Origin of the sequence: Phaeodactylibacter xiamenensis, assembly GCF_965229835.1 — a bacterium.
Classification (GTDB): Bacteria; Bacteroidota; Bacteroidia; order Chitinophagales; family Saprospiraceae; genus Phaeodactylibacter; species Phaeodactylibacter xiamenensis.
In genome coordinates this window covers 6367672-6483014 of record NZ_OZ245931.1, presented here as the reverse complement: position 1 = coordinate 6483014, position 115343 = coordinate 6367672, and the positions used below count along the sequence as shown (strand labels likewise).

Sequence of the window (115343 nt, the reverse complement as noted above, 5' to 3'; positions counted from 1 at the left end):
ATCATCCTGATTATTAAACCCAATTATTATTATTAGCTCATTACCATCTATTAATGCATTGTAATACATTTGGCTAAAAATGGTAGTTCTCTCTTTGTTTTTCACATCTATTTGGAAAACACTAAATCCAATATCATCTATAATCTCCTCACTCCATATTGAATTGGACTTACCCCAATTGTCTAGACAGCTTTAGCTGTATTTATGATTTACAAATTAAACAAAAAACACATTCATAATCATCATAATATTTTCTTTTTTTGCTTCTTTTTTTCTTTTGATTTCCACAGCAAAAATGTGGATAAGTTCATTGACATAAGGCTGGCCTAGATTGCAGGTACAACTGGCTCGGGTACTTGTCCCCAATCTTGGAATGCCGCCTGTGGAAATTCCAATTATAGAAGTACTGGGCCAAGCCGTTATGCAGCTCTATGCCGTCCTCGTAAGCTTTAAGGTAGATGTCTTCGTACTTGGCCATCTTCCACAAGTTTTCGATGAACGCATTGTCCGTTGCCCGCCCCTTGCCGTCCATGCTTAGCCTCACTTCTTTGCCCAGCACAGCGCTGGTGAACGCATCGCTGGTGTATTGGCTGCCCTGGTCTGTATTGATGATTTGAGGGGCGCCCCATTCAGCTACAGCCTCCTCAAAGCAGCCTGCACACCATTCAGCGTCCATTGTATTGGACAAAGACCAGTTGACCACAAATCGGCTGTACAGGTCTATGATGGCTGTAAGGTACAAAAAGCCTCTTGGCATCGGGATGTAAGTGATATCGGTAGCCCAGACTTGATTAGGCTGCTCAATTGCTAAGCCCCTCAATAAGTAAGGATAAACTTTATGGTCTTTGCCCCGCTTCGAGGTGTGAGGGCCCGGGAAAACAGCCCTGAGCCCCATCACATCGTAGTACAGCCGATAGACCCGGTTGCGGCTGACTTTGTAGCCTTTATCCTGGGTCAGGTAAACGTACATCCTTGGGCCGCCTTTGTAGGGGTGGTCGATGTAATGCTTGTCCATCAGGCGCATCAGCTCCAGGTTCAGCTCCGACGCTGCCCTCGGTTTATAATATAGCGAGGACCGGTTAATACTCAACAGCCTGCACTGCCTGCTCAAGCTCAACTTGGGGTGGCTGCTGTCCAGAAGCAGCCGTTTTTCTGCTAGTGGCATCAGGGCAGCCTTTTTTTTAGAAAATCGATTTCAATGGCCTGTTCCCCGATTTTGCGCATCAGCCGGTCTTTTTCAAGTTCGGCCTCCGATTTGCCGGAAAGTGCCTTGCCTTTGCGGAAAACCGAAGAGGCGCCTGACAAAAACTCCTTTTTCCAATTGGTAATCTGCTGTGGGTAGATCTTATACTTATTGGCAATCTCAGCCAAAGTATTCACCTCCTTGAGGGCTTCCAGGACTACTTTTGTCTTGAAATCAGCGTTGAAATTTCTTCTGCTCATGATAGCTAATTTAAGGGTTTTTATAAATCAAGCTACCTGTCTAGTTTTTTGGGGGAACTCCAAATCTACTAATATTCCTTGTTCACTTAGTTGGTTGAATAGCACTTCTTTTTTGAGTCGATTATATTCTTTGAACTTTGTCTCTTCGTATTCAAATAATTCCATGAAAGCAGTAAAACTATTTTGCTTATTTCTTGCAAAGCTTACTAGATTTTGTATTGTAATATCTTCTTCTACATTGTATTTTCTTCGGTCAATATCTAGCATTTCACGACCTCTTTCTACTTGTCTTGTAATAGTATCCAATGACGTGATTATCCACCCTTCGGGAATCTTTAAACTCCAATTTATCTCTTCACTATAAAAGATTCTTGTTTTGAAATCAAACGAACCTGTCTGGTTTACATCAATCTTTGGAGAACAAGAAATATTTAAGCCAAAAAACACAAGGGTTATTAACAGTTTTATAATCCCTTTACTTATACCATTTTTTTCCATAGTGATATTGCTTTTCGTATTGTATTCTTTGTCATGCTTAAATTGCCACCAACGGCCCGGCTACGTGCCGTGCCGGATTCTAAATTTACCATTTTCGTCTCAATTCACAAATGCTAGCGCAGGCAGCAAAAGACGAAACTGGCGCAGCCTGGCTTTTGCTGCCTGCGCGGGTTTTCCATCTCAATTTTCTTCTCGAAGATTTTTACCGGCATGGCATGTAGCCATTGTTGGGCGCTTCCATTTTATTCATTGTAAACCTGAAAAAGCGACCGTTTTACCGGTTCTGGATACTTTAAAAGGGCCTTTTCTACTGATTTTTCAATCTCATTGAATCGATTCCCTAATTCTGATGATCTCAAATTGATCTTGAAAACTGATCTCAATTTACCGGTTTCAAATTCTTGATCTTGAAAGTCAATCTCCCAAATTGATCAAAATTTCTAATCTCCAGTCTTCAATTTGATTCGGCTAAATTCCAGTTTTTCAAGTCGATCTCAATTCAAGTTGACCAATTCAATCTACTGATTTTCAATCTCTAAAATTTCAACTTGATTCTCGACAACCCGATTCAATTTGATCAGATTCTTATTCGGTGAAAGGTTCAAAATTCTTGATCTCCTACCCTACTCAATTCAACGGTTTACCCAAATTCTTGATTTTCCGTATTGAGGCCCTAAACGTAAACTCTCTCCCAAAAACTCAATTTCTTCTTTCGATGACAGGGAGCGGTAATTGTTAAGGATCTCAATTATTCGGGACAACGGATTACCCGATAAAACAACTCTATTTTCCTTTTTTGCCTGCCTAATTGGGCTATACATTCAATTGACCGTAACAAACAAAACTCGGGTTCCAAAAACCAATTATTCCCGATTTTCAAAGGCAGGCTTAATCTCTAATCGTTTGTTTATCAGTTTTTTATTCCCAGAATGGAGTGCGCCCAACGGCCCGGGCTACACGCAGGCCGGGATTCCTGAAAATAATCTTTTCATCCCATTTCACCAAAATAGCTGCGGTGGGCAAAGGCGAAATTGGCGTAGCTTGGCTTTGCCCGCCGCAGCGGACTCTTTTTTCTAATTTTTCAATGGAGGATTTTACCCGGCTTGTGTGTAGCCAATGTTCACAGCATTCGCGTTTTATTCGATTTTAACATAACAAGCGGCCATCTTTCTATTTTCGGAGACGAGATAAGGGGGCTTTTTCCAAGTTTACCCAATTCTCCGATTTTGATAACCGATTTTCAGGCAAAACTGATACCCTCATTTGTTTTATCGCCCGTAAAAACCACCTTAACCCAATGAAAATCATCCATTTATTCTCCTGCTAAATCTATTCAATGCACCTGCGAACCCTCAAGATTCAATCTTACTCGGGCATGAAACAGTTATTTGCTCGTTGATTTTCATTTGCCGTTTTGTTTTTCATAAGCCCCCTGGACGTGTACTCTTTTCCTGATACCGTTTTCCTTTCCATCGGACGGGGCCGCGGTAACTCTTGATCTAATTTTTCAATTCGGGCTATCCCAATTCTCGTAAACCAACTAAAAAACTGTAGAACGTCTCATTTACCCCGCCTTAACAGACTTTTTCTCCAATGGATTAACCAGTTTATACCCAGTTTCTGAAAATTATTACTCGGGCATTTTCCATTTCCAGGCGGGGAGAATCCTTATTTCAAATTCTTACTGATACCTTTCATCAGTTGCGCGATTGTCTGTGAACGGCCCGGCTACGTGACGTGCCGGACTCTAAATTTACCATTTTCCTTTCATTTCTCAAATGCTAGCGCAGGCAGCAAAAGGCGATGATGGCGAAGCTTGGCTTTTGCTGCCTGCGCGGGTTTTTCAATCTCCATTTTCCTCTCGAAGATTTTTACCGGCATGGCATGTAGCCATTGTTGCAGGCAGGCATTTCTATAAATTATTCAATTCTTTTAAGAACGTATCTGCATCAATCACCTCTACTGGTGGAAAATCTATCCCTTTTAATATTTTGAAATGATTATCATTCGAAACTACATATTTTACTCTCGCCGATATTGCACAATCTATGAATTTATTATCGTCTGGATCTTTTTCTATTAAGTTCCACCGAAAATACACCTCTTTTTGCTCCACATTTTCTAATTTAATCATTAATTCAGCAAAATTCTGAGCTATATCTCCTGTGGTTTTCTCACCAATCACTTCGATGTATTCTTGTAGAATTTCATTACTTATTGCCAAGTCAAACTTTGATTCTAATAGCCCATCAAATATTGGTCGATACTTCGAGATTTTTGGTAAGGACATTAATATTACGTTCGTATCAATTACGACTTTCATTATCAGTTATATTTTGTCCTCATATGTTCTTTTGACCATTCTTCTATTTTCTCTTCGCCCCAATTATTTTGTTCAAAAAGCTTATCAATATCATTTGTCACCTTATCAGCAAAATAATTTACTAGAAGACTCCTTATTTCTTTTATTTGCTCTTCACTCAATTCGTATTTAAAAACTTCAAGAAGTTCTATTTGCAGATTTGTCAATCTTTTTGCGGCACCCATTGCTTTAGTTTTTTGTAAAAATACGTATAAACTCTCCTTTTGTCAACCCTGAACTCGGCAAGTCTTAAGAAACTGACTTACAATTGCTTACAACTTCAAGTCTTTTCAACTCCATAGCAATTGACAAATATCCACTATATCCAAACAACAATCTCTTCCATTTGATCTTGTCATTCGATTTTAAATTCTTTAATCGAGACCTGCTTACTCCTTATTTATCGGTTTTTATTTTGCTTGCCTGCAACGGCCCGGCTACGCGCAGGCTGGGATTCTAAATTTACTCTTTTCGTTTGATTTCACCAATACCAGCGCAGGCAGCAAAAGGCGAAACTGGCAAAGCCTGGCTTTTGCTGACTGCAGCGGGCTTCTCATTCTCTTTTTTCAATCGTAGATTTTTACCCAGCTTGAGTGTAGCCATTGTTATGGGTTGCCGCTTTATTCTTTTCACCGTTTCAAAAAAAGGGCCCATTTTAAATTCTGGATAAACCAAAAGGCGGCTGTTCAATTCTTTTCAACTGATTTTAACCTCTTGGTTTTCAGTTGATTCAATTTCAGGATTCTGATTCTTCAATTTGATCAGTTCTTATCTCATATCAACCAAAAATCTCACGACAATCAACCTAATTCAGGATTCAGGTCTCAATTTCCAGAAGATTCAACCTGATTTTTGATTCTTGATTTACTGGATTCAATCTCCCAAATTCATCAAAATCAGATTCAGATTTTCAAATCTTGAGTTCTTGATTTTGGTTGTCAAATTGATTCAATCAACGATTCCTTGTTCAAAATTTCCAGATTCCAGATTTACAAATTCTGTTTTTGGACGACACTCAAATTCCTGATTTCTATTTCAAAAGCCGCCTAAACCCAAACTTCTTCTGAAAAAACCAATCCCATTTTTCAAGATGGGCCAGGTTAATCTTAAGAATCCAAATTTTTCGTTTTCAGTTCGATTAACCGTAAAAGATACAATACTCGACAGGACCTTTACCCGCCTTTTCAAAATTTCAATTACCCAGTTGGGAACTCAAATTCTCGATTTCTGGACAATTCTCGATTCTGAGTTTTCATTTTCGAGGCGGGACAATTCATATTTTCAATTCAATAGAATGCCAATTCTGATGCGGTACCCCATAACGGCCCGGCTACGCGCAGGCTGGGATTCTAAATTTAATCTTTTCGTTTGATTTCACCAATACTAGCGCAGACAGCAAAAGGCGAAACTGGCGCAGCCTGGCTTTTGCTGACTGCAGCGAGCTTTTCTTTCTGATTTTTCAATCGTAGATTTTTACCCAGCTTGTGTGTAGCCATTGTTATGGGTTGCCGCTTTATTCTTTTCACCGTTTCAAAAAAAGGGCCCATTTCAAATTCTGGATAAACCAAAAGGCGGCTGTTCAATTCTTTTCAACTGATTTCAATTTGCTGATTTTCAGTTGATTCAATTCAGGGTTTTGATTCGTCAATTTGATCAGTTCTCATCTCTAATCAACCAAAAATCTCACGACAATTAACCTAATTCAGAGTTCTGATCTCAATTTCCAGAAAATTCAACCTGATTTTTGATCTCTTCAATTTACTAGATTCAATCTCCCAAATTCATCAAAATCAGTTTCAGGTTCTCCAAATCTTGAGTTTTTGATCTCTGATCTTAGATTGTCAAATTGATTCAGTCAACGTTCTCCGTTTCAAAATCTCCAGATTCCTGATTCCCAAATTCTGATTTTGGACGAGATTCAAATTCCTGATTTCTATTTCAAAAGCAGCCTAAACTCACACTCCCTCTGAAAAAACCAATCTCATCTTTCAAGATGGGCCCGGTTAATCTTAAGAATCCAAATTATTCGTTTTCTGTCCGATTCACCGTAAAAAATGCAATACTCGATAGGACCTTTACCCGCCTTTCAAAATTCCAATTACCCAATTTGGAACTCAAGTTCTCGATTTATGGACAATTCTCGATTCTGAGTTTTCATTTTTGAGGCGGGAGAATTCATATTTTCAATTCCATAGAATACCAATTCTGATGCGGTACCCCATAACGGCCCGGCTACGTGACGTGCCGGACTCTAAATTTACCATTTTCGTTTCATTTCACAAATGCTAGCGCAGGCAGCAAAAGGGGATGATGGCGAAGCCTGGCTTTTGCTGCCTGCGCGGGTTTTTCAATCTCCATTTTCCTCTCGAAGATTTTTACCGGCATGGCATGTAGCCTGTGTTATGCCCTAGTTACTATTTTTTCTCCTATCCTATCCATCTCAAAAACAAATCCTAGGATATCATCCGATTTTAGATCGTCTCTAAAATGTCCAATAGAATTTCTTATATTATTGATCTCAAGAATCTGAAAATAGTCATTTTGATCTAGAATTTCAGCTCTCAATAATGTCTTCACATCATCAAGAAAATTTCCTGCCCTTTTCCTTCTTTGGATAATTCGTTTTTTACCGCTTTCTGTGACTTTCGAATATGTCTTTTGCTCAGCTTCATATATTTTCTTAGAGGCGTCAATTACTATTTGATTTAAAACTCTAAAATGAGTAATAAACTTTGTGTAACTTTTATTAAACGATCCTGCAATATTATACTCAAGGTCGATCTTTGATTGATTAGACACATCAATTTCTCCTAAACTCTCTATAGCTTGACTCAATATTGGTTTGATTTCATTTGATATCTTAATCACTGAATCAAGGTCCCCTTTGTGAAAAGTTTTATTGTGAGCAATTTTACATCTAAGGTTGTATAGCTCAGTCCATAGTTTACTTAGCTTCTCTCTGCTTGTATTGACTTTTTCTTCAAAATATTTATCCCAATTGGACATTGGAATTAACTGTTTTATCTCTTCTAAATCGAGATCATTTATATTATCAGCCTGTTTCATTTTTCTTATAAGATTATCTTTATGTACAGTAAATTTTTCACTAAAAAGGAAATTTTGAAGCTGTGGTTCAGTCCCCTAAGAATCGGACAAAATTCTATTAGTGAATAATAATCATTCGTGATGGTATTATCTTTGCTCTGCGAGAACACCAACGGTGACGATTGTACCGAAGGTAGTAATGCGTAGGCCTACCATTACGTTTTTAATAATGAGGCCCCATCGAGGGAACCTCATTATTGCGAGGAACACCTGCTGGTTCTGATTACCCGAAGGAACAGTCATAGCGGTGTATCTCTTTCCAAGATAAAACATCCTGAAGACTTAGCCTCAATTTGAACCGAGCTTTCTTTTTATCGAAGGTTTCCATTTCGATTTGGTTATCCTCCCAGAGTGCCCAAAACATACTCGGACTGAGCATCGCTATAGAGCTATGCTGGCGGTGGTTATTGTAAGTCTGGTAGAACTTATTCAACCGGTTTTCCAAGTCTTTGAGCGTATGGAAACAGGCTCCTTTCAAAGAGCTGCCTAAGGTCTTGTGAAAGCTCTCTACGTGGCCATTTTCCTCGGGCGTGTAAGGATGCGTAAAAACCTGATTAAGGTGATTGTCCCGAAAGTATTGTTGGACCATTTTACTGCAAAATTGCTTGCCATTATCATTGCGTATTTCGACGCTGATTTGAGCTTTGAGCAAGTCCGCTGGCTGCAAGTATTTCACGATGACCTGATCCCAGGCATCCTTGATCTGTTCTTGCTTCATGACGTAGCCTACAGCCCAATGTAAGGCAAAGCGGGTAAAAGTATCCAATATCGTCAGGACGTAGGCGTAGCAGGACTTTCCAGCTACCCAGACGTACTTGATATCCATTTCAATGATCCTTAATGGGCCTTGCGGGCATACTCTGCGGTACTGGACAAAATTACGCCCTTTACGTTTTCTGGCCTTACACAAAAGGCCATTTTCCTGTTCCAGCCGGTACACTTTTTTATGGTTGATATACCAACCTCGGACTTGTAAAGTAGCACTCACCAAACGATACCAATTTGGCAAATCTTTATCAGCCAAAATAGAGATAATACCGGTGACTACTTCCTCGTTACTACGACGCGTTAAGAGTTGAGTTACTGGGTCTTTGAACAGTGTCCAATGGGTGGCTTGCTTGCCTACTTTTCGGCCCGTTGGCTGATAGTATAAATCATGGCGGGTAAGCCCCGTTATCGTTAACACTTCCTCCCGCATCAAACCCAGCGACATGTATTGTTTTGCTAACATTACTTTCTCAACTCTGGGTACTTTTTTTTCAATAGCTCATCCTTTAACCGGCTTCTCAGCTGCTCTTCTGCAAGCATGAGCTTGTAATGGACCAGTTCGTTTTCCAGCTCTCGTATCCGGCTCCGGTTGGCCTTAGCTACGCTATGGTCTAAGCCATCAGCACCATCAGCTTGATACTGCTTTTTCCAGTAATAGTACGTTGCAGGGTACACATCATACTTCGCCAAAGTTACTTTGACCCCATAAGCTTTAGCTTCATCCAGAATCTCCAGCTTCTCCTTTTTGCTGAATTTCCGGCCTCTGTTTTCTTGCTTTTCCATATCTAAATCTCTAAAAAAGTTTTTAGACTTTTGTCAGAGTATTTAGGGGGCTGTTACAAGCTGGATAAAATCTACGTTATGCAGGTAAGTAACTTCCTTGTTTGATGTATTTACAGATTTTTTCACGTCATCAGGAACTCTGTCTTTCATCCAGCCAACTCCTACATTTATCAGCATGAATTTTGTAATCAGTTTTCTCATTAAATTCTCTATCTCATAAATTACCGGATAAGCCTTTTGAGAATAATGCAGACTAATTCCATCAAATAAAATCTGAGGGTTTTGTGATAGTACATGTACCATACGTTTAAATTCCTTGAGGAAAAGTCCAAATTTCCCAATTCCGGATACTTTGTCAAGAGACAACTTCACATGAAAAAAAACTCTATCACTTTCAATGATCTCTCCTTTTTGAATATGGTATTTAAATGAAGAGCCTTCATAATTAATATTATCATCACTTATGACAATCTCTGGATTTGATTGCAAAAAATGATTAAATGAATCGATTGTAGAACAATTTATATTGGAATTATCTACGAACACTAAGTATTCAGCAACTATCATATTATAAATTCATTTTAATATAATTGGGCATAACGGCTCGCATAGCCGCCGTACGGAGCTTTGCGGAGTATGGACGGATATGCATTGTTCTCAGCAGTTGTCTACATTTTCAATTATTTCTTTATTATTTGTTGGTACTATTCCAAATCTTCTTTTGAGGGAATCCAGCATTAATTGTCCATATTTGATTTGTGTGCCTAAAATAGCCTCTCCCGCAAGAATAACTTTAAAATCGTGTTCATATGCGTCAATAGCTGTCTGTCCAACACAGTTATCCGTGGAATAGCCACAAATTACTACTTCATCGCAATTCATCTCTATCAACTTTTCTTCAAGATTCGTTCTTAAAAATGCACTTAACCTTGTTTTGGTGATTACTATTTCATTTTTGGCAATATATACGTTGGGTGAATATTCTGCTTCTTTTGTTCCTTCGATCAACCTGCCTATGTTATTTTCTAACGCCCATAAATTCCATGTACTCTTGTCTGCTTTATGTACCGTTTGAATTTTAATGATTGGAAGGCTGTGTTTCTCAAAATACCTAATCAACTCGTTTGTCTTTGCTACTAACCCAGATACAAGCTCCAGTTTTTCTTCACTTCCTACTTCTAAAAACCACCTTTGTAGGTCAACTATTAGTAAGGCTTTCATTTCAGATGGGTTACTTCTTTTTTAATGGAATAGTGAGAACACGGTTAAAATACATATTATTATCAGGTACAGCCAGCACAATCTCCTGGCACATGAATTTCCCTGATTCCACTTGATCCTTCAATTCATCATAAATCTGAGTTGTTTGTTGTTTTGTTATGAACTCGGCTATTGTCATATGTGGTACTATCGTAGACCTTTTTAGCTCAACCCCTGCAAACAACTTGTTGCTGTGGATAATTTTTCTAAGCAAAGAAAATTTATCTTCTGGTGTTATCGTAAAAGTTACTCCAGGGTATGGGGGATGAGTTCTTAATGGACCATAATTTATTTCAAATGACTCTACCGAACTCAATTCCTTGCTTAAAGATTCGATATCATCATCAGTAATAGCTTTAGTTAATGGTTCACTCAGACTAATATGGGCTCTACAAAAACTTGCTGACTTAGGATCATACTTTTTCCTTAGTTCATCAACAGTGGACATGATTTCTTCTGGCGGAAAGATATAGAACGCTCCATAATAATATCCATGCCACCAGTTTTCCCAATGGTCTGTTTTATCAGCATATTTGATTGCTTCCATTTTTTATTTAGCGTTTTTTTTTCTCTTGATTGCTGAGAACGGCCCGGCTACGCGCAGGCTGGGATTCTAAATTTACTCTTTTCGTCCGATTTCACCAATACTAGCGCAGGCAGCAAAAGGCGAAACTGGCAAAGCCTGGCTTTTGCTGACTGCAGCGGGCTTCTCATTCTGATTTTTCAATCGTAGATTTTTACCCAGCTTGTGTGTAGCCATTGTTGGGCGCTTCCATTTTATTCTTCGTAAACCTATGAAAGCGACCGTTTTACCGATTCTGGATACTTCAAAAGGGCCTTTTCTACTGATTTCTCAATCATTTTGAACCGATTCCCTAATTCTGATGATCTCAAATTGATCTTGAAAACTGATTCCAATTAACCGGTTTTGATTCCCGATCTCGAAGACTAATCTCCCAAATTGATCAAAATTTCTAATCTCCAGTCTTCGATTGATTCGGCTAAATTCCAGTTTTGCAAGATAATCCTGATTCAAGTTGACCAATTCAATCTGCTGATTTTCAATATCCAAAATTTCAACTTGATTCTCGACAACCCGATTCAATTTGATCAGACTCTTATCCGGTGAAAGGTTCAAATTTCTTGATCTTATCCCCTATTCAATCCGACGGTTTACCCAAATTCTTATTTCCCGTATTGAGGCCCTAAACGCAAACTCTCTCCAAAAAACTCGATTTCTTCTTTCGATGACAGGGAGCGGATATTGTTAAGGATCTCAATTATTTGGGACAACGGATTACCCGATAAAACAACTCTATTTTCCATTTTTTTGCCTGCCTAATTGGGCTATGCAATCAATTGACCGTAAACAACAAAACTCGGGTTCCAAAAACCAATTATTCCAGATTTTCAAAGGCAGGCTTTCTACCTAATCGTTTGTTTATCAGTTTTTTATTCCCAAAATGGAGTGCGCCCAACGGCCCGGCTACGCGCAGGCTGGGATTCTAAAATTACTCTTTTCGTTTGATTTCACCAATACTAGCGCAGGCAGTAAAAGGCGAAAATGGCGAAGCCTGGCTTTTGCTGGCTGCAGCGGGCTTCCCTTTCTGATTTTTCAATCGTAGATTTTTACCCAGCTTGTGTGTAGCCATTGTTATGGGTTGCCGCTTTATTCTTTTCACCGGTTCAAAAAAAGGGCCCATTTCAAATTCTGGACTATCCAAAAGGCGGCTATTCAATTTTTTCAACTGATTTTAATCTCTTGGTTTTCAGTTGATTCAATTTCAGGATTCTGATTCTTCAATTTGATCAGTTCTTATCTCATATCAACCAAAAATCTCACGACAATCAACCTAATTCAGGATTCAGGTCTCAATTTCCAGAAGATTCAACCTGATTTTTGATTCCTGATTTCACTTAATTCGATTTCCCAGATTCATCAAAATCAGTTTCAGGTTCTCCAAATCTTGAGTTTTTGATCTTGGTTGTCAAATTGATTCAATCAACGTTTACCTGTTCAAAATTTTCAGATTCCAGATTTCCAAATTCAGTTTTTGGACGAGGTTCAAATTCCTGATTTCTATTTCAAAAGCCGCCTAAACGTAAATCTCACCTGAAAAAACCAATCCCATTTTTCAAGATGGGCCCGGTTAATCTTAAGAATCCAAATTTTTCGTTTTCTGTCCGATTCACCGTAAAGAATACAATACTCGACAGGACCTTTACCCGCCTTTCAAAATTTCAGTTACACGATTTGGAACTCAAGTTCTTGACTTATGGACAATTCCCAATTCTAAGTTTTCATTTTTGAGGCGGGAGAATCCATATTTTCAATTCCATAGAATGCCAATTCTAATGCGGTACCCCATAACGGCCCGGCTACGTGACGTGCCGGACTTTAAATTTACCATTTTCGTTTCATTTCACAAATGCTAGCGCAGGCAGCAAAAGACGAAACTGGCGTAGCTTGGCTTTTGCTGCCTGCGCGAGTTTTTCAATCTCCATTTTCCTCTCGAAGATTTTTACCGGCATGGCATGTAGCCATTGTTGGCAGCAGCCTTCTCTTTTCTACTTGTTTTTTATCATACAAAGAAATGTTCAATCAATATTTCGTCTTCTTTTTTATATTCTTTCAAATCCACAAGAATTCTTTGTATCATTTTGTCCAATAATTTATAGTCTTCGCTACAATCCAAGATATAATCTTCAATTCCTTCATTTGAATTGTGTTTGAAATCTTTGAAGTATTCTCTTTTCTTAAATAGTTCTAATTCTTCCATTGCATCTTTATCCGTTGTGTCAAATGGTAAATGGATTGTAAATCCAAATTTTTCTGTGTCGTCTCTTTTTGGGATTTCTATCAAGCAAGGATGAATTACTTGCAAATCAATTACTGGATTTTTGTTTATGTTGATTACAAAAGGCTTATTTTCATTTCGATATTTTTCAGCGAATTTCTTAGGGTATTCAATTAAGGTATCTAATCTGAATTTAAATGCTCTTTTCTTTTGTTCTTCAAATTTTTTCAGAAAGTGATTTGCCACGATATTTTGTGCAAATTCCGAATTCCTGATTCTTCTCCCACCCGTTTCTCTATCTGCTACGGTAAAAAAGAATTGGATTAATTTATCCTTAATCGTCAATTTATTTTCAGTTTCTTCGCTGAGCATATTTTCTTTTTTTCTGGTTGCTGCCAACGGCCCGGCTACGTGACGTGCCGGACTCTAAATTTACTATTTTCGTCTCATTTCACAAATGCTAGCGCAGGCAGCAAAAGACGATAATGGCGCAGCTTGGTTTTTGCTGCCTGCGCGGGTTTTCCATCTCCATTTTCTTCTCGAAGACTTTTACCGGCATGGCATGTAGCCATTGTTCTGCTCAGTATCCTTAATTTTCATTTTTTCATTTGACCTCGTTTCCAATAATATACGTGTCAATCTCGATTCCCAAATTCAGCTTATTCAACCTGTTTATTGTCTCAATTTCAAATCCAATTCCTGCATTTCCACTTATGTATTGATGTCGGCAAACTGATATTATTGCTTCTGAATTTTTACTGAGCTTTTGAACCCCTTCAATGTCTTTTTCTAATTCATTGAGCAATAATTCTAATTTTTCGTCTAACCCATAGGCTTCATTTCTTATTGGCTCGAAGCTTATTCGGCTGAAATCATATCTTGACTTTCCATACTTTCTTAAATCTCCTTTAGACCAACCTATTAATGGTTCGAATTTCCTTATAAAACTTGAAAGTTCCTTAAAAGTCAACCTTTTCGATGTAGCTGTTAGATAAACTCGATTTCCTGATTCTGTCCAAACAAAGTCTACTGCTATTTCAGGCTCTTTCGTTAAATGAATTTCAATAAAATATCTTTCATTTTTGACCTCAACGTAAACAGCGACTTTATCTTCATAGTAATCTTCACTTACTCTAGCAATCTTTGGTAATCCATCTTCTATTTTTACTTCGCAGACTTCCAAATACTGTTTAGTAGTCTCAAATTTTGGATCGAGAATTTCTTCAATTGCTTTTTTGATATATTGATTTTCTTTTTTCATTTATTGAGCAGAACGGCCAGGCTAGCCGCAGCACGGAGCGCAGCGGAGTATTGTCGGCTAGCCATTGTTCTGCTCAGTTATTTTTTTTATTTACCAAACAGGTTTCTGAAAAACTTATTATCAGCAGGTTTCGAATTCAACCAATCTAATCTATAGTCCTCCATTTTATCATTGTATTCTTTAGTGTGGTGTTTGTATTTGGGTGGTAAGCGTCCGAGCAAAGGCGTCTTGACTGCCGGTTTTCATGAATCTACCTTTGGGCAAAACCTAAAGATATGAATCCAGTCAAACGCGTACAAAAGTGGCAGGCTCTGCTGGCCGAGCAGTCTGCTTCCGGGTTAAGCAAGAAGGCATTTTGTGAACGAGAAGGTATCAATGCAGCTACTTTTTATTATTGGCAGCGCCGTCTGTCGGAACACGTTCCAGATGAAGGGGCCGGCTTCTTGCGCATCCGTCCCCGGGCCGCACACGAACCCCGGGCGGCACATGAAGTAGTAGTGTGCCTGGCCGATCAAGAGCTGCGCCTGCGCAGCGGTTCGCCAGCGACCCTGGCGCAAATCATCCAACATCTATGCCATGCTTAGTTTTTCTTCTCGACAGCGGTATTTCCTCTACGGCGGGGCCACAGATATGCGCAAGGGCTTTTCGGGGCTGAGCGGCCTGGTGCGGGCGCATATGGACCAGGAATTAATGAGCGGTGATGTATTCATTTTCGTGAACCGCCGCCGCGACCGTATTAAGCTGCTGATGTGGGATATAACAGGCTTTGCCCTGTATTACAAACAGCTGGAGCGGGGGACTTTTGAGTTGCCCCTGGCGGCCCGTGAGGGGACGGCCGAGCTAAGCTGGCCGGAGCTGGTGCTAGTGCTGGAAGGCATCGAATTAAAGTCCATAAAAAGGCGCAAAAGATACCGCCACGGTGCCTGATTTTGCTACCTTTTTCGTATCTTTTCACCAATGAAAGCAACCGTTTCCATAGCAGAACACGAGGCCGTTTTGGCCGAAAATGCGCAACTCAAATTCCGTTTGGAGAAGTTGGAGCGTATGCTGTTTGGGCGTAAGAGCGAACGCTTTGTAGCGGATGCTCCACCGGCCGGACAGCTCAATATGTTCGCTGCCGGCCAAGAGGCCGAAGCGGAGGGGGCGGAGATGGCCCCCTTGCGGGAAAAGATCAGCTACGAGCGCAATAAGCCGGTGGCAAAAAAGAAGCATCCCGGGCGCACACCGCTGCCGGAGCATTTCCCGGTAGAAGAAAAGGCCCTGGAACCGGAAGAAGATACTACGGGCATGGTGCGTGTTGGCGAGCACATCACCGAGTATGTGGAATATACACCGGCGGAGCTGAAGGTCATCCGGTTGATCCGCCCCAAATACGCCAAGCCCAATACGCGGGTGGATGAAAACACCGAGTTTGTTTGTGCACCGCTGCCTAGCCGCCCCATTGAAAAGAGTATTGCCTCGGCTAGTCTGCTAGCTCACATTATTATCAATAAATATATTGATCATTTGCCTTTTTACCGGCAGATCCAGCGTTTTAAGCGCAATCATGACTGGGCGGTCCACAAATCAACCATCAATAGCTGGTTTGTAGCCGTTTGCACCCTACTCAAGCCGCTATACGAAGTCCATCGCCAGCAGATATTGGAACAGGCCTATCTGCAAGCCGACGAATCAAAAATAAAGGTCTTGACCAAAATCCTCAAAGACAAGAACGGTAATCGTATCAAAGTAGATACCCGTAAAAAGGGCAGCAAACAGATGCTGGGCTGGATGTGGGCAATACGTAGCCCACAGACCGGGCAGGTGCTGTTTGTCTATGAAGATAATCGTGGCCAGAAGGCCGCCAATACTGTATTGAGCGGCTTCCAGGGCGGCTTTTTACAGACCGACGGACTGGGCTCCTACAACCAGATCGCTGCACGTGCCGATGTAGAACGCCTGGGCTGCTGGGCACATGTGCGGCGTAAGTTCTTCGAAGCACAGGGCAATGATAAAAAACGAGCCCAGCATGCTCTGGGACTGATCCAGCAGATCTATGGCCACGAACGCAAAACCGCAGAATATACCCCCGAAAAACGTAAGGCCTATCGGGAAGAGCATCTACTGCCTTTGTTCCAGGAGTTTAAAGACTGGCTGGATGAGCAATGCGTCTATGTCACCCCCAAAAGTGCAATGGGGCAGGCCTTCACCTATGCCCAAAACCAATGGCCCACTTTAGTAACCCTATTCCAGGACGGCCGCCTACTCATCGATAATAACCATATCGAAAACAAAATCCGGCCTCTGGCCTTGGGCAGAAAGAACTATCTCTTTGCCGGGTCCCACGAAGCCGCTCAGCGGGCCGCCATGATCTACAGCTTCATGGCCAGCTGTAAGGAACATCAGATCAATCCTTACCAATGGCTTAAAGACACCCTCGATCGTATCCCTGATACCAAGCTCTCCGAACTCAACACCCTAATACCCAGCCCCCAGTGGAAACCGATGGAGCAAAACACGTAGTTGCTCGGACGCTTACTTTGGGTGGATCAACATCCATTATGCTATAAATCATTCCTCTTATTGAAAAGTTTTTATTTGCCCATTCCTCTTTAATCACTTCTTCAACACTATTCTCAGTAAGGCTTTTCTTTACTCGTCTTAGAGTATTTAAACTTTCGTCTAACCAATTTTCATATATGTCAATGAAGCTCTTATCCTCAATCTTTTCAAATCTTCCGTCGCAATCAAAAAACATCAAACCTCCTTCTTCTTCTCCATTTACAATTAGACAATATTCCATTCCACAGCCATAATCAAACAATTTTATATATCCAGATATCTCATCTAACTCTACCATATCGCAATCAATCTTTCTGGGATCATCACAGTTCCTCAATAGCTTTTGTGTTCCGATATATGGTGGATTTATGTTCTTTAGTTCTAACCTTTCTAATCCATATCCACAACCTGCCCCACCATTTCCTACGTATTTAAGAAACTCTTTGTAGTTATTTGAAATTGAGATTTGATAATCTTTTTCGATTTTATTTATTTCTTCATCACTCAGAGTTTTATTCAATTCATATTTATGTCTGCTTGATCCGAAAATTGAAAATCTTTTATCAAGATTCTTTAACTCTTCTAGCTTCTCTTTTATAGCTTCAATTCGATTCATATTTCTCTTTCCTAATTGAGCAGAACGGCCAGGCTACGTGACGTGCCGGACTCTAAATTCACCATTTTCGTCTCGTTTCACAAATGCTAGCGCAGCGGCTTTTCAATCTCCATTTTCCTCTCGAAGATTTTTACCGGCATGGCATGTAGCCATTGTTAGCGGTAGTTGCGCGCGCTTTTCATCTTCAGTTTAAATTACTTCTAATTCATGGTCTTCCAGCTCAATCTGAAGTTTGACATCTGTTTTTAATGCATCAAATACTCTCATCAATGTTCCTATCGATACATTTTTTGTGCTATTCTCCAGTTTTGATATTTGAGCCTTTTTTACTCCTATCATGTCTCCCAATTCTGATTGGGTCAAATCTCTTTCTTTTCTAATCTTTTTGATTGCTTCTCCTATCAGCTCTAATTTCAATTCAAGTTCGTATGTCTTTCTGGACAAACTCTCTGGTTTACCAATATATTTGTCTTTAATTTCTTCAAGGCTATATTTTTTCATCGCTCCTACTGTTTTTAATCGTCTGATGTTGAGTCAAAATAATCTTGCATCAATTTCTCAGCTTTTTCGATCTCTCCTTTAGGGACTTTACTTGTTTTCTTTATCATTCCATGAGTTGAGATCACAAGTGTATTCTTATTGTCTCTCTTGTCCCAAAAGGCAAATAACCTATATTGATTCTTCTGATATTTTGTCCGGAATTCCCAAATCTCTTTTGTAAGCTTCTTAAACAGTTTTGGGTCATTCACATATCTTGACTTATCGATATTGAAGATTATTTTCCTCCTTGATTTCTCGTCTAAACTTTCTAGGAATTCAACTGCATCCTCTAAAAAGTCGACTTCAAATTTTGGGTTCATTTCTTGTTACATTGAACTCCAAATTTACTTGAAAGTTTATTTAAAAGGAAACATTTTTTCAAGATTTAAATCAAAATCTCTCTATTCAACTGATATTCAAATTCTTATATTGAGCGCGCATTACCGCTAACGGCCAGGCTACACGCAGTGGGGGATTTTTCCATCAACCCTTTCTGTTCCTATTTCAAATATACAGCGCAGACAGCAAAAAGACGAAATTGGCGAAGCTTGGCTTTTTGATGGCTGTGCGGATTTCTTACCCACACTTTTCATTTCTAAGACTTTACCCCCATTGTGTGTAGCCCTGTGTTGGGTGCAGGGCGGGTTGGCTGTGAGCCCGAGCAATTGCCGCACATAAGAGCCCTAAGGCGAGGATGTGCGCAGTGCAGGGCGGGCGGGAGGGCTCCCCCCGGTAGGGCTTGCACCCAACGGCCTGTGCATGCGCCGTGCCGACCATCGGGAGGCATGGACGTATGCACTATGTTGCACGCATTCACAAATAAATCGTTCCCCCTTTTATTTGAGTTCCTAATTTGGGTGTGACGGATTTTTGATGTAATTATTAAGCTGCATACCGCATTCTCTTTTTCCAATATTGCTCGTATCTGCCCGCAGACAGCTTGAGCGCACGGACGATAAGCATATCATCGGCATGCACATTAAGCCACCTCATGCCACTACCTCCCAAACGGGCTTTGATCAGCGTCTTGCACCCTGCCTCTACGGTGCCGGAACCGATAGGCAGCCCTTTTTCCTGCATTTGAAAATAATTCATCCGGTGCTGCTGGTTTTCCAGGTATACAACTTGCTGGCGGGCGATTTCGCGCCGCTTCTGCGTCTTGACACCCGCAGCCGCCTGACGCGCGCGCTCCACAACGAGGGCTGCGCCGCCCGGCTCGTTCAGCAGCGTACTCTTTTGCTGGCTTACCCACTGCGCACGTTTTTTGGAGGGCAGGGGCATTACTGCAGCCAGTTTGTAAAGCCGTTCAGTGACGTGGTAGTAGTCCGTTACCTGGTAGTCGGTTAACCGCTCCAGCTGTGTCCAGTTGTCGGGCGCCCCATCTGCAACCCCCACGTAAACCGGCCGTAGCCCAGCCTCTTCGAACTGTGCCTTAAGCCGCTCAGCCTCTTCTTCCAACAGATGGGTGAAAGCCCCTTTTTTCTCTTGCGCGCCAACCCCCAAGTAAATAGAGTGCAGCAACTTGCCCTCATGCCCGTAAAGGCTGATTACGCCGCACATCGCTTCCCGGTAGCCCGGTTTGCGCTTAGGCTTGCCAGGCAGGCCGTCAAGAAGGTGCACCATCGCACCGTCCCGGCTTATGCTCACTGAGCTGACCCCGCAAAGGCTTACCTCTTCCGGCATGGCGTAAGACCAGCGGCTTTCTACTTCTTTAGCGTGGCGGCTGATGCGCAGGCTCACATCACGCACAAGGTCTTTGCTCACTTCGACTTCATGGTGCTCCTTAAACCGGGCTGACACTTTCCTGGCTGAGCCCTCACAATAGTCGCTAGCCAGCAGCTTGGCCAGCCGTGGCGTCGATTTGCCTACTATGCCTGCCGTGCTGTCAGCTGGTACGTAGCTCACGCCGCCACAAACAGGCTGGTAGACGTGGCGCTTGACGCAGACTTTGCCGTAAGGTGTGGACATTAACTTTTTTTTCGCCCCTTGCTCGAAAGGCGCTGCCCTTTGTGGGTGATGGCAGTACCATCCGTATCGAAACGCTCGGCGGCAGCGCGCGTGGCGAGTTTGCCTGCTTCGTTTAGGGCTAGCTGTATCGCTTCTTCCTGGCTCAGCATGCTGCCGTTAAGCTCCATATCAACCTCTATCGTGACCTTACCCCCATCTTGCTTTACTATTCGTGCGCTCATACCTTCTTTTTGCTTTAAGATACGTATCTTTCTGTACATCAAAAATCCGTCACACCCCCTAATTTACTCAAATAAGAGTTATCAAATATAACTTGACTTAGAGAAATACTTTCGCATTCGTGGTACTTTATCTTACCAAAATCAATTGTCAAATCTGCCTCTTTAATCACCTTGTCTCTTGCTAAAACCGCCTCTCTCATAATAAGGCTCATATTACTATTTCTCAATAAAATTTCATCTAGAATTCCAAGTATAGCCATCATGGGATCAACATCAAATAGCTCATTTGAATCATTCGGCAGATTTTCAATATTGTTCCATCCATATGAGATGTTATGGATTATAAGTTTGTTTTCAGAATCGGTAGAAAAGAAATTAGCTAGGGGCAGATATCCTGTATCATTGTAATTATAGCAATGTCCTATAGAAGTCAGAAGATTACTTGGATGATATATATGAATATTCATTTGATTGAAATCGATATTTTTAATTATTGCCTCAAATAAACACAATACTGTGTTTTTAAATTGATCAGGCCATAATTTATGGTTCGACATAGTATCCTTTACCTCTTTGATTAAATCGGTTTCTTCAGGACAAACTACAGTTTCGAACACTCCACCTGCTGAATGGTCTCTTCCTTTTAATTTATAAATTATTCTGCCAATATCCACACCTCTCGGATCTGAATTATAAATTCCGAATGCATGAACATTACTAATACTCCATCCCTGTTCTCCTAACATACTTGTTAATTTAACCGGATCGGATTCCTCTATTTCATCGCTATAAATATACTTATCCAACAATGTATAAATACGATCTTCCAATGAATAAAGCAACTCCTCTCGTGTAGTTTCATCGTCAAGCAGTTCCTTAATATCTTCTCTAAACCTTCCATCTAAGTCAATAATTCTAGTATACCTTTCTATTGGGTATCTTAGAATAGCTACATAACAGCCATATTTATAGATTATTCTACTATTTTTTTCATTTTCAATATCAAGTGTAACAGCCCCCTAAATACTCTGACAAAAGTCTAAAAACTTTTTTAGAGATTTAGATATGGAAAAGCAAGAAAACAGAGGCCGGAAATTCAGCAAAAAGGAGAAGCTGGAGATTCTGGATGAAGCTAAAGCTTATGGGGTCAAAGTAACTTTGGCGAAGTATGATGTGTACCCTGCAACGTACTATTACTGGAAAAAGCAGTATCAAGCTGATGGTGCTGATGGCTTAGACCATAGCGTAGCTAAGGCCAACCGGAGCCGGATACGAGAGCTGGAAAACGAACTGGTCCATTACAAGCTCATGCTTGCAGAAGAGCAGCTGAGAAGCCGGTTAAAGGATGAGCTATTGAAAAAAAAGTACCCAGAGTTGAGAAAGTAATGTTAGCAAAACAATACATGTCGCTGGGTTTGATGCGGGAGGAAGTGTTAACGATAACGGGGCTTACCCGCCATGATTTATACTATCAGCCAACGGGCCGAAAAGTAGGCAAGCAAGCCACCCATTGGACACTGTTCAAAGACCCAGTAACTCAACTCTTAACGCGTCGTAGTAACGAGGAAGTAGTCACCGGTATTATCTCTATTTTGGCTGATAAAGATTTGCCAAATTGGTATCGTTTGGTGAGTGCTACTTTACAAGTCCGAGGTTGGTATATCAACCATAAAAAAGTGTACCGGCTGGAACAGGAAAATGGCCTTTTGTGTAAGGCCAGAAAACGTAAAGGGCGTAATTTTGTCCAGTACCGCAGAGTATGCCCGCAAGGCCCATTAAGGATCATTGAAATGGATATCAAGTACGTCTGGGTAGCTGGAAAGTCCTGCTACGCCTACGTCCTGACGATATTGGATACTTTTACCCGCTTTGCCTTACATTGGGCTGTAGGCTACGTCATGAAGCAAGAACAGATCAAGGATGCCTGGGATCAGGTCATCGTGAAATACTTGCAGCCAGCGGACTTGCTCAAAGCTCAAATCAGCGTCGAAATACGCAATGATAATGGCAAGCAATTTTGCAGTAAAATGGTCCAACAATACTTTCGGGACAATCACCTTAATCAGGTTTTTACGCATCCTTACACGCCCGAGGAAAATGGCCACGTAGAGAGCTTTCACAAGACCTTAGGCAGCTCTTTGAAAGGAGCCTGTTTCCATACGCTCAAAGACTTGGAAAACCGGTTGAATAAGTTCTACCAGACTTACAATAACCACCGCCAGCATAGCTCTATAGCGATGCTCAGTCCGAGTATGTTTTGGGCACTCTGGGAGGATAACCAAATCGAAATGGAAACCTTCGATAAAAAGAAAGCTCGGTTCAAATTGAGGCTAAGTCTTCAGGATGTTTTATCTTGGAAAGAGATACACCGCTATGACTGTTCCTTCGGGTAATCAGAACCAGCAGGTGTTCCTCGCAATAATGAGGTTCCCTCGATGGGGCCTCATTATTAAAAACGTAATGGTAGGCCTACGCATTACTACCTTCGGTACAATCGTCACCGTTGGTGTTCTCGCAGAGCAAAGATAATACCATCACGAATGATTATTATTCACTAATAGAATTTTGTCCGATTCTTAGGGGGCTGAACCATCAAGTATAACGAAGTCATCTATACCTAATTTTATTAGCTTACATGAAATCATTTCAGTAAAATCATTACGTTTTTCTCTAGTAATAAAAAGATCTACCGAATGATTGGGACTAAACTCTCCATGCCTCCGAGGTATATTAAGTATCGAAATTCTTTGTGCCGATTTAACGCTCCATTCATTATTTACAATCAATTGATAACCCTCTATTTGAAATCGAGATGCGAATTCAGAAAAAGGGTATATAAGCTCGTTCCATTCTGAAGATGCAAGTATCAGCCTAACTTCGCTGTCTTTTAGACCAAACTTTTGTTGAACAAACACTTTGTATTTAAGTAGTTCATGAATTGCTTGTCGAGCTGCTTGATTTGATCTTTTTATTTCGATAACTACAACTCGATTCTTGTTATCCTTAGCTAGAATATCAATAAACCCTTTCGTTTTCACCTCCAGCTTTGGATCAATAAAAAATTCTTTTTCAATAAGAACTAGACTTTGATCAATAATATTTAATCTTTCAGCAAGGTTATCTCGTATTTTTGATTCCATTTTAAATTACATGTCTTAGGTTTTACTCATATTTCATTTTTCGATTGCGTGCAACGGCCCGGCTACGTGCCGTGCCGGACTCTAAATTTACCATTTTCGTTTCATTTCACAAATGCTAGCGCAGGCAGCAAAAGGCGATCTTGGCGAAGCCTGGCTTTTGCTGCCTGTGCGGTTTTTTTCATCTTCATTTTCCTCTCGAAGATTTTTACCGGCATGGCATGTAGCCATTGTTGGGCGCTTCCATTTTATTCGTCGTAAACCCAAAAAAGCGACCGTTTTACCGATTCTGGATACTTCACAAGGGCCATTTTTACTGATTTTTTCAATCTTCTTGAACCGGTTCCCTAATTCTGATGATCTCAAATTGATCTTGAAAACTGATCCCAATTTACCGATTTCAAATTCTTGATCTTGAAAGTCAATCTCCCAAATTGATCCAAATTTCTAATCTTCAGTCTTCAATTTGATTCAGCTAAATTTCAGTTTTTCAGGTCGATCTCAAATTCAAGTTGACCAATTCAATCTACAGATTTTCAATCTCTAAAATTTCAACTTGATTCTCGACAACCCGATTCAATTTGATCAGGTTCTTATTCGGTGAAAGGTTCAAATTTCTTGATCTTATCCCCTATTCAATTCGACGGTTTACCCAATTCTTGATTTTCCGTATCGAGGCCCTAAACGCAACCTCTCTCCAAAAAACTCAATTTCTTCTTTCGACGATAGGGAGCGGTAATTGTTAAGGATCTCAATTATTCGGGACAACGGATTACCCGATAGAAATACTGATTTTACATTTTTCTGCCTGCCTAATTGGGCTATGCAATCAATTACCGTAACAAACAAAACTCGGGTACTAAAACCAATTCTTCCCTATTTTCAAAGGCAGGCTTAATCTCTAATCGTTTGTTTATCAAATCCTTATTCCCAAATGGAGTGCGCCCAACGGTCTGCATAAATGGCGTGCGCCCGCATAGGGCGGATGACCATTTTATGCTTTGTTACAGCGAGTTTTCTTTTTTTATTCCTTTTTATTCATATCCAAAAATGAAATATCTGTATCTAAAGAACCAATATAATAAGGACTTCTTTTGAACCAATTTGAAATGCTTGAAATCATGGTTAGTTCGGTATAAACCATATTTGAAAACTCGTATTCATCGGTATTAGATTTGATTATTTCATCACCAAAAATCTGTGCTGCCTCTGCTCTATCAATTACGAATCCGTGGTCTTTATATTTATATACTAATTCTTGAGCAATATCCTTTTCTGACCTTTTTAAATTTTCTTTATGAGTCAAGAGAAGTTTTTCAGCATATTGCTGGGCAGATTCAGCTACTCTTTCATAATAGCCGATTTGTATTAAGGGTAAAGATTTATTCAAATATTCAGCAAACATCGATGACGATTCTTGATGAAGTTTAACCAATTCGGCGATATGTTCAACAGAATTTTTTAATCCTAATGCTGGCAGTCCATTTATTTGAGGGTCAATTGGACCAAGTTCAGATAAACTTCCCATGTGAATATTATTGGCTGCACAACAAATCATCGTAGCTGCAGATTTTGCAAATCTTGGTACAGCTACATGAAATTCATTTTTAGCGTATTCTCTACATAATTTACCAATGAGGTAAGCTGATGCCGCAGAACCACCTCTTGAGTAAAGAATCAAAAGAATCGGTTTACTTTCTGTAAATTTCGTAACAGCGTTATAAATCTTATCAGAATCTCCTTTTACAAGTGAGTTTTCATCAAAAAGGATTAGAACATTATATTTATCGTAAATAGGATTTTTGGAAAGTTTAGCTTTCAGATATTGACTAATTATTTTAGGACAATTTCTTTTAGCCTCATCCGTACCGTTTTCACCGTACGCTCTAAAAAGAGCATTAATTACGTCCTTTACATCAATAGCTTTTTCTTCTTCTTTCTTAATTTCTGGCGCAACAGGTTCTTCTTTAGTTTTTTTGGCAATAGGTTTTTTGGCTACCGCTTTTTCAACTTTTTCTCCGTCTTGAACATCTTTTTTTTCTGACTTCATGGTTTATTTTATTTTTTATTAATTCGCTGTAACGGCCCGGCTACGTGACGTGCCGGACTCTAAATTTACCATTTTCGTCTCATTTCACAAATGCTAGCGTAGCGGCTTTTCAATCTCCATTTTCCTCTCGAAGATTTTTACCGGCATGGCATGTAGCCATTGTTGGGCGAATTAAGATTCGTTTACAATTGTTTCTACTCGCAATACAAATTCACCTAAATCATTATTTCTAATATCTTCCCAATTCATAGCCTTAGCAATTTTCAATGGATAGTCTTTCCTTTTTAGACTTAGATTACCAATGTTTTGCTTCTTAAGAGGTATTTCATGTATGATTTCATGATCATCTTCTACAGTAACCTTACTACCAAAAACTTTTTTGAGTGCTTTTATCGTATAGTAATTTTCGATAGAATATCTTGAAAGAGTAAATACTTCAATATTTTGCTCTGCACATTTATTTAAAAAGACTGATCTATCTTCACTAGGATCGTTATCTAATAACGAAATAACCCTACTAATCTGGGAAATCACAGATAAATCTTGAGAATTCATTATTGCACCTCCAAGTGCCCATATTTTTATGTTATACTTTGATAGCAATCCTCTTTTCTTTAAAAATTCCCCAATCACAAATTTATCCGATGGACCTTCTACTAAAATGATTAAATCACTTATGAGATTATCTGTTACTTCATACCCTAGCGTCTCTAGTAAAACAGCTTGGTTATTAGCTTCTTCTATTTTTACTCCTTTTTCGTATGAAATTTTAAATACTTTATCGATGTATTTAATATCTAAAAAGATGTTTGAATGAGTTGCAATGAAGAATTGCATATTTTCAAAACTGCAGAGGAAGTCAAAAAGCTTTCTTTGCAACCCAGGGTGTAAATGGTTTTCAGGTTCTTCAATAAGCACTAAGCTCTTCTCTTCAGATAATATAATAATACAAACAATGTAAAGTACATCTCTTAAACCCAAACCACATTTATCTGCTTGAATTAACCCCGAATCAGAATAGCCGAAAAAAAGGGTTAAATTCAAATCTTTATCAGCCTTAACCTTAAATATTGCTCCTTCCGATATTTCTTTAAACTTTTCTTCAATCAATGAAAACTGTTTTAACTCTTCTTCTTTTTCAGATTGATTTAGATAAAATAAGTACTTTAACAAGCTTTTCTGACTCAATTCATTTGTGACCGTTTTTACCTTAATCTCTCTTTTAGGCTTTATGAATAGTTTTTCTTTCTTACTTTTTTTTGTAAGTGATTCAATTATCATTTCAGCGGATTGTCGTATTCGACTTTCGTGAGGAAATAAATGCCATTCATCTTCCTCCATATTTTCTGTGTACTTCCAATTTTCTTTAATTCCCTCTTTATTAATGAAGCTGGTTAACTTCATAATATCCGAAGACCATATCAAGTTATTGTCTTCTATAAATCTCTGCATATAACCTTTATCAAAAATATCATTTATTACAGCTTCTAACTTAGAGTCCCCAAAATTTAAAACTAAAATAGGATCCCCACTTTCTGACAAGCCCAAATATTCACCGAATGACCATAATAATTTATCGTATACTTCACCTTGATTCAGGTTAGAAGTGTCAACTCCAACTGAAAAATTATCATTCCGTATAGCTTGAAGAATTGGAGTTCCCCCAAAAAACTAGACAGGTAGCTTGATTTATAAAAACCCTTAAATTAGCTATCATGAGCAGAAGAAATTTCAACGCTGATTTCAAGACAAAAGTAGTCTTGGAAGCCCTCAAGGAGGTGAATACTTTGGCTGAGATTGCCAATAAGTATAAGATCTACCCACAGCAGATTACCAATTGGAAAAAGGAGTTTTTGTCAGGCGCCTCTTCGGTTTTCCGCAAAGGCAAGGCACTTTCCGGCAAATCGGAGGCCGAACTTGAAAAAGACCGGCTGATGCGCAAAATCGGGGAACAGGCCATTGAAATCGATTTTCTAAAAAAAAGGCTGCCCTGATGCCACTAGCAGAAAAACGGCTGCTTCTGGACAGCAGCCACCCCAAGTTGAGCTTGAGCAGGCAGTGCAGGCTGTTGAGTATTAACCGGTCCTCGCTATATTATAAACCGAGGGCAGCTTCGGAGCTGAACCTGGAGCTGATGCGCCTGATGGACAAGCATTACATCGACCACCCCTACAAAGGCGGCCCAAGGATGTACGTTTACCTGACCCAGGATAAAGGCTACAAAGTCAGCCGCAACCGGGTCTATCGGCTGTACTACGATGTGATGGGGCTCAGGGCTGTTTTCCCGGGCCCTCACACCTCGAAGCGGGGCAAAGACCATAAAGTTTATCCTTACTTATTGAGGGGCTTAGCAATTGAGCAGCCTAATCAAGTCTGGGCTACCGATATCACTTACATCCCGATGCCAAGAGGCTTTTTGTACCTTACAGCCATCATAGACCTGTACAGCCGATTTGTGGTCAACTGGTCTTTGTCCAATACAATGGACGCTGAATGGTGTGCAGGCTGCTTTGAGGAGGCTGTAGCTGAATGGGGCGCCCCTCAAATCATCAATACAGACCAGGGCAGCCAATACACCAGCGATGCGTTCACCAGCGCTGTGCTGGGCAAAGAAGTGAGGCTAAGCATGGACGGCAAGGGGCGGGCAACGGACAATGCGTTCATCGAAAACTTGTGGAAGATGGCCAAGTACGAAGACATCTACCTTAAAGCTTACGAGGACGGCATAGAGCTGCATAACGGCTTGGCCCAGTACTTCTATAATTGGAATTTCCACAGGCGGCATTCCAAGATTGGGGACAAGTACCCGAGCCAGTTGTACCTGCAATCTAGGCCAGCCTTATGTCAATGAACTTATCCACATTTTTGCTGTGGAAATCAAAAGAAAAAAAGAAGCAAAAAAAGAAAATATTATGATGATTATGAATGTGTTTTTTGTTTAATTTGTAAATCATAAATACAGCTAAAGCTGTCTAGACAATTGGGGTAAGTCCAAATTGTTGATTTCCCACTATTGTTTTTACCACATAAAACATTAACCCTCCCCAATGCCAAAAAGTCAGAAGGCCTACTTGTTGTATTAGATATTCGGATATATTTATACATCTACTATTAATTTATTTCGCCCAACGGCCCGGCTACGTGACGTGCCGGATTCTAAATTTACCATTTTCGTCTTAATTCACAAATGCTAGCGCAGGCAGCAAAAGACCAAACTGGCGCAGCCTGCTTTTGCTGCCTGCGCGGGTTCTTCAATTTCCATTTTCCTCTCGAAGATTTTTACCAGCATGACATGTAGCCATTGTTGGGCGCAGGGTCTAAATCTTTATTATTTTTTGAGAAAAAATTTGATTAGAAGAAACAACTTGTATAAAGTAGACTCCTTGTATTAATTCCTCTAAATCAATTTGATTGTGGTTGAATGGTAATTTTCCAACTTTAATTATTTTTCCCTGCCCGTCGATAACTCTATACTCAAAATCATCAGAGTCCGTATTTTCAAAACTGATATTTAGAGTATTTCTCAACGGATTGGGATATACTTTAAAAGATGGAGTTGAAATATTATCCAGGCTAGAAACAGTAGATTCAATAATTCTTTTGAATGAATAAAATTCTTCTTTCGAAAATACGGTATGTCTATTCCCAGCACTCCAAGTTAATACACCAAAGTTGGTGTAAGAGACGTCATTATCAATGCTTATCATAGGACTTCCGCTTTCACCAGGAAAACCTACAACTTGATTTACTCCAACCAAGTTAGAGTTCACATTTCCAACAAGATCAAAAGTGCCATACTGATAATACAATGTATCACCATTAAATTCATCAGAAAAATTTGGGAAAATATTAGGATAGGCAAACTTGTAGTAAACTTTGTTTATGTAGTCATTTAATTGTTCAAAGAACCCTATTCCTAACCAACCTGTAGTTAGGCCTATGTTATCATCAATCTGAATAACTGCTAAATCAGGATCGAGATCCCATTTTTCAAAATGGAAAACTTTAGAAGCATATCTACATGAGAAAACACTTGAAGGTTCACCATTGTCATATGCGGGGCAAACAAGAATAGAGTCATATAAGAGAGAATCTGGATTATTTGAGGATAAACTAAATAGGCAATGTGCAGATGTTAAAATTTGATTTTTACCAATAAATGCACCGGAACAAATACTGGTCAAGGAATCATTCTGATTGGCAAAAATCTTGACTGAGGTTCTAAATGGGTAGGAATTAATATCGTATTGGTCAGCAACTTTCACCCTATTTGTAAAGTTCGTTTCGGGGATAACGTTTTCAAATGGCGTAGAAGTTGGCAGAATAACTGTAGGATAATCAGCGCTTCCAATATAATGTGATGTACTATCAGCTGTTAAGTTAGGTAAGTTATCCAGTGTATCTATAAAGGAAATCTCATTATTGAGTAAATCATGTACCATTAATCTCTTTTGTTGAGAGAATACCAAAGTAGAGCTTATTGAGAAAACGAAGAGAATAGTTAAACTTTTCATACGTGCTAGTTGATTTATGATTTGAGTAATGATATCGTAGAAACGATTAATCATCTCCTATATTCGAAAGTGCCTATATTTAACAGTCTTAAAAGTTATGTTTCTAATACTTTGAAATATTAAATTTAGGAGTCGTTTCCTGTATCGTTTATTTTGACTGCCTTGCGCCCAACGGCCCGGGCTACACGCAGGCCGGGATTCCTGAAAATAATCTTTTCATCCCATTTCACCAAAATAGCTGCGGCGGGCAAAGGCGAAATTGGCGTAGCCTGGCTTTGAACGCCGCAGCGGACTCTTTTTCTAATTTTTCAATGGAGGATTTTACCCGGCTTGTGTGTAGCCAATGTTCACAGCATTCGCGTTTTATTCGATATTGCCATAACAAGCGGCCATTTCTCTATTTTCGGAGACGAGATAAGGGGGCTTTTTCCAAGTTTACCCAATTCTCCGATTTTGATAACCGATTTTCAGGCAAAACTGATACCCTCATTTATTTTATCGCCCGTAAAACCAACTTAACCCAATGAAAATCATCCAATTATTCTCCTGCTAAATCTATTCAATGCACCTGCGAACCCTAAAAAACCAATCCTATTCGGGCATGAAACAGTTATTTGCTAGTTGATTTTCATCTGCCGTTTTGATTTTCATAAGCCCCCTGGACGCGGACTCCTTTCCTGATACCGTTTTCCTTTCCATCGGACGGGGCCGCGGTAACTCTTGATCTAATTTTTCAATTCGGGCTATCCCAATTCTCGTAAACCAACTAAAAAACTGTAGAACTTCTCATTTACCCCGCCTTAACAGACTTTTTCTCCAATGGACTAACCAGTTTATACCCAGTTTCTGAAAATTATTACTCGGGCATTTTCCATTTCCAGGCGGGGAGAATCCTTATTTCAAATTCTTACTGATACCTTTCATCAGTTGCGCGATTGTCTGTGAACGGCCCGGCTACGTGCCGTGCCGGACTCTAAATTTACCATTTTCGTTCCATTTCACAAATGCTAGCGCAGGCAGCAAAAGGCGATGATGGCGCAGCCTGGCTTTTGCTGCCTGCGCGGGTTATTCCATCTTTATTTTCCTCTCGAAGATTTTTACCGGCATGGCATGTAGCCATTGTTCACAGCATTCGCGTTTTATTCGATTTTACCATAACAAGCGGCCATTTCTCAATTTTCGAAGACGAGATAAGGGGGCTTTTTTCAAGTTTACCCAATTCTCCGATTTCGGACCACCAATTTTCAGGCAAAACTGGTACCCTCATTTATTTTATCGCCCGTAAAAACCAATTTAACCCAATGAAAATCACTCAATTATTCTGCTGCTAAATCTATTCAATGCACCTGCGAACCCTTAAGATTCCATCTTATTCGGGCATGAAACCTTATTTGCTCATTGATTTTCATTTACCGTCTGATTTTCATAAGCCCCCTGGACGCGGACTCCTTTCTTGATACCGTTTTTATTTCCATTCAACGGGGCCGCGGTAACGCTTGATCTAATCTTCAATTCGGGCTATCATGATTCTCCTAAACCAACTATAAAACTGTAGAAATCTCTTTTGCCCCGCCTTAACAGATCAATTCTCCAATGGACTAACCAATTCATCCCCAGTTTCTGAATACTGATAATCAGGCATTTACCTTTTTTAGGCGGGGACAAGTTTTCATTTCAAATTCTTACAGATACTGTTTTCTGTTGCGCGATTGTCTGTGAACGGCTAGGCTACACGCAGTGGGGGATTTTTTAACAAACCCTCTCCTTTTTATTTCAAAGATACAGCACAGACAGCAAAAAGACGAAATTGGCGAAGCTTGGCTTTTTGATGGCTGTGCGGATTTTGATTCACCTTTTTCATTTCTAGGATTTTACCTCCATTGTGTGTAGCCCTGTGTTGGGTGCAGGGCGGGTTGGCTGTGAGCCCGAGCAATTGCCGCACATAAGAGCCCCCAAGGGCGAGGATGTGCGCAGTGCCGGGCGGGCGGGATGGCTCCCCCCGGTAGGGCTTGCACCCAACGGCCCGGCTACGTGACGTGCCGGACTCTAAATTTACCATTTTCCTTTCATTTCACAAATACTAGCGCAGGCAGCAAAAGACGAAACTGGCGCAGCCTGGCTTTTGCTGCCTGCGCGGGTTTTCCATCTCAATTTTCTTCTCGAAGATTTTTACCGGCATGGCATGTAGCCATTGTTGGGCGCTTCCATTTTATTCGTCGTAAACCTAAAAAAGCGACCGGTTTACCAATTCTGGATACTTCAAAAGGGCCGTTTTTACCGATTTCTCAATCATTTTGAACCGATTCTCTAATTCTGATGATCTCAAATTGATCTTGAAAACTGATCTCAATTTACCGGTTTCAAATTCTTGATCTTGAAAGTCAATCTCTCTAATTGATCCAAATTTCTAATCTCCAGTCTTCAATTTGATTCATCTAAATTTCAGTTTTTCAGGTCGATCTCAAATTCAAGTTGGCCAATTCAATCTACTGATTTTCAATCTCTAAAATTTCAACTTGATTCTCGACAACCCGATTCAATTTGATCAGACTCTTATTCGGTGAAAGGTTCAAATCCTTGACCTTATCCCCTATTCAATTCGATGGTTTACCCAAATTCTTGATTTCCCGTATTGAGGCCCTAAACGCAAAATCTCTCCAAAAAACTCGATTTCCTTTTTCGATGACAGGGAGCGGATATTGTTAAGGATCTCAATTATTCGGGACAACGGATTACCCGATAAAACAACTCTATTTTCCTTTTTTGCCTGCCTAATTGGGCTATACATTCAATTGACCGTAACAAACAAAACTCGGGTTGCAAAAACCAATTACTCCCGATTTTAAAAGGCAGGCTTTCTACCTAATCATTTGTTTATCAGTTTTTTATTCCCAAAATGGAGTGCGCCCAACGGCCCGGCTACGTGCCGTGCCGGATTCTAAATTTACCATTTTCGTCTTAATTCACAAATGCTAGCGCAGGCAGCAAAAGACCAAACTGGCGCAGCCTGCTTTTGCTGCCTGCGCGGGTTTTTCAATTTCCATTTTCCTCTCGAAGATTTTTACCGGCATGGCATGTAGCCATTGTTGGGCGCAGGGTCTAAATCTTTATTATTTTTTGAGAAAAAATTTGATTAGAAGAAACAACTTGTATAAAGTAGACTCCTTGTATTAATTCCTCTAAATCAATTTGATTGTGGTTGAATGGTAATTTTCCAACTTTAATTATTTTTCCCTGCCCGTCGATAACTCTATACTCAAAATCATCAGAGTCCGTATTTTCAAAACTGATATTTAGAGTATTTCTCAACGGATTGGGATATACTTTAAAAGATGGAGTTGAAATATTATCCAGGCTAGAAACAGTAGATTCAATAATTCTTTTGAATGAATAAAATTCTTCTTTCGAAAATACGGTATGTCTATTCCCAGCACTCCAAGTTAATACACCAAAGTTGGTGTAAGAGACGTCATTATCAATGCTTATCATAGGACTTCCGCTTTCACCAGGAAAACCTACAACTTGATTTACTCCAACCAAGTTAGAGTTCACATTTCCAACAAGATCAAAAGTGCCATACTGATAATACAATGTATCACCATTAAATTCATCAGAAAAATTTGGGAAAATATTAGGATAGGCAAACTTGTAGTAAACTTTGTTTATGTAGTCATTTAATTGTTCAAAGAACCCTATTCCTAACCAACCTGTAGTTAGGCCTATGTTATCATCAATCTGAATAACTGCTAAATCAGGATCGAGATCCCATTTTTCAAAATGGAAAACTTTAGAAGCATATCTACATGAGAAAACACTTGAAGGTTCACCATTGTCATATGCGGGGCAAACAAGAATAGAGTCATATAAGAGAGAATCTGGATTATTTGAGGATAAACTAAATAGGCAATGTGCAGATGTTAAAATTTGATTTTTACCAATAAATGCACCGGAACAAATACTGGTCAAGGAATCATTCTGATTGGCAAAAATCTTGACTGAGGTTCTAAATGGGTAGGAATTAATATCGTATTGGTCAGCAACTTTCACCCTATTTGTAAAGTTCGTTTCGGGGATAACGTTTTCAAATGGCGTAGAAGTTGGCAGAATAACTGTAGGATAATCAGCGCTTCCAATATAATGTGATGTACTATCAGCTGTTAAGTTAGGTAAGTTATCCAGTGTATCTATAAAGGAAATCTCATTATTGAGTAAATCATGTACCATTAATCTCTTTTGTTGAGAGAATACCAAAGTAGAGCTTATTGAGAAAACGAAGAGAATAGTTAAACTTTTCATACGTGCTAGTTGATTTATGATTTGAGTAATGATATCGTAGAAACGATTAATCATCTCCTATATTCGAAAGTGCCTATATTTAACAGTCTTAAAAGTTATGTTTCTAATACTTTGAAATATTAAATTTAGGAGTCGTTTCCTGTATCGTTTATTTTGACTGCCTTGCGCCCAACGGCCAGGCTACGTGACGTGCCGGACTCTAAATTTACCATTTTCCTTTCATTTCACAAATACTAGCGCAGGCAGCAAAAGACAAAACTGGCGCAGCCTGGCTTTTGCTGCCTGCGCGGGTTTTCCATCTCCATTTTTCTTTCGAAGATTTTTACCGGCATGGCATGTAGCCATTGTTGGGCGCTTCCATTTTATTCGTTGTAAACCTAAAAAAGCGACCGTTTTAACGGTTCTGGATACTTTAAAAGGGCCTTTTCTACTGATTTTTCAATCTCATTGAATCGATTCCCTAATTCTGATGATCTCAAATTGATCTTGAAAACTGATCTCAATTTACCGGTTTCAAATTCCTGATCTTGAAGACTAATCTCCCAAATTGATCAAAATTTCTAATCTCCAGTCTTCAATTTGATTCGGCTAAATTCCAGTTTTTCAGGTCGATCTCAAATTCAAGTTGGCCAATTCAATCTACTGATTTTCAATCTCTAAAATTTCAACTTGATTCTCGACAACCCGATTCAATTTGATCAGACTCTTATTCGGTGAAAGGTTCAAATCCTTGACCTTATCCCCTATTCAATTCGATGGTTTACCCAAATTCTTGATTTCCCGTATTGAGGCCCTAAACGCAAAATCTCTCCAAAAAACTCGATTTCCTTTTTCGATGACAGGGAGCGGATATTGTTAAGGATCTCAATTATTCGGGACAACGGATTACCCGATAAAACAACTCTATTTTCCTTTTTTGCCTGCCTAATTGGGCTATACATTCAATTGACCGTAACAAACAAAACTCGGGTTACAAAAACCAATTACTCCCGATTTTAAAAGGCAGGCTTTCTACCTAATCGTTTGTTTATCAGTTTTTATTCCCAGAATGGAGTGCGCCCAACGGCCCGGCTACGTGACGTGCCGGATTCTAAATTTACCATTTTCGTTTCATTTCACAAATGCTAGCGCAGACAGCAAAAGGCGAAACTGGCGTAGCTTGGCTTTTGCTGCCTGTGCGGCTTTTCCCATCTCCATTTTCCTCTCGAAGATTTTTACCGGCATGGCATGTAGCCATTGTTGGGTGTCGCCATTATTTGATTTTCATTCAACTTAATTCAATCGACGATTTACAGACCAATTTTTTCAATTCTTAACTTTGATCGAATTCTAATTGACCCTTTTCTTATCCTAGCTTAATATCAAATTCAATTTTCATAATTGAGTCAAAAGCCAAAATCCTATTTCAGTTGATCACGAAAAATACCAAAATCCAGTATTTTCAGAGGTTGAGATACAGCATAATCTTGAAAAGAGATCAGTTCTTCCTCTATTCGCCTTAATTGTCATCTAATTTCTTAAATCCAAGATAGAAAACTCCAACTCCTGAAATCAAGGAAATCCAATTCAATGTTCTCAATCCTTGAAAGATTGGTTCTTGATCGAATAAATAAATTAGACCATGAACCACACCATTTAGGACCAATACTAGTCCAATTATTGAGGTAATTATCCAAAGTACATCAAATAATCTTGCAGTCATTTTTTTAGAATTGTTGTTAAGAAATCTTAATCCTGTTTGTAATTCATTAGGGTTCAATTTGTTCCCTATTTCATCTATTGATTACTCTTTGTTTTTCTGGTGACACCCAACGGCCAGGCTACGTGACGTGCCGGACTCTAAATTTACCATTTTCGTTTCATTTCACAAATGCTAGCGCAGGCAGCAAAAGGCGATCTTGGCGCAGCCTGGCTTTTGCTGCCTGTGCGGGTTTTCCATCTCCATTTTTCTTTCGAAGATTTTTACCGGCATGACATGTAGCCATTGTTGGGCGCTTCCATTTTATTCGTTGTAAACCTAAAAAAGCGACCGTTTTAACGGTTCTGGATACTTTAAAAGGGCCTTTTCTACTGATTTTTCAATCTCATTGAATCGATTCCCTAATTCTGATGATCTCAAATTGATCTTGAAAACTGATCTCAATTTACCGGTTTCAAATTCCTGATCTTGAAGACTAATCTCCCAAATTGATCAAAATTTCTAATCTCCAGTCTTCAATTTGATTCGGCTAAATTCCAGTTTTTCAAGTCGATCTCAATTAAAGTTGACCAATTCAATCTACTGATTTTCAATCTCTAAAATTTCAACTTGATTCTCGACAACCCGATTCAATTTGATCAGATTCTTATTCGGTGAAAGGTTCAAATTTCTTGATCTCCTACCCTACTCAATTCAACGGTTTACCCAAATTCTTGAATTTTCGTATTGAGGCCCTAAACGTAAACTCTCTCCCAAAAACTCAATTTCTTCTTTCGATGACAGGGAGCGGTAATTGTTAAGGATCTCAATTATTCGGGACAACGGATTACCCGATAAAACAACTCTATTTTCCTTTTTTGCCTGCCTAATTGGGCTATACATTCAATTGACCGTAACAAACAAAACTCGGGTTCCAAAAACCAATTATTCCCGATTTTCAAAGGCAGGCTTAATCTCTAATCGTTTGTTTATCAGTTTTTTATTCCCAGAATGGAGTGCGCCCAACGGCCCGGCTACGTGACGTGCCGGATTCTAAATTTACCATTTTCGTTTCATTTCACAAATGCTAGCGCAGACAGCAAAAGGCGAAACTGGCGTAGCTTGGCTTTTGCTGCCTGTGCGGCTTTTCCCATCTCCATTTTCCTCTCGAAGATTTTTACCGGCATGGCATGTAGCCATTGTTGGGTGTCGCCATTATTTGATTTTCATTCAACTTAATTCAATCGACGATTTACAGACCAATTTTTTCAATTCTTAACTTTGATCGAATTCTAATTGACCCTTTTCTTATCCTAGCTTAATATCAAATTCAATTTTCATAATTGAGTCAAAAGCCAAAATCCTATTTCAGTTGATCACGAAAAATACCAAAATCCAGTATTTTCAGAGGTTGAGATACAGCATAATCTTGAAAAGAGATCAGTTCTTCCTCTATTCGCCTTAATTGTCATCTAATTTCTTAAATCCAAGATAGAAAACTCCAACTCCTGAAATCAAGGAAATCCAATTCAATGTTCTCAATCCTTGAAAGATTGGTTCTTGATCGAATAAATAAATTAGACCATGAACCACACCATTTAGGACCAATACTAGTCCAATTATTGAGGTAATTATCCAAAGTACATCAAATAATCTTGCAGTCATTTTTTTAGAATTGTTGTTAAGAAATCTTAATCCTGTTTGTAATTCATTAGGGTTCAATTTGTTCCCTATTTCATCTATTGATTACTCTTTGTTTTTCTGGTGACACCCAACGGCCCGGCTACGTGACGTGCCGGACTCTAAATTTATCATTTTCGTTTCAATTCACAAATGCTAGCGCAGGCAGCAAAAGGCGAATGTGGCGAAGCGTGGCTTTTGCTGCCTGCGCGGGTTTTTCAATCTCTATTTTCCTTTCGAAGATTTTTACCGGCATGGCATGTAGCCATTGTTGGGCGCTTCCATTTTATTCATTGTAAACCTAAAAAAGCGACCGTTTTACCGGTTCTGGATACTTCAAAGGGCCGTTTTTACCGATTTTTCAATCTTTTTGAACCAATTCCCTAATTCTGATGATCTCAAATTGATCTTGAAAACTGATTCCAATTAACCGGTTTTAATTCCCGATCTCGAAGACTAATCTTCCAAATTGATCCAAATTCTTAATCTCCTGTCTTCAATTTGATTCAGCTAAATTTCAGTTTTTCAGGTCGATCTCAAATTCAAGTTGGCCAATTCAATCTACTGATTTTCAATCTCTAAAATTTCAACTTGATTCTCGACAACCCGATTCAATTTGATCAGACTCTTATTCGGTGAAAGGTTCAAATCCTTGACCTTATCCCCTATTCAATTCGATGGTTTACCCAAATTCTTGATTTCCCGTATTGAGGCCCTAAACGCAAAATCTCTCCAAAAAACTCGATTTCCTTTTTCGATGACAGGGAGCGGATATTGTTAAGGATCTCAATTATTCGGGACAACGGATTACCCGATAAAGAAAACTGATTTTCCATTTTTTTGCCTGCCTAATTGGGCTATGCAATCAATTGACCGTAATCAACAAAACTCGGGTTCCAAAAACCAATTATTCCCGATTTTCAAAGGCAGGCTTAATTTCTAATCGTTTGTTTATCAGTTTTTTATTCCCAAAATGGAGTGCGCCCAACGGCCCGGCTAGCCGCAGTACGTAGTGCAGCGGAGTATTGTCGGCTAGCCATTGTTGCAGGCAGTTTCATTATTCAATTGATTCAATTATTTGTTTCAATGCTTCCCCTGGCCCTGGAGCTTTATTTTTTATTACCTTCCCATTTTTACCAATTACAACATGATGTGGTATTGCTGTTACACCAAAAACTTTTTTTGTTGCTAAAGCTTGATTTTCATTGAGCAAATAATGGTCAGCTTCAAAAGCTAGCTCTGATATCATCTTTCTCCATAGGTTTTCCGGTGACTTATAAGCTAAAAATACAAATGCGACCTCGTCTTCTTCAAATTCTGAGATAAAATCTTTGTATTTCCTAAATTCGTCTATACATGGCCCACACCAAGTTGCCCAAAAATCTATAACTATTATTTTCCCACTTTTTAATTTAATTATATCAGGTATCACATTTTCGGCATCTTCTGGGATACCTTCCATCCTTTTTTCTAAAAAATCGTCTTCTTCTACATCACCTGTCACCAATGAATACTTTTCGCCTATTTCCCTTTTAAAGTTCTCATTCTTGCCCGTTATCAAATATCCTTCTATTAATGATTTCTGATATTCAGAATCTAAGGGTGAATCCAATCGCCAATCATGTAATTGGCTGATTAACATTTCTGCTTCATGCCTGTTAAACAGTTCATTTATCTTGCTAAGCCTTAACTCGTATAGTTCATCATACCTTTTCTCTTTTGCTAATCCTCTCATTTCATTTATATATGATAGGTTTCGGATAAGCATGCTAAAATGGTACACAAAACTCCTGTATTCAGTATGATAAACCCGCTTTCCATGCTCGTCTATATACTTTGGGTCATACCGGATCAGTGGATAAATAGAATCTCTTTTCTCTTGTTCCAAGTACAGTGACCTCTTTAATATTTCTTTTGTTACATCCTCTTTATAGCTGTATTCTGCCATTTGGCTTAACCACTCTTCTAAAATTTCGCTATCATACGGCGCTTTTTGGAATAGAGAATCAATCTTTTCTTTCAGTAAGCTTTCTCTATGGTCAGCTAAATCAAATAAAGAAGCAATATCCTCCGTTGATTGAAGCATCTCTTGGTATTCTTCATTCCAAATATATTTTCTTAGAATATTATTGGTTTCAATTGAATACTGCGCAAGTTTATTCGTGGATGTCACCTTATACTTCTGGCTCAACCCTTCTTCAGTTACCTTATCTATCTCAAGGAAAACGGAATCTCCTGGCTTTGCTAGAAACTTTGTCAGTTCGTCCCCATAAAGAATCATGTAATCTTGGATGATATTATTTTTGACCTCAAACTTAAAACCTCCCTCATCGTTCAAATATTCTACTTCTTTTCGACTGTCGACACAGCAAAAGGGCCAATAAATTAACTGGACTGCTAAAGGGTCTACAAAATCATCAAAATTTATTACTTGTCCACTAATAATTATTTGTTCTTCAGTGTTTCCTGGTTGAGACTGAATGGTATTTATTGCTATAAGTTGAATTAAGACAAACACCAAATATTTGATTTTCATAATTTTTACTTTTATTGCCTGCAACGGCCCGGCTACGTGCTGTGCCGGATTCTAAATTTACCATTTTCGTCCCATTTTACAAATGCTAGCGCAGGCAGCAAAAGGCGAAAATGGCGCAGCCTGGCTTTTGCTGCCTGCGCGGGGTTTTCAATCTCCATTTTCCAATCGAAGATTTTTACCGGCATGGCATGTAGCCATTGTTCTGCACCGTTTTTTCAGACAAATTTTATTACTCCTTCATCGCCATCTAAAAAATTCCAAACAATATTTCCCTTCATTCTTTCATTAATGAGTTCAACATCATTAATTAATTCCTTTCGATCTTTAGAATCTTCGGCAAAAAGCTTGTTTACTGTACTTCCACAGACATGTAATAATTCAGAATTGAGTTCATGCTTGAATTCTTTAAGTAATACTCGAATATCATACTTAGTTAATTTGTCTTTACATAGTACATGAATTTCATTGGAGCCAGATTCTATTGTTGGTCGTGAAATCCTGAAGTAATCTTTGATACCGTCTAACTTATAATCAAGATTATGTGAGCCTATTTTATTCCTCAATTTGATAATCTCTAATTCACTAAATTTAGACTTGACCATTTTCTTATTTGGAATCTTGAAAATTTCATAAAGTTGAATTGCACAACCTTTTTGAATATTTACCGCATTTAGAAGTCCAAACAATCTCAGGTATTTTTCGCCAAAATTTCCATTAATCCTTGTTGGACCTTGAAGTCCAAATTCAAAAAATTCTGAAATAGCTAATTCAGTATCTTGTAGTGCCCAATAACAGGCTTGAATGATTTCATGATTCACCCCTTGATCTAGACCAAATTTAGCATTTATCTTTTGAGGATCATCAACATAATTTCTTGAAATTTTTTTGCTATAAATTTTATTGATTAGCAGTGCTAAATTCTCTGTAATAGTATCATTCTTGAAGTCCATAAGATTCATAACTATTCCATATTGAATTTATATTGTTAACATACGTGTTATATGGGTGACTTTTTATTACCTGAAAAGTTCCTTATTGCTTAATGGTGCAGAACGGCCAGGCTACACGCAGTGGGGGATTTTTCCATCAACTCTTTCTGGTCTTGATTCAAATATACAGCGCAGACAGCAAAAAGACGAAATTGGCGAAGCTTGGCTTTTTGATGGCTGTGCGGATTTTGATTCACCTTTTTCATTTCTAGGATTTTACCCCCATTGTGTGTAGCCCTGTGTTGGGTGCAGGGCGGGTTGGCTGTGAGCCCGAGCAATTGCCGCACATAAGAGCCCTTAGGCGAGGATGTGCGCAGTGCCGGGCGGGCGGGATGGCTCCCCCCGGTAGGGCTTGCACCCAACGGCCCGGCTACGTGCCGTGCCGGACTCTAAATTTACCATTTTCGTTCCATTTCACAAATGCTAGCGCAGGCAGCAAAAGGCGATGATGGCGCAGCCTGGCTTTTGCTGCCTGCGCGGGTTATTCCATCTTTATTTTCCTCTCGAAGATTTTTACCGGCATGGCATGTAGCCATTGTTCACAGCATTCGCGTTTTATTCGATTTTACCATAACAAGCGGCCATTTCTCAATTTTCGAAGACGAGATAAGGGGGCTTTTTTCAAGTTTACCCAATTCTCCGATTTCGGACCACCAATTTTCAGGCAAAACTGGTACCCTCATTTATTTTATCGCCCGTAAAAACCAATTTAACCCAATGAAAATCACTCAATTATTCTGCTGCTAAATCTATTCAATGCACCTGCGAACCCTTAAGATTCCATCTTATTCGGGCATGAAACCTTATTTGCTCATTGATTTTCATTTACCGTCTGATTTTCATAAGCCCCCTGGACGCGGACTCCTTTCTTGATACCGTTTTTATTTCCATTCAACGGGGCCGCGGTAACGCTTGATCTAATCTTCAATTCGGGCTATCATGATTCTCCTAAACCAACTATAAAACTGTAGAAATCTCTTTTGCCCCGCCTTAACAGATCAATTCTCCAATGGACTAACCAATTCATCCCCAGTTTCTGAATACTGATAATCAGGCATTTACCTTTTTTAGGCGGGGACAAGTTTTCATTTCAAATTCTTACAGATACTGTTTTCTGTTGCGCGATTGTCTGTGAACGGCCCGGCTACGTGCCGTGCCGGATTCTAAATTTACCATTTTCGTTTCATTTCACAAATGCTAGCGCAGGCAACAAAAGGCGATGATGGCGCAGCCTGGCTTTTGATGCCTGCGCGGGTCTTCCATCTCCATTTTCCTCTCGAAGATTTTTACCGGCATGGCATGTAGCCATTGTTGGGCGCTTCCATTTTATTCGTTGTAAACCTAAAAAAGCGACCGTTTTACCGATTCTGGATACTTCAAAAGGGCCTTTTCTACTGATTTCTCAATCATTTTGAACCGATTCCCTAATTCTGATGATCTCAAATTGATCTTGAAAACTGATTCCAATTAACCGGTTTTGATTCCCGATCTCGAAGACTAATCTCCCAAATTGATCAAAATTTCTAATCTCCAGTCTTCGATTGATTCGGCTAAATTCCAGTTTTGCAAGATAATCCTGATTCAAGTTGACCAATTCAATCTGCTGATTTTCAATCTCTAAAAATTCAACTTGATTCACGACAACCCGATTCAATTTGATCAGATTCTTATTCGGTGAAAGGTTCAAATTTCTTGATCTCCTACCCTACTCAATTCAACGGTTTACCCAAATTCTTGATTTTCCGTATTGAGGCCCTAAACGCAAGCTCTCTCCAAAAAACTCGATTTCTTCTTTCGATGACAGGGAGCGGTAATTGTTAAGGATCTCAATTATTCGGGACAACGGATTACCCGATAAAACAACTCTATTTTCCATTTTTTTGCCTGCCTAATTGGGCTATGCAATCAATTGACCGTAACAAACAAAACTCGGGTTCTAAAACTAATTCTTCTCTATTTTCAAAGGCAGGCTTTATCTCTAATCGTTTGTTTATCAGTTTTTTATTCCCAAAATGGAGTGCGCCCAACGGCCCGGGCTACCCGCAGGCCCGGATTCTTGAAATTAATCTTTTCATTCCATTTCACAAAAATAGCGCAGTCAGCAAAAGGCGAAATTGGCGCCGCCTGGCTTTTGCTGACTGCGCGGACTCTTATTCTCTTTTTTCATTTTCAGGATTTTACCGGGCTTGTCGGGTAGCCAATGTTCACAGCATTCGCGTTTTATCCGATTTTGCCATAACAAGCGGCCATCTCTCTATTTTCGAAGACGAGAAAGGGGGCTTTTTCCAAGTTTATCCAATTATCCGATTTTGATAACCGATTTTCGGGCGAAACAGCTAATCTCATTTGTTTTATCGCCCGTAAAAACCACCTTAACCCAATGAAAATCATCCATTTATTCTCCTGCTAAATCTATTCAATGCACCTGCGAACCCTCAAGATTCAATCTTACTCGGGCATGAAACAGTTATTTGCTCGTTGATTTTCATCTGCCGTTTTGATTTTCATAAGCCCCCTGGACGCGGACTCCTTTCCTGATACCGTTTTCTTTTCCATCGGACGGGGCCGCGGTAACTCTTGATCTAATTTTTCTATTCGGGCTATCCCGATTCTCGTAAACCAACTAATAAACTGTAGAACTTCTCATTTACCCCGCCTTAAAAGACTTTTTCTCCAATGGACTAACCCATTTAAACCCAGTTTCTGAAAATTTCTACTCGGGCATTTTCAAGTTTCAGGCGGGGAGAATCCTTATTTCAAATTCTTACAGATACCTTTTTCTGTTGCGCGATTGTCTGTGAACGGGAACGTGCAGCCGCAGTACGTAGCGCAGCGGAGTATTGCCGGCTGCACTGTGTTAGGCACAGCTGTTTTATTTAAGCTCGTAGTCAATCTTCCTTTTTTCTCTTAACTGCTCTGTTCCATCTTTTTTAACTTCATACATTTCTGTCCAATTGCCCTTATCATCATAGTAATATTTGAATCTTATTATTCTCTTATTAACTATTTGCATATTGCCAGATTGATTTATGGTATCCCTTATCAACCAACCTATTTCTTTAGGTCCAACCACCTTGTTTTTTCTAGATCCAATTTCTTCAGTTTCCTCAAATGAAACAGTCTCTTCAATTGCTGTATTTGTTTCCGGATCATAACAAATTATCCATTCAAGCTTCTTTTGTCCCTCTTTAAAAGTCTCACTTTTTATTGTCACTTCATCTGGATAAGTTACTTTATAATTACCATGGGACTTATTCTTGCCATTTATTGATGTTTCCTTTAAAGAAATAGTTCTTCCTAATTCATCATATTCAAAATTATATTGCAGATAGTAGTTACTTTCTCTATAACTTGAATAGGATTTCGACTTTCTTAACCTCTCTTTTTTATCAAATGTCTCTATAGTATGCATAGTTATATTAGCAGGAATAACTGTTTTTTGTATTTCTTGATTCCTCTTCTTTTCAGTATAAGAATAAGAAAACTCTCGAATGATTTCTTCTCCATCGTATATCTTTTTTGTTTCTATTCTCCCGTTTTTATACCATGTGATTTCTTTCTCGTTCCTCTGCGTTTCTAATTCGTCATATGAAATCTTCTCTATTTTATTCACTTTTTCCAAATTACTACGCAATTTAGGGTACCATTGACAGTTAACTTTTATTGGTAGTAAAAGAAAACTTAAAACTAGTAATAATTGAATTTTGCTCATTTCTTAAATTAGTAATTTCTATTGGCAGTTGTGCCTAACGGCCCGGGCTACACGCAGGCCGGGATTCTTGAAATTAATCTTTTCATCCGATTTCACCAAAATAGCTGCGGTGGGCAAAGGCGAAATTGGCGTAGCCTGGCTTTGCCCGCCGCAGTGGACTCTTTTTTCTAATTTTTCAATGGAGGATTTTACCCGGCTTGTGTGTAGCCAATGTTCACAGCATTCGCGTTTTATTCGATTTTTACAAAACGAGCGGCCATCTCTCTATTTTCGAAGACGAGATAAGGGGGCTTTTTTCAAGTTTACCCAATTCTCAGATTTTGATAACCAATTTCCGGGCCAAACAGCTAACCTCATTTGTTTTATCACCCGTAAAAATCAACTTAACCCAATGAAAATCATCCAATTATTCTCCTGCTAAATCTATTCAATGCACCTGCGGACTCTTGAGCAATTCTCAAATTCGGGCATAAAACCCATATTTGCTCGTTGATTTTCATTTACCGTTTTGATTTTCATAAGCCCCCTGGACGCGGGCTCTTTTCCTGATACCGTTTTCATTTCCATCGGACGGGGCCGCGGTAACTCTTGATCTAATTTTTCAATTCGGGCTATCCCGATTCTCGTAAACCAACTAATAAACTGTAGAAATTTCTATTTACCCCGCCTTAACAGACTTTTTTTCCAATGGACTAACCAGTTTATACCCAGTTTCTGAAAATTTCTACTCGGGCATTTTCAAGTTTTAGGCGGGGAGAATCCTTATTTCAAATTCTTACTGATACCTTTCTACAGTTGCGCGATTGTCTGTGAACGGCCCGGCTACGTGACGTGCCGGACTCTAGATTTACCATTTTCGTCCCATTTCACAAATGCTAGCGCAGGCGGCAAAAGGCGAAACTGGCGCAGCCTGGCTTTTGCTGCCTGTGCGGGTTTTCCATCTCTATTTTCCTCTCGAAGATTTTTACCGGCATGGCATGTAGCCATTGTTGGGCGCTTCCATTTTATTCTTCGTAAACCTAAAAAAAGCGACCGTTTTACCGGTTCTGGATACTTCAAAGGGCCGTTTTTACCGATTTTTCAATCTTTTTGAACCAATTCCTTGATTCTGATGATCTCAAATTGATCTTGAAAACTGATCTCAATTTACCGGTTTCAAATTCCTGATCTTGAAGACTAATCTCCCAAATTGATCAAAATTTCTAATCTCCAGTCTTCGATTGATTCGGCTAACTTTCAGTTTTCTTGATTGATCTCAAATTCAAGTTGACCAATTCAATCTACTGATTTTCAATCTCCAAAATTTCAACTTGATTCTCGACAACCCGATTCAATTTGATCAGATTCTTATCCGGTGAAAGGTTCAAATTTGTTGATCTTATCCCCTATTCAATCCGACGGTTTACTCAAATTCTTGATTTTCCGTATTGAGGCCCTAAACGCAAACTCTCTCCAAAAAACTCGATTTCTTCTTTCGATGACAGGGAGCGGTAATTGTTAAGGATCTCAATTATTCGGGACAACGAATTACCCGATAGAAATACTGATTTTCCATTTTTTTGCCTGCCTAATTGGGTCATACAATCAATTGACCGTAACAAACAAAACTCGGGTTCCAAAAACCAATTATTCCCGATTTTCAAAGGCAGGCTTAATCTCTAATCGTTTGTTTATCAGTTTTTTATTCCCAAAATGGAGTGCGCCCAACGGCCCGGCTACGCGCAGGCTGGGATTCTAAATTTAATCTTTTCGTTTGATTTCACCAATACCAGCGCAGACAGCAAAAGGCGAAACTGGCGCAGCCTGGCTTTTGCTGACTGCAGCGGGCTTTTCTTTCTGATTTTTCAATCGTAGATTTTTACCCAGCTTGTGTGTAGCCATTGTTATGGGTTGCCGCTTTATTCTTTTCACTGATTTTCATAAAAGGGCCCATTTCAAATTCTGGATAAACCAAAAGGCGGCTGTTCAAACCTTTTCTACTGATTTCAATTTCTTGATTTTCAATTGATTAAATTCAGGGTTTTGATTCTTCAATTTGATCGGTCCTTATTTCTAATCAACCAAAAATCGGACGATAATCAACCTATTTCAGGATTCAGATCTCAATCTCCAGAAGATTCAACCTGATTTTTGATCTCTTCAATTTACTGGATTCAATCTCCCAAATTCATCAAAATCAGTTTCAGGTTCTCCAAATCTTGAGTTTTGATCTCTGGTCTTAGGTTTTCAAATTGATTCAATCAACGATTACCTGTTCAAAATTTCCAGATTTCCAAATTCTGTTTTTGGACGAGATTCAAATTCCTGATTTTTATTCAAAAGCCGCCTAAACTCACACTCCCTCTGAAAAAACCAATATCATTTTTCAAGATGGGCCCGGTTAATCTTAAGAATCCAAATTTTTCGTTTTCTGTCCGATTCACCGTAAAAAATGCAATACTCGATAGGACCTTTACCCGCCTTTCAAAATTTCAATTACTCGATTTGGAACTCGAGTTCTCGATTTCTGGACAATTACCCGATTCTGAGTTTTTATTTTCGAGGCGGGACAATTCATATTTTCAATTCCATAGAATGCCAATTCTAATGCGGTACCCCATAACGGCCCGGGCTACACGCAGGCCGGGATTCCTGAAAATAATCTTTTCATTCCATTTCACCAAAATAGCTGCGGTGGGCAAAGGCGAAATTGGCGTAGCCTGGCTTTGCCCGCCGCAGTGGACTCTTTTTTCTAATTTTTCAATGGAGGATTTTACCCGGCTTGTGTGTAGCCAATGTTCACAGCATTCGCGTTTTATCCGATTTTGCCATAACAAGCGGCCATCTCTCTATTTTCGAAGACGAGAAAGGGGGCTTTTTCCAAGTTTATCCAATTATCCGATTTTGATAACCGATTTTCGGGCGAAACAGCTAATCTCATTTGTTTTATCGCCCGTAAAAACCACCTTAACCCAATGAAAATCATCCATTTATTCTCCTGCTAAATCTATTCAATGCACCTGCGAACCCTCAAGATTCAATCTTACTCGGGCATGAAACAGTTATTTGCTCGTTGATTTTCATCTGCCGTTTTGATTTTCATAAGCCCCCTGGACGCGGACTCTTTTCCTGATACCGTTTTCCTTTCCATCGGACGGGGCCGCGGTAACTCTTGATCTAATTTTTCTATTCGGGCTATCCCGATTCTCGTAAACCAACTAACAAACTGTAGAACGTCTCATTTACCCCGCCTTAACAGACTTTTTCTCCAATGGATTAACCAGTTTATACCCAGTTTCTGAAAATTATTACTCGGGCATTTTCCATTTCCAGGCGGGGAGAATCCTTATTTCAAATTCTTACTGATACATTTCATCAGTTGCGCGATTGTCTGTGAACGGGAACGTGCAGCCGCAGTACGTAGCGCAGCGGAGTATTGTCGGCTGCACTGCGTTGGGTGCAGGGCGCGTCGGCTGTGAGCCCGAGCAATTGCCGCACATAAGAGCCCTTAGGCGAGGATGTGCGCAGTGCCGGGCGGGCGGGATGGATCCCCCCGGTAGGGCTTGCACCCAACGGCCCGGGCTACACGCAGGCCGGGATTCCTGAAAATAATCTTTTCATCCCATTTCACCAAAATAGCTGCGGCGGGCAAAGGCGAAATTGGCGTAGCCTGGCTTTGACTGCCGCAGCGGACTCTTTTTTCTAATTTTTCAATGGAGGATTTTACCCGGCTTGTGTGTAGCCACTGTTCACAGCATTCGCGTTTTATCCGATTTTTACAAAACGAGCGGCCATTTCTCTATTTTCGAAGATGAGAAAAGGGGGCTTTTCCGAAGTTTTTCAAATTATCCGATTTTGATAATCGATTTTCAGGCGAAACTGATACCCTCATTTAGTTTATCACCCGCAAGAACCAACTTAACCAATGAAAATCATTCAATTATTCTCCTGCTAAATCTATTCAATGCACCTGCGGACCCTCAAAAATCAATCTTATCCGGGCATGAAACCTTATTTGCTCATTGATTTTCATTTACCGGTTGATTTTCATAAGCCCCTTGGACGGGCACTCCTTTCCTGATACCGTTCTTATTTCCATTCAACGGGGCCGCGGTAACTCTTGATCTAATTTTCAATTCGGGCTATCTCAATTCCCGTAAACCAACTAAAAAACTGTAGATATTCCATTTGCCCCGCCTTAAAAGACTTTTCTCCAATGGACTAACCAGTTTAAACCCAATTTTTGAATATTGATAATCAGGCATTTACTTTTTTTAGGCGGGGACAAGTTTTCATTTCAAATTCTTACAGATACCTTTTTCTGTTGCGCGATTGTCTGTGAACGGGTTGTGCAGCCGCAGTACGCAGCGCAGCGGAGTATTGTCGGCTGCACTGTGTTGTGTGCATTTCTCCATTAAAAATACTCATCTTCCATTAGATAATCATCTTCATGTCCAAATTCCCAGAACAATTCACTTCTAAACTTTCGATCTCTTTTAGCCATATACAAAATCAGATCTTTAAATTTTTTGTTATCACAGTTTTCGATCTCATCCTTTAAAATCGAGAAATTATTATCGGGTTCAGGTTCTTGTAAATGACCTTTACCATCTTTTATCCTGTATAAAACAGCGGGTGTGACGGATTTTTGATGTAATTATTAAGCTGCATACCGCATTCTCTTTTTCCAATATTGCTCGTATCTGCCCGCAGACAGCTTGAGCGCACGGACGATAAGCATATCATCGGCATGCACATTAAGCCACCTCATGCCACTACCTCCCAAACGGGCTTTGATCAGCGTCTTGCACCCTGCCTCTACGGTGCCGGAACCGATAGGCAGCCCTTTTTCCTGCATTTGAAAATAATTCATCCGGTGCTGCTGGTTTTCCAGGTATACAACTTGCTGGCGGGCGATTTCGCGCCGCTTCTGCGTCTTGACACCCGCAGCCGCCTGACGCGCGCGCTCCACAACGAGGGCTGCGCCGCCCGGCTCGTTCAGCAGCGTACTCTTTTGCTGGCTTACCCACTGCGCACGTTTTTTGGAGGGCAGGGGCATTACTGCAGCCAGTTTGTAAAGCCGTTCAGTGACGTGGTAGTAGTCCGTTACCTGGTAGTCGGTTAACCGCTCCAGCTGTGTCCAGTTGTCGGGCGCCCCATCTGCAACCCCCACGTAAACCGGCCGTAGCCCAGCCTCTTCGAACTGTGCCTTAAGCCGCTCAGCCTCTTCTTCCAACAGATGGGTGAAAGCCCCTTTTTTCTCTTGCGCGCCAACCCCCAAGTAAATAGAGTGCAGCAACTTGCCCTCATGCCCGTAAAGGCTGATTACGCCGCACATCGCTTCCCGGTAGCCCGGTTTGCGCTTAGGCTTGCCAGGCAGGCCGTCAAGAAGGTGCACCATCGCACCGTCCCGGCTTATGCTCACTGAGCTGACCCCGCAAAGGCTTACCTCTTCCGGCATGGCGTAAGACCAGCGGCTTTCTACTTCTTTAGCGTGGCGGCTGATGCGCAGGCTCACATCACGCACAAGGTCTTTGCTCACTTCGACTTCATGGTGCTCCTTAAACCGGGCTGACACTTTCCTGGCTGAGCCCTCACAATAGTCGCTAGCCAGCAGCTTGGCCAGCCGTGGCGTCGATTTGCCTACTATGCCTGCCGTGCTGTCAGCTGGTACGTAGCTCACGCCGCCACAAACAGGCTGGTAGACGTGGCGCTTGACGCAGACTTTGCCGTAAGGTGTGGACATTAACTTTTTTTTCGCCCCTTGCTCGAAAGGCGCTGCCCTTTGTGGGTGATGGCAGTACCATCCGTATCGAAACGCTCGGCGGCAGCGCGCGTGGCGAGTTTGCCTGCTTCGTTTAGGGCTAGCTGTATCGCTTCTTCCTGGCTCAGCATGCTGCCGTTAAGCTCCATATCAACCTCTATCGTGACCTTACCCCCATCTTGCTTTACTATTCGTGCGCTCATACCTTCTTTTTGCTTTAAGATACGTATCTTTCTGTACATCAAAAATCCGTCACACCCAAAACAGCTACTTTATGTTTACAATATTCTCCCCAATCATAAGGACAGGTACAAGAATGATCCAATATCTCTTTATCTGTATCCAATTTTATGAAGATCGAGTAAGTATCAGTCCCAATTATTAATGCTGAAAATTCACCCTCTTCCATTTGTTCAAAAGATCGGATATGCTCTTGTTCGTAATAATCGAATCCTCTAGCAATGATTTTGGGTTCAATCAGCTTTTCAAAATTATTGATATTCATACTTCCTAATTGATCTGAATATTAAGTGTCCTGCCCAATCCAGCTTCTACGATTTTTTTCAAGGTCATTAATTCAATGTCTGACTTATTATTCTCTATTCTTGATATGTAATGTTTGCTAGTCCCGCTTTTCTTGGCTAGTTCTTCTTGGGTTAATCCAATTTCTTTACGTGCATGTTTTATCATCATTCCGACAACGATATTTCTCTCATCGTCCGAGACACTATTTTTGTATAAAACAATCGGGTCTAAATCATATGGGTAAAAAACATCATTCCCATTGATATCTTTCCCATAGGTTCCGATATTTTCCCAACCAATAGAGTTATTGATTATCTTGATCTGTTTAAACTTTTCCACATCATTCAATAGTTCAAATCCCGTCTTACCCTCCTTAAGTTTAAAAACTTCTCTGAATAATTTCTCGAAATCTATAATTCTAGACTCTCCATTATTAAATAACAAAGAGGCTTTGTAACCACTAATATTATTGATCTTCAAAATTTTTGGAACACTTCTTAAGCCTTTCATAATCATTAAGAATTTGGATTAAACTGATTCCACTTACCCCATAAAAAGTCTTTATGGTCTCCTGCCCATTTTAGCACTTTCTTTCGTTGCTTATTTGGTAGTCTCCCAGCATAAGTTTCTAAAGTTTCAATCAAAAAGACTTCTTCATATTCAGAATAATTAGCATGAAAATGGGGTGGGATATGATCATCATAATAGATCATTATCTTAATGGAATCAATTATGTGGATTGTTGGCATTTGAATAGTTTCTATTGCCAAAGATAAGATTTGTTTACTAAATAGTCAACTTTTAATTGCACACAACGGCCAGGCTACACGCAGTGGGGGATTTTTCCATCAACCCTTTCTGGTCTTGATTCAAATATACAGCGCAGACAGCAAAAAGACGAAATTGGCGAAGCTTGGCTTTTTGCTGACTGTGCGGATTTCTTACCCACACTTTTCATTTCTAAGACTTTACCCCCATTGTGTGTAGCCCTGTGTTGGGTGCAGGGCGGGTTGGCTGTGAGCCCGAGCAATTGCCGCACATAAGAGCCCCCAAGGGCGAGGATGTGCGCAGTGCCGGGCGGGCGGGATGGCTCCCCCCGGTAGGGCTTGCACCCAACGGGAACGTGCAGCCGCAGTACGTAGCGCAGCGGAGTATTGCCGGCTGCACTGTGTTCACAGCATTCGCGTTTTATTCGATATTCCCATAATAAGCGGCCATTTCTCTGTTTCAGGGACGAGAAAGGGGCTTTTCCCAAATTCATCCAATTTATTCGTTGAGGACAAACCAATTTTCGGGCGTAACAGCTAACCTCATTTGTTTTATCGCCCGTAAAAATCAACTTAACCCAATGAAAATCATCCAATTATTCTCCTGCTAAATCTATTCAATGCACCTGCGGACTCTTGAGCAAATCTCAAATTCGGGCATAAAACCCATATTTGCTCGTTGATTTTCATTTGCCGTTTTGATTTTCATAAGCCCCCTGGACGCGGGCTCTTTTCCTGATACCGTTTTCATTTCCATCGGACGGGGCCGCGGTAACTCTTGATCTAATTTTTCAATTCGGGCTATCCCGATTCTCGTAAACCAACTAACAAACTGTAGAACTTTCCTTTTACCCCGCCTTATCAGACTTTTTCTCCAATGGACTAACCAATTTAAGCCCAGTTTCTGAAAATTATTACTCGGGCATTTTCTATTTCCAGGCGGGGAGAATCCTTATTTCAAATTCTTACTGATACCTTTCATCAGTTGCGCGATTGTCTGTGAACGGCCCGGCTACGTGACGTGCCGGACTCTAAATTTACCATTTTCGTCTCAATTCACAAATGCTAGCGCAGGCAGCAAAAGACGAAACTGGCGCAGCCTGGCTTTTGCTGCCTGCGCGGGTTTTCCATCTCAATTTTCTTCTCGAAGATTTTTACCGGCATGGCATGTAGCCATTGTTGGGCGCTTCCATTTTATTCTTCGTAAACCTATGAAAGCGACCGTTTTAACGATTTTGTATACTTCAAAAGGGCCGTTTTTTCCGATTTTTCAATCTTTTTGAACCGATTTTCAATTCTGATCATCTCAAATTGATCTTGAAAACTGATCTCAATTTACCGGTTTCAAATTCCTGATCTTGAAGACTAATCTCCCAAATTGATCAAAATTTCTAATCTCCAGTCTTCGATTGATTCGGCTAAATTCCAGTTTTTCAAGATAATCCTGATTCAAGTTGACCAATTCAATCTGCTGATTTTCAATCTCTAAAATTTCAACTTGATTCTCGACAACCCGATTCAATTTGATCAGATTCTTATTCGGTGAAAGGTTCAAATTTCTTGATCTCCTACCCTACTCAATTCAACGGTTTACCCCAATTCTTGATTTTCCATATTGAGGCCCTAAACGCAAACTCTCTCCAAAAAACTCAATTTCTTCTTTCGATGACAGGGAGCGGATATTGTTAAGGATCTCAATTATTCGGGACAACGGATTACCCGATAGAAATACTGATTTTCCATTTTTTGCCTGCCTAATTGGGCTATACAATCAATTGACCATAGCAAACAAAACTCGGGTTACAAAAAACAATTATTCCCAATTTTCAAAGGCAGGCTTAACCTCTAATCGTTTGTTTATCAGATTCTTATTCCCAAAATGGAGTGCGCCCAACGGCCCGGCTACGCGCAGGCTGGGATTCTAAATTTACTCTTTTCGTTTGATTTCACCAATACTAGCGCAGGCAGCAAAAGACGATGATGGCGCAGCCTGGCTTTTGCTGACTGCAGCGGGCTTTTCATTCTGATTTTTCAATCGTAGATTTTTACCCAGCTTGAGTGTAGCCATTGTTGGGCGCTTCCATTTTATTCTTCGTAAACCTATTAAAGCGACCGGTTTACCGATTCTGGATACTTCAAAAGGGCCATTTTTACTGATTTTTCAATCTCATTGAACCGATTCCCTAATTCTGATGATCTCAAATTGATCTTGAAAACTGATTCCAATTAACCGGTTTTGATTCCCGATCTCGAAGACTAATCTTCCAAATTGATCCAAATTCTTAATCTCCTGTCTTCAATTTGATTCAGCTAAATTTCCGTTTTTCAGGTCGATCTCAAATTCAAGTTGGCCAATTCAATCTACTGATTTTCAATCTCCAAAATTTCAACTTGATTCACGATAGCCCGATTCAATTTGATCAGATTCTTATCCGGTGAAAGGTTCAAATTTCTTGTCCTCCTACCCTATTCAATTCAACGGTTTACCCAATTCTTGATTTTCCATATTGAGGCCCTAAACGCAAACTCTCTCCAAAAAACTCAATTTCTTCTTTCGATGACAGGGAGCGGATATTGTTAAGGATCTCAATTATTCGGGACAACGGATTACCCGATAGAAATACTGATTTTCCATTTTTTGCCTGCCTAATTGGGCTATACAATCAATTGACCGTAGCAAACAAAACTCGGGTTACAAAAAACAATTATTCCCAATTTTCAAAGGCAGGCTTAACCTCTAATCGTTTGTTTATCAGATTCTTATTCCCAAAATGGAGTGCGCCCAACGGCCCGGCTACGTGACGTGCCGGACTCTAAATTTACCATTTCCGTCTCAATTCACAAATGCTAGCGCAGGCAGCAAAAGACCAAATTGGCGAAGCCTGGCTTTTGCTGCCTGCGCGGATTTTCCATCTCCATTTTCCTCTCGAAGATTTTTACCGGCATGGCATGTAGCCATTGTTATAGCCTGGCATTTTTTCTTTATTTAGTCTTCTAAATCAATTGAATATAAGGTTTTATTAGCCGTTCGAATATACATAGTGTTGTTATATAATTGAGGTTCTTCTGGAAGACCGCCAGTTTTTTGTAGTTGCCGTTCCCAAATTATTTTACCATCTTTTGAATTCATTATTCCAATTCTTGATGGCGTTATATATTCCCATCCCTTATCAGCAACAAACAAAATTTTGTCTTTATTGGCAGTATTTTTCATAAATCTATACTGCTGGTTTTTTGGTTCGTTATAATAGTCTTTTAAAACATTCACAGTTTCGTTTTTTACATCAACTTCCATTAATCTTTGATTATTTAACCATATAAGTTTATTGCCCAATATTGAAGGATGACAATAATCATCGTAGAATATTGAAGAAGGAATTGGGGCGGTTTCTTTCAAATTGATCAAATGAGATAAAAGTCCAGTTTCAACATTGATTGATATTAACATTGAGTTTGTTAATTGTATAACAAGATCATTAATGATTATACCGATGAACTTTGTTACTCTGTATTCTTTTTCATTTCCTGTAATGTCGGTATATGTGCCAAGTATATCTTTGATTGATTGACTCCAGATTGTATTTCCTGAATTGACAGAGTATGCAATAATATGTTTTTCGTGTTCGGAGATAAGAAAGTCTTGATGTCGGTAGAATGTAAGCGTCCGAGCAAAGGCGTCTTGACTGCCGGTTTTCATGAATCTACCTTTGGGCAAAACCTAAAGATATGAATCCAGTCAAACGCGTACAAAAGTGGCAGGCTCTGCTGGCCGAGCAGTCTGCTTCCGGGTTAAGCAAGAAGGCATTTTGTGAACGAGAAGGTATCAATGCAGCTACTTTTTATTATTGGCAGCGCCGTCTGTCGGAACACGTTCCAGATGAAGGGGCCGGCTTCTTGCGCATCCGTCCCCGGGCCGCACACGAACCCCGGGCGGCACATGAAGTAGTAGTGTGCCTGGCCGATCAAGAGCTGCGCCTGCGCAGCGGTTCGCCAGCGACCCTGGCGCAAATCATCCAACATCTATGCCATGCTTAGTTTTTCTTCTCGACAGCGGTATTTCCTCTACGGCGGGGCCACAGATATGCGCAAGGGCTTTTCGGGGCTGAGCGGCCTGGTGCGGGCGCATATGGACCAGGAATTAATGAGCGGTGATGTATTCATTTTCGTGAACCGCCGCCGCGACCGTATTAAGCTGCTGATGTGGGATATAACAGGCTTTGCCCTGTATTACAAACAGCTGGAGCGGGGGACTTTTGAGTTGCCCCTGGCGGCCCGTGAGGGGACGGCCGAGCTAAGCTGGCCGGAGCTGGTGCTAGTGCTGGAAGGCATCGAATTAAAGTCCATAAAAAGGCGCAAAAGATACCGCCACGGTGCCTGATTTTGCTACCTTTTTCGTATCTTTTCACCAATGAAAGCAACCGTTTCCATAGCAGAACACGAGGCCGTTTTGGCCGAAAATGCGCAACTCAAATTCCGTTTGGAGAAGTTGGAGCGTATGCTGTTTGGGCGTAAGAGCGAACGCTTTGTAGCGGATGCTCCACCGGCCGGACAGCTCAATATGTTCGCTGCCGGCCAAGAGGCCGAAGCGGAGGGGGCGGAGATGGCCCCCTTGCGGGAAAAGATCAGCTACGAGCGCAATAAGCCGGTGGCAAAAAAGAAGCATCCCGGGCGCACACCGCTGCCGGAGCATTTCCCGGTAGAAGAAAAGGCCCTGGAACCGGAAGAAGATACTACGGGCATGGTGCGTGTTGGCGAGCACATCACCGAGTATGTGGAATATACACCGGCGGAGCTGAAGGTCATCCGGTTGATCCGCCCCAAATACGCCAAGCCCAATACGCGGGTGGATGAAAACACCGAGTTTGTTTGTGCACCGCTGCCTAGCCGCCCCATTGAAAAGAGTATTGCCTCGGCTAGTCTGCTAGCTCACATTATTATCAATAAATATATTGATCATTTGCCTTTTTACCGGCAGATCCAGCGTTTTAAGCGCAATCATGACTGGGCGGTCCACAAATCAACCATCAATAGCTGGTTTGTAGCCGTTTGCACCCTACTCAAGCCGCTATACGAAGTCCATCGCCAGCAGATATTGGAACAGGCCTATCTGCAAGCCGACGAATCAAAAATAAAGGTCTTGACCAAAATCCTCAAAGACAAGAACGGTAATCGTATCAAAGTAGATACCCGTAAAAAGGGCAGCAAACAGATGCTGGGCTGGATGTGGGCAATACGTAGCCCACAGACCGGGCAGGTGCTGTTTGTCTATGAAGATAATCGTGGCCAGAAGGCCGCCAATACTGTATTGAGCGGCTTCCAGGGCGGCTTTTTACAGACCGACGGACTGGGCTCCTACAACCAGATCGCTGCACGTGCCGATGTAGAACGCCTGGGCTGCTGGGCACATGTGCGGCGTAAGTTCTTCGAAGCACAGGGCAATGATAAAAAACGAGCCCAGCATGCTCTGGGACTGATCCAGCAGATCTATGGCCACGAACGCAAAACCGCAGAATATACCCCCGAAAAACGTAAGGCCTATCGGGAAGAGCATCTACTGCCTTTGTTCCAGGAGTTTAAAGACTGGCTGGATGAGCAATGCGTCTATGTCACCCCCAAAAGTGCAATGGGGCAGGCCTTCACCTATGCCCAAAACCAATGGCCCACTTTAGTAACCCTATTCCAGGACGGCCGCCTACTCATCGATAATAACCATATCGAAAACAAAATCCGGCCTCTGGCCTTGGGCAGAAAGAACTATCTCTTTGCCGGGTCCCACGAAGCCGCTCAGCGGGCCGCCATGATCTACAGCTTCATGGCCAGCTGTAAGGAACATCAGATCAATCCTTACCAATGGCTTAAAGACACCCTCGATCGTATCCCTGATACCAAGCTCTCCGAACTCAACACCCTAATACCCAGCCCCCAGTGGAAACCGATGGAGCAAAACACGTAGTTGCTCGGACGCTTACGGTAGAATTGAAATATTCGGTGATCTAATAAATCTTTGAAATCATTTGTGATAGGATTATATAATTTAGTTTTTTTATCATAACTAACAATTAGTTTATCCTCACTGATTACTTTCTGAACAAAGATATTAGGATAGTATTTCTGTTCAGTTTGAACTATATATGAATTGCCATAAAAATCTGGTACATAGAGATACGGAGTTTCATACCTTATTTCTTGAAGTTTTTCTTTACTTTTTAGGATGCATTTGTGTTCTCCATTTTCAAGCTTTAGAAGTTGGCATTCACTACTCCAATAGACTTCATTATTTACAATTGTAAAGCCTTTTACTTTTTCAGCTATTCTGTGAATTTTCATTTTCGTTTATTGCTTGGCTATAACGGCCCGGCTACGCGCAGGCTGGGATTCTAAATTTACTCTTTTCGTCCGATTTCACCAATACTAGCGCAGGCAGCAAAAGACGAAACTGGCGCAGCCTGGCTTTTGCTGCCTGCAGCGGGCTTTTCATTCTGATTTTTCAATCGTAGATTTTTACCCAGCTTGTGTGTAGCCATTGTTATGGGTTGCCGCTTTATTCTTTTCACCGATTCAAAAAAAGGGCCCATTTCAAATTCTGGATAAACCAAAAGGCGGCTATTCAATTTTTTCAACTGATTTTAACTCCTTGATTTTCAGTTGATTCAATTTCAGGATTCTGATTCTTCAATTTGATCAGTTCTTATCTCTAATCAACCAAAAATCTCACGATAATCAACCTGATTCAGGATTCAGGTCTCAATTCCCAGAAGATTCAACCTGATTTTTGATTCCTGATTTTACTCAATTCGATTTCTCAGATTTATCAAAATCAGATTCAGGTTTTCAAATCTTGAGTTTTTGATCTCTGATCTTAGGTTTTCAAATTGATCAAACCAACGTTTTTCAGTTCAAAATTTCCAGATTCCAGATTTCTAAATTCTGTTTTTGGACGAGATTCAAATTCCTGATTTCTATTTCAAAAGCCGCCTAAACTCAAACTCCTTCTGAAAAAACCAATCTCATTTTTCAAGATGGGCCCGGTTAATCTTAAGAATCTAAATTTTTCGTTTTCTGTCCGATTCACCGTAAAAAATACAATACTCGACAGGACCTTTACCCGCCTTTCAAAATTTCAATTACCCGATTGGGAATCAAGTCTTGATTTATGGACAATTCTCGATTCTGAGTTTTCATTTTTAAGGCGGGAGAATTCATATTTTCAATTCCATAGAATGCCAATTCTGATGCGGTACCCCATAACGCTCTGGCTATGTGCCGTGGCGGGCTTTTGCCCAACATGGACATATAGCCTTTGTTGGCTACAGTTTTCTTTCTTCATAATAATATATCCAACGTCTTGTAAAGTGATTTTTAACGTGATTATTATTTGGTCTGAAATACTTTATTGTCTTCAATTTGCCATTTATATATTTCAAAATTAGCACCTTTTTTCGTGGTTCTTTTTTACTTTTTGAATAACTGATTGGTTCTGCAAGAATCCATTTTCCATGCCTTCGCCCATTTTTAAATTTTCCCTTTATCGAGTAATAAGTCTTGTCCGATGAATTTGCCAAATTACTTTGGTCTATTTTAAATTCCCCTTGTTTCTTTTCTTTAAAAATTCGTAAGGCTTTTATTTCAGAAGAATAGTTTTTTGAATCTACTCGAATTCTTCTTTGACAACCTCCAATTTCAATTACTTCTGTTTCTTCATTATCTGTTTTCTCTCCAAAATAGAAAATGTACTTTTTACCTATTTCAGGTTCCCAATAACAGCTTGAATTTTTATCGGTTGCTCTTAATTTAATTATCCTTTTTGTCAGTTTGCCTTTAAAAACCTCAATTATTTCCGTGTTGAATTCTGTAAAATTGTTTGGTGGTAACATTGGAATAGGGGGATGTTTTTTGTTCCAACCTATAGTATCTTTTTGATATTGAGCTAATTTTTCTTCATAATTATCATCAATTTTATCAATCACTTTGATTTCAGCTATGTTAATTGATTCATCGTAATTTTGAATGTCAAAACTTTTAGCCATATAGCAAGTACATCCAAAAATTACATTTGGAATAATAAGTGTCAAAATTGATATGATGGTTATTTCTTTCATTCTAATTGTAGCCAACGGCTAGGCTACACGCAGTGGGGGATTTTTTAACAAACCCTCTCCTTTTTATTTCAAAGATACAGCACAGACAGCAAAAAGACGAAATTGGCGAAGCTTGGCTTTTTGATGGCTGTGCGGATTTTGATTCACCTTTTTCATTTCTAGGATTTTACCTCCATTGTGTGTAGCCCTGTGTTGGGTGCAGGGCGGGTTGGCTGTGAGCCCGAGCAATTGCCGCACATAAGAGCCCCCAAGGGCGAGGATGTGCGCAGTGCCGGGCGGGCGGGATGGCTCCCCCCGGTAGGGCTTGCACCCAACGGCCCGGCTACGTGACGTGCCGGACTCTAAATTTACCATTTTCCTTTCATTTCACAAATACTAGCGCAGGCAGCAAAAGACAAAACTGGCGCAGCCTGGCTTTTGCTGCCTGCGCGGGTTTTCCATCTCCATTTTTCTTTCGAAGATTTTTACCGGCATGGCATGTAGCCATTGTTGGGCGCTTCCATTTTATTCGTTGTAAACCTAAAAAAGCGACCGTTTTAACGGTTCTGGATACTTTAAAAGGGCCTTTTCTACTGATTTTTCAATCTCATTGAATCGATTCCCTAATTCTGATGATCTCAAATTGATCTTGAAAACTGATCTCAATTTACCGGTTTCAAATTCCTGATCTTGAAGACTAATCTCCCAAATTGATCAAAATTTCTAATCTCCAGTCTTCAATTTGATTCGGCTAAATTCCAGTTTTTCAAGTCGATCTCAATTAAAGTTGACCAATTCAATCTACTGATTTTCAATCTCTAAAATTTCAACTTGATTCTCGACAACCCGATTCAATTTGATCAGATTCTTATTCGGTGAAAGGTTCAAATTTCTTGATCTCCTACCCTACTCAATTCAACGGTTTACCCAAATTCTTGAATTTTCGTATTGAGGCCCTAAACGTAAACTCTCTCCCAAAAACTCAATTTCTTCTTTCGATGACAGGGAGCGGTAATTGTTAAGGATCTCAATTATTCGGGACAACGGATTACCCGATAAAACAACTCTATTTTCCTTTTTTGCCTGCCTAATTGGGCTATACATTCAATTGACCGTAACAAACAAAACTCGGGTTCCAAAAACCAATTATTCCCGATTTTCAAAGGCAGGCTTAATCTCTAATCGTTTGTTTATCAGTTTTTTATTCCCAGAATGGAGTGCGCCCAACGGCCAGGCTACACGCAGTGGGGGATTTTTCCATCAACCCTTTCTGGTCTTGATTCAAATATACAGCGCAGACAGCAAAAAGACGAAATTGGCGAAGCTTGGCTTTTTGCTGACTGTGCGGATTTCTTACCCACACTTTTCATTTCTAAGACTTTACCCCCATTGTGTGTAGCCCTGTGTTGGGTGCAGGGCGGGTTGGCTGTGAGCCCGAGCAATTGCCGCACATAAGAGCCCTAAGGCGAGGATGTGCGCAGTGCCGGGCGGGCGGGATGGATCCCCCCGGTAGGGCTTGCACCCAACGGCCAGGCTACACGCAGTGGGGGATTTTTTAACCAACCCTTTCTGTTCTTGATTCAAATATACAGCGCAGACAGCAAAAAGACGAAATTGGCGAAGCTTGGCTTTTTGATGGCTGTGCGGATTTCTTACCCACACTTTTCATTTCTAAGACTTTACCCCCATTGTGTGTAGCCCTGTGTTGGGTGCAGGGCGGGTTGGCTGTGAGCCCGAGCAATTGCCGCACATAAGAGCCCTAAGGCGAGGATGTGCGCAGTGCCGGGCGGGCGGGATGGCTCCCCCCGGTAGGGCTTGCACCCAACGGCCCCGGCTACCCGCAGGCCCGGATTCTTGAAATTAATCTTTTCATCCCATTTCACCAAAATAGCGCAGGCAGCAAAAGGCTAACTTGGCGAAGCCCGGGCTTTTGCTGACTGCAGCGGACTTTCTTTTCTCTTTTTTCATTTTCAGGATTTTACCGGGCTTGTCGGGTAGCCACTGTTCACAGCATTCGCGTTTTATCCGATTTTCACAAAACGAGCGGCCATTTCTCTATTTTCGAAGATGAGAAAAGGGGGCTTTTCCGAAGTTTTTCAAATTATCCGATTTGGACAACCAATTTTCGGGCAATACTGATACCCTCATTTGTTTTATCGCCCGTAAAAACCAACTTAACCCAATGAAAATCATTCAATTATTCTCCTGCTGAATCTATTCAATGCACCTGCGAACCCTTAAGATTCAATCTTATTCGGGCATGAAACCTTATTTGCTCATTGATTTTCATTTACCGGTTGATTTTCATAAGCCCCCTGGACGCGGACTCTTTTCCTGATACCGTTTTTATTTCCATTCAACGGGGCCGCGGTAACTCTTGATCTAATTTTTCAATTCGGGCTATCCCAATTCTCCTAAACCAACTATAAAACTGTAGAAACTTCATTTGCCCCGCCTTAAAAGACTTTTCTCCAATGGACTAACCAATTTAAGCCCAGTTTCTGAAAATTTCTACTCGGGCATTTTCCATTTCCAGGCGGGGAGAATCCTTATTTCAAATTCTTACTGATACCTTTCATTAGTTGCGCGATTGTCTGTGAACGGCCAGGCTACGTGACGTGCCGGACTCTAAATTTACCATTTTCGTTTCATTTCACAAATGCTAGCGCAGGCAGCAAAAGGCGATCTTGGCGCAGCCTGGCTTTTGCTGCCTGTGCGGGTTTTCCATCTCCATTTTTCTTTCGAAGATTTTTACCGGCATGACATGTAGCCATTGTTGGGCGCTTCCATTTTATTCGTTGTAAACCTAAAAAAGCGACCGTTTTAACGGTTCTGGATACTTTAAAAGGGCCTTTTCTACTGATTTTTCAATCTCATTGAATCGATTCCCTAATTCTGATGATCTCAAATTGATCTTGAAAACTGATCTCAATTTACCGGTTTCAAATTCCTGATCTTGAAGACTAATCTCCCAAATTGATCAAAATTTCTAATCTCCAGTCTTCAATTTGATTCGGCTAAATTCCAGTTTTTCAAGTCGATCTCAATTAAAGTTGACCAATTCAATCTACTGATTTTCAATCTCTAAAATTTCAACTTGATTCTCGACAACCCGATTCAATTTGATCAGATTCTTATTCGGTGAAAGGTTCAAATTTCTTGATCTCCTACCCTACTCAATTCAACGGTTTACCCAAATTCTTGAATTTTCGTATTGAGGCCCTAAACGTAAACTCTCTCCCAAAAACTCAATTTCTTCTTTCGATGACAGGGAGCGGTAATTGTTAAGGATCTCAATTATTCGGGACAACGGATTACCCGATAAAACAACTCTATTTTCCTTTTTTGCCTGCCTAATTGGGCTATACATTCAATTGACCGTAACAAACAAAACTCGGGTTCCAAAAACCAATTATTCCCGATTTTCAAAGGCAGGCTTAATCTCTAATCGTTTGTTTATCAGTTTTTTATTCCCAGAATGGAGTGCGCCCAACGGCCCGGCTACGTGACGTGCCGGATTCTAAATTTACCATTTTCGTTTCATTTCACAAATGCTAGCGCAGACAGCAAAAGGCGAAACTGGCGTAGCTTGGCTTTTGCTGCCTGTGCGGCTTTTCCCATCTCCATTTTCCTCTCGAAGATTTTTACCGGCATGGCATGTAGCCATTGTTGGGTGTCGCCATTATTTGATTTTCATTCAACTTAATTCAATCGACGATTTACAGACCAATTTTTTCAATTCTTAACTTTGATCGAATTCTAATTGACCCTTTTCTTATCCTAGCTTAATATCAAATTCAATTTTCATAATTGAGTCAAAAGCCAAAATCCTATTTCAGTTGATCACGAAAAATACCAAAATCCAGTATTTTCAGAGGTTGAGATACAGCATAATCTTGAAAAGAGATCAGTTCTTCCTCTATTCGCCTTAATTGTCATCTAATTTCTTAAATCCAAGATAGAAAACTCCAACTCCTGAAATCAAGGAAATCCAATTCAATGTTCTCAATCCTTGAAAGATTGGTTCTTGATCGAATAAATAAATTAGACCATGAACCACACCATTTAGGACCAATACTAGTCCAATTATTGAGGTAATTATCCAAAGTACATCAAATAATCTTGCAGTCATTTTTTTAGAATTGTTGTTAAGAAATCTTAATCCTGTTTGTAATTCATTAGGGTTCAATTTGTTCCCTATTTCATCTATTGATTACTCTTTGTTTTTCTGGTGACACCCAACGGCCCCGGCTACCCGCAGGCCCGGATTCTTGAAATTAATCTTTTCATCCCATTTCACCAAAATAGCGCAGGCAGCAAAAGGCTAACTTGGCGAAGCCCGGGCTTTTGCTGACTGCAGCGGACTTTCTTTTCTCTTTTTTCATTTTCAGGATTTTACCGGGCTTGTCGGGTAGCCACTGTTCACAGCATTCGCGTTTTATCCGATTTTCACAAAACGAGCGGCCATTTCTCTATTTTCGAAGATGAGAAAAGGGGGCTTTTCCGAAGTTTTTCAAATTATCCGATTTGGACAACCAATTTTCGGGCAATACTGATACCCTCATTTATTTTATTGCTCGTAAAATCAACTTAACCCAATGAAAATCATTCAATTATTCTCCTGCTGAATCTATTCAATGCACCTGCGAACCCTTAAGATTCAATCTTATTCGGGCATGAAACCTTATTTGCTCATTGATTTTCATTTACCGTCTGATTTTCATAAGCCCCCTGGACGCGGACTCCTTTCCTGATACCGTTTTTATTTCCATTCAACGGGGCCGCGGTAACTCTTGATCTAATTTTTCAATTCGGGCTATCCCAATTCTCCTAAACCAACTATAAAACTGTAGAAACTTCATTTGCCCCGCCTTAAAAGACTTTTCTCCAATGGACTAACCAATTTAAGCCCAGTTTCTGAAAATTTCTACTCGGGCATTTTCCATTTCCAGGCGGGGAGAATCCTTATTTCAAATTCTTACTGATACCTTTCATTAGTTGCGCGATTGTCTGTGAACGGCTAGGCTACACGCAGTGGGGGATTTTTTAACAAACCCTCTCCTTTTTATTTCAAAGATACAGCACAGACAGCAAAAAGACGAAATTGGCGAAGCTTGGCTTTTTGATGGCTGTGCGGATTTTGATTCACCTTTTTCATTTCTAGGATTTTACCTCCATTGTGTGTAGCCCTGTGTTGGGTGCAGGGCGGGTTGGCTGTGAGCCCGAGCAATTGCCGCACATAAGAGCCCCCAAGGGCGAGGATGTGCGCAGTGCCGGGCGGGCGGGATGGCTCCCCCCGGTAGGGCTTGCACCCAACGGGTTGTGCAGCCGCAGTACGCAGCGCAGCGGAGTATTGTCGGCTGCACTGTGTTGGCTGCTGTTTCAAATAAACTCTCTCTTTATAATTTGAGGAGGAATTTGTAGTGATTTTGTTTTGATCTCATCCAAACCAACCACATTTAAATCTAAAGTCCTGTGTTGTCTGTCAATTGACTGAATAATAATTTTTTTGACCATAAATGATCCAAACTCTTTCAATTCAAGATCACAACCTAAGCATAATCTGCCAATCAAAATATCAAAAGTTGACCCAATTTTATCTATGCATTTCAAATAATTATTTGCAGCAAATAGAAAAGTTCCAGATGGATAAATTGCAAATTCTAATAAATAGAATTTTTGATAAATATCTTCCTCGATTTTCCATTTTATAGCTTTCATTTTTTTATTAGATTTGGATACCTGGAATAGCAGGAACTTTCCACTAGTTTTAATTGAAAAGATTTTACCTGATCTTTTCCTATGTCCAAACTCAAGCAATAACTCGTTTGAGTTTTTATTCTTAAGTCGAATCTCCATACATATTCTAATACCTCTTCTTCTTGACCTTTTAATCGCAAACTGCATACAGCTATTTGAAAACTGCATACCCTCTAAAGTTTTACCATTTTCAATTACTTTCGGCTGATAACCTTCATGAAAAGAGTATCCATCTCTTAAGGACCCTAAAACTTCTTCATAAAAACTAAACAGGTCTACAAAACAATTTGCAACTTGTTTTACAAGCCTCCAAGCATGATCTTCATGTTTTATAAAGAATTCTTCATATATAATTTCATGTTTTTGCTCAAGCGGTATCATATGTAGTCCTCCGTTATACGCTAAACTCAAGCAGAAGTCTTTGATAGTATAGAATATACCATTTATTTCAATAATATTTAATGACAAGAAATCGCTTAATCTTATATGCATCTTTTCTTTACCATACGGGTATAAAACTTGAACCATCTTTTGATTTGGAGATAAATCAATCAATAAGTCATACTCTGGAGCAACCGAAATTAGAGTAAAGAAATCAAACTTGTTTATCTCCTCGAGCCAAGTACTTGGATGATCTAAGAACATTATTCTAACGAAAAGTGGTAAAGAATCATAAAGTCTTTTTGATTCTTGCTTCAAGTCATTCTTTAAATTTTTAAAATGACCAATTCCTCTGTTTTCTCTTGAAAGATGACTCAAAACTTATCCCCTTTAAAAAGTGTTTCTCTTTGTTTTTAAATAGCAGCCAACGGCCCGGGCTACACGCAGGCCGGGATTCTTGAAATTAATCTTTTCATCCGATTTCACCAAAATAGCTGCGGTGGGCAAAGGCGAAATTGGCGTAGCCTGGCTTTGCCCGCCGCAGTGGACTCTTTTTTCTAATTTTTCAATGGAGGATTTTACCCGGCTTGTGTGTAGCCAATGTTCACAGCATTCGCGTTTTATTCGATTTTTACAAAACGAGCGGCCATCTCTCTATTTTCGAAGACGAGATAAGGGGGCTTTTTTCAAGTTTACCCAATTCTCAGATTTTGATAACCAATTTCCGGGCCAAACAGCTAACCTCATTTGTTTTATCACCCGTAAAAATCAACTTAACCCAATGAAAATCATCCAATTATTCTCCTGCTAAATCTATTCAATGCACCTGCGGACTCTTGAGCAATTCTCAAATTCGGGCATAAAACCCATATTTGCTCGTTGATTTTCATTTACCGTTTTGATTTTCATAAGCCCCCTGGACGCGGGCTCTTTTCCTGATACCGTTTTCATTTCCATCGGACGGGGCCGCGGTAACTCTTGATCTAATTTTTCAATTCGGGCTATCCCGATTCTCGTAAACCAACTAATAAACTGTAGAAATTTCTATTTACCCCGCCTTAACAGACTTTTTTTCCAATGGACTAACCAGTTTATACCCAGTTTCTGAAAATTTCTACTCGGGCATTTTCAAGTTTTAGGCGGGGAGAATCCTTATTTCAAATTCTTACTGATACCTTTCTACAGTTGCGCGATTGTCTGTGAACGGCCTGTGCATGCGCCGTGCCGACCATCGGGAGGCATGGACGTATGCACTATGTTGCACGCATTCACAAATAAATCGTTCCCCCTTTTATTTGAGTTCCTAATTTACTCAAATAAGAGTTATCAAATATAACTTGACTTAGAGAAATACTTTCGCATTCGTGGTACTTTATCTTACCAAAATCAATTGTCAAATCTGCCTCTTTAATCACCTTGTCTCTTGCTAAAACCGCCTCTCTCATAATAAGGCTCATATTACTATTTCTCAATAAAATTTCATCTAGAATTCCAAGTATAGCCATCATGGGATCAACATCAAATAGCTCATTTGAATCATTCGGCAGATTTTCAATATTGTTCCATCCATATGAGATGTTATGGATTATAAGTTTGTTTTCAGAATCGGTAGAAAAGAAATTAGCTAGGGGCAGATATCCTGTATCATTGTAATTATAGCAATGTCCTATAGAAGTCAGAAGATTACTTGGATGATATATATGAATATTCATTTGATTGAAATCGATATTTTTAATTATTGCCTCAAATAAACACAATACTGTGTTTTTAAATTGATCAGGCCATAATTTATGGTTCGACATAGTATCCTTTACCTCTTTGATTAAATCGGTTTCTTCAGGACAAACTACAGTTTCGAACACTCCACCTGCTGAATGGTCTCTTCCTTTTAATTTATAAATTATTCTGCCAATATCCACACCTCTCGGATCTGAATTATAAATTCCGAATGCATGAACATTACTAATACTCCATCCCTGTTCTCCTAACATACTTGTTAATTTAACCGGATCGGATTCCTCTATTTCATCGCTATAAATATACTTATCCAACAATGTATAAATACGATCTTCCAATGAATAAAGCAACTCCTCTCGTGTAGTTTCATCGTCAAGCAGTTCCTTAATATCTTCTCTAAACCTTCCATCTAAGTCAATAATTCTAGTATACCTTTCTATTGGGTATCTTAGAATAGCTACATAACAGCCATATTTATAGATTATTCTACTATTTTTTTCATTTTCAATATCAAGTATAACGAAGTCATCTATACCTAATTTTATTAGCTTACATGAAATCATTTCAGTAAAATCATTACGTTTTTCTCTAGTAATAAAAAGATCTACCGAATGATTGGGACTAAACTCTCCATGCCTCCGAGGTATATTAAGTATCGAAATTCTTTGTGCCGATTTAACGCTCCATTCATTATTTACAATCAATTGATAACCCTCTATTTGAAATCGAGATGCGAATTCAGAAAAAGGGTATATAAGCTCGTTCCATTCTGAAGATGCAAGTATCAGCCTAACTTCGCTGTCTTTTAGACCAAACTTTTGTTGAACAAACACTTTGTATTTAAGTAGTTCATGAATTGCTTGTCGAGCTGCTTGATTTGATCTTTTTATTTCGATAACTACAACTCGATTCTTGTTATCCTTAGCTAGAATATCAATAAACCCTTTCGTTTTCACCTCCAGCTTTGGATCAATAAAAAATTCTTTTTCAATAAGAACTAGACTTTGATCAATAATATTTAATCTTTCAGCAAGGTTATCTCGTATTTTTGATTCCATTTTAAATTACATGTCTTAGGTTTTACTCATATTTCATTTTTCGATTGCGTGCAACGACCCGGCTACGTGCTGTGCCGGATTCTAAATTTACCATTTTCGTCTCATTTCACAAATGCTAGCGCAGGCAGAAAAAGGCGATGATGGCGAAGCCTGGCTTTTTCTGCCTGCGCGGGTTTTCCATCTCCATTTTCCTCTCGAAGATTTTTACCGGCATGGCATGTAGCCATTGTTGTGCGTTCGTGTTTATTTCACTTCAAATTTCATCTTTGTCAGTAATTTACCGAAGTAGTTCTTATAGTTATAAGTTTTCCTTATTTCTGTATCTAAAAAGCTTTGAATATTCGTTACTCCAAAGTTTTCATAATTCGACTGAAACACAAAATATTCACTACTTGAATTCAAAAACCTCTCCTTGAAATATCTATTCGTTTTGAGCAAATTCTGAATACCGTTCTCTAAAATTTGTGTTTTGTGTTCTATCCAAGTCTGGTCGTATCTTTTTATAAGTTTTTCTATTCGTAGTAATCGATTTTTTTCTTCCGATTTAAGTGCATCAACAGCCAATTTCCAGTCTAAAAACAAAACACATTTATGAAATATCAAATATTGAAATAGCGATTTAAATTCTAGCAACTCCGGTAGTCCTTCAACACGATATTCATTTGGATTAATAATATTTGATTCTCCTTCAAAAGAATTTGCCGAAAACAAGGAATAAAATTCATCTTGCTCATCTACTACACTTATTTGAATTTCTGCTTTTTGTGCCAAATGATTCTTGATAAAAGAGTCAATACTATTTCTATGACCGTATTTATAATCATTGTATTCGATCACTAATTCCCTTTTTAGCAAGAACAGTTTTTCCTTTTCAGCTTGATTTGCTTTTTCTTCAAACTGAGGCAAATCTCCATATTTTGAAATTAACTTATTGATTTCATTTATCATCATTTTAATAGTTCATGACGCACAACGGCCCGGCTACGCGCAGGCTGGGATTCTAAATTTACTCTTTTCGTTTGATTTCACCAATACTAGCGCAGTCAGCAAAAGGCGAAACTGGCAAAGCCTGGCTTTTGCTGACTGCAGCGGGCTTTTCATTCTCTTTTTTCAATCGTAGATTTTTACCCAGCTTGAGTGTAGCCATTGTTATGGGTTGCCGCTTTATTCTTTTAACCGTTTCAAAAAAAGGGCCCATTTTAAATTCTGGATAAACCAAAAGGCGGCTGTTCAATTCTTTTCAACTGATTTTAACCTCTTGGTTTTCAGTTGATTCAATTTCAGGATTTTGATTCTTCAATTTGATCGGCTCTTATTTCAAATCAACCAAAAATCTCACGACAATCAACCTAATTCAGAGTTCTGATCTCAATTTCCAGAAGATTCAACCTAATTTTTGATCTCTTCAATTTACTGGATTCAATCTCCCAAATCCATCAAAAACAGATTCAGGTTTTCAAATCTTGAGTTCTTGATCTTGGTTGTCAAATTGATTCAATCAACGTTTTCTAGTTCAAAATTTCCAGTTTCCAGATTTCCAAATTCTGTTTTTGGACGAGGTTCAAATTCCTGATTTCTATTTCAAAAGCCGCCTAAACTCATACTCCCTCTGAAAAAACCAATCTCATCTTTCAAGATGGGCCCGGTTAATCTTAAGAATTCAAATCTTTCGTTTTCTATCCGATTCACCGTAAAAAATACAATACTCGACAGGACCTTTACCCGCCTTTCCGAAATTTCAGTTACCCGATTAGGAACTCAAATTCTCGATTTCTGTCGAAATCCTGATTCTGAGTTTTAATTTTTGAGGCGGGAGAATCCATATTTTCAATTCCATAGAATACCAATTCTGATGCGGTACCCCATAACGGCCCGGCTACGTGACGTGCCGGACTCTAAATTTACCATTTCCGTCTCAATTCACAAATGCTAGCGCAGGCAGCAAAAGACCAAATTGGCGAAGCCTGGCTTTTGCTGCCTGCGCGGATTTTCCATCTCCATTTTCCTCTCGAAGATTTTTACCGGCATGGCATGTAGCCATTGTTATAGCCTGGCATTTTTTCTTTATTTAGTCTTCTAAATCAATTGAATATAAGGTTTTATTAGCCGTTCGAATATACATAGTGTTGTTATATAATTGAGGTTCTTCTGGAAGACCGCCAGTTTTTTGTAGTTGCCGTTCCCAAATTATTTTACCATCTTTTGAATTCATTATTCCAATTCTTGATGGCGTTATATATTCCCATCCCTTATCAGCAACAAACAAAATTTTGTCTTTATTGGCAGTATTTTTCATAAATCTATACTGCTGGTTTTTTGGTTCGTTATAATAGTCTTTTAAAACATTCACAGTTTCGTTTTTTACATCAACTTCCATTAATCTTTGATTATTTAACCATATAAGTTTATTGCCCAATATTGAAGGATGACAATAATCATCGTAGAATATTGAAGAAGGAATTGGGGCGGTTTCTTTCAAATTGATCAAATGAGATAAAAGTCCAGTTTCAACATTGATTGATATTAACATTGAGTTTGTTAATTGTATAACAAGATCATTAATGATTATACCGATGAACTTTGTTACTCTGTATTCTTTTTCATTTCCTGTAATGTCGGTATATGTGCCAAGTATATCTTTGATTGATTGACTCCAGATTGTATTTCCTGAATTGACAGAGTATGCAATAATATGTTTTTCGTGTTCGGAGATAAGAAAGTCTTGATGTCGGTAGAATTGAAATATTCGGTGATCTAATAAATCTTTGAAATCATTTGTGATAGGATTATATAATTTAGTTTTTTTATCATAACTAACAATTAGTTTATCCTCACTGATTACTTTCTGAACAAAGATATTAGGATAGTATTTCTGTTCAGTTTGAACTATATATGAATTGCCATAAAAATCTGGTACATAGAGATACGGAGTTTCATACCTTATTTCTTGAAGTTTTTCTTTACTTTTTAGGATGCATTTGTGTTCTCCATTTTCAAGCTTTAGAAGTTGGCATTCACTACTCCAATAGACTTCATTATTTACAATTGTAAAGCCTTTTACTTTTTCAGCTATTCTGTGAATTTTCATTTTCGTTTATTGCTTGGCTATAACGGCCCGGCTACGTGCCGTGCCGGACTCTAAATTTACCATTTTCGTTTCATTTCACAAATGCTAGCGCAGGCAGCAAAAGGCGATCTTGGCGAAGCCTGGCTTTTGCTGCCTGTGCGGTTTTTTTCATCTTCATTTTCCTCTCGAAGATTTTTACCGGCATGGCATGTAGCCATTGTTGGGCGCTTCCATTTTATTCGTCGTAAACCCAAAAAAGCGACCGTTTTACCGATTCTGGATACTTCACAAGGGCCATTTTTACTGATTTTTTCAATCTTCTTGAACCGGTTCCCTAATTCTGATGATCTCAAATTGATCTTGAAAACTGATCCCAATTTACCGATTTCAAATTCTTGATCTTGAAAGTCAATCTCCCAAATTGATCCAAATTTCTAATCTTCAGTCTTCAATTTGATTCAGCTAAATTTCAGTTTTTCAGGTCGATCTCAAATTCAAGTTGACCAATTCAATCTACAGATTTTCAATCTCTAAAATTTCAACTTGATTCTCGACAACCCGATTCAATTTGATCAGGTTCTTATTCGGTGAAAGGTTCAAATTTCTTGATCTTATCCCCTATTCAATTCGACGGTTTACCCAATTCTTGATTTTCCGTATCGAGGCCCTAAACGCAACCTCTCTCCAAAAAACTCAATTTCTTCTTTCGACGATAGGGAGCGGTAATTGTTAAGGATCTCAATTATTCGGGACAACGGATTACCCGATAGAAATACTGATTTTACATTTTTCTGCCTGCCTAATTGGGCTATGCAATCAATTACCGTAACAAACAAAACTCGGGTACTAAAACCAATTCTTCCCTATTTTCAAAGGCAGGCTTAATCTCTAATCGTTTGTTTATCAAATCCTTATTCCCAAATGGAGTGCGCCCAACGGCCCGGCTACGTGCTGTGCCGGATTCTAAATTTACCATTTTCATCTTATTTCACAAATGCTAGCGCAGGCAGCAAAAGGCGATCTTGGCGTAGCCTGGCTTTTGCTGCCTGCGCGGGTTTTTCAATCTCCATTTTTCTCTCGAAGATTTTTACCGGCATAGCATGTAGCCATTGTTGCCAGCAGTCAATTATTACCAATATTCCATGTAATCTCCTTTCCCTATCTTCACATAACCATATTCCCCTTGATCAAATTCAACTAAGAAAATATTGTCTATTCTTTTTATGATCCTTTCATATTTTGGCTCAATGACTATTTGTCCTCTATCTAAACTCATATTCAGCTGTTTTAAATAATGAGTTGAAAATTTTATCAATCCCCACTTATTTTTCTCCTTTACAGCTGCTATTGGTTCATAAACATTTGTGCCAATTTCTTTACAATTGAACAGCCTTACTTCATCATAAATGAAACCAGAACAAATATTCTTTTCCTTTTCGTCTTCTCCTAAGATATCGCAGAATGATATTTTTGAACGCTTTCCATATATGAGTTTTGACCCTCCTATATGTATTATCGAATCCACTTCTAATTTTAGGGTATCTAATTTTAATCCCGTTTGACCTTTTCCTTCAGTTTTCTCTATACATGAAAATTGATAATTCAAAGTTCCTCCTTCATCTTCTGGTATTTCAACTCTCCTTATCTTTACGCAGTGGTCAAACATTCCATCTTTACATTCTAATATCAAATCAACAGGTCCTTCCTCTTTGATTTTTCCATACTGATCAAAAAAGTACCGTTGGTCATCTTTATACACTATTCCGATACCTCCATTTGTAGTCGGTAGTGAATAGTTTTCTATTGAATCATATTCAATCGGGAGCACTAATTCTCCCAATTCGTTTAACACACCATATTTCTCACCTTTTTTGACTCTTGCATATATTGAATTTGGTTTTCCTAAGTAAATTGAAAACAATCCTGCTTCATCATAAATTGGTCCAACTACTATTTCTTTCTGATCGTTTACATACCCCCATTTACCATTTTTATGATAGGGCATTAATATTTTTTCGCCCTCTTGACCAAATATCAGTAGGTTAGGAATGAAAATTATTATTAGCATCAACCATTTGTTCGTTGAAGCATCTCTTATATCAACTTTATTATTTTTCAATACGTAAATTTTGTTTTTGATTGCTGGCAACGGCCCGGCTACGCGCAGGCTGGGATTCTAAATTTAATCTTTTCGTTTGATTTCACCAATACTAGCGCAGACAGCAAAAGGCGAAACTGGCGCAGCCTGGCTTTTGCTGACTGCAGCGGGCTTTTCTTTCTGATTTTTCAATCGTAGATTTTTACCCAGCTTGTGTGTAGCCATTGTTATGGGTTGCCGCTTTATTCTTTTCACTGATTTTCATAAAAGGGCCCATTTCAAATTCTGGATAAACCAAAAGGCGGCTGTTCAAACCTTTTCTACTGATTTCAATTTCTTGATTTTCAATTGATTAAATTCAGGGTTTTGATTCTTCAATTTGATCGGTCCTTATTTCTAATCAACCAAAAATCGGACGATAATCAACCTATTTCAGGATTCAGATCTCAATCTCCAGAAGATTCAACCTGATTTTTGATCTCTTCAATTTACTGGATTCAATCTCCCAAATTCATCAAAATCAGTTTCAGGTTCTCCAAATCTTGAGTTTTGATCTCTGGTCTTAGGTTTTCAAATTGATTCAATCAACGATTACCTGTTCAAAATTTCCAGATTTCCAAATTCTGTTTTTGGACGAGATTCAAATTCCTGATTTTTATTCAAAAGCCGCCTAAACTCACACTCCCTCTGAAAAAACCAATATCATTTTTCAAGATGGGCCCGGTTAATCTTAAGAATCCAAATTTTTCGTTTTCTGTCCGATTCACCGTAAAAAATGCAATACTCGATAGGACCTTTACCCGCCTTTCAAAATTTCAATTACTCGATTTGGAACTCGAGTTCTCGATTTCTGGACAATTACCCGATTCTGAGTTTTTATTTTCGAGGCGGGACAATTCATATTTTCAATTCCATAGAATGCCAATTCTAATGCGGTACCCCATAACGGCCCGGCTACGTGCTGTGCCGGACTTTAATTTTTCATTTTCATCTCATTTCACAAATGCTAGCGCAGGCAGCAAAAGGCGAACTTGGCGAAGCCTGGCTTTTGCTGCCTGCGCGGGTTTTTCAATCTCCTTTTTACTCTCGAAGATTTTTACCGGCATGGCATGTAGCCATTGTTGCAGGCAGTTTTTTATCTCATTCAATAATCCGATTCTCAGTTTACCTAAATCAACTCGTAGTATATTCACTCATGATCTCTTTAATTGTATTTAAATCTCCAAAATTAAGATCAAACCATTCGCCTCTAACTCTTTTATGAATGAATTTGTTATGTAAGTCTTTTTCTATTTGAAGTGGAGCATCCCAATACGTTATCATATTCAATTTAGGGTCTCTCCCTTGCAATGTTCTCTCTCTTGTATTTGGATTCTTACTTCTACCAATTTTGATTAAGTTACTAGATTCACTATGCATTAAGTATATTTTATTTTCAAATTTATTTGTATCAACAACATGGCTGAATATACTCTTGTAAACTTCAATTTTATCCTCATAATAAATCAAAATTGTACCTCTCGGATTAGATGTTAAAAGCAAAGGGTTTAATCTATCAAACCTCTGAATATCATAATTCGTAATCGTGAAAAAACCAAGTTTTTCAAATAGCGCTCTACAATTACTTAGTAAAGTGTTATATGTATCAACGGGGTCTAAATCCTCATATTCCTTAGCAATGAAGATAGAGAATGAGATCAAATATCGCATCCATTTTTCATCAGATGAATTTAACTTGATCGAATATCCCCTTATTCTGCCCAAACCCGTCATCATAAATACTGAAAAATCAATATTGACTTTATTATCCTTCAACAATAATACACCGTATCCATATTTTTCTATTCCTATTGTTACGTTATTTAAATGCCCATTATCATTCTTCAGTAGTTCTCGAATACTTGTCTCATTTAGAAGAAAGGTATTCTCGTCGACATATTTTTGGTATTCGTTCAAAGCTATTTCTTGATTATTTTTCAATTGCCTGCAACGGCCCGGGCTACACGCAGGCCGGGATTCCTGAAAATAATCTTTTCATCCCATTTCACCAAAATAGCTGCGGTGGGCAAAGGCGAAATTGGCGTAGCTTGGCTTTGCCCGCCGCAGCGGACTCTTTTTTCTAATTTTTCAATGGAGGATTTTACCCGGCTTGTGTGTAGCCAATGTTCACAGCATTCGCGTTTTATTCGATTTTACCATAACAAGCGGCCATCTTTCTATTTTCGGAGACGAGATAAGGGGGCTTTTTCCAAGTTTACCCAATTCTCCGATTTTGATAACCGATTTTCAGGCAAAACTGATACCCTCATTTGTTTTATCGCCCGTAAAAACCAACTTAACCCAATGAAAATCATTCAATTATTCTCCTGCTAAATCTATTCAATGCACCTGCGAACCCTCAAGATTCAATCTTACTCGGGCATGAAACAGTTATTTGCTCGTTGATTTTCATTTACCGTTTTGATTTTCATAAGCCCCCTGGACGTGTACTCTTTTCCTGATACCGTTTTCCTTTCCATCGGACGGGGCCGCGGTAACTCTTGATCTAATTTTTCAATTCGGGCTATCCCAATTCTCGTAAACCAACTAAAAAACTGTAGAACGTCTCATTTACCCCGCATTAACAGACTTTTTCTCCAATGGATTAACCAGTTTATACCCAGTTTCTGAAAATTATTACTCGGGCATTTTCCATTTCCAGGCGGGGAGAATCCTTATTTCAAATTCTTACTGATACCTTTCATCAGTTGCGCGATTGTCTGTGAACGGCCCGGCTACGCGCAGGCTGGGATTCTAAAATTACTCTTTTCGTTCAAATTCACAAATACTAGCACAGGCAGCAAAAGGCGAAACTGGCGCAGCCTGGCTTTTGCTGACTGCAACGGGCTTTTCATTCTGATTTTTCAATCGTAGATTTTTACCCAGCTTGAGTGTAGCCATTGTTGGGCGCTTCCATTTTATTCGTTGTAAACCTAAAAAAGCGACCGTTTTACCGGTTCTGGATACTTCAAAGGGCCGTTTTTACCGATTTTTCAATCTTTTTGAACCAATTCCCTAATTCTGATGATCTCAAATTGATCTTGAAAACTGATTCCAATTAACCGGTTTTAATTCCCGATCTCGAAGACTAATCTTCCAAATTGATCCAAATTCTTAATCTCCTGTCTTCAATTTGATTCAGCTAAATTTCAGTTTTTCAGGTCGATCTCAAATTCAAGTTAACCAATTCAATATACTGATTTTCAATCTCTAAAATTTCAACTTGATTCTCGACAACCCGATTCAATTTGATCAGATTCTTATTCGGTGTAAGGTTCAAATTTCTTGACCTCCTACCCTATTCAATTCGACGGTTTACCCAATTCTTATTTTCCGTATTGAGGCCCTAAACGTAAACCCACTCCAAAAAACTCAATTTCTTCTTTCGATGACAGGGAGCGATAATTGTTAAGGATCTCAATTATTCGGGACAACGGATTACCCGATAAAACAACTCTATTTTCCATTTTTTTGCCTGCCTAATTGGGCTATGCAATCAATTGACCGTAACAAACAAAACTCGGGTTCCAAAAACCAATTATTCCCGATTTTCAAAGGTAGGCTTAATCTCTAATCGTTTGTTTATCAGTTTTTTATTCCCAAAATGGAGTGCGCCCAACGGCCCGGCTACGCGCAGGCTGGGATTCTAAATTTACTCTTTTCGTTTGATTTCACCAATACCAGCGCAGGCAGCAAAAGACGAAAATGACGAAGCCTGGCTTTTGCTGCCTGCAGCGGGCTTTTCATTCTCTTTTTTCAATCGTAGATTTTTACCCAGCTTGAGTGTAGCCATTGTTATGGGTTGCCGCTTTATTCTTTTAACCGTTTCAAAAAAAGGGCCCATTTTAAATTCTGGATAAACCAAAAGGCGGCTGTTCAATTCTTTTCAACTGATTTCAATTTGCTGATTTTCAGTCGATTCAATTTCAAAATCTTGATTCTTCAATTTGATTTTCTTGAATCTAAAATCAATCAAAAATCGGATGAAATCAACCTATTTCAAGATTCTGATCTCTATTTCCAGAAGATTCAACCTGATTTTTGATCTCTGATTTAATTCGATTTCTCAGATTCATCAAAATCAGTTTCAGGTTCTCCAAATCTTGAGTTTTGATCTCTGATCTTAGGTTTTTAAATTGATTCGATCAACGATTACCTGTTCAAAATTTCCAGATTCCTGATTTTCAAATTCTGTTTTTGGACGACACTCAAATTCGTGATTTCTATTTCAAAAGCCGCCTAAACCTAATCTCCTTCTGAAAAAACCAATCCCATTTTTCAAGATGGGCCCGGTTAATCTTAAGAATCCAAATTTTTCGTTTTTTGTCCGATTCACCGTAAAAAATGCAATACTCGACAGGACCTTTACCCGCCTTTCAAAATTTCAATTACTCGGTTTGAAAATCAGTTCTCGATTTCTGGCGAAATCCTGATTCTGAGTTTTCATTTTTGAGGCGGGACAATTCATATTTTCAATTCCATAGAATGCCAATTCTGATGCGGTACCCCATAACGGCCCGGCTACACGCAGGCTGGGATTCTAAATTTACTCTTTTCGTTCGATTTCACCAATACTAGCGCAGGCAGCAAAAGACGAAACTGGCGAAGCCTGGCTTTTGCTGCCTGCAGCGGGCTTTTCATTCTCTTTTTTCAATCGTAGATTTTTACCCAGCTTGAGTGTAGCCATTGTTGGGCGCTTCCATTTTATTCGTTGTAAACCTAAAAAAGCGACCGATTTACCGGTTCTGGATACTCCAAAAGGGCCGTTTTTACCGATTTTTCAATCTTTTTAAACCGATTCTCTAATTCTGATGATCTCAAATTGATCTTGAAAGCTGATCTCAATTTACCGGTTTCAAATTCTTGATCTTGAAAGTCAATCTCCCAAATTGATCAAAATTTCTAATCTCCAGTCTTCAATTTGACTCGGCTAAATTCCAGTTTTTCAAGTCGATCTCAATTCAAGTTGACCAATTCAATCTACTGATTTTCAATCTCCAAAATTTCAACTTGATTCTCGACAACCCGATTCAGTTTGATCAGATTCTTATCCGGTGAAAGGTTCAAATTTCTTGATCTTATCCCCTATTCAATCCGACGGTTTACTCAAATTCTTGATTTTCCGTATTGAGGCCCTAGACGCAAACTCTCTCCAAAAAACTCGATTTCTTCTTTCGATGACAGGGAGCGGTAATTGTTAAGGATCTCAATTATTCGGGACAACGAATTACCCGATAGAAATACTGATTTTCCATTTTTTTGCCTGCCTAATTGGGTCATACAATCAATTGACCGTAACCAACAAAACTCGGGTTCCAAAAACCAATTATTCCCGATTTTAAAAGGCAGGCTTAATCTCTAATCGTTTGTTTATCAGTTTTTTATTCCCAAAATGGAGTGCGCCCAACGGCCCGGGCTACACGCAGGCCGGGATTCCTGAAAATAATCTTTTCATCCCATTTCACCAAAATAGCTGCGGTGGGCAAAGGCGAAATTGGCGTAGCTTGGCTTTGCCCGCCGCAGCGGACTCTTTTTTCTAATTTTTCAATGGAGGATTTTACCCGGCTTGTGTGTAGCCAATGTTCACAGCATTCGCGTTTTATTCGATTTTAACATAACAAGCGGCCATCTTTCTATTTTCGGAGACGAGATAAGGGGGCTTTTTCCAAGTTTACCCAATTCTCCGATTTTGATAACCGATTTTCAGGCAAAACTGATACCCTCATTTGTTTTATCGCCCGTAAAAACCAACTTAACCCAATGAAAATCATCCATTTATTCTCCTGCTAAATCTATTCAATGCACCTGCGAACCCTCAAGATTCAATCTTACTCGGGCATGAAACAGTTATTTGCTCGTTGATTTTCATTTACCGTTTTGTTTTTCATAAGCCCCCTGGACGTGTACTCTTTTCCTGATACCGTTTTCCTTTCCATCGGACGTGGCCGCGGTAACTCTTGATCTAATTTTTCAATTCGGGCTATCCCAATTCTCGTAAACCAACTAAAAAACTGTAGAACTTCTCATTTACCCCGCCTTAACAGACTTTTTCTCCAATGGACTAACCAGTTTATACCCAGTTTCTGAAAATTATTACTCGGGCATCTTCCATTTCCAGGCGGGGAGAATCCTTATTTCAAATTCTTACTGATACCTTTCATCAGTTGCGCGATTGTCTGTGAACGGCCCGGCTACGTGACGTGCCGGATTATAAATTTACCATTTTCGTCCAATTTCACAGATGCTAGCGCAGGCAGCGAAAGGCGATCTTGGCACAGCCAGGCTTTTGCTGCCTGCGCGGGTTTTTCCATCTCTATTTTTCTTTCGGAGATTTTTACCGGCATGGCATGTAGCCATTGTTCTTGGCATTTTATCTCTAACTTTCCTAATTAATCATGTCGATAGAAAACTTTCTATTCACATTCATAATGGAAGAATACAGGTCGAACAAAGATATGATCATCCATAGTCGAGTAATTCCTCTCTGTAAAGCTAATTACTTTATTACCCTCCCATGAATAGTCTATTTCCCTGCCACCTATCCAAAAATCGTCTATCGTGTAGCGATCCTCGCGAACTAAGTTATTCTTTGAAAACCAGTAAGGACAATACCGAGAGGAAAATCTAAATATTACACCTAGATCAGCCAGCCTCAGTTTCTTTCTTATATTCTCTTTAGTATCATATTCATATTTTAATTTAACTTTTATAATATTTTCACTTATTGACGTAGTAGAAGTCCTTATTTCTTGGACGATATTACCGTTTAGATAGATAAACTCATTCTCATATCTATATGAATAGGCATCACCGTTATTAAAGCTTGTTCCTTCGGTAATTACATATAACAAGTGTTCATTATCCCAAAAAAATGACTCCTCTCTTGATAATCCAGTTAACTTGGAGAATAATTCCCGTTTCAAAAGCCTCCCTTCCTCATCGTAGTAAAGTGAATCAGATATGTACCATTCCCCTCCATTCACACTATATTTACTAATCTCTACTAATAAATCATTATCGTTATATTTATACTCTTCATAAGCATTACCATTCCTCAACCTTCCGATTAGCAGGTCATCCTCATAGATATTTGTAAATGTATCTGGATAAAGAGGCCAAGCGGTTGAGTCTTCTGGTTCCCAATAAGGGGATTGAGATATTTCTTGAACATAACAATCTTCAATTTGAATTACAAGATCCTCCTCATTTTGACAATTATAGAGTAATAAAATTAGCAATATCGGTAAAATAATTTTGACACAAAAAGAGCTCATTATTTTCATTTTTTACTTTTTTGTAAGATCTATAAAAATTAAGAATAATTGACAAGATTCTATTCATTTTGTACAGTAAATTGCCAAGAACGGCCCGGCTACGCGCAGGCTGGGATTCTAAAATTAATCTTTTCGTCCGATTTCACCAATACTAGCGCAGGCAGCAAAAGGCGAAACTGGCGCAGCCTGGCTTTTGCTGCCTGCAGCGGCCTTTTCATTCTGATTTTTCAATCGTAGATTTTTACCCAGCTTGTGTGTAGCCATTGTTATGGGTTGCCGCTTTATTCTTTTCACCGTTTCAAAAAAAGGGCCCATTTCAAATTCTGGATAAACTAAAAGGCGGCTGTTCAAACCTTCTCTACTGATTTCAATTTCTTGATTTTTAATTGATTCAATTTCAGGACTCTGCTTCTTCAATTTGATCAGTTCTTATCTCAAATCAACCAAAAATCTGACGACAATTAACCTAATTCAGAGTTCTGATCTCAATTTCCAGAAGATTCAACCTGATTTTTGATCTCTTCAATTTACTGGATTTAATCTCCCAAATCCATCAAAATCAGTTTCAGGCTCTCCAAATCTCGAGTTCTTGATTTCTGATCTTAGGTTTTCAAATTGATTCAATCAACGTTCTCCGTTTCAAAATCTCTAGATTCCTGATTCCCAAATTCTGTTTTTGGGCGAGGTTCAAATTCCTGATTTTTATTCAAAAGCCGCCTAAACTCACACTCCCTCTGAAAAAACCAATCTCATTTTTCAAGATGGGCCCGGTTAATCTTAAGCATCCAAATTTTTCGTTTCCAGTTTGATTCACCGTAAAGAATACAATACTCGACAGGAACTTTACCCGCCTTTCAAAATTTCAATTACCCGATTTGAAAATCAATTCTCGATTTCTGGCGAAATCCCGATTCTGATTTTTCATTTTTGAGGCGGGAGAATCCATATTTTCAATTCCATAGAATGCCAATTCTGATGCGGTACCCCATAACGGCCCGGCTACGCGCAGGCTGGGATTCTAAAATTAATCTTTTCGTCCGATTTCACCAATACTAGCGCAGGCAGCAAAAGGCGAAACTGGCGCAGCCTGGCTTTTGCTGACTGCAGCGGGCTTTTCATTCTGATTTTTCAATCGTAGATTTTTACCCAGCTTGAGTGTAGCCATTGTTATGGGTTGCCGCTTTATTCTTTTAACCGATTTTCACAAAAGGGCCCATTTCAAATTCTGGACTATCCAAAAGGCGGCTATTCATTTTTTTTTTAACTGATTTGAATTCCTTGATTTTCAGTTGATTCAATTTCAGGATTCTGATTCTTCAATTTGATCGATTCTAATCTTAAATCAACCAAAAATCTGACAACAATCAACCTGTTTCCGGATTCTGATCTCAATCTCCAGAAGATTCAACCTGATTTTTGATCTCTTCAATTTACTGGATTCAATCTCTCAAATCCATCAAAAACAGTTTCAGGTTCTCCAAATTCAAAGTTCTTGATCTTGGTTGTCAAATTGATTCAATCAACGTTTCCCTGTTCAAAATTTCCAGATTCCAGATTTCTAAATCCTGTTTTTGGACGAGATTCAAATTCCTGATTTCTATTTCAAAAGCCGCCTAAACTCACACTCCCTCTGAAAAAACCAATATCATTTTTCAAGATGGACCCGGTTAATCTTAAGAATCCAAATTATTCGTTTTCTATCCGATTCACTGTAAAGAATACAATACTCGACAGGACTTTTACCCGCCTTTCAAAATTTCAATTCCCCGATTTGGAACTCAAATTCTCGATTTATGGACAATCCTCGATTCTGAGTTTTCATTTTTGAGGCGGGAGAATCCATATTTTCAATTCCATAGAATGCCAATTCTGATGCGGTACCCCATAACGGTCTGCATAGCCGCAGGCTGCCCGCTTAGGGCAGCTTGACGGCTATGCTTTGTTCGCTGCTGTTTTTCTTCTTTCTACCTTTATGTATTCTTCTAAAATCGGAATTAATTTTTTGATTTCGACATCATCTTCAAGTTTATATCTCTTTATTAATTCGATATAGTTTTCAAAGGCAGAATTTCTTTGATACAGTTCAATATATTTTCTGAAATCACTTTCTTCGGCGTATTGAAAATCATATCCATATGAGTTCAAAAAGCACATTAGAGATAAGTGCATACAGCATAATCTATCCCACCTTTTCCTATTTTCATTCGGAGAAGCACTATCCAAAAATTTACAGATGGGATTATAGAAATCTTTTTCAGTATTCAATTTTTCTTTGAATTCTGAATATGTCATTACTTGGGAATCTTCTTTGGGTGTGACGGATTTTTGATGTAATTATTAAGCTGCATACCGCATTCTCTTTTTCCAATATTGCTCGTATCTGCCCGCAGACAGCTTGAGCGCACGGACGATAAGCATATCATCGGCATGCACATTAAGCCACCTCATGCCACTACCTCCCAAACGGGCTTTGATCAGCGTCTTGCACCCTGCCTCTACGGTGCCGGAACCGATAGGCAGCCCTTTTTCCTGCATTTGAAAATAATTCATCCGGTGCTGCTGGTTTTCCAGGTATACAACTTGCTGGCGGGCGATTTCGCGCCGCTTCTGCGTCTTGACACCCGCAGCCGCCTGACGCGCGCGCTCCACAACGAGGGCTGCGCCGCCCGGCTCGTTCAGCAGCGTACTCTTTTGCTGGCTTACCCACTGCGCACGTTTTTTGGAGGGCAGGGGCATTACTGCAGCCAGTTTGTAAAGCCGTTCAGTGACGTGGTAGTAGTCCGTTACCTGGTAGTCGGTTAACCGCTCCAGCTGTGTCCAGTTGTCGGGCGCCCCATCTGCAACCCCCACGTAAACCGGCCGTAGCCCAGCCTCTTCGAACTGTGCCTTAAGCCGCTCAGCCTCTTCTTCCAACAGATGGGTGAAAGCCCCTTTTTTCTCTTGCGCGCCAACCCCCAAGTAAATAGAGTGCAGCAACTTGCCCTCATGCCCGTAAAGGCTGATTACGCCGCACATCGCTTCCCGGTAGCCCGGTTTGCGCTTAGGCTTGCCAGGCAGGCCGTCAAGAAGGTGCACCATCGCACCGTCCCGGCTTATGCTCACTGAGCTGACCCCGCAAAGGCTTACCTCTTCCGGCATGGCGTAAGACCAGCGGCTTTCTACTTCTTTAGCGTGGCGGCTGATGCGCAGGCTCACATCACGCACAAGGTCTTTGCTCACTTCGACTTCATGGTGCTCCTTAAACCGGGCTGACACTTTCCTGGCTGAGCCCTCACAATAGTCGCTAGCCAGCAGCTTGGCCAGCCGTGGCGTCGATTTGCCTACTATGCCTGCCGTGCTGTCAGCTGGTACGTAGCTCACGCCGCCACAAACAGGCTGGTAGACGTGGCGCTTGACGCAGACTTTGCCGTAAGGTGTGGACATTAACTTTTTTTTCGCCCCTTGCTCGAAAGGCGCTGCCCTTTGTGGGTGATGGCAGTACCATCCGTATCGAAACGCTCGGCGGCAGCGCGCGTGGCGAGTTTGCCTGCTTCGTTTAGGGCTAGCTGTATCGCTTCTTCCTGGCTCAGCATGCTGCCGTTAAGCTCCATATCAACCTCTATCGTGACCTTACCCCCATCTTGCTTTACTATTCGTGCGCTCATACCTTCTTTTTGCTTTAAGATACGTATCTTTCTGTACATCAAAAATCCGTCACACCCTCTTCTTTAATTAACGAGATTGCCATTTCATCCAATTTATCTCTGTAAATTACATCACCTCCCAATTTTTCATATCTATCTTCTGATTCTTTTGTCAGTTTTCCAAACTGGAGACATCGGTAAATTACTTTTAAATATTTTATCAGGTTTAAATCCTCTCTCGTTGCGATTGTTGTATCTAAATAAATCAAACTTTTTTCTGTGATTTTTGTCCAAGCAAGAAATGACAGAATCCTATATATAAAAGACTTGAAGTAATAGTGGTCTCCTACATAATCTCCATTTACATGATGCCAATTCAATTCATGATTTTTCATCAGATTCTTTAATCTTCCATTTAACTTCTCCCCAACTTGAATTAATGGGACTTTATGTGTCGATAAAACTGATTTTATTTTACTTTTTTGCTCGTTCTCAAAATCAGTTATCAATTTGAATTTGTGAAGTCTTTTTTCAATTGGTGATTTTAGAATTTGTGTGACAATGAAGGTAATTAAAGATGTTACAGCAGCTATTATAGCAGCAATTACTTTTGGGTCTAAGTTTTCTAACATCTTTTTTAGTTTAAAAGCGGTCGAGAGAGTCTCTTTCGAGATTGCATCTCTCGACCTAAATTCATTAAATAAATGTAACTAAGAAATTTATAAGTGTTAAACGCTTAAACGCCATGCCTAAAAATTATCGTTCTCGTCAAGTTCTTCACCTAATGACCTTAGGATTAATTCATCATATTCTTTCTGCGTATCGAGAACTTCTAAATCAAGAGTTTTTTCTTCTGGTTGCTTTAATCTGAATCTTCTTTTGCGAGAAAACATTTCTTTCCTTATGTATTCATACAATTTTGATGTCATTGAATTTACACTATCCCTAACTTTATCTTTTCCTTGTAGGTAAAGAGAACTTTCTTTAAATCCTTCTTTTGCCATTTCTCCAAGAGTATTCTTTAATACCCATAGTAATGTTGCAGCTAATGCCCCTTCCAAAATTATTGAGCCTTTGTCCGCATTTTTTAGAAGAAATCTATTATGTCTAAAATTCCTTAACCTTTCTAAACAAGCGTCTCCTGCAAATTTGGGAATTATTTGTTCTTCTTTCATTTCTTGGATTATTTCTCTCTCAACTCTGTAAATTGCTGTTTCTATGCTATCTAAGGTTTGAATAAGCAATTTGGCATCAACGTTATCTTTATATCCAATTAGTCGGATTCTTAAAATTATATCGTTCTTGTTTTGTCTTTCGTACATTATTTATTGTTTTGTTTTTTTTCTTAATAGCAGCGAACGGCCCGGCTACGCGCAGGCTGGGATTCTAAATTTACTCTTTTCGTCCGATTTCACCAATACTAGCGCAGGCAGCAAAAGGCGAAACTGGCAAAGCCTGGCTTTTGCTGACTGCAGCGGGCTTTTCATTCTGATTTTTCAATCGTAGATTTTTACCCAGCTTGTGTGTAGCCATTGTTGGGCGCTTCCATTTTATTCTTCGTAAACCTAATAAAAGCGACCGGTTTACCGATTCTGGATACTTCAAAAGGGCCGTTTTTACCGATTTTTTTAATCTTCATGAACCGATTTTCAATTCCGATGATCTCAAATTAATCTTGAAAACTGATCTCAATTTACCGGTTTCAAATTCTTGATCTTGAAAGTCAATCTCCCAAATTGATCCAAATTTCTAATCTCCAGTCTTCAATTTGATTCAGCTAAATTTCAGTTTTCCTGATTAATCTCAAATTCAAGTCGGCCAATTCAATCTACTGATTTTCAATCTCCAAAATCTCAACTTGATTCACGATAACCCGATTCAATTTGACCAGATTCTTATTCGGTGAAAGGTTCAAATTTCTTGTCCTCCTACCCTATTCAATTCGACGGTTTACCCAAATTCTTGATTTTCCGTATTGAGGCCCTGAACGTAAACTCATTTCCGAAAACTCGATTTCCTTTTTCGATGATAGGGAGCGGTAATTGTTAAGGATCTCATTTATTCGGGACAACGGATTAACCGATAGAGATATTGATTCTTCATTTTTTTTGCCTGCCTAACTGGGCTATGCAATCAATTGACCGTAACAAACAAAACTCGGATTACAAAAACCAATTATTCCCGATTTTCACAGGCAGGCTTTATCTCTAATCAATTGTTTATCAGATTCTTATTCCCAAATGGAGTGCGCCCAACGGCCCGGGCTACACGCAGGCCGGGATTCCTGAAAATAATCTTTTCATCCCATTTCACCAAAATAGCTGCGGTGGGCAAAGGCGAAATTGGCGTAGCTTGGCTTTGCCCGCCGCAGCGGACTCTTTTTTCTAATTTTTCAATGGAGGATTTTACCCGGCTTGTGTGTAGCCAATGTTCACAGCATTCGCGTTTTATTCGATTTTACCATAACAAGCGGCCATCTTTCTATTTTCGGAGACGAGATAAGGGGGCTTTTTCCAAGTTTACCCAATTCTCCGATTTTGATAACCGATTTTCAGGCAAAACTGATACCCTCATTTATTTTATCGCCCGTAAAAACCAACTTAACCCAATGGAAATCATTCAATTATTCTCCTGCTAAATCTATTCAATGCACCTGCGAACCCTTAAGATTCCATCTTATTCGGGCATGAAACCTTATTTGCTCATTGATTTTCATTTACCGTCTGATTTTCATAAGCCCCCTGGACGCGGACTCCTTTCTTGATACCGTTTTTATTTCCATTCAACGGGGCCGCGGTAACGCTTGATCTAATCTTCAATTCGGGCTATCATGATTCTCCTAAACCAACTATAAAACTGTAGAAATCTCTTTTGCCCCGCCTTAACAGATCAATTCTCCAATGGACTAACCAATTCATCCCCAGTTTCTGAATACTGATAATCAGGCATTTACCTTTTTTAGGCGGGGACAAGTTTTCATTTCAAATTCTTACAGATACTGTTTTCTGTTGCGCGATTGTCTGTGAACGGCCCGGCTACGTGACGTGCCGGACTCTAAATTTACTATTTTCATTTCATTTCACAAATGCTAGCGCAGGCAGCGAAAGACCAAATTGGCGCAGCCTGGCTTTTGATGCCTGCGCGGGTTTTCAATCTCCATTTTCCTCTCGAAAATTTTTACCGGCATGGCATGTAGCCATTGTTAGCGGTCGTCCTTTTTCAAAGAATCTTTGGGAATTGATCAACAGGAACAAATTATTTCTACTGTCACAATATTTTCTATTAAGGAATAGGAATATTCACACATGCCACCATCATATATTATCAATTTCTCCCTCCAATTCTTGATTAGTCTCGAAAGATTGGAATCTATCCAATAACTCCCGATTAGGACATAGGCTTCTTCAATTGAGTAATTTTTTAATTGAATGGTTTTGAAAATACCCTTTTCTGTCATTGTTTCAGTTACGGTAATCCCCCCTATATATTCTTTTCTTATTTTTCGATAGACACCCTCTTTGTTTGGAATAGTAATATTGTAATAAATGGTGTCCAATGTATATTCTTCATCAATTAACAACAATTGATAATTTGGGTTTTTAAGTATAGGTTTTGCCTTTAGCAGATATTGATCAATAAGATAGCCTATCTTCCCTGATTTCAGGCATTTTACTTTCACCCAATTACCTTTTAGGATAAATGGTTGAGTTGAATCTGAGGTATAGTCATTTGAAATTTCGGCATTTACTTTTACATTAAACGATTTCGAAGTCTTTTCATCCACTATTATCCTCGAACCGAAAGGAATTGATTCAATTAGTTCAGATTTAATATTAGGTTCCTCCCAGAGTTTCAACCCATTTTTTGCCCATATATATAAAGAATCACCGACTTGGTAATTATCAATTGTGTATGCCTTATTAAGAAAACAAATTAAAGAGAACGATACTATCAAGAATGATTTTTTTAAATATTTCATTTTTTCTTTGGTTTCTTTATTCTATTGGATGACCGCTAACGGCCCGGCTACGCGCAGGCTGGGATTCTAAAATTAATCTTTTCGTTCGATTTCACCAATACTAGCGCAGGCAGCAAAAGGCGAAACTGGCGCAGCCTGGCTTTTGCTGACTGCAGCGGGCTTTCTTTCCTGATTTTTCAATCGTAGATTTTTACCCAGCTTGTGTGTAGCCATTGTTATGGGTTGCCGCTTTATTCTTTTCACCGATTCAAAAAAAGGGCCCATTTCAAATTCTGGATAAACCAAAAGGCGGCTATTCAATTTTTTCAACTGATTTTAACTCCTTGATTTTCAGTTGATTCAATTTCAGGATTCTGATTCTTCAATTTGATCAGTTCTTATCTCTAATCAACCAAAAATCTCACGATAATCAACCTGATTCAGGATTCAGGTCTCAATTCCCAGAAGATTCAACCTGATTTTTGATTCCTGATTTTACTCAATTCGATTTCTCAGATTTATCAAAATCAGATTCAGGTTTTCAAATCTTGAGTTTTTGATCTCTGATCTTAGGTTTTCAAATTGATCAAACCAACGTTTTTCAGTTCAAAATTTCCAGATTCCAGATTTCTAAATTCTGTTTTTGGACGAGATTCAAATTCCTGATTTCTATTTCAAAAGCCGCCTAAACTCAAACTCCTTCTGAAAAAACCAATCTCATTTTTCAAGATGGGCCCGGTTAATCTTAAGAATCTAAATTTTTCGTTTTCTGTCCGATTCACCGTAAAAAATACAATACTCGACAGGACCTTTACCCGCCTTTCAAAATTTCAATTACCCGATTGGGAATCAAGTCTTGATTTATGGACAATTCTCGATTCTGAGTTTTCATTTTTAAGGCGGGAGAATTCATATTTTCAATTCCATAGAATGCCAATTCTGATGCGGTACCCCATAACGGCCCGCATAAACGCAGGTGGGGCGTTTAGCCCCACTTGCCGTTTTATGCTATGTTATGTCCAGTTTAATTCGCGTCTTTCTTCGGGTCTTCACCATGTATACCCCACTGTCAAGTCAAAACGCAATGGATTATGCCATTCCCATTTTTGATCAGTTCTAGGGTCTTTTAAAATGTGATTGAAGATAATCCTATCAATCTTCTGAAAGGAGACCATCCTTGGAAGGAGACCTATTATAAACTTGTCAACCTTGTAAATCACTCCTAACCTTAATTGAATCTCATCCAACTCAAAAGTGCTTTCTGAATAAGGAAAAAAATTCGAGTTGTTAACAGTAGTATTCGCAATATGCCTAAAAACAATAAGGTTGCTTGCTAATTCCGCTGAAATTAGCCAATGACTTCCTAATTCGTAGCAGGTTAATAAAGACAACCGTGCTAGAACCTTTTCATATTTGTCGGTTAACAATAATATTCTTCTACGGTCCCCAAAGTGTCCTTGATCAAAAGGTCTTAAGAAAGTAGAGTTTTCATAATTCACTCCCAGACCTATAAGGCTGCTGAACCTCTTACCTTGCCAAACTTTTCTTTTGGCACCTAATCCCATATGATAAGTACCCCAAAATTCGGGCTGCATGGCGAGTAGTGACTCTTTCTCTGAGTAATCGAATAGTCTTTTATCATCTTCTCCTATACCAGCATTTATACTTACTATCCAATCACCAATAAATTCTGTTTGGCAGGATACCAACTGAATGACAAATATAGCTGCAATAGTTAAAACCACCTTTTTCATAGCTTAACTATTTTCTCGTAGAGAACCATTCCCTCTACATTTAATTGCAGAATGTAAAGACCAGAGGGTAATTCAGCCATATCCACTTTGAAGCTATGGGAATACTCTTCAATCGTTTCTACCAATTTGCCATCTGCAGAAATTAAACTAGCTGTTATCCTTGCACCAGATACATAACCTGAACACACTACCTCAACAAAATCATTCGCTGGATTGGGGGAAATATTTGCTTCTAATTCCGCTACATCTGGGTTTGATCTGGAATTCCTAAATCCAAACCCACCACCACAGTCTTTGACAAGAATTCGGTCACATACCTCCTTTGAACCGCAATCATTTGTTACCGTAACACAGACATAGCCATATCCTGTTGTTATGCCTGTATACCTCCCTTTGTTATCGTATCCATAACCTGAAATAGCGCCATAAAAATCCCATTCAATGGACGAATAATTACCCAGGCAATCCTCAAAGAGATTTAAAAATGTCTCCCCCTGTTCGCCAATACATATTTCAGTCGGAAATGAGTGTAATTCAAAAGTGCATGGTCTTCCTACAAATAGGTCATACTCTACTTCGGCATCGTTACATCCCTCGGCTGATAGTGTATAAATAAGAGTTGCTGAGCCGGAGTTAATAAGACTTCCCGTAATTACTGCTATATCTCCAGTCCCACTAACTGGCGATGTAAATAAGTTTGTTGGTTCAACTCGCCAAGTGATTGATTTAGTACAAGGCATATTGTTAATCAGGGCATATGTTTCAGGACCACTACATAACGTACCCGGCCCTTCTACAAAGGGATGCTCCATACAATCCATTGTATTAGGGTTTGTTGATGCTCCCAGCCAGTCTCTTAGTCTTGAATCAGGTGTGCCATTTCCCTCCCACGAGATATCAAACCTACCATCTTCATTTGCACTATTTGTAGTTGTACAAAGAATAGTTTGAGGAACCCCACCACTCTGCTGACCTATTATCCTTTGATCAGGATTATATTTAGGACATCCAGATGACCCACCTTCTAGTGTGCCAAAGTCCCCATTTACACCAGGCGTTAAATTAAAATCATAAAAATTTCCTGCAGGGGTACTGACACCGCTATCAAATGTCACCTTCTTTACATCTCCACTAGGATGATGTATAAAAGTAGAATTAGGAGGAGTTTGATTTGTTCTGTCCCATCCTGCAAATGACATGCCACTTGTAGGTCTATCAAATAATTCCACCAAACCAAAATCAGTCCCTACCCAACCTGCTGTTATATCACTTCCATAATACGTTATCCATTGGGAGGGAGAAGTCTCACCATTTGGTTCGCATTGGGGGCTTTGATAATTAAACCTATATAGATAATCATCAACAGGAAAATCCGCAATGCAATGATCAGCAGTTAGCACAAAAGGAGTTAAATCACAACAATCATTGTTTACTAATGACCCTGTACATGAACCTATAGAGCTGTGAATTATCTTACAAACTGATTCTGATTGACATTCCCATCCAACCCCTTGTTCACAAGTAACATTTACGTTACATGGTTCCGAATCCTCAAAGTCATCATCAAAGACTCGAAAAGAAATAATACCATGATCGAATGATGTTAAATTAACAGATACTATTTCACTAGCCTCTATACCAGGAATAAATAAAGAGATATTTACTCGGTCGCCATTTAAATAATCTGACCTAAAAGTTCCATTTCTGAAGTTACTATTTTTAATAGGTCCTACAATAAACCTTGATTCCTTATTGAATAGAAACATGACCGCATCTTCGGGTAAATTAGATCCATCAAATCTAACACTCATTGATTTCGCGTTTACACTCCGCAATGTCAAGCTCCATAAAGAATAATTCTCTCTTTCTATCAACTGTCCATCTTCCATAGTATAATTTACTTCCTGCTTGATACCTATCCTTGGCATTTCTCGCCCGGTTTGTTGATCCGCCTGAAGTACCGCTTCGACATCTACGAAAGGGGCATTGATTATTGGAATCTCTTCGTCAGAGTTATACCATGGGATGTAGTTCTCAATTTCATCTTCTGGAGATAGTACTCTCGTGATAACCTGACCAAAAGATTGCGAAGTACTTGTCAAAGCAATCAATCCTACTAGAATGCATTGCTTGAAAGGTCCATTTTTGATTTTCATAATATGACCGTTTTTGATTAAAAATTAGTTCAATATTGTTCATAATTGGACATAACGGGTTGTGCAGCCGCAGTACGCAGCGTAGCGAAGTATTGTCGGCTGCACTTTGTTCGCTGCTGTTTTTTATTCTTTTCTGGTTTTTAGCTTAATCTGCTCTATATCATTTTTGATATATTCATTAAGAAACTTATTCCATTTTGACCAGCTAAAAAATTGACTTGTATGTTGGATGAAGATTATTTCCGTCTCCTCATTAGTGTATGTTTGGAGCAAACGAGAGTTGATAATCAAAGAGTTGTGGTTATGGCTAAATGGAAAAATGCGCGTTTGGCGGGTCAAATAAGTATTTTTCCATGACGCCACTGTTCACAAGGCTTTGGTTATCAGCCGAAGTGCACCTCCAAACATACACTTAGCTTTATTTTTGATCGTCAATATTCTCGGACGAGTTCGACTTATTTTTTCCGCTTTTTTGAAATTTACTATTGTAAAATTAGATTTTGAAATAGCTGTATTTCGATACTTAGATGCACTCGTGCCAATAAATATACATTTGTTAGGTTTTAGAATTTCCACTAACTCAAAAAAAACTTCCCAACCATTTATAAAATCATTAGCTGATGGTCTTGATTTTCTCGTTTTCATTGGTCTTTGTACAAAATTGTAAAATGAAATCATTTCCCAAAACCTTGGTAGATCTATCTTATCTTTTTGAAATAACGCTAGATACAAATTTTGGAAAAATCTAGTCCTCCCATAATTCTTCTTAATTCCAATCCAATCAACAATATCTCTCGTTAAGCTTAAGTTTTTGTCCATTCCTGATGAGAAATCTTTTTCACTCAAATAATGGCTTTCTCCAATTATCATCAACCGATTATCACAGGAATTATTAAAATATTCACTGCCTACAAATGGCAGCCATTTTAACTTATCGATATTTGATAATTTTATATCTAACAAGTCGTTCATGTAATTTTATTTACCCCAAATTAAGATTTTTTTACTTGCTTTTCATAATAGCAGCGAACGGCTAGGCTACACGCAGTGGGGGATTTTTTAACAAACCCTCTCCTTTTTATTTCAAAGATACAGCACAGACAGCAAAAAGACGAAATTGGCGAAGCTTGGCTTTTTGATGGCTGTGCGGATTTTGATTCACCTTTTTCATTTCTAGGATTTTACCTCCATTGTGTGTAGCCCTGTGTTGGGTGCAGGGCGGGTTGGCTGTGAGCCCGAGCAATTGCCGCACATAAGAGCCCCCAAGGGCGAGGATGTGCGCAGTGCCGGGCGGGCGGGATGGCTCCCCCCGGTAGGGCTTGCACCCAACGGCCCGGCTACGCGCAGGCTGGGATTCTAAAATTACTCTTTTCGTTTGATTTCACCAATACTAGCGCAGGCAGTAAAAGGCGAAAATGGCGAAGCCTGGCTTTTGCTGGCTGCAGCGGGCTTCCCTTTCTGATTTTTCAATCGTAGATTTTTACCCAGCTTGTGTGTAGCCATTGTTATGGGTTGCCGCTTTATTCTTTTCACCGGTTCAAAAAAAGGGCCCATTTCAAATTCTGGACTATCCAAAAGGCGGCTATTCAATTTTTTCAACTGATTTTAATCTCTTGGTTTTCAGTTGATTCAATTTCAGGATTCTGATTCTTCAATTTGATCAGTTCTTATCTCATATCAACCAAAAATCTCACGACAATCAACCTAATTCAGGATTCAGGTCTCAATTTCCAGAAGATTCAACCTGATTTTTGATTCCTGATTTCACTTAATTCGATTTCCCAGATTCATCAAAATCAGTTTCAGGTTCTCCAAATCTTGAGTTTTTGATCTTGGTTGTCAAATTGATTCAATCAACGTTTACCTGTTCAAAATTTTCAGATTCCAGATTTCCAAATTCAGTTTTTGGACGAGGTTCAAATTCCTGATTTCTATTTCAAAAGCCGCCTAAACGTAAATCTCACCTGAAAAAACCAATCCCATTTTTCAAGATGGGCCCGGTTAATCTTAAGAATCCAAATTTTTCGTTTTCTGTCCGATTCACCGTAAAGAATACAATACTCGACAGGACCTTTACCCGCCTTTCAAAATTTCAGTTACACGATTTGGAACTCAAGTTCTTGACTTATGGACAATTCCCAATTCTAAGTTTTCATTTTTGAGGCGGGAGAATCCATATTTTCAATTCCATAGAATGCCAATTCTAATGCGGTACCCCATAACGGCCCGGCTACGCGCAGGCTGGGATTCTAAATTTACTCTTTTCGTTTGATTTCACCAATACCAGCGCAGGCAGCAAAAGGCGAAACTGGCAAAGCCTGGCTTTTGCTGACTGCAGCGGGCTTCTCATTCTCTTTTTTCAATCGTAGATTTTTACCCAGCTTGAGTGTAGCCATTGTTATGGGTTGCCGCTTTATTCTTTTCACCGTTTCAAAAAAAGGGCCCATTTTAAATTCTGGATAAACCAAAAGGCGGCTGTTCAATTCTTTTCAACTGATTTTAACCTCTTGGTTTTCAGTTGATTCAATTTCAGGATTCTGATTCTTCAATTTGATCGGTCCTTATTTCTAATCAACCAAAAATCTTACGAGAATCAACCTGATTCAGGGATTCTGATCTCAATTTCCAGAAGATTCAACCAGATTTTTGATCTCTGATTTACTCAATTCGATTTCCCAGATTCATCAAAATCAGTTTCAGGTTCTCCAAATTCAAAGTTCTTGATCTTGGTTGTGCAATTGATTCAATCAACGTTTCCCTGTTCAAAATTTCCAGATTCCTGATTCTCGAATTCTGTTTTTGGACAAGGTTCAAATTCCTGATTTCTATTTCAAAAGCCGCCAAAACCCAAACTCCTTCTGAAAAAACCAATCCCATTTTTCAAGATGGGCCCGGTTAATCTTAAGAATCCAAATTTTTCGTTTTCTGTCCGATTAACCGTAAAAAATGCAATACTCGATAGGACCTTTACCCGCCTTTCAAAATTCCAATTACCCAATTTGGAACTCAAGTTCTCGATTTATGGACAATTCTCGATTCTGAGTTTTCATTTTTGAGGCGGGAGAATTCATATTTTCAATTCCATAGAATACCAATTCTGATGCGGTACCCCATAACGGCCCGGCTACGTGACGTGCCGGATTCTAAATTTACCATTTTCGTCTTAATTCACAAATGCTAGCGCAGGCAGCAAAAGGCGAAATTGGCGCAGCCTGGCTTTTGCTGCCTGCGCGGGTTTTTCAATCTCCATTTTCCTCTCGAAGATTTTTACCGGCATGGCATGTAGCCATTGTTATGGGTTGCCGCTTTATTCTTTTCACCGTTTCAAAAAAAGGGCCCATTTCAAATTCTGGATAAACCAAAAGGCGGCTGTTCAATTCTTTTCAACTGATTTCAATTTGCTGATTTTCAGTCGATTCAATTTCAAAATCTTGATTCTTTAATTTGATCTTCTTGAATCTAAAATCAACCAAAAATCGGACGATAATCAATCTGGTTCAGGATTCAGGCCTCAATTTCCAGAAGATTCAACCTGATTTTTGATCTCTTCAATTTACTGGATTCAATCTCCCAAATTCATCAAAATTAGTTTCAGGTTCTCCAAATCTTGAGTTTTTGATCTCTGATCTTAGATTGTCAAATTGATTCAATCAACGTTCTCCGTTTCAAAATCTCCAGATTCCTGATTCCCAAATTCTGTTTTTGGACGAAATTCTGATTCTTGGTTTTTATTCAAAAGCCGCCTAAACTCAAACTCCTTCTGAAAAAACCAATCTCATTTTTCAAGATGGGCCCGGTTAATCTTAAGAATCCAAATTTTTCGTTTTCTGTCCGATTCACCGTAAAAAATGCAATACTCGACAGGACCTTTACCCGCCTTTCAAAATTTCAATTACTCGATTTGGAACTCGAGTTCTCGATTTCTGGACAATTACCCGATTCTGAGTTTTCATTTTCGAGGCGGGACAATTCATATTTTCAATTCCATAGAATGCCAATTCTAATGCGGTACCCCATAACGGCCCGGCTACGTGACGTGCCGGATTCTAAATTTACCATTTTCGTCTCAATTCACAAATGCTAGCGCAGGCAGCAAAAGACGAAACTGGCGCAGCCTGGCTTTTGCTGCCTGCGCGGGTTTTCCATCTCAATTTTCTTCTCGAAGATTTTTACCGGCATGGCATGTAGCCATTGTTGGGCGCTTCCATTTTTTTCTTCGTAAACCTAAAAAAAGCGACCGGTTTACCGATTCTGGATACTTCAAAAGGGCCGTTTTTTCCGATTTTTCAATCTTTTTGAACCGATTTTCAATTCTGATGATCTCAAATTGATCTTGAAAACTGATCTCAATTTACCGGTTTCAAATTCCTGATCTTGAAGACTAATCTCCCAAATTGATCAAAATTTCTAATCTCCAGTCTTCGATTGATTCGGCTAAATTCCAGTTTTTCAAGATAATCCTGATTCAAGTTGACCAATTCAATCTGCTGATTTTCAATCTCTAAAAATTCAACTTGATTCACGACAACCCGATTCAATTTGATCAGATTCTTATTCGGTGAAAGGTTCAAATTTCTTGATCTCCTACCCTACTCAATTCAACGGTTTACCCAAATTCTTGATTTTCCGTATTGAGGCCCTAAACGCAAGCTCTCTCCAAAAAACTCGATTTCTTCTTTCGATGACAGGGAGCGGTAATTGTTAAGGATCTCAATTATTCGGGACAACGAATTACCCGATAGAAATACTGATTTTCCATTTTTTTGCCTGCCTAATTGGGTCATACAATCAATTGACCGTAACCAACAAAACTCGGGTTCTAAAACCAATTATTTCCGATTTTCAAAGGCAGGCTTAATCTCTAATCGTTTGTTTATCAGATTTTTATTCCCAAAATGGAGTGCGCCCAACGGGAACGTGCAGCCGCAGTACGCAGCGCAGCGGAGTATTGTCGGCTGCACTGTGTTGGGTGCTTCCATTTTTATTCTTCGTAAACCTATAAAAGCGACCGGTTTAACAATTCTGGATACTTCAAAAGGGCCGTTTTTAACTGTTTTTCAATCTTTTTGAACCAATTCCCTGATTCTGATGATCTCAAATTGATCTTGAAATCTGATCTCAATTTACGGTTTTGATTCCTGATCTTGAAAGTTAATCTCTCAAATTGATCAAAATTTCTAATCTCCAGTCTTCAACTTGATTCGGCTAAATTTCAGTTTTCAGGTTGATCTCACATTCAAGTTGACCGATTCAATCTACTGATTTTCAATCTCTAAAATTTCAACTTGATTCTCGAAAACCCGATTCAATTTAATCAGATTCTTATTCGGTGTAAGGTTCAAAATTTCTTGTCCTCCTACCCTATTCAATTCGACGGTTTACCCAAATTCTTGATTTTCCGTATTGAGGCCCTAAACGTAAACTCTCTCCAGAAAACTCGATTTCTTTTTTCGACGATAGGGAGCGTATATTGTTAAGGATTTCAATTATTCGGGACAACGGATTACCCGATAAAACAACTCTATTTTCCTTTTTTTGCCTGCCTAATTGGTCTATACGTTCAATTGACCGTAACACACAAAGCTCGGGTTTCAAAAACCAATTATTCCCGATTTCCAAAGGCAGGCTTTCTACCTAATCATTTGTTTATCAGCTTTTTATCCCCAAAATGGAGTGCACCCAACGGCCCGGCTACGCGCAGGCTGGGATTCTAAATTTACTCTTTTCGTCCGATTTCACCAATACTAGCGCAGGCAGCAAAAGGCGAAACTGGCAAAGCCTGGCTTTTGCTGACTGCAGCGGGCTTTTCATTCTGATTTTTCAATCGTAGATTTTTACCCAGCTTGTGTGTAGCCATTGTTGGGCGCTTCCATTTTATTCGTTGTAAACCTAAAAAAGCGACCGTTTTACCGATTCTGGATACTTCAAAAGGGCCTTTTCTACTGATTTCTCAATCATTTTGAACCGATTCCCTAATTCTGATGATCTCAAATTGATCTTGAAAACTGATCTCAATTTACCGGTTTCAAATTCCTGATCTTGAAGACTAATCTCCCAAATTGATCAAAATTTCTAATCTCCAGTCTTCAATTTGATTCGGCTAAATTCCAGTTTTTCAAGTCGATCTCAATTCAAGTTGACCAATTCAATCTACTGATTTTCAATCTCTAAAATTTCAACTTGATTCTCGACAACCCGATTCAATTTGATCAGACTCTTATTCGGTGAAAGGTTCAAATCCTTGACCTTATCCCCTATTCAATTCGATGGTTTACCCAAATTCTTGATTTCCCGTATTGAGGCCCTAAACGCAAAATCTCTCCAAAAAACTCGATTTCCTTTTTCGATGACAGGGAGCGGATATTGTTAAGGATCTCAATTATTCGGGACAACGGATTACCCGATAAAACAACTCTATTTTCCATTTTTTTGCCTGCCTAATTGGGCTATACATTCAATTGACCGTAACAAACAAAACTCGGGTTCCAAAAACCAATTATTCCCGATTTTCAAAGGCAGGCTTAATCTCTAATCATTTGTTTATCAGTTTTTTATTCCCAGAATGGAGTGCGCCCAACGGCCCGGCTACGTGCCGTGCCGGATTCTAAAATTACCATTTCAGTTTCCATTTCACAAATGCTAGCGCTGGCAGCAAAAGAGCAAATTGGCGCAGCTTGGCTTTTGCTGACTGTGCGGGTTTTTCATCTCTATTTTCTTCTCGAAAGTTTTTTACCGGCATGGCATGTAGCCATTGTTAGCATCAGTTTTCTTTCCTATCTTCATCGTCAAAATTAACGAGGATTTTATTTAACTCTTTTATCGGTCCAGTCCCAATTCCACCTTTTTTAATAGTCAATTTTATTGATTCCTTGAATTTCGATTTGTCGATTTCAATATTGTTTTCAGCTATGTAAAAGATTGCAGATGAATTATGAAACTCTATTGCCAAATCTTTGATTCTATCATTGTATTTTTCATCATGCTTTTTGTCTTTCAGAGCAATGTATTGCAAAAAATGATTTTCATCTAACTTATACAATATTAAACTATCCATTTTTTTATGTCTGTCTCAGAATCTGGATAGAAATTTACTGCTTCAAAATATATTTCTGTACAAATATCTGAGACCAATATTTGGTCACCACTCATCTTTGAAAAGCTTTCATTGTCTTGTAGGGCATCATTAAATGCTTTTGATGGTTTAATTAATTCTCGTTCAATTAGTGATTTATATGCATAAGTTCTTATTAACGGATTTTCATGGGTTGTCAATCCTTTTAGTTTTTCGTCACTCGCTTTTGATTTAAGCTTCAGAAATTTTTGATATTGTTCACTTTTTTCTCCAATAAAACCAATATGTTCTGATTCCATCATTTTATCTTGTGCAATTTCTTCAACAAGCTTATTTACATCTATACAAGAAGTTGTGAAAAATATGATTAATATAATGGTAATTTTTTTCATTTTCAATTGATGCTAACTCAGCGCAATACGAAGTATTGCGTGTAAAAAAACTCCCGGTTTACCCCCAAAAGATACACCAAAAAACCCAACAAAACCAACCTCCGAAACACAAAAACACCAACCATATACACTCAGATTTAATGTGTTAAATTGCGGAGGCGTAATATACCAAAAACACCCCCAGGGACAGCACTACAGATCCAGGTCATCCAAAGGGCTGCTAAGGCTTCTTAAGGCATCAGAAGACACATGCAGGTAGCGCTCCGTCGTCTTAATATCATTGTGGCCCAGCGCTTCTTGTATGTAACGGAGGTTCTGACCGGCATCAAGACTGTGCGTGGCAAAACTGTGGCGTAAAGAGTGGACCGTCACATCAGGATTGATGCCAGCCCGGTCGCGTGCACGGCAGAAGAAAGCCTGAATGCTGCGCTTGCTGTAGGCTCCGCCTGACTGCCCCTCGAATAGGTATAGCTTGGGGTGGTATTGCTTCAAATATTGATCCAATACGGGCATGACGTTGTTCGCAAGAACGGTATACCGGTCTTTACTGCCCTTGCCATCACGAATGAATATGCACTTGCGGCTCTTCTTGATGTCCCGAACCCGCAAATTGACGGCTTCGCTGATGCGGAGACCGGCAGAATAGATCAGCATTAATATGCAGCGGTGCTTGAGATTGGGTGTGGCGTCAAAGAGCTGACGGACTTCCTCACGGGTTAAAATGGAGGGCAGCCTCAGGGGCTTTTTTGGGCGGCTGACTTTGTAGAGCTGACGCTGATACTTAAGCACCTTTTCGTAGTAGGCCTTGATGGCATTGATGATCTGATTCTGCGTAGATGCGGAGTAATCCCTTGCTTTTACAATGTGTACAACGTAGTCTCGTATCTGATCCGGACTGATATCTTTGGCTTCGCGTTGCGGGAAATGGGACAGAAACCGGGCAAAATGATTGAGGTAACTCTTCATCGTCGCATAACTCATCCGCTCTATGAGCAGTTGCTCTTCAAAGGCTAGCAGTGCTTTTTCGTGCATGGGGGGCAGAGTGGTACTGGGGCGCCAACGCACGCGCTGTGGCTTGGGTAGGCTGATGCTATCGGATTCCCGCCCACGTGAGCGGGGGGCAAAATCGGCTTGAACCTCAGGCGTGAGTTCCAAATGCTGACCGAATAGCGAAAACAATAACCGAATACTCTCTTTGTTATCGGGCAAAAGCCAAAACTGCCCAGCCGTGTCAAAGTGCCAACCGGGTATGATCTCTAGTTTGGAAGCCCAGTCGCTCCTCACCTCGGGCATCTCGATCTTGAACTTCCTTCCTGCAGTGCGGGAGACCCACACCGCCATCTTCTCTTCCCGGATAGCAGGGGCCGGAGGGGTTTCACTGGTCTCTAAATTCATCTCCTCCAGAACGGACGAGGCTATGGATAATCCCGGAAACGCTGACCGCAACGCTGTGATTGTACCCGAAGTGCAGGGAAAGTACCAGCAACTATGCGTGGCACTGTACCGATAGCCTTCTATCTGCTTGCAACGGTACTTTGCATTACTGTCATACTGCTTGAAATCAATGCGGAGATACTTCCCGCCCCGGTGATGGAATAAACGAACCTGAATATTTGCTTCCTTGCTTGCTGAAAAATTGCTCATTTTACCAAATTTGAAGGTCAATTATCAAATAACACCTCCAAACATAACCTTATAATTCACTGGTATCAAGCATTTTAAGTGTTTACGCCAACGATAGCCGTCTTTAACCGTTAACAGCCGTTATTAACCGTTAAAAACAGATATAGGGTTTTGTAGACTGGAAATAGTGCCTGTAAGGAACACTTAACTGAGTCATCAATAGTGAATAAAGATGCTACGTTGGAATCTCTTTGTCACTCCAGCGGACTTAGTCCTATTGAATCTCTCCTGAAGTCTACGGCTCTTTTTTCTTCAAAGGACAAGTACTTATAACTTTCCTTATTTAGGAAATAATAGTAAGGAGCCTGCTTTTTAGGTCCCCAGGCCCGCCTCCTGTCTACAATCCAGGCAATTCCTTTGGGGCCCAGATAGCCATTGTGGTAGGCTTGGTCAAGTATGGGCTTCAGCCTTTTATTTTCTTCGTCATTATCCTAGTGTAATAATATGACATAAGCATGCATACTGGTTTCATGACCTACTACCCGACTATTTGGAAATCCATTTTGCTCAATTAGCCGGAGTAGTGTACTGATATTCTGAGAATCTACTCTTACTAGGTCATGAACCGGTACGCCCTCTCCCCTGTACGCCTTATCTTTTTGAAAAAGATCTTCAATAGCCTGCTTGTAGGCTTTGTCAAAGTAGGGATGCTGAATGTTGTGCTGTTCCTGAGCAACGGCTTCTATCTGACTGCTGCAAGCTGTTGCGAATCCATACATCCGGTTGTAAGCTTTTGTGCCCATTCGGTCCTTCAGTGCTCGTATTTTTTCATATTCCAGCCCCTGTGCCAGTGCTTTTCTGAAATAAGTAGCTGCTAATTTGCATTTGGAAGCCTTCGACGCTGCTCTCGAAATCGTGAAGTAATCGTATGCCGGTACATAATCAACCGGTTGAATGATCACTTCAAATAGGTCTAGGGAAGCAGCAATATCCCCCGAATCTATTAGCGCTTCGACCTTGTGAAATGACCTGTGATACGCGGGATAGGGGCTTCCTTCCTGACCGGAGCCTACCTTGCACCCGGTTAGCAACAGTAAGGCTCCGGTGTGCAATACGATTACTGCCCGAAGATTTACCATATTCCTAATCAGCTTCAGCAAGCCCATTCCCCGGAAATAAGGACAATGCCCCTGTAGCTTTCTATGGTAAAGCCTCCGGCATTCCAGCCCACATGGATTTCCCCATTCTCATCCTGAATGATACCGGAAACCTGCTTGTTTAGATGCAGGAGCAGCAGGTAGGCTTCTTCAACAGAGTATTCGGGCAGATTCATTTGAAACCCAAACCCTCCGGTGTGAAAATAGGAAGATACATACGCTCCATTACTGAACACGATCCTCTCCGTACCTAAAGTGGTCACGGTATCTCTTCGTTCCAGATAAATAGCGGTATCGCATACTTGCTTAAAGTAATCAGAGACGCTGGTGAACACCCCTGGATCAGACAGGGGTGCCCAACTGGACAAATAAGCATCAAATACAAAACCTTCTACCCCACCATAAGCCACCTTCACCCAATGCCCGCGAAGTACAACGGCAAAAGGCTTATCATCGAAGGCCGTACCCCGGTCGGTAAGTTTCTGGGAATAATATTGATATTCATTAGAGTTTATTAAGGTAAGTTTTGTATAGGGTATGGATGAGTATTTTTTGCCAGATCAAAGAACGCCCGGAACCTCGTAGCCTAAGCTACGAAGGTGAGGACGAGATGCAGAGCTGGTGAAAAAGACCATTCAGAGACATACAAAATTTGCGTTAATAAACTCTATTAATGGTTTTGTTGCCCCGGGAAATTACTGCTGGCTGCAAGGTCTACGCTGCTGCAATGATGATAAGCGCCCCCAAAACGGAAATAATACCAAGCACTAATCCTGCTATTGCCAAACCTTTCCCAGTCCTCACTTCCGGCTCTTTTTTGATTCTGCTTAGCGCTATAGCACTGAAGACAATCCCTAAAGTTCCCAGAATGATACCGAGAATGAATATCCCCACAAGGCCGGTAACAAACCCTGCAATGGCCAGTCCGTCTATTTCAGCCTGTTCTAACGCCCCTCTGGGACTTAAATCCTTATTTTTCTTTAGTTTCCTCTTGACAAATTTTAAAGCGATTTTCTCTTTCAAGGTCAGCTTCCTCCCTATCTCAGCCTGCAACTCGCTCTTGCTTTTACTGACCAGAGATTCCGGGCTAAGGTCAAATACCGATGCCGGGCGATCACCAGTATCAACCGCCGGCATTACAGCAGCATGCCCTCTAAAGGAATTGAAAATAAAACAAATGGCAAAAATGCCAATCAGCGTTAAACGATGACTCATGTTGATTGATGTTAATTGGTGAAAAATGCGGTTTTGAAACTAATTTCAGTGTCTGTTGTCTCAAGAGACGCCTTGCAGCTGAAAGCTCCCTGGCTGATCTACGCTAAAGCTTGTCCTTCGCGGGGCTCCCCAAATAATACACGCCCCCCAAGACATACCGCCACCGGGCGTGTATACTCTCAAAATCGGGATTACTATTGTGCCGGAAGATAGCACCGTAAGCCTCCCAGCCAGCATTGAGGGCATAACTTGCCTTTACAAAGGGCTCGGTGTGAAAAGGCATATAGTCGATTTCCCGAAGCGGAAGGGTTTCCGACGGAATGACGGCAATGTATTCGTAGGTAATCGTGGAGTTGCGGTTGTTCGTACTTAGTGTGTACAGCATTCGTATGCCAAAACTGACCGACACCCGGCCTTCCCGAAAACCTGCTGATAAGGGAAGCGTAAGAAAATACGTTCTGCGGTCCCTGTACTCTTCAACTCGAGTCAGCCCGAATGCAAAATCCGAGTCAAATCCCCGACTGTATACCCGGTGAGCGCGATTTAAATTCAAGCCTAACCCAAAAAACACCGGCACTTCCCGAAAGCTCATCTCTGCCAGCCCTCCTACCGTTAGTAAAGGCCGGAAGGAAACTTCAAAATCCTGCCGCATTACCTCCTCCCCGTTATTGAACTGCTCAATACCAATGCCTGCCTGTACGCCATACCTGAAAACCTGCGCGCCAAGCTGACAGCTAAACATAGGCTGTTCAGTCTGATAAGGTTCTCACCCTAGGGATTTTAGCTCTCGGTCCATTGATTTTCGCAGCCCGTAGCGGTTGTGGCAGACGTTATCCTGCTGCCACTCTTCCACATCCAGGCAACTGACGCTGGTCAGCGCACTGCGGACAAACCCGCTGGTGATTTCCCGGTTGTACAAAGCGACACTGAGCACATCGGCACTAATGGCCTTCATCCCCCCTTTGTTTTTGTAGCGGCTGAAGGTGCTCTCGATAATATCGGAGCAACAAATGATCTGGCTGCACCCTTTATATAATCCGGCATGGGCGGCAAAGTACGCATCTATTTTGGCAACGAATGCCTTGGCTTGTTTGGTGGCTACCTTTTGGGCACTCAAATACTGGGCGGCACTTTGCTGCCAGCGTTGAAAGCTGTGCTCGCTTAACCCTGCCGTTTTCAAGATAGCCGACGCGATGGCAATCAACTCCCTGACCTGCCGCAAGCGCCGCAGTAAAGGCCAGGCCTTACGGTAAAATGCGATGTGCCGACGCGCCACGGCCGGCAGCTTGGCCCAGTAGCCATCCATGCGGTTTGCCCACTCGACGATAGTGAAAATTCTCAGGAAGCGGTCTTTGTCCCGTAAGGTAGGCGGCAGCAACCCGCCCCAATCTGAGAGCATAAGCCGCCTGCGCAGTTGCCCGATTGAGGCGCTTAGCTCGCTGAGGGCTTCATCTTGCCCAAAGATATCCTTGACGGCGTTCATCATCACATGGCTGCAGTCACTGGCCCGGGGCAGGCTCAGGCTGCGCATAGCCGCCAGCAAAGACGTGCCTTGGTCGCTTACGGCGTACTTTAGCTTCAGGCCAGGATACCGGCTGAGGTTGTCCTGGATAAAGCGGGCGATGAAGGGGCCCGTCCAAGAGTTCTGCACCTCCATGCCGAGCACTTCAGCGTCCAGGCCGCACAGCGGGGCGCTGTAACACTGGCCGGCATCGACTTTGACGCCCAGCATGAGCAAGAGCTTTTCTTTGCCGATTTGGATACTCTCGTCAATGATGACTACATAATCGCCTTGCAAATCGCGGGTATACTCCAAGGCGTAATAGCCGCAGCGCAAAACCCAGTTGCGGATTGTAGTAGGGCTGGGCTTACCGTATAAGGGCCAGCCCATCATTTGGGCAAAAAACGCTGCGCTCTTCGCCGCACAGCGTAAAGAGCCACCAGCGTGCACCACTATATAAACGGCCAGCACCATCATCTGGGCCGGGTAGGAATGGTTAAAGACTTTTTCCGGCTCTGCAATCTTGCGCAGGCGGGCAATCTCAGCGTCCTGACGGGCTATTTTTGCATCCCGGTCTTTGATTTGGCCTTTCAGGCGACGGCGCCCGATGGTCTGCTCTTTTGCTTGAGACCTTGAATGTTTTATCGTAGCTTTGAGTCGTGCCCACATTAATGTGTTTTTTTGGTCGAACTCTAAAGCTACGGAAGTGTGGGCATACTTTTGCTTGGCAAAATACGTAGGGCTGATTTTGCATCAAACTGAACAGCCTACAGCTAAACATCACTAGTAGCAAAATGAGCCCTGCTTTTGCATTTCCCATAATCAAGCCTGGTCTGTTTGATAAAAAACGGTTAACGTAATACTGAAAACCTTTTCGACCAAAATACTCCGGTACGACTGCTTCACTAAAAGGTAAGAAATTCTAGCTGAATATGCTAAAGCTAGTGGATTGTGTGTATAATCTTAGTCCTTCACTTCCGTAGCGCGCCCCCCTAAATCAAATGCACCAAGCGTGTATAGTGCGCCCACTGCAAACCGCCAACGTCCAAAAATAGCTTCATAACTATAATTCCAGCGATAACGAAAGAACATGCCGTATACTTCAAGACCGGGCTTTATTGCTGCACTGCATTTCAAAAAGGGCTCTGAAAAGGTCGTACGCTGGCCCGGAACATACAATCTGCCTTTCTCCACTTTGTCTTCACCGTAATAACTCAGAGATAGCTCTGACTTGCTTTCATTGCGCCATAATATCCTGGAAAAGCGCCAACCGAGGTTTATCCTCAAAAAGCTATATTCAAACCCTATGGAAAGGGGCATGGTCAGCGTGTAAGCCTTGCTGTTCCTGTTCTCCACTACCCGGGCTAATCCGTAGGTGAAGTCACTGTCGAAGGCATACCGATACTTCCGGTGTACCCGGCTTAAGGCTAACCCCGATTCAAAAAACCAATGCTGGCTTTTTTTGTACCGAAGAAAGCCTCCTGCGGAAAATACAGGTATTCGTGAAGATTCAAATTCGGTAGTGGCACGAGAGCGAAACACTTCGTCTTTATACTCATCCATGCCTATCCCACCCTCGAGTCCGTAAGTCCAGCTTTGAGCGGACAGATCAACAACAAACAGGAGCAGGGCTAGAAGGAAAAACCGTGATTTACCGGACATGATTTAAAGCTGAAATGTATGATTTTAACTACCGAAAGTCAGTAAATGATCTGACATCCCCTTACAAATAATACCGTAGCCCCATCTCCAGCCCCAGCCCTAAAATGCGCTCCTGTACCGGCCCTTTACGAAGGCTGTTTAACTGATAGCGGCCTATAAGCTGAGTGAAGCCGGAAAGCGACTGTGTCAGATTGAGGTTGCCGCCTACCGATAAAAAACCAATAAAATTGAGCCGGTTCATAGACTCCCGGACCTCAGTAACCGAAGTGCCGCCTTCGTAGGAACGCTGTTGTACTACAGTGCGCCAGTAAATGGCAGGGGAAATACCCGCTTCGAAGTAGGGCTCGCAGATGGAGTTGATCAGCGTATATTTCACCCCAAGTGGAAATTCAAACATCTGATATTCATACCGGTATTCTGATCCAAAGGGCTCGAATTCCTTCCCGACCGTATTAATGTCTTGTGCCGGGTCAAAGGATTCTACCGGGCTTGTCGTAAAGCCAGGATTGGCATAGCGTGCGCCTGCTTTGATGGCCAGCGAAGGGCTGAGCCCCAAATAGTAATTGAACCCCAAACGGTAATTGAGCTTATTATTCTCATAGCCTTGCCGGTTGCTGATCATCGCTGCGGCAGCTTCGTCGGCGGTGTTGCCGCTGATCAGGTGAAAACCGAAGTCTCCACCAACCACTACATCAAAGGCGTCTTGCTGCCGCCAACCGGAACGGCCGTATTGCGCGCACAAATCGCTTGCAGAGGATAAAAGAAGGAAGATAACACTCCCGAATAAGGAGAAACTTAGGTTTTTCATGGCAGGCAGTTATTAAATTTTGAGGGTCCACATCAATTTTAAAACCTGCTTTACCTGATTTTATTGCTGTTTTTTCTCCAAAACCTCTTACCTTAACAAAGCAATAATCCAATCAATACCTATGAAAACGCCGCCCTCTACCGAAAAGCGTACCTGCAAAATTTGTGGACTGCCAATCAAAGGCAGGGCCGATAAAGTCTTTTGCTCTTCTACCTGTAAAAATGCCTACCACGTGGGCTTGCGCAAAGCTACATCCGAAGCGGTGCAGCAGACCGATAAAATCCTCCATCGAAACCGGTCTATCCTAATTGAAATTATGGATGGGAATCTCACACAGCGCAAAGTCAACCGCTCAGAACTGGATAAGAAAAAATTCAACTACAAATACATCACCGGCTATTCCGTCAATTCACGGGGCAAAACCTACCACCATGTCTATGACTTTAGCTGGATGGAGTTTTCAAATCAGGAAATTCTTATCGTAAAACGAGGAGCGTAACAAAATGGACAACCGGACCAATTGAGCATTGATAATCAAAGAATTACAACTACACCTAAAATAATCCTGTAACCATTTGCAAAAGGCTTCGCCGACCATAAGTCGCAAAGCCTACTCCTCCTAAAGTGCTTTGTTGCGATCACCAGACAAGCGCGTCTTCGCTTACAATGTTAATTTAGGCTTTTTTTTATTCTTGTGCAACCCATAATTAAAAAATCATAGCTCTCGCTTCCGATTTTAAGAGCTTTTTTGGAGCGGTTCCCTCATGAAAATCAAGGATTTATGATTCTGGCGAAGTCACTAAATTTGAGCTTAGCGGGCTAAATGAAAATTTACTGAGGAAGTCAGAGCTTGCCCCGCATTTCTACGGGGTTCATAAAGCGTTGATTTGCAACAGGAACGAGCTCCAAACTCTCTAAAGCTCATACAAATACAAGCTCCCTTCATAATAACAAAGGATAAGCAACCGCTCTTCCTCCGCCAAAACAGCGGCCGGTGCATCAGCCGCTACCGGGAAACCCGGCTGTACCTTGCCATCCATGCCGAGCACCCATAACCTGCGGGCATCAGCACTAAACCCCATCAACAGACCTTCGTCTTTCCATTCCTTATATTGTACGCTGTGCAGGGGCGCCCCTACCGACCATTTTTGTACTTCCCGGAAATCCGTGCCTTCGTAACTGAACAGGCGCAGAGAAGCGTTGTCCCACATCAAATAATCGCCTCGCTCATCCCCCACTATATCCTCAAACCGAAACTGTACAGCTCCCTCATGATTGGGCATAAGCGATAACCGGAAAGTCTGCCCTTCCAGATTAAAAACCTGCACATAACCATCAGATTGACCCACAGCAATACGCTGTTGTTGAGGCCCCAACCGCAGATAAGGAGGAGAAATGGCTTTCGCACGAAGTGGTAATGTATCGAGCTTCAATCGGCCGAGACGGTCAAAGAGATAAAGACGGCCGCTTTCCGATAGCACAGTTATATAATCTTGCCCCTGATACTGCGAATGCTGAACAGGAAAGGAAACCAGCGTGTCGGCCACCTGATTAGGCCCCCAGCCGGTCAAAAAACGGCCGTCCTGATCGTACCCATATATGCGTTGATCCCGGCTAGCGACCCAAAGAGCATAAACTACCGGTTGTTCCAGCACGCTTACCTCAAGAGGGGACTGAATACCCGAGGGAACCCTTAGTGGAAAAGGAGCATGCGCTTTTCCCTGCCAGTCCAGAACATGTACCTGATCACCGGCAGCAAAAGCAATGCCGGCTCTTCGTCCTCCATCTAAATACAGGGGCTGCGGCGCTCCCTGGATACTGTCCCGAAGCGGATAAACCCAGCGAACGTTCCCTTCCAGGCCCCGGCAAACCAAACCACTGCTTGCCTCCTGAACCAGAATGCTTTGCTCTAACAAAAAAGGACCAGCAATAATGGTTTCCTCCAGTGGTAATTGCCATACCAGCGCCGCCGCCAAACCAGAACGCTGCTCTTGCCTGCGGCTATCCAGGCTGATTGATCCATCTTCATAAATTGCCCCGGTGGTGGAGGACCAGCCACTCCAGAAAGTGCCTGCCCCTATGTCTTCCCCTATCATCAACTGATCGACAAGCCGGGCTGATCGCCCGTGATGACTGTACCACCATGCAGCAGGCCTTTTGGTGGAATCCAGCGCGACCCGGTTATTGAAGGTGGCATCCTGCAAAAGAGAAAGCCCCAATGCACGGGCATTCATCACCTGCTCTATGCCTGCCCGGGAAGGGCTCAGGGCTACATAATCTCCAAGAAACACAATGTACGGGTTGCGAAGCCCTCCCCGAATAAAAGAGCTGAATAAACCATCACCCAACACCTGACGAACTTCAAACATTTGATAGGAAAATTCTTCCAGCACACCCAGCTCTGAACTCAACTGAATAAGATAATCGGATGGATCCCCTCCATTAACCGAAAGCAGTAGTACCCGATTGTCAGGATACTCCCCCGGAAGAGCCAGCTGTGCAACTACCTTGTGCTTGCCCAACCACGGGTTTATAAAACGGGATAAGGGATTCTGCTCTGATATAGCCACGGCAGGAGCAGCAGTACTCCAGGCCAGTTGTATTGGCAAGTGCTCAGCAATCGATTCCATGGACGGAATAGCACTCCGATTATCCCGGGAATGCAACCGCCCACGAACCTGTAACCGCTCACGCCCTAAAGCAGTCAGGTGAAGCTGATAATCCGATTTTTCAAGCTCCTGAAGCCATGCAGACAGAGCACCGCCTGCCCTACCACTGAAAAAAGCCGATAGGTTCTCTACTGATACTGTAATCCCAGTATCCGCAACACCCTGCCATTCTTTTTGCCCGCCCTCTAAGGCTGCTATCATCGCTTCCACTAATCGTGACTGTGTGCCGGCTAGCCAGAGGTTGCGGTACTGTGCTACCCATATCCGCCCTGAGAGGGCATATAAAGGCACGCCCCGGTAGATTGAGACCGGCTCCTGAGCAGCAATACTCCGGGCTGCTACAGGTAGGCCACCGCGCTTAGCCACTGACCAACCGTAAGTGCCGGTGCCTATTTGTTGCAACATCCAAAGCCCATCCTCCCAGGCAGAGTCGATACTCAAAATGTCTGATCGGCCGCGCTTTAGCTCCACCACCAATGTCATTTTGTCCGCTACCAGCATATCAATTATTGAAAAATCCTTATCTTCGCTAGGCAACGATCGGAACACAATAGCAGTTGCAGGCGGTACTGCCTCCTCAACTGTACAAGGATAAATTACTAATCGATATATTGCCAGAATTACTCCGCAACACACTCCTGCAACACCGACCCATTTTAAATGAGATCGCTCTGATTGACCGGTCACTTATTGCACGCTTTTTATTGACTCAATAACAAACTCTATGAGAAAACCATTTCTAAGACTCGGTGGTTTGATGGCCCTGCTCGCAGTCGCACTAGGTGCCTTCGGTTCACATGGCCTGAAAAATGCGGTGGATGCCGCAAGTGTTAATACTTTTGAAATCGGTGTGCGGTACCAGTTTTATCATGCTTTTGCCCTCCTCGCGGTAGGGCTGTTGCTGTACTGGCGCAAAAATAAACTCCTCACAGCCGCCGGCTGGCTTTTCATCGCCGGTATCGTTTTGTTCTCCGGCTCCTTGTACCTGCTCGCAATAAGCGAGTTATTCAGCCTAAACACTTCGGTACTTGGCCCCGTCACTCCCGTGGGTGGTGTGGCTTTTATAGCCGGCTGGGCGTGCTTCATACTGGCTACATTCCAGAAAAATGAAAAGTCCTACCGCCGCAAAGGCAGTGAAGAGGGCTGATTACAGGCACAGCCGCGAACCTTAACATCTCACTTCGCACAAACAAAGGATGCTTCCCGTTGCAATACCGAACCAAAAAACAATCTCTAATGAAAAAGGTATTTGTAACTGTTACCCTGATTGGGCTTTGCATCCAATTCCTGAGCGCACAGGGTGTTTATCTGGGGCCTCGTATAGGCGCTACTTTTGCCAACGCTAAGGTAGATGGCGACAACGAGCCTGATTTTGACAACCGTACCTCTGTCCTTTTCGGTGGTTCACTGGAACTGGGACTGGGCGATTATTTCGCCATCCAACCTGAAGTAAGCTATATTCAACGGGGATTCGACGGTGGCGATGATGGTATCCTTGACCTCGCTCCTTCCGTCACCTTGAACTACCTGGATGTCGGCGGAATTCTCAAATTGAAAACAGGCAGCAGTGAGCAACTCAGCGCTTACCTTGGTGCCGGCCCATCCTACAGCTATTTACTGAGCGGAGAAGTGGGAGGACTGGACATTGATTTTGATGAAGAGGAAACCTTCAAACGGGGGGACTGGACTGCCAACTTTGCAGCGGGTGTTCAGCTGCCGCTTGGAAAAAGCTACCTCTTTGTTGACGTCCGCTACCTGCTTGGCCTTACTGATGTAAATGAAAACGATGATATAGAAGTCAGAAACCGGTCCTATGCAATTTCTGCCGGCCTAATGCTTCCCTTGTAAGCCTACCGGACAGATTGTAATTAAAAAGCGGCTTGCTGCACAGATGCAGCAAGCCGCTTTTTGCTTCTACAAAGCTTACTCGCCTGCCAATTCAGGCTCTTCCTCATCTTCTTTGCGGCGGTTGCGCCACCAAATGAAGCCAATCACACCAATAAGCATGTAAGGCGTTGCCAGCATATACAAAATGCCGTTATTCAACCCTTTCCCATCGGTGCCTCCATTCTTGAGATTGCTTTCGGCAGACATACGGCACATCGGGCACTGTGCCAATGCATCGGGCGCTGTGGCCACACTTAAGGTCATTGCCAGGGCAAGGATACTGAATAGCTTGATGATCTTATTTTTCATAATACTTTCCGGTTAAGTCACATAAAGATAACGTTTCCCCTCCCATTTACGTTTCACCCTATGGATAATATGGCATTAACATGAGATAAGCCACCGGTCCCGTCACCGCTACATAAAACCAAATGGGCCATACCCACCGGGCCATCTTCCGGTGCCGGTCAAACTGACCAGTGTACGCCCGGATGAAGGTGAATAAAATAAAAGGCAGGCTAACCGCAGCTAATACAATGTGGGTAAGCAAAATGATCAGGTAAAAAGTCCGCGTACTGCCTACCGCTGCAAGCTCCTCGGCACTGAGCGAGCCATCACCGTCCAAATCTCCGAATATAGTCTCAGGGGTGGTGAAGTGGTAAGCAACATAGGAAAGCAAAAACAAGACCGACAACCCCAGCGCCACCATCATAGTCTTCCGGTGAGCTTCCACCTGCTTTTGCTTGATAAAGTAAAGTGCAATGACCAGGGTGACCGCAGTCAGCGCATTCACGCCGGCATGAAAGGGTGCCAAAAAGCCCAGGTCAACTCCATCAGGCAAAGGAATTTTCACCTGCCGCATAACGCCTACCAGAATCAATACGGCTGCCGTGACAATCCACGCGCCGACATTGAGTTTTTTCTCGAGCTGTAAATCTGCCATTTCTTGTGCTTATTTTTCAGTTTCCCGCTCAAAGATGATATCCGGCTCTTCGATGGGGTGTAAGTTTAGAGTAATGTGCTTTATGAGTAATTTCAAATCTTCTGCGTTGTTCATATCATAAGTGCTGCGTACCATCGCGCTGTCCGCAAAAAATAACCGGGCATTGTCCACCAAGCTACCCGATTGTACGGCGCCGTCAAGTTTCATCGTTTTCGCAAGTCCGGCTATCTGAGCAGCATCCCCGTGCAAAAAGAAAAACTGCTCGGGGTCTTCCACCTTACTGTCGAGCAACAGCTGCGCTGATTCGGCCCGGGTGGCTATATCCGTACCTGCACGGAAAGTCAGGAAGTAAACATCTTTGCGTTCGTCGAACTGCTCTTCCATACGCTGAAGCAGGTCAAAATAAGCCTCCTTGTTTGCGCCGGTGTAGAAATGGCCAACGACCAGCTGATCAGCAAAGCGCTCTGCTTTCACAAGAGAGTCGTTGTAATTGACGAGTTCAAAATCAGCGAGAGGAGCAATATCTTTAAGTTCATTGAGCGCCTGAATCCGGTAGTTTAGCCCCGTTTGCAGGTAGTACCAGGATCCCAGTGGTAAAACAACCAACAGTAATAATAAACCGCCGATTTGTATCAGATTCATCTTATTCTTCGCCATATGCTTGTTGTGCTATAGTTTTGAGAAAAACACTGGAAACCGGGGATTGTTGAAGGTTTCATCCTATAACAAAAGGGTGAGAAAACTAATTTTCTCACCCTTCAGCAGATGCCTGTTGTACAGGCGTATTAGAACGTAAAAGCTTAACCTTTGAATTCGATGGTTGCAGCATCCTTCCGGAAACCCTGAAGATCATCTTTCTTCACTTCTTCTACCTTCTCTTTGTCTTTATCTTCGATTTGCTGACGGCGCTGCTTCCAGGCTGTTCCTTCCTGGAAAAAAGCAATCAGTGCCCAAACCAGCAGTACAGTAGGCAAAAGCACACTCAGCGCAAGACCTTTCACTTCGTACCGCATGTGCATGAATTCGTAAATAATGTAGTACGCCTTGTAGAGCGACAGTACGATGAGTACGAGCCCTACCACGTAACCCAGCCAGCTGATATCTTCCAGCCCGCCGATGACGTGGCCCTTGCCCAGAAGTGAAAAGAATACTTCTATCAAAGTGACCACGGCCAGAAGTACCAGACCTTTATAAACCAATTTCTTTGAATCTTCGTAGGATAAGTGTCCCATTATTGATAGCTATTTTTTTGGGTGAACAACAAAGTGGGTCATTAAAGGAGGTAGAATACCAGGAATACAAATACCCACACCAAGTCTACAAAGTGCCAGTACAGGCCGATCTTCTCTACCATCTCGTGGCCATTCTTACGGGCCATGTACAAGCCGCTGCCTGCATTGACCATAATAATGATCAGGAAGACCACACCCGAAAGTACGTGGAAACCGTGGAAACCGGTAATAAAGAAGAATAATGCGCCAAACGCCTTAGGGCCGAATTGCTGCATTTTCACCTCTCCTGCATCCGGACCGTCTGTTACCAGGTACTTGCGCTGCAGGAAGTTGTCCGAGTTCACAAAGTATCCTGCGTGGTCACCCTGCGTGTAGTCATGCTCAGCGTGGTCTCCTTCGCCATGATCC

105 protein-coding genes (1 of these 105 running past the window's edge) are annotated in these 115343 nt (G+C 40.6%); 18 read left to right on the top strand and 87 right to left on the bottom strand.

Annotated elements, in window-relative coordinates:
• Positions 1–307: 307 nt before the first annotated feature.
• The 17 genes from ACO08I_RS24885 to ACO08I_RS24805 form a co-directional block, all read right to left on the bottom strand.
• On the bottom strand, positions 308–1165 hold the full coding sequence (locus tag ACO08I_RS24885) for an IS3 family transposase (protein ID WP_421947430.1): 858 nt from the start codon (positions 1163–1165) through the stop codon (positions 308–310).
• The gene (locus ACO08I_RS24880) at positions 1165–1443 is read right to left on the bottom strand and encodes a helix-turn-helix domain-containing protein (protein WP_044220061.1); all 279 of its coding nucleotides are present in this window, start codon (positions 1441–1443) and stop codon (positions 1165–1167) included. The genes ACO08I_RS24885 and ACO08I_RS24880 overlap by 1 nt, the downstream gene beginning before the upstream one ends.
• A 27-nt stretch (positions 1444–1470) precedes the next feature.
• Positions 1471–1941 carry a hypothetical protein gene (locus ACO08I_RS24875; protein WP_421947448.1) on the bottom strand — a complete coding sequence of 157 codons (471 nt, stop codon included), beginning with the start codon at positions 1939–1941 and terminating at the stop codon, positions 1471–1473.
• A 1912-nt stretch (positions 1942–3853) separates the two neighbouring features.
• A complete protein-coding gene (locus tag ACO08I_RS24870) occupies positions 3854–4264 on the bottom strand; it encodes a putative toxin-antitoxin system toxin component, PIN family (RefSeq protein ID WP_421947447.1) in 411 nt (136 codons plus the stop codon).
• Positions 4265–4266: 2 nt separating this feature from the next.
• Complete coding sequence (locus ACO08I_RS24865) at positions 4267–4488, bottom strand: hypothetical protein (RefSeq protein ID WP_421947446.1); 222 nt, start codon at positions 4486–4488, stop codon at positions 4267–4269.
• A 277-nt stretch (positions 4489–4765) separates the two neighbouring features.
• On the bottom strand, positions 4766–4993 hold the full coding sequence (locus ACO08I_RS24860; protein WP_421947386.1) for a hypothetical protein: 228 nt from the start codon (positions 4991–4993) through the stop codon (positions 4766–4768).
• A 665-nt stretch (positions 4994–5658) separates the two neighbouring features.
• Entirely contained in the window at positions 5659–5886 is a 228-nt protein-coding gene (locus tag ACO08I_RS24855; protein WP_421947445.1) for a hypothetical protein, read from the bottom strand.
• Between the two features lie 817 nt (positions 5887–6703).
• Positions 6704–7369 carry a hypothetical protein gene (locus ACO08I_RS24850; protein WP_421947444.1) on the bottom strand — a complete coding sequence of 222 codons (666 nt, stop codon included), beginning with the start codon at positions 7367–7369 and terminating at the stop codon, positions 6704–6706.
• A gap of 262 nt (positions 7370–7631) precedes the next feature.
• Complete coding sequence (locus ACO08I_RS24845; RefSeq protein ID WP_421947434.1) at positions 7632–8639, bottom strand: transposase; 1008 nt, start codon at positions 8637–8639, stop codon at positions 7632–7634.
• Entirely contained in the window at positions 8639–8959 is a 321-nt protein-coding gene (locus ACO08I_RS24840) for a transposase (RefSeq protein WP_421946841.1), read from the bottom strand. The genes ACO08I_RS24845 and ACO08I_RS24840 overlap by 1 nt, the downstream gene beginning before the upstream one ends.
• Positions 8960–9001: 42 nt before the next feature.
• Positions 9002–9526 carry a hypothetical protein gene (locus ACO08I_RS24835; protein ID WP_421947443.1) on the bottom strand — a complete coding sequence of 175 codons (525 nt, stop codon included), beginning with the start codon at positions 9524–9526 and terminating at the stop codon, positions 9002–9004.
• A 90-nt stretch (positions 9527–9616) separates the two neighbouring features.
• Complete coding sequence (locus tag ACO08I_RS24830) at positions 9617–10180, bottom strand: cysteine hydrolase family protein (RefSeq protein WP_421947442.1); 564 nt, start codon at positions 10178–10180, stop codon at positions 9617–9619.
• Between the two features lie 10 nt (positions 10181–10190).
• On the bottom strand, positions 10191–10766 hold the full coding sequence (locus tag ACO08I_RS24825; RefSeq protein ID WP_421947441.1) for a 2'-5' RNA ligase family protein: 576 nt from the start codon (positions 10764–10766) through the stop codon (positions 10191–10193).
• Positions 10767–10838: 72 nt separating this feature from the next.
• Positions 10839–10979 carry a hypothetical protein gene (locus ACO08I_RS24820; protein WP_421947385.1) on the bottom strand — a complete coding sequence of 47 codons (141 nt, stop codon included), beginning with the start codon at positions 10977–10979 and terminating at the stop codon, positions 10839–10841.
• 751 nt (positions 10980–11730) lie between these two features.
• Positions 11731–11967 (bottom strand): hypothetical protein, encoded by a 237-nt coding sequence (locus tag ACO08I_RS24815; protein ID WP_421947387.1) that lies wholly within the window; start codon positions 11965–11967, stop codon positions 11731–11733.
• Between the two features lie 834 nt (positions 11968–12801).
• Positions 12802–13389 (bottom strand): hypothetical protein, encoded by a 588-nt coding sequence (locus tag ACO08I_RS24810; RefSeq protein ID WP_421947440.1) that lies wholly within the window; start codon positions 13387–13389, stop codon positions 12802–12804.
• Between the two features lie 232 nt (positions 13390–13621).
• Entirely contained in the window at positions 13622–14278 is a 657-nt protein-coding gene (locus ACO08I_RS24805) for a DUF4279 domain-containing protein (RefSeq protein ID WP_421947439.1), read from the bottom strand.
• Positions 14279–14553: 275 nt separating this feature from the next.
• Here ACO08I_RS24805 and tnpA (ACO08I_RS24800) point away from each other — a divergent pair, with 275 nt between their 5' ends.
• From tnpA (ACO08I_RS24800) to tnpC (ACO08I_RS24790), 3 genes are read left to right on the top strand one after another with little or no spacing between them, the layout of a single operon-like run.
• Complete coding sequence (gene tnpA, locus ACO08I_RS24800) at positions 14554–14862, top strand: IS66 family insertion sequence element accessory protein TnpA (RefSeq protein ID WP_421947417.1); 309 nt, start codon at positions 14554–14556, stop codon at positions 14860–14862.
• Entirely contained in the window at positions 14855–15205 is a 351-nt protein-coding gene (gene tnpB, locus ACO08I_RS24795) for an IS66 family insertion sequence element accessory protein TnpB (RefSeq protein WP_421947416.1), read from the top strand. The genes tnpA (ACO08I_RS24800) and tnpB (ACO08I_RS24795) overlap by 8 nt, the downstream gene beginning before the upstream one ends.
• Before the next feature lie 30 nt (positions 15206–15235).
• Positions 15236–16780, top strand: coding sequence for an IS66 family transposase (gene tnpC / locus ACO08I_RS24790; RefSeq protein WP_421947415.1), 1545 nt, complete (start codon positions 15236–15238; stop codon positions 16778–16780).
• Here tnpC (ACO08I_RS24790) and ACO08I_RS24785 read toward each other — a convergent pair.
• The 6 genes from ACO08I_RS24785 to ACO08I_RS24760 form a co-directional block, all read right to left on the bottom strand.
• Entirely contained in the window at positions 16728–17435 is a 708-nt protein-coding gene (locus tag ACO08I_RS24785; RefSeq protein WP_421947438.1) for an SMI1/KNR4 family protein, read from the bottom strand. The two genes, tnpC (ACO08I_RS24790) and ACO08I_RS24785, sit on opposite strands and share 53 nt — an antisense overlap.
• A 189-nt stretch (positions 17436–17624) precedes the next feature.
• Entirely contained in the window at positions 17625–17936 is a 312-nt protein-coding gene (locus ACO08I_RS24780; protein WP_421947437.1) for a helix-turn-helix domain-containing protein, read from the bottom strand.
• Between the two features lie 14 nt (positions 17937–17950).
• Positions 17951–18295, bottom strand: a complete 345-nt coding sequence (locus tag ACO08I_RS24775) for a type II toxin-antitoxin system RelE/ParE family toxin (protein ID WP_421947436.1) — start codon at positions 18293–18295, stop codon at positions 17951–17953.
• 562 nt (positions 18296–18857) lie between these two features.
• A complete protein-coding gene (locus ACO08I_RS24770; protein ID WP_421947395.1) occupies positions 18858–19943 on the bottom strand; it encodes a hypothetical protein in 1086 nt (361 codons plus the stop codon).
• Positions 19943–20164, bottom strand: coding sequence for a hypothetical protein (locus ACO08I_RS24765; RefSeq protein WP_350177394.1), 222 nt, complete (start codon positions 20162–20164; stop codon positions 19943–19945). Before ACO08I_RS24765 ends, ACO08I_RS24770 begins: the two co-directional genes overlap by 1 nt.
• A 38-nt stretch (positions 20165–20202) precedes the next feature.
• On the bottom strand, positions 20203–20910 hold the full coding sequence (locus ACO08I_RS24760) for a hypothetical protein (RefSeq protein ID WP_421947435.1): 708 nt from the start codon (positions 20908–20910) through the stop codon (positions 20203–20205).
• 319 nt (positions 20911–21229) lie between these two features.
• Between ACO08I_RS24760 and ACO08I_RS24755 the strand changes: the two genes are divergently transcribed.
• Together ACO08I_RS24755 and ACO08I_RS24750 are read left to right on the top strand one after the other, a co-directional pair.
• Positions 21230–21550 carry a transposase gene (locus ACO08I_RS24755; protein ID WP_421946841.1) on the top strand — a complete coding sequence of 107 codons (321 nt, stop codon included), beginning with the start codon at positions 21230–21232 and terminating at the stop codon, positions 21548–21550.
• Positions 21550–22557 carry a transposase gene (locus ACO08I_RS24750; protein ID WP_421947434.1) on the top strand — a complete coding sequence of 336 codons (1008 nt, stop codon included), beginning with the start codon at positions 21550–21552 and terminating at the stop codon, positions 22555–22557. Before ACO08I_RS24755 ends, ACO08I_RS24750 begins: the two co-directional genes overlap by 1 nt.
• 183 nt (positions 22558–22740) lie before the next feature.
• Here ACO08I_RS24750 and ACO08I_RS24745 read toward each other — a convergent pair whose 3' ends face one another.
• Positions 22741–23304: an endonuclease NucS domain-containing protein gene (locus ACO08I_RS24745; RefSeq protein WP_421947433.1), complete on the bottom strand. Its 564-nt coding sequence runs from the start codon at positions 23302–23304 to the stop codon at positions 22741–22743.
• A 112-nt stretch (positions 23305–23416) separates the two neighbouring features.
• On the opposite strand from ACO08I_RS24745, the gene ACO08I_RS24740 reads away from it, so the two are divergent.
• Positions 23417–23713: a hypothetical protein gene (locus tag ACO08I_RS24740; RefSeq protein WP_421947407.1), complete on the top strand. Its 297-nt coding sequence runs from the start codon at positions 23417–23419 to the stop codon at positions 23711–23713.
• 612 nt (positions 23714–24325) lie between these two features.
• On the opposite strand, the gene ACO08I_RS24735 is transcribed toward ACO08I_RS24740, so the two are convergent.
• Together ACO08I_RS24735 and ACO08I_RS24730 are read right to left on the bottom strand one after the other, a co-directional pair.
• Positions 24326–25351 carry an SDH family Clp fold serine proteinase gene (locus ACO08I_RS24735; protein ID WP_421947432.1) on the bottom strand — a complete coding sequence of 342 codons (1026 nt, stop codon included), beginning with the start codon at positions 25349–25351 and terminating at the stop codon, positions 24326–24328.
• 171 nt (positions 25352–25522) lie between these two features.
• A complete protein-coding gene (locus tag ACO08I_RS24730; RefSeq protein ID WP_421947431.1) occupies positions 25523–26899 on the bottom strand; it encodes an ATP-dependent nuclease in 1377 nt (458 codons plus the stop codon).
• A gap of 167 nt (positions 26900–27066) precedes the next feature.
• Between ACO08I_RS24730 and ACO08I_RS24725 the strand changes: the two genes are divergently transcribed.
• Positions 27067–27345, top strand: a complete 279-nt coding sequence (locus ACO08I_RS24725; protein WP_044220061.1) for a helix-turn-helix domain-containing protein — start codon at positions 27067–27069, stop codon at positions 27343–27345.
• Positions 27345–28202, top strand: coding sequence for an IS3 family transposase (locus ACO08I_RS24720; RefSeq protein ID WP_421947430.1), 858 nt, complete (start codon positions 27345–27347; stop codon positions 28200–28202). Before ACO08I_RS24725 ends, ACO08I_RS24720 begins: the two co-directional genes overlap by 1 nt.
• A gap of 466 nt (positions 28203–28668) precedes the next feature.
• Here the strand turns inward: ACO08I_RS24720 and ACO08I_RS24715 are convergent, their stop codons facing one another.
• A complete protein-coding gene (locus ACO08I_RS24715; RefSeq protein ID WP_421947429.1) occupies positions 28669–29865 on the bottom strand; it encodes a T9SS type A sorting domain-containing protein in 1197 nt (398 codons plus the stop codon).
• A 1004-nt stretch (positions 29866–30869) separates the two neighbouring features.
• Here ACO08I_RS24715 and ACO08I_RS24710 point away from each other — a divergent pair.
• Entirely contained in the window at positions 30870–31196 is a 327-nt protein-coding gene (locus ACO08I_RS24710) for a hypothetical protein (protein WP_421947425.1), read from the top strand.
• A 1768-nt stretch (positions 31197–32964) separates the two neighbouring features.
• Here the strand turns inward: ACO08I_RS24710 and ACO08I_RS24705 are convergent.
• The 4 genes from ACO08I_RS24705 to ACO08I_RS24690 form a co-directional block, all read right to left on the bottom strand.
• Positions 32965–34161, bottom strand: coding sequence for a T9SS type A sorting domain-containing protein (locus ACO08I_RS24705; protein WP_421947429.1), 1197 nt, complete (start codon positions 34159–34161; stop codon positions 32965–32967).
• A 4415-nt stretch (positions 34162–38576) separates the two neighbouring features.
• Complete coding sequence (locus ACO08I_RS24700; protein WP_421947428.1) at positions 38577–40055, bottom strand: TlpA family protein disulfide reductase; 1479 nt, start codon at positions 40053–40055, stop codon at positions 38577–38579.
• 215 nt (positions 40056–40270) lie between these two features.
• Positions 40271–41005: a hypothetical protein gene (locus ACO08I_RS24695; RefSeq protein ID WP_421947427.1), complete on the bottom strand. Its 735-nt coding sequence runs from the start codon at positions 41003–41005 to the stop codon at positions 40271–40273.
• A gap of 89 nt (positions 41006–41094) precedes the next feature.
• Positions 41095–41250: a hypothetical protein gene (locus ACO08I_RS24690; RefSeq protein WP_421947426.1), complete on the bottom strand. Its 156-nt coding sequence runs from the start codon at positions 41248–41250 to the stop codon at positions 41095–41097.
• Positions 41251–41464: 214 nt separating this feature from the next.
• Here ACO08I_RS24690 and ACO08I_RS24685 point away from each other — a divergent pair, with 214 nt between their 5' ends.
• Together ACO08I_RS24685 and ACO08I_RS24680 are read left to right on the top strand one after the other, a co-directional pair.
• On the top strand, positions 41465–41791 hold the full coding sequence (locus ACO08I_RS24685; RefSeq protein ID WP_421947425.1) for a hypothetical protein: 327 nt from the start codon (positions 41465–41467) through the stop codon (positions 41789–41791).
• Positions 41792–42943: 1152 nt separating this feature from the next.
• Positions 42944–43357 carry a hypothetical protein gene (locus ACO08I_RS24680; RefSeq protein WP_421947424.1) on the top strand — a complete coding sequence of 138 codons (414 nt, stop codon included), beginning with the start codon at positions 42944–42946 and terminating at the stop codon, positions 43355–43357.
• A 559-nt stretch (positions 43358–43916) separates the two neighbouring features.
• Here the strand turns inward: ACO08I_RS24680 and ACO08I_RS24675 are convergent.
• The 9 genes from ACO08I_RS24675 to ACO08I_RS24635 all read right to left on the bottom strand — a co-directional run bounded on the left by ACO08I_RS24675 (position 43917) and on the right by ACO08I_RS24635 (position 55488).
• The gene (locus ACO08I_RS24675; protein WP_421947423.1) at positions 43917–44666 is read right to left on the bottom strand and encodes a hypothetical protein; all 750 of its coding nucleotides are present in this window, start codon (positions 44664–44666) and stop codon (positions 43917–43919) included.
• Positions 44667–46496: 1830 nt separating this feature from the next.
• Complete coding sequence (locus tag ACO08I_RS24670; RefSeq protein WP_421947422.1) at positions 46497–46637, bottom strand: hypothetical protein; 141 nt, start codon at positions 46635–46637, stop codon at positions 46497–46499.
• 2758 nt (positions 46638–49395) lie between these two features.
• Positions 49396–50481, bottom strand: coding sequence for a hypothetical protein (locus tag ACO08I_RS24665; protein ID WP_421947395.1), 1086 nt, complete (start codon positions 50479–50481; stop codon positions 49396–49398).
• On the bottom strand, positions 50481–50702 hold the full coding sequence (locus ACO08I_RS24660) for a hypothetical protein (protein ID WP_350177394.1): 222 nt from the start codon (positions 50700–50702) through the stop codon (positions 50481–50483). The genes ACO08I_RS24665 and ACO08I_RS24660 overlap by 1 nt, the downstream gene beginning before the upstream one ends.
• A gap of 38 nt (positions 50703–50740) precedes the next feature.
• Entirely contained in the window at positions 50741–51004 is a 264-nt protein-coding gene (locus ACO08I_RS24655; RefSeq protein ID WP_421947421.1) for an SWIM zinc finger family protein, read from the bottom strand.
• A gap of 5 nt (positions 51005–51009) precedes the next feature.
• Positions 51010–51534, bottom strand: a complete 525-nt coding sequence (locus ACO08I_RS24650) for a helix-turn-helix domain-containing protein (protein ID WP_421947420.1) — start codon at positions 51532–51534, stop codon at positions 51010–51012.
• Between the two features lie 5 nt (positions 51535–51539).
• A complete protein-coding gene (locus ACO08I_RS24645) occupies positions 51540–51794 on the bottom strand; it encodes a DUF4160 domain-containing protein (protein ID WP_238578360.1) in 255 nt (84 codons plus the stop codon).
• 1924 nt (positions 51795–53718) lie between these two features.
• Positions 53719–53859, bottom strand: coding sequence for a hypothetical protein (locus ACO08I_RS24640; protein ID WP_421947419.1), 141 nt, complete (start codon positions 53857–53859; stop codon positions 53719–53721).
• Positions 53860–54777: 918 nt separating this feature from the next.
• Positions 54778–55488, bottom strand: a complete 711-nt coding sequence (locus tag ACO08I_RS24635; protein WP_421947418.1) for a hypothetical protein — start codon at positions 55486–55488, stop codon at positions 54778–54780.
• 29 nt (positions 55489–55517) lie between these two features.
• Between ACO08I_RS24635 and tnpA (ACO08I_RS24630) the strand changes: the two genes are divergently transcribed.
• The 3 genes from tnpA (ACO08I_RS24630) to tnpC (ACO08I_RS24620) are packed head-to-tail and all read left to right on the top strand — an operon-like array spanning position 55518 to position 57744.
• Positions 55518–55826, top strand: a complete 309-nt coding sequence (gene tnpA / locus ACO08I_RS24630; protein WP_421947417.1) for an IS66 family insertion sequence element accessory protein TnpA — start codon at positions 55518–55520, stop codon at positions 55824–55826.
• Positions 55819–56169: an IS66 family insertion sequence element accessory protein TnpB gene (gene tnpB / locus ACO08I_RS24625; RefSeq protein ID WP_421947416.1), complete on the top strand. Its 351-nt coding sequence runs from the start codon at positions 55819–55821 to the stop codon at positions 56167–56169. Before tnpA (ACO08I_RS24630) ends, tnpB (ACO08I_RS24625) begins: the two co-directional genes overlap by 8 nt.
• Before the next feature lie 30 nt (positions 56170–56199).
• A complete protein-coding gene (gene tnpC, locus ACO08I_RS24620; RefSeq protein WP_421947415.1) occupies positions 56200–57744 on the top strand; it encodes an IS66 family transposase in 1545 nt (514 codons plus the stop codon).
• Between the two features lie 430 nt (positions 57745–58174).
• On the opposite strand, the gene ACO08I_RS24615 is transcribed toward tnpC (ACO08I_RS24620), so the two are convergent.
• From ACO08I_RS24615 to ACO08I_RS24585, 7 genes are all read right to left on the bottom strand, one after another.
• Positions 58175–58411 (bottom strand): hypothetical protein, encoded by a 237-nt coding sequence (locus tag ACO08I_RS24615; protein WP_421947414.1) that lies wholly within the window; start codon positions 58409–58411, stop codon positions 58175–58177.
• Positions 58412–59098: 687 nt separating this feature from the next.
• Positions 59099–59890: a hypothetical protein gene (locus ACO08I_RS24610; protein WP_421947413.1), complete on the bottom strand. Its 792-nt coding sequence runs from the start codon at positions 59888–59890 to the stop codon at positions 59099–59101.
• A 5361-nt stretch (positions 59891–65251) separates the two neighbouring features.
• Positions 65252–66328 (bottom strand): hypothetical protein, encoded by a 1077-nt coding sequence (locus tag ACO08I_RS24605; RefSeq protein WP_421947412.1) that lies wholly within the window; start codon positions 66326–66328, stop codon positions 65252–65254.
• 950 nt (positions 66329–67278) lie between these two features.
• Positions 67279–68805 carry an endonuclease NucS domain-containing protein gene (locus ACO08I_RS24600; RefSeq protein ID WP_421947411.1) on the bottom strand — a complete coding sequence of 509 codons (1527 nt, stop codon included), beginning with the start codon at positions 68803–68805 and terminating at the stop codon, positions 67279–67281.
• A gap of 243 nt (positions 68806–69048) precedes the next feature.
• The gene (locus ACO08I_RS24595; protein WP_421947410.1) at positions 69049–69756 is read right to left on the bottom strand and encodes a hypothetical protein; all 708 of its coding nucleotides are present in this window, start codon (positions 69754–69756) and stop codon (positions 69049–69051) included.
• 55 nt (positions 69757–69811) lie between these two features.
• Positions 69812–70039, bottom strand: a complete 228-nt coding sequence (locus ACO08I_RS24590) for a hypothetical protein (protein ID WP_421947409.1) — start codon at positions 70037–70039, stop codon at positions 69812–69814.
• 834 nt (positions 70040–70873) lie between these two features.
• The gene (locus ACO08I_RS24585; protein ID WP_421947408.1) at positions 70874–71893 is read right to left on the bottom strand and encodes a hypothetical protein; all 1020 of its coding nucleotides are present in this window, start codon (positions 71891–71893) and stop codon (positions 70874–70876) included.
• A gap of 81 nt (positions 71894–71974) precedes the next feature.
• Here ACO08I_RS24585 and ACO08I_RS24580 point away from each other — a divergent pair, with 81 nt between their 5' ends.
• The gene (locus tag ACO08I_RS24580) at positions 71975–72271 is read left to right on the top strand and encodes a hypothetical protein (RefSeq protein WP_421947407.1); all 297 of its coding nucleotides are present in this window, start codon (positions 71975–71977) and stop codon (positions 72269–72271) included.
• Between the two features lie 730 nt (positions 72272–73001).
• Here the strand turns inward: ACO08I_RS24580 and ACO08I_RS24575 are convergent.
• The 34 genes from ACO08I_RS24575 to ACO08I_RS24410 form a co-directional block, all read right to left on the bottom strand.
• Complete coding sequence (locus ACO08I_RS24575) at positions 73002–73991, bottom strand: WG repeat-containing protein (protein WP_421947406.1); 990 nt, start codon at positions 73989–73991, stop codon at positions 73002–73004.
• A 63-nt stretch (positions 73992–74054) separates the two neighbouring features.
• Positions 74055–74195: a hypothetical protein gene (locus ACO08I_RS24570; protein WP_421947405.1), complete on the bottom strand. Its 141-nt coding sequence runs from the start codon at positions 74193–74195 to the stop codon at positions 74055–74057.
• Between the two features lie 767 nt (positions 74196–74962).
• Positions 74963–75163 (bottom strand): hypothetical protein, encoded by a 201-nt coding sequence (locus ACO08I_RS24565; protein ID WP_421947404.1) that lies wholly within the window; start codon positions 75161–75163, stop codon positions 74963–74965.
• A complete protein-coding gene (locus ACO08I_RS24560) occupies positions 75144–75926 on the bottom strand; it encodes a GIY-YIG nuclease family protein (RefSeq protein WP_421947403.1) in 783 nt (260 codons plus the stop codon). Before ACO08I_RS24560 ends, ACO08I_RS24565 begins: the two co-directional genes overlap by 20 nt.
• An 843-nt stretch (positions 75927–76769) precedes the next feature.
• Positions 76770–76910, bottom strand: coding sequence for a hypothetical protein (locus tag ACO08I_RS24555; protein WP_421947402.1), 141 nt, complete (start codon positions 76908–76910; stop codon positions 76770–76772).
• 751 nt (positions 76911–77661) lie between these two features.
• Positions 77662–77802, bottom strand: coding sequence for a hypothetical protein (locus tag ACO08I_RS24550; RefSeq protein WP_421947401.1), 141 nt, complete (start codon positions 77800–77802; stop codon positions 77662–77664).
• 753 nt (positions 77803–78555) lie between these two features.
• The gene (locus ACO08I_RS24545) at positions 78556–78696 is read right to left on the bottom strand and encodes a hypothetical protein (protein WP_421947400.1); all 141 of its coding nucleotides are present in this window, start codon (positions 78694–78696) and stop codon (positions 78556–78558) included.
• Positions 78697–80422: 1726 nt separating this feature from the next.
• A complete protein-coding gene (locus ACO08I_RS24540; RefSeq protein ID WP_421947399.1) occupies positions 80423–81292 on the bottom strand; it encodes a hypothetical protein in 870 nt (289 codons plus the stop codon).
• Between the two features lie 114 nt (positions 81293–81406).
• Positions 81407–81700, bottom strand: coding sequence for a hypothetical protein (locus tag ACO08I_RS24535; protein WP_421947398.1), 294 nt, complete (start codon positions 81698–81700; stop codon positions 81407–81409).
• 607 nt (positions 81701–82307) lie between these two features.
• Entirely contained in the window at positions 82308–82448 is a 141-nt protein-coding gene (locus tag ACO08I_RS24530) for a hypothetical protein (RefSeq protein WP_421947397.1), read from the bottom strand.
• A 767-nt stretch (positions 82449–83215) separates the two neighbouring features.
• Positions 83216–83575, bottom strand: a complete 360-nt coding sequence (locus ACO08I_RS24525; protein ID WP_421947396.1) for a hypothetical protein — start codon at positions 83573–83575, stop codon at positions 83216–83218.
• Positions 83576–83620: 45 nt separating this feature from the next.
• Positions 83621–84706, bottom strand: coding sequence for a hypothetical protein (locus tag ACO08I_RS24520; protein WP_421947395.1), 1086 nt, complete (start codon positions 84704–84706; stop codon positions 83621–83623).
• Positions 84706–84927: a hypothetical protein gene (locus tag ACO08I_RS24515; RefSeq protein ID WP_350177394.1), complete on the bottom strand. Its 222-nt coding sequence runs from the start codon at positions 84925–84927 to the stop codon at positions 84706–84708. The genes ACO08I_RS24520 and ACO08I_RS24515 overlap by 1 nt, the downstream gene beginning before the upstream one ends.
• Positions 84928–84965: 38 nt before the next feature.
• Complete coding sequence (locus ACO08I_RS24510; RefSeq protein WP_421947394.1) at positions 84966–85538, bottom strand: hypothetical protein; 573 nt, start codon at positions 85536–85538, stop codon at positions 84966–84968.
• A 117-nt stretch (positions 85539–85655) separates the two neighbouring features.
• Positions 85656–86228 carry a hypothetical protein gene (locus ACO08I_RS24505; protein ID WP_421947393.1) on the bottom strand — a complete coding sequence of 191 codons (573 nt, stop codon included), beginning with the start codon at positions 86226–86228 and terminating at the stop codon, positions 85656–85658.
• 70 nt (positions 86229–86298) lie between these two features.
• Positions 86299–86511, bottom strand: coding sequence for a hypothetical protein (locus ACO08I_RS24500; RefSeq protein ID WP_421947392.1), 213 nt, complete (start codon positions 86509–86511; stop codon positions 86299–86301).
• Positions 86512–88147: 1636 nt separating this feature from the next.
• Positions 88148–88885 (bottom strand): hypothetical protein, encoded by a 738-nt coding sequence (locus tag ACO08I_RS24495; protein WP_421947391.1) that lies wholly within the window; start codon positions 88883–88885, stop codon positions 88148–88150.
• A 72-nt stretch (positions 88886–88957) separates the two neighbouring features.
• Positions 88958–89185 carry a hypothetical protein gene (locus ACO08I_RS24490; RefSeq protein WP_421947390.1) on the bottom strand — a complete coding sequence of 76 codons (228 nt, stop codon included), beginning with the start codon at positions 89183–89185 and terminating at the stop codon, positions 88958–88960.
• Between the two features lie 728 nt (positions 89186–89913).
• Complete coding sequence (locus tag ACO08I_RS24485; protein WP_044230248.1) at positions 89914–90618, bottom strand: hypothetical protein; 705 nt, start codon at positions 90616–90618, stop codon at positions 89914–89916.
• Positions 90615–92774 carry a T9SS type A sorting domain-containing protein gene (locus tag ACO08I_RS24480; protein WP_421947389.1) on the bottom strand — a complete coding sequence of 720 codons (2160 nt, stop codon included), beginning with the start codon at positions 92772–92774 and terminating at the stop codon, positions 90615–90617. The genes ACO08I_RS24485 and ACO08I_RS24480 overlap by 4 nt, the downstream gene beginning before the upstream one ends.
• Before the next feature lie 366 nt (positions 92775–93140).
• Positions 93141–93746, bottom strand: a complete 606-nt coding sequence (locus ACO08I_RS24475; protein ID WP_421947388.1) for a hypothetical protein — start codon at positions 93744–93746, stop codon at positions 93141–93143.
• Between the two features lie 390 nt (positions 93747–94136).
• Complete coding sequence (locus ACO08I_RS24470) at positions 94137–94373, bottom strand: hypothetical protein (protein ID WP_421947387.1); 237 nt, start codon at positions 94371–94373, stop codon at positions 94137–94139.
• Positions 94374–95029: 656 nt separating this feature from the next.
• Positions 95030–95257, bottom strand: a complete 228-nt coding sequence (locus ACO08I_RS24465) for a hypothetical protein (RefSeq protein ID WP_421947386.1) — start codon at positions 95255–95257, stop codon at positions 95030–95032.
• 3233 nt (positions 95258–98490) lie between these two features.
• Positions 98491–98631: a hypothetical protein gene (locus tag ACO08I_RS24460; protein WP_421947385.1), complete on the bottom strand. Its 141-nt coding sequence runs from the start codon at positions 98629–98631 to the stop codon at positions 98491–98493.
• 903 nt (positions 98632–99534) lie between these two features.
• Positions 99535–99828: a hypothetical protein gene (locus ACO08I_RS24455; protein ID WP_421947384.1), complete on the bottom strand. Its 294-nt coding sequence runs from the start codon at positions 99826–99828 to the stop codon at positions 99535–99537.
• Positions 99816–100238, bottom strand: a complete 423-nt coding sequence (locus tag ACO08I_RS24450; protein ID WP_421947383.1) for a hypothetical protein — start codon at positions 100236–100238, stop codon at positions 99816–99818. The genes ACO08I_RS24455 and ACO08I_RS24450 overlap by 13 nt, the downstream gene beginning before the upstream one ends.
• Positions 100239–100430: 192 nt before the next feature.
• Entirely contained in the window at positions 100431–101882 is a 1452-nt protein-coding gene (locus ACO08I_RS24445) for a tyrosine-type recombinase/integrase (protein WP_421947382.1), read from the bottom strand.
• A gap of 470 nt (positions 101883–102352) precedes the next feature.
• Entirely contained in the window at positions 102353–103000 is a 648-nt protein-coding gene (locus tag ACO08I_RS24440; RefSeq protein WP_421947381.1) for a hypothetical protein, read from the bottom strand.
• Between the two features lie 14 nt (positions 103001–103014).
• On the bottom strand, positions 103015–103386 hold the full coding sequence (locus ACO08I_RS24435) for a hypothetical protein (protein WP_421947380.1): 372 nt from the start codon (positions 103384–103386) through the stop codon (positions 103015–103017).
• A gap of 346 nt (positions 103387–103732) precedes the next feature.
• A complete protein-coding gene (locus ACO08I_RS24430) occupies positions 103733–104233 on the bottom strand; it encodes a DUF4190 domain-containing protein (protein WP_421947379.1) in 501 nt (166 codons plus the stop codon).
• Positions 104234–104336: 103 nt separating this feature from the next.
• Positions 104337–104975: an outer membrane beta-barrel protein gene (locus tag ACO08I_RS24425; protein WP_421947378.1), complete on the bottom strand. Its 639-nt coding sequence runs from the start codon at positions 104973–104975 to the stop codon at positions 104337–104339.
• A gap of 24 nt (positions 104976–104999) precedes the next feature.
• The gene (locus tag ACO08I_RS24420; protein WP_282784619.1) at positions 105000–106403 is read right to left on the bottom strand and encodes a hypothetical protein; all 1404 of its coding nucleotides are present in this window, start codon (positions 106401–106403) and stop codon (positions 105000–105002) included.
• A gap of 294 nt (positions 106404–106697) precedes the next feature.
• Positions 106698–107396 (bottom strand): outer membrane beta-barrel protein, encoded by a 699-nt coding sequence (locus tag ACO08I_RS24415; protein ID WP_282779879.1) that lies wholly within the window; start codon positions 107394–107396, stop codon positions 106698–106700.
• A 61-nt stretch (positions 107397–107457) separates the two neighbouring features.
• The gene (locus ACO08I_RS24410) at positions 107458–108204 is read right to left on the bottom strand and encodes a hypothetical protein (protein WP_421947377.1); all 747 of its coding nucleotides are present in this window, start codon (positions 108202–108204) and stop codon (positions 107458–107460) included.
• 121 nt (positions 108205–108325) lie between these two features.
• Here ACO08I_RS24410 and ACO08I_RS24405 point away from each other — a divergent pair, with 121 nt between their 5' ends.
• The gene (locus ACO08I_RS24405) at positions 108326–108703 is read left to right on the top strand and encodes a hypothetical protein (RefSeq protein WP_282777326.1); all 378 of its coding nucleotides are present in this window, start codon (positions 108326–108328) and stop codon (positions 108701–108703) included.
• A gap of 415 nt (positions 108704–109118) precedes the next feature.
• Here ACO08I_RS24405 and ACO08I_RS24400 read toward each other — a convergent pair whose 3' ends face one another.
• The gene (locus tag ACO08I_RS24400; protein WP_421947376.1) at positions 109119–111374 is read right to left on the bottom strand and encodes a hypothetical protein; all 2256 of its coding nucleotides are present in this window, start codon (positions 111372–111374) and stop codon (positions 109119–109121) included.
• Between the two features lie 223 nt (positions 111375–111597).
• Here ACO08I_RS24400 and ACO08I_RS24395 point away from each other — a divergent pair, with 223 nt between their 5' ends.
• Positions 111598–112020 (top strand): DUF423 domain-containing protein, encoded by a 423-nt coding sequence (locus ACO08I_RS24395; RefSeq protein ID WP_282777330.1) that lies wholly within the window; start codon positions 111598–111600, stop codon positions 112018–112020.
• 89 nt (positions 112021–112109) lie between these two features.
• Positions 112110–112721, top strand: a complete 612-nt coding sequence (locus tag ACO08I_RS24390) for a porin family protein (protein ID WP_282777332.1) — start codon at positions 112110–112112, stop codon at positions 112719–112721.
• 75 nt (positions 112722–112796) lie between these two features.
• Here ACO08I_RS24390 and ACO08I_RS24385 read toward each other — a convergent pair whose 3' ends face one another.
• The 5 genes from ACO08I_RS24385 to ACO08I_RS24365 form a co-directional block, all read right to left on the bottom strand.
• Positions 112797–113069, bottom strand: coding sequence for a hypothetical protein (locus ACO08I_RS24385; protein WP_282777334.1), 273 nt, complete (start codon positions 113067–113069; stop codon positions 112797–112799).
• A 58-nt stretch (positions 113070–113127) separates the two neighbouring features.
• Positions 113128–113703 carry a DUF420 domain-containing protein gene (locus ACO08I_RS24380; RefSeq protein WP_282777336.1) on the bottom strand — a complete coding sequence of 192 codons (576 nt, stop codon included), beginning with the start codon at positions 113701–113703 and terminating at the stop codon, positions 113128–113130.
• Positions 113704–113712: 9 nt separating this feature from the next.
• A complete protein-coding gene (locus ACO08I_RS24375) occupies positions 113713–114360 on the bottom strand; it encodes a hypothetical protein (RefSeq protein ID WP_152604864.1) in 648 nt (215 codons plus the stop codon).
• Positions 114361–114503: 143 nt separating this feature from the next.
• The gene (locus ACO08I_RS24370; protein ID WP_052515652.1) at positions 114504–114935 is read right to left on the bottom strand and encodes a cytochrome C oxidase subunit IV family protein; all 432 of its coding nucleotides are present in this window, start codon (positions 114933–114935) and stop codon (positions 114504–114506) included.
• 41 nt (positions 114936–114976) lie between these two features.
• On the bottom strand, positions 114977–115343 hold the end of the coding sequence (locus ACO08I_RS24365) for a cytochrome c oxidase subunit 3 (protein ID WP_052515653.1). 575 nt of this gene lie beyond the right edge of the window; only the last 367 of its 942 coding nucleotides appear in the window; its start codon lies off the right edge, out of view — the gene reads right to left on this strand; its stop codon occupies positions 114977–114979.

Coding starts and splice junctions, on each gene's coding strand:
- ACO08I_RS24885 (WP_421947430.1), bottom strand. CDS start 1,165: ATGCCACTAGCAGAAAAACGGCTGCTTCTGGACAGCAGCCACCCCAAG.
- ACO08I_RS24880 (WP_044220061.1), bottom strand. CDS start 1,443: ATGAGCAGAAGAAATTTCAACGCTGATTTCAAGACAAAAGTAGTCCTG.
- ACO08I_RS24875 (WP_421947448.1), bottom strand. CDS start 1,941: ATGGAAAAAAATGGTATAAGTAAAGGGATTATAAAACTGTTAATAACC.
- ACO08I_RS24870 (WP_421947447.1), bottom strand. CDS start 4,264: ATGAAAGTCGTAATTGATACGAACGTAATATTAATGTCCTTACCAAAA.
- ACO08I_RS24865 (WP_421947446.1), bottom strand. CDS start 4,488: ATGGGTGCCGCAAAAAGATTGACAAATCTGCAAATAGAACTTCTTGAA.
- ACO08I_RS24850 (WP_421947444.1), bottom strand. CDS start 7,369: ATGAAACAGGCTGATAATATAAATGATCTCGATTTAGAAGAGATAAAA.
- ACO08I_RS24845 (WP_421947434.1), bottom strand. CDS start 8,639: ATGTTAGCAAAACAATACATGTCGCTGGGTTTGATGCGGGAGGAAGTG.
- ACO08I_RS24840 (WP_421946841.1), bottom strand. CDS start 8,959: ATGGAAAAGCAAGAAAACAGAGGCCGGAAATTCAGCAAAAAGGAGAAG.
- ACO08I_RS24835 (WP_421947443.1), bottom strand. CDS start 9,526: ATGATAGTTGCTGAATACTTAGTGTTCGTAGATAATTCCAATATAAAT.
- ACO08I_RS24830 (WP_421947442.1), bottom strand. CDS start 10,180: ATGAAAGCCTTACTAATAGTTGACCTACAAAGGTGGTTTTTAGAAGTA.
- ACO08I_RS24825 (WP_421947441.1), bottom strand. CDS start 10,766: ATGGAAGCAATCAAATATGCTGATAAAACAGACCATTGGGAAAACTGG.
- ACO08I_RS24820 (WP_421947385.1), bottom strand. CDS start 10,979: ATGGCTACACACAAGCTGGGTAAAAATCTACGATTGAAAAATCAGAAT.
- ACO08I_RS24810 (WP_421947440.1), bottom strand. CDS start 13,389: ATGCTCAGCGAAGAAACTGAAAATAAATTGACGATTAAGGATAAATTA.
- ACO08I_RS24805 (WP_421947439.1), bottom strand. CDS start 14,278: ATGAAAAAAGAAAATCAATATATCAAAAAAGCAATTGAAGAAATTCTC.
- tnpA (WP_421947417.1), top strand. CDS start 14,554: ATGAATCCAGTCAAACGCGTACAAAAGTGGCAGGCTCTGCTGGCCGAG.
- tnpB (WP_421947416.1), top strand. CDS start 14,855: ATGCTTAGTTTTTCTTCTCGACAGCGGTATTTCCTCTACGGCGGGGCC.
- tnpC (WP_421947415.1), top strand. CDS start 15,236: ATGAAAGCAACCGTTTCCATAGCAGAACACGAGGCCGTTTTGGCCGAA.
- ACO08I_RS24785 (WP_421947438.1), bottom strand. CDS start 17,435: ATGAATCGAATTGAAGCTATAAAAGAGAAGCTAGAAGAGTTAAAGAAT.
- ACO08I_RS24780 (WP_421947437.1), bottom strand. CDS start 17,936: ATGAAAAAATATAGCCTTGAAGAAATTAAAGACAAATATATTGGTAAA.
- ACO08I_RS24775 (WP_421947436.1), bottom strand. CDS start 18,295: ATGAACCCAAAATTTGAAGTCGACTTTTTAGAGGATGCAGTTGAATTC.
- ACO08I_RS24770 (WP_421947395.1), bottom strand. CDS start 19,943: ATGTCCACACCTTACGGCAAAGTCTGCGTCAAGCGCCACGTCTACCAG.
- ACO08I_RS24765 (WP_350177394.1), bottom strand. CDS start 20,164: ATGAGCGCACGAATAGTAAAGCAAGATGGGGGTAAGGTCACGATAGAG.
- ACO08I_RS24760 (WP_421947435.1), bottom strand. CDS start 20,910: ATGTTAGGAGAACAGGGATGGAGTATTAGTAATGTTCATGCATTCGGA.
- ACO08I_RS24755 (WP_421946841.1), top strand. CDS start 21,230: ATGGAAAAGCAAGAAAACAGAGGCCGGAAATTCAGCAAAAAGGAGAAG.
- ACO08I_RS24750 (WP_421947434.1), top strand. CDS start 21,550: ATGTTAGCAAAACAATACATGTCGCTGGGTTTGATGCGGGAGGAAGTG.
- ACO08I_RS24745 (WP_421947433.1), bottom strand. CDS start 23,304: ATGGAATCAAAAATACGAGATAACCTTGCTGAAAGATTAAATATTATT.
- ACO08I_RS24740 (WP_421947407.1), top strand. CDS start 23,417: ATGCTAGCGCAGGCAGCAAAAGGCGATCTTGGCGAAGCCTGGCTTTTG.
- ACO08I_RS24735 (WP_421947432.1), bottom strand. CDS start 25,351: ATGAAGTCAGAAAAAAAAGATGTTCAAGACGGAGAAAAAGTTGAAAAA.
- ACO08I_RS24725 (WP_044220061.1), top strand. CDS start 27,067: ATGAGCAGAAGAAATTTCAACGCTGATTTCAAGACAAAAGTAGTCTTG.
- ACO08I_RS24720 (WP_421947430.1), top strand. CDS start 27,345: ATGCCACTAGCAGAAAAACGGCTGCTTCTGGACAGCAGCCACCCCAAG.
- ACO08I_RS24715 (WP_421947429.1), bottom strand. CDS start 29,865: ATGAAAAGTTTAACTATTCTCTTCGTTTTCTCAATAAGCTCTACTTTG.
- ACO08I_RS24710 (WP_421947425.1), top strand. CDS start 30,870: ATGCTAGCGCAGGCAGCAAAAGGCGATGATGGCGCAGCCTGGCTTTTG.
- ACO08I_RS24705 (WP_421947429.1), bottom strand. CDS start 34,161: ATGAAAAGTTTAACTATTCTCTTCGTTTTCTCAATAAGCTCTACTTTG.
- ACO08I_RS24700 (WP_421947428.1), bottom strand. CDS start 40,055: ATGAAAATCAAATATTTGGTGTTTGTCTTAATTCAACTTATAGCAATA.
- ACO08I_RS24695 (WP_421947427.1), bottom strand. CDS start 41,005: ATGGACTTCAAGAATGATACTATTACAGAGAATTTAGCACTGCTAATC.
- ACO08I_RS24690 (WP_421947426.1), bottom strand. CDS start 41,250: ATGAAAAAGGTGAATCAAAATCCGCACAGCCATCAAAAAGCCAAGCTT.
- ACO08I_RS24685 (WP_421947425.1), top strand. CDS start 41,465: ATGCTAGCGCAGGCAGCAAAAGGCGATGATGGCGCAGCCTGGCTTTTG.
- ACO08I_RS24680 (WP_421947424.1), top strand. CDS start 42,944: ATGCAATCAATTGACCGTAACAAACAAAACTCGGGTTCTAAAACTAAT.
- ACO08I_RS24670 (WP_421947422.1), bottom strand. CDS start 46,637: ATGGCTACACACAAGCTGGGTAAAAATCTACGATTGAAAAATCAGAAA.
- ACO08I_RS24665 (WP_421947395.1), bottom strand. CDS start 50,481: ATGTCCACACCTTACGGCAAAGTCTGCGTCAAGCGCCACGTCTACCAG.
- ACO08I_RS24660 (WP_350177394.1), bottom strand. CDS start 50,702: ATGAGCGCACGAATAGTAAAGCAAGATGGGGGTAAGGTCACGATAGAG.
- ACO08I_RS24655 (WP_421947421.1), bottom strand. CDS start 51,004: ATGAATATCAATAATTTTGAAAAGCTGATTGAACCCAAAATCATTGCT.
- ACO08I_RS24650 (WP_421947420.1), bottom strand. CDS start 51,534: ATGAAAGGCTTAAGAAGTGTTCCAAAAATTTTGAAGATCAATAATATT.
- ACO08I_RS24640 (WP_421947419.1), bottom strand. CDS start 53,859: ATGGCTACACTCAAGCTGGGTAAAAATCTACGATTGAAAAATCAGAAT.
- ACO08I_RS24635 (WP_421947418.1), bottom strand. CDS start 55,488: ATGAAAACCGGCAGTCAAGACGCCTTTGCTCGGACGCTTACATTCTAC.
- tnpA (WP_421947417.1), top strand. CDS start 55,518: ATGAATCCAGTCAAACGCGTACAAAAGTGGCAGGCTCTGCTGGCCGAG.
- tnpB (WP_421947416.1), top strand. CDS start 55,819: ATGCTTAGTTTTTCTTCTCGACAGCGGTATTTCCTCTACGGCGGGGCC.
- tnpC (WP_421947415.1), top strand. CDS start 56,200: ATGAAAGCAACCGTTTCCATAGCAGAACACGAGGCCGTTTTGGCCGAA.
- ACO08I_RS24610 (WP_421947413.1), bottom strand. CDS start 59,890: ATGAAAGAAATAACCATCATATCAATTTTGACACTTATTATTCCAAAT.
- ACO08I_RS24600 (WP_421947411.1), bottom strand. CDS start 68,805: ATGGAATCAAAAATACGAGATAACCTTGCTGAAAGATTAAATATTATT.
- ACO08I_RS24595 (WP_421947410.1), bottom strand. CDS start 69,756: ATGATGATAAATGAAATCAATAAGTTAATTTCAAAATATGGAGATTTG.
- ACO08I_RS24585 (WP_421947408.1), bottom strand. CDS start 71,893: ATGAAAATTCACAGAATAGCTGAAAAAGTAAAAGGCTTTACAATTGTA.
- ACO08I_RS24580 (WP_421947407.1), top strand. CDS start 71,975: ATGCTAGCGCAGGCAGCAAAAGGCGATCTTGGCGAAGCCTGGCTTTTG.
- ACO08I_RS24570 (WP_421947405.1), bottom strand. CDS start 74,195: ATGGCTACACACAAGCTGGGTAAAAATCTACGATTGAAAAATCAGAAA.
- ACO08I_RS24555 (WP_421947402.1), bottom strand. CDS start 76,910: ATGGCTACACTCAAGCTGGGTAAAAATCTACGATTGAAAAATCAGAAT.
- ACO08I_RS24550 (WP_421947401.1), bottom strand. CDS start 77,802: ATGGCTACACTCAAGCTGGGTAAAAATCTACGATTGAAAAAAGAGAAT.
- ACO08I_RS24545 (WP_421947400.1), bottom strand. CDS start 78,696: ATGGCTACACTCAAGCTGGGTAAAAATCTACGATTGAAAAAAGAGAAT.
- ACO08I_RS24540 (WP_421947399.1), bottom strand. CDS start 81,292: ATGAAAATAATGAGCTCTTTTTGTGTCAAAATTATTTTACCGATATTG.
- ACO08I_RS24530 (WP_421947397.1), bottom strand. CDS start 82,448: ATGGCTACACTCAAGCTGGGTAAAAATCTACGATTGAAAAATCAGAAT.
- ACO08I_RS24525 (WP_421947396.1), bottom strand. CDS start 83,575: ATGACATATTCAGAATTCAAAGAAAAATTGAATACTGAAAAAGATTTC.
- ACO08I_RS24520 (WP_421947395.1), bottom strand. CDS start 84,706: ATGTCCACACCTTACGGCAAAGTCTGCGTCAAGCGCCACGTCTACCAG.
- ACO08I_RS24515 (WP_350177394.1), bottom strand. CDS start 84,927: ATGAGCGCACGAATAGTAAAGCAAGATGGGGGTAAGGTCACGATAGAG.
- ACO08I_RS24510 (WP_421947394.1), bottom strand. CDS start 85,538: ATGTTAGAAAACTTAGACCCAAAAGTAATTGCTGCTATAATAGCTGCT.
- ACO08I_RS24505 (WP_421947393.1), bottom strand. CDS start 86,228: ATGTACGAAAGACAAAACAAGAACGATATAATTTTAAGAATCCGACTA.
- ACO08I_RS24495 (WP_421947391.1), bottom strand. CDS start 88,885: ATGAAATATTTAAAAAAATCATTCTTGATAGTATCGTTCTCTTTAATT.
- ACO08I_RS24485 (WP_044230248.1), bottom strand. CDS start 90,618: ATGAAAAAGGTGGTTTTAACTATTGCAGCTATATTTGTCATTCAGTTG.
- ACO08I_RS24480 (WP_421947389.1), bottom strand. CDS start 92,774: ATGAAAATCAAAAATGGACCTTTCAAGCAATGCATTCTAGTAGGATTG.
- ACO08I_RS24475 (WP_421947388.1), bottom strand. CDS start 93,746: ATGAACGACTTGTTAGATATAAAATTATCAAATATCGATAAGTTAAAA.
- ACO08I_RS24460 (WP_421947385.1), bottom strand. CDS start 98,631: ATGGCTACACACAAGCTGGGTAAAAATCTACGATTGAAAAATCAGAAT.
- ACO08I_RS24455 (WP_421947384.1), bottom strand. CDS start 99,828: ATGGATAGTTTAATATTGTATAAGTTAGATGAAAATCATTTTTTGCAA.
- ACO08I_RS24450 (WP_421947383.1), bottom strand. CDS start 100,238: ATGAAAAAAATTACCATTATATTAATCATATTTTTCACAACTTCTTGT.
- ACO08I_RS24445 (WP_421947382.1), bottom strand. CDS start 101,882: ATGAGCAATTTTTCAGCAAGCAAGGAAGCAAATATTCAGGTTCGTTTA.
- ACO08I_RS24440 (WP_421947381.1), bottom strand. CDS start 103,000: ATGGTAAATCTTCGGGCAGTAATCGTATTGCACACCGGAGCCTTACTG.
- ACO08I_RS24430 (WP_421947379.1), bottom strand. CDS start 104,233: ATGAGTCATCGTTTAACGCTGATTGGCATTTTTGCCATTTGTTTTATT.
- ACO08I_RS24425 (WP_421947378.1), bottom strand. CDS start 104,975: ATGTTTAGCTGTCAGCTTGGCGCGCAGGTTTTCAGGTATGGCGTACAG.
- ACO08I_RS24420 (WP_282784619.1), bottom strand. CDS start 106,403: ATGTGGGCACGACTCAAAGCTACGATAAAACATTCAAGGTCTCAAGCA.
- ACO08I_RS24415 (WP_282779879.1), bottom strand. CDS start 107,396: ATGTCCGGTAAATCACGGTTTTTCCTTCTAGCCCTGCTCCTGTTTGTT.
- ACO08I_RS24410 (WP_421947377.1), bottom strand. CDS start 108,204: ATGAAAAACCTAAGTTTCTCCTTATTCGGGAGTGTTATCTTCCTTCTT.
- ACO08I_RS24405 (WP_282777326.1), top strand. CDS start 108,326: ATGAAAACGCCGCCCTCTACCGAAAAGCGTACCTGCAAAATTTGTGGA.
- ACO08I_RS24400 (WP_421947376.1), bottom strand. CDS start 111,374: ATGCTGGTAGCGGACAAAATGACATTGGTGGTGGAGCTAAAGCGCGGC.
- ACO08I_RS24395 (WP_282777330.1), top strand. CDS start 111,598: ATGAGAAAACCATTTCTAAGACTCGGTGGTTTGATGGCCCTGCTCGCA.
- ACO08I_RS24390 (WP_282777332.1), top strand. CDS start 112,110: ATGAAAAAGGTATTTGTAACTGTTACCCTGATTGGGCTTTGCATCCAA.
- ACO08I_RS24385 (WP_282777334.1), bottom strand. CDS start 113,069: ATGAAAAATAAGATCATCAAGCTATTCAGTATCCTTGCCCTGGCAATG.
- ACO08I_RS24380 (WP_282777336.1), bottom strand. CDS start 113,703: ATGGCAGATTTACAGCTCGAGAAAAAACTCAATGTCGGCGCGTGGATT.
- ACO08I_RS24375 (WP_152604864.1), bottom strand. CDS start 114,360: ATGGCGAAGAATAAGATGAATCTGATACAAATCGGCGGTTTATTATTA.
- ACO08I_RS24370 (WP_052515652.1), bottom strand. CDS start 114,935: ATGGGACACTTATCCTACGAAGATTCAAAGAAATTGGTTTATAAAGGT.